This window comes from Enterobacter cloacae complex sp. 394F7, from assembly GCF_057320385.1.
Genome location: NZ_JBXWCS010000007.1, coordinates 1 through 115,343, shown reverse-complemented (window position 1 = coordinate 115,343; position 115,343 = coordinate 1). Strand labels below are relative to the sequence as shown.

The following is a 115,343-nucleotide window of genomic DNA, read 5'->3' as shown; positions in this document are numbered from 1 at the left end:
AAGAACTTATAGAAGACTGATGTGGCGGTCATCGCGCCATCCGGCATCAGCGCATAACGCGGGATCTCCCCCACCTTTTGCCAGCCAGCACGCCGGTAGAAGGTCTCCGCTCCGCTGCCGGTTGAGGTATCCAGCACCAGCACCGAGATGTCTCTTGCTCTGGCCTGCACTTCCAGCGCCTCCATTAGCGCCATCGCGACACCTTTACGACGCGCTTTTTCATGCACCAGCAGCTTTGCCACATCGGCACGATGCGGCTGGTTTTCCGGCTGATCGGTAATGAGCTGCACGGTGCCAATCACGCCATCCTGAGAATCGATGCAGGCCAGCACAACGCGTTCGTTACGCCCTACGCTCCCGGCAATATCCTGCCAGAAAGCACGAGCTTTATCGGTACTGAATGGCAACATAAAACTGACGGAAGCGCCGCCCCTGACACAGTTTTCAAGGATATCGGCCAGCGCATCGAGGTGGGTGAGAATATCGTCCCGGGTGAGGGTTTTGATCTGCAGTGAGGTATTCATGGGTTTTCCTTACGTTGAATACGCTCACTGTGCATTTAACATCTTTGTAACGCAATCACCTCAGACATAGGCTTTTGTTATGTCATGTTGCGCGCTTGCGCTGCTGCTTCATGGCATACATTTTTTCATCCGCGTCTTTCATCCACTGCTGCAGATCGTTGCCGTTATGATCGAACTCGCTCAGCCCCCAGGAAAAATGGAGTGACCAGGGATGCAGCCTGCGCGCATTGTACTGTTCAACCTGCTCGGCCAGATACTGCATGGCAATCCAGGCCCCCTGCTCGTCGGTATCGGCAAACAGCACGGCAAACTCATCGCCGCCAAAGCGAACCAGCAAATCCGCTTCACGGAAAGAGGTGCGCATCAGTTCCGCCATCACTTTCAGCGCGTTGTCGCCCTCTTCATGTCCGTAGCGATCGTTAATCTCTTTGAAACGATCCAGATCCAGCCAGCCCAGAGTTAACGGCTCCGCCCGACGTCTGGCTACGGAGAGCGTGAACCGGAGCAGCTGGTTAAAGCCCCGACGGTTAAACAGACCGGTTAATTCATCGGTTGTCGCCGCGCTGACGGCAGCAAACTCGTCTTCCGCCAGCGCACTCAGATCGCCCAGCACGGCAAGATCGGCTGCGGAAAATTCACGAGGAGAATAATCAATCAGGCACAGCGATCCCACGCTCGCCCCGTCACGTAAACGCAGTGGAAAACCGGCATAGAACCTTACGCCGGGCTCACCGGCCACCAGCGGGTTATCGGCAAATCGATCGTCCTGACGCATATCGGCAACCACCAGCGGCGCTTCGCTGAGGATCGTATGGCCGCAAAACGAGATATTACGCGGAACGGTGTCAGGCGCCTGACCATCGGCCGACTTCACAATCAGCGAGTGTTCATCAATCAGATTGACCATCGCCAGGGGAACCTGGAAGAAGCGTTTTGCCAGACGTGTCAGTCGGTCAAACGCCGGGGAACTGTCGATCTCAAGCAGGCCTGACTCGCGCAGCGAGTTCAGACGTTCCATTTCATTTGCAGGGGTTGCAGGTGTTTTCATAACGTCTCCTGACGCAAAGCGTTACTCAAAGCGTAGCCTAAACAGAGACATTGTCAGTGCGCGAATATTCTGTTCTTACCGTCCCGCTTGGCGCGGTACAGGGCGTTGTCCGCGGCCTGTAGCCAGTCGGTTACGCTTATCATTTCTCGCGTGGCACAGGCGATACCGATGCTGAGCGTGCAATGCACCGTCTCCTGAGCCACCTCCTTTTTCATTGCAGCCGCATCCATAATGCGTCTGGCGACAACTTGCGCCTCTTCAAGGGTGGTATCCGGCAGCAACACCACAAATTCGTCACCGCCAAGGCGTGCGGGGGTATCGTTTGGGCGTGTCGACAAATGCAGTATTTGCGAGACGGCCGCCAGCAATGCATCCCCAACCTTATGACCAAAACGATCGTTAACGTCTTTAAAATTGTCGATATCGATGAACATCAGGGCCGATTCCCGGCACGTCTGGCGCAGTTTATTCAGTTCGTGGTCAATCCGCTTTTCGAGCAGCCGTCGGTTCGCGATATCCAGTAGCGGATCCATCATCGCGATCCGCTCAAGCTCCCGGCTCTTGATCCGCAGGCGCAGCGCAATGCTGTCCGTTAATATGCTCAGTGCCAGCAGATAAATTGCAATCAGCGGCAGCGTGGCAAACATGGTGCGCTGCGAAACGTACATATCCACCGCCATTCCCTGCGTCAGCCAGGTCACCAGAAAAACGCCCACCATGGTGATGGCCGCCTTTCTCATCAGCGTAACGCCCCCTGCCGAGAGCCGGTCGGTCAGCATAATGGTGGCAATGACCACCGACGGCAGCGGATTAACCGCCATCATGGCGATCCAGAATCCCCCCGCCCCGGCGTCCAGCACCAGATTCTGATGCTCAGTCACCAGCGGCATGGCCGAATTTCGCGCCCGATACCAGGCAAGCGTAGGCCAGATAAACGCGTTCAACGCCAGCAAACACATCAGCCAGGTTGAACGATTCTGTTCAATCAGCACAGAGAGGATGGGAATAAAACAGAGAAACGTGCCGAGAATACGCATCAGATACATACGTTTGACAAACCGGCTTCCTGGTACACGAGGGGGTCTACTGAGTTTGTCAGCTGCATTCATTCTGCGAATTTTCCGATAGCTTTCTTGCGGTATCTTATTGACGTTAAAAATACCTAGCAAGCAATTTATCTGCTATTCGTTATGATTCATCCCCGGCAGAATGCAGGCTGCGCTCAGGTTTCACTCTCCGGGGTCGGGGTAATGGGATCGTCTGACACACGCGCACTGGTGCGATTTCTCCCCGCTTTTTTGGAACGATAGAGATGATCGTCTGCTTCGGCCATCAGCCTGTTGAATACTTCGGTCAACTGCCACGACGCCGCCTTCCCGCTCCCGAGACCAATACTCACGGTCAGATAGAGCGTTTGCTGGCGCCAGGTAAACGGATGAGCGGCAATGGTGAGTCTGATACGTTCCGCCAGCGCAAAGCCGTGCTGCGCGTCACCGGTGTTCACCACAACCGCGAACTCTTCTCCGCCCATACGCGCCACCATACCGTCGTCTCCGACAACCTGCTGAACCTCGCGGGCAAACGCGGCCAGCACGCGGTCGCCACACTCATGCCCATAGTTATCATTGATGCTTTTGAAGTAATCGATATCCAGCAGCATCACGGTCAGAAAACGTGTCTGCCGCTGCGCCTCTTCCCGCTTTAACGCCTCATAGAGCCCGGAGCGTGAATAAACGTGGGTCAGAAAATCATAATCCGCGCGCAACGACACCTGACGGATGAGCGAATTAATGGCCGCCATACTGACGGAGACCATAACCGGACAGATCGCCATGGTGGCAATCCCCAGCCGGGCGGAGAACATCATCGGGGTAGAGAGCGGCGTGCCCACGGCGATATTGATAATAGAGTTAGCGACCAGAACGATCTCCAGACCGCCGGTCAGAAACGTCAGCAGACAGGTCGCGGGCAAGGAGTAGCGGACCGCACACCAGATCAGCGCCGGCAGCGGAAAGGCAAGGCTTCCCGCCCCGCCAATCACCACCGATGCCATCACCGAGACAATCAGCGCAATGACCGGTAAAAGTTGCTCCAGACGCAGCCTGAATGCCCGCGTCGGCATACTGACCGTGAGCATGCAGGGTAAAATGAGCACGCCGGTTGAGAACTGCTCGCTGAACCAGTCGGCAAACAGCGGCCAGAAGGTATGGCTGTCGATCCCCACCGACCCGGTCGCGCCGAGCAGCGCACATAATAAGGCGGCGATCAGACAATAATTGAACAGCCGCAGCGCATTAATGGGATCGGGGGTTTTCTTCATCAACCGCTTATCACGCACCACCAGCAATGCGACAACAACGATAAAGACCATATTCGACAGGTTGATGACCACCGAGGCCATTCCCCAGTTGGTGGTGACCGCGTCGTACATCAGCATGGCGACATACGACACCGCGTAATTATGCAGGCGATTGAGATAGGTAAAACGGGCAAAGACGCCCGCCATCACGCCATTCAGCGGCCAGAACAGCGACAAGGCTTCGACCAGACGTAATTCCGCACCGATAAAGTAGAACAAGGTGGTGAGAATAAAGATACCCGCCGCATTACGCAGCGGCGATTCAGGGCGAAAAAGCGTGAAGGCAGCGGGGTCTGAACGCATTAAATATCATTCCATATAATAACTTATGGCAACTAACTGACCCGTCACCACGCGGGGGATCTCATAGCGTGCATCTATAACACAATTACAACAGGATCAGCACCCATCAACATCAGGCGTTCATCTGCAACACCAGCCAGTGGTGGATCACGCCGACGATATAGTGCTGTTGCTGCGCGGTAAGCTGAACACCTTGCGGAATGTTGTGCCATTTCGCCAGACAGCCGCGACAGCAGGTGGCGGTCGCGTGCTGGGCAATAAACACCGGATGGCCGCGCATGGGGGTCTGTTTACCGTCGTTGACGGGGTGCGCGGGAGCAAGACGCTTCGCAATAAAGTCGGCAGCATGCTGGTCAATGGTATCGGCACCTTTGTCCCAGCAGTACTGTCGTTCTTTTGTGCTTAAGCGAAAGCGCGACCGAAAGGTCGATCGCGCCAGGCGAGAAAAAAGAGGATCCAGGTCAGACATCAGTAAACGGAACGTCCCAGGCGTTGGGTCAGTTTCTCCAGAACCGCCACACCGGCCAGTGAATTACCCGTCTCATCCAGCTCCGGGCTCCAGACAGCAATGGCCATCTCATGCGGTACAATGGCAACCACCCCACCCCCGACGCCCGACTTGGCCGGAAGACCGACGCGCCAGGCAAATTCTCCCGCGTTCTGATACATCCCGCTTGTCGCCATCAGGGCATTGACCTGACGCGCCTGCATAGGTGAAACCACCTCCTGATCGAGATGCGGTGCGTGCCCCTGGTGGGCAAGGAACAGGAAGGTCTGCGCCAGCTCCACGCAGCTCATTTTCAGCGCGCAGTAGTGGAAATAGTTTTGCAGTACGGTCGCCACATCATTATGGAAATTGCCGAACGATTTCATCAACCAGGCAATGGCGGCGTTACGCGCAGAGTGCTCGAACTCCGAACGGGCGACCACTGAATCATAAGCAATATCGTCAACGCCTGAGAGCTGGCGAACAATTTCAAGCATGCGCTGGCGTGGCGCGCTAAGACGGCTTTGCAGCATATCGCAGACCACCAGCGCCCCGGCGTTGATAAAGGGGTTACGCGGTTTACCCTGTTCAATCTCAAGCTGTAGCAGAGAGTTAAACGGCTGCCCGGAGGGATCTTTACCCACCCGTTGCCAGATCTCCTCTTCCTCGTACTGTCGCATGGCCGCAACCAGACTTAGCACTTTCGAAATAGACTGGATGGAAAAACGTTCCGTGGCGTCACCGGCCTGGTAACGCTGACCGTCTATCGTACAAATTGCAATTCCCAGCTTATTCCCGCTGACCGAGGCAAGGGCCGGAATATAGTCGGCAACCTTTCCTTTTCCAAGTAACGGACGAACCTGCGCCAGAATCTCGTCCAGCATCTCATTATGGATGACCGCAGCCACTCTCTTTGCTCCTTGCCCTCAGGCTAAAACGGGCTGCGAGTATAACAGACGCTTATGTGTTGCGTCAGGCACTGAGACGAAAACGCGAAACCGCCTGCAATAAAAGATCCGACTGTTTGTGCAGGCGCTCAGAGGCATCGGACGCGTCAGAGACAAGGCTGTCGGTCTGCCGCGACACCTGATTGAGCGCCTGAAGCTGGCGCGTCATCTGATGAATACTCTCCCCCTGACTCAGCGTGGCCGCGGAGATCTCATTCAGCAAACTGCTTAATGTTCCCACCAGCCCCGTCACCTGCTGCAGGTTATCTTCCAGACGGTTAACGGCCCGTGACCCGTCTTCGATCCCCTGAAGGGAACGGTTGATAAGCTCCTGGATGGTCTGCGTCGAATGGCTGCTCTTCCTCGCCAGCAGCCCCACTTCACGAGCGACAACGGCGAACCCGCGCCCCTGGTTTCCCGCGTGAGCCGCTTCAATTGCCGCATTCAGCGCCAGAATGTTGGTCTGAAAGGCGACGCTGTCGATCATGGCCACGATCCCCCGCATCTCTGAGGATCGGTCGACGATCGCCTGCATAGACGCATTGACGGTCGACATCATCTGATCCCCTCCCGCAGCGGCCTGGCGCGCCTCGTCCGCCCGCGAGCTGGCAAGCTTCGCATAGCCCGTGTTGCCTTCCACGTGGGTTTCCAGGGTCGCGATATGCGCCGTCACGTCTTCCAGCTCTTTGGCCTGACGCGCCGACTGCTGATACAGCTTTTGATTGCCCTGCGCCAGCGCACCAATGTTTTCCACCATGGAGGTAGTCGCATCGCTGACCTGGGTCACCAGCTGCTGTAGCCCGTGCTGCATGGTGGCAATACTGTCGCTGAGCTGTGCAATTTCACGGTTAAAACGCGTCACGCCAGGAGGGGTACCGGAAAGATCGCCTGCGGCCAGCCGGTTGATATGCGCAATCAAGCGCCGCAACGGGGTAATCACCCACCGGGACATCCCGAACCAGACGGCAAACGCAATAGCGAGCAACAGAACAGGCGCAAGCAGGAACAACGTTTGCAGACCGGAGAGCTGCGCAATCAACGACTGACGCCCTTTGAGCGCCTGCTTCTCGCTTGCTTGCTGATAGCGGGCATAGTTGTCATTAAAGTCGGTCTGAAACGCCTGCGCCGGCACGGCAAAAAACGCATCGATGGTGTTGGTTTTCACCAGCCCTTCCGCCTGCTCTTTTATCGCGCCGTAAAAAAGCTGATAGCTGTTCACCAGGGCGTCATCCTTTGGCGGGTTAAGTGCCAGCCAGGCATTCCACGCCTGCTGCGACACGTCCAGCGCCTTTTGCGCGTCGTCCATCAGGCTGTGCCAGCTGCCCTCGGAGCCGGTCTCTTTATCCTGCATAAACCAGACGCCGGAGCGGTTAAGCAGATCGCTTGCGGCCAGCAGGGAAACGCGAGCCAGATCCAGCTTGCTCTGCTGCTGGTACGCCAGCAGGTTTTGCTGCTCGTTGCGTTGCGCTTCCTTAAGGGAGGCATTGAGCAGGAACGACGAGGAGAGTTGCAGGGCGGAAAAGAGGCCGATAATACAAAAGATACCGGTCAGCAGACCAAACTGGCGGGGGATAATGCGCTGCGCAATACGACGATAAATTTGCGTTAGGTTCATAATTTTCTTCAGTAACAAGACGTTAGACGCGTGCGAGTCTACGAAACGAAAATGACAGAACCATTGCAGAGAAATGACAGAGGCCCTCGTCGTCAGGGTCTCTGTAAGGAGGGCGGGTTACACTCTGTTCTTCCACACCGTCTGCACGTTACAAAACTCGTGCAAACCAAAGTGGGAAAGCTCGCGGCCAAAACCACTCTTCTTCACGCCGCCAAAGGCCACGCGCGCATCGCTGGCGCTAAAGCCATTGATAAACACCCCGCCGCACTCCAGCTCGCGGGCGAATTTTCCGGCCAGCGTTTCGTTGGCGGTAAACACCGTGGCAGAGAGACCAAAGTCGCTGTCGTTGGCAAGCTGCAGGGCATGTTCCGCATCCTTCGCCACCGTCATCGCCGCCACCGGGCCAAACAGCTCCTGACGGAAGGCGGTCATTGTCGGGGTGACATGGCTCAGCACGGTTGGCGCGTAATAGTTGCCCTCCCCGCTGATTTTCTCGCCGCCCAGCAGCAGCGTGGCCCCTTGCGCGAGCGTGGCCTGCACCTGCTGATGCAGTTCGTCACGCAGATCGAAACGCGCCATCGGGCCAATATCATTCTCTTCCCGATCCGGTGCTCCCATCTTCAGCGCCGCCACCGCCGCAACAAAACGCCGGGTAAAGTCATCGGCAATCCCCTCTTCGATAATAAAGCGCTTTGCCGCCGCGCAAACCTGCCCGGTGTTCTGATAACGTCCCGTGACGGCCGCGCGAACCGCCAGATCCAGATCGGCATCATTCAGCACGATAAACGGATCGGAGCCGCCCAGCTCCAGAACGCATTTTTTCAGCGCCGCTCCCGCCTGAGCCCCTATCGCCGCGCCTGCACGCACGCTACCGGTGACGGTGACCGCTGCGATACGACGATCGTTGATCGCCTGGCTCACGCCATCATTGGTGGCATTCACCCAGCCAAAGACGCCTTGCGCAATACCGGCATCAGCAAAGATTTGCCCAATCAGCGCAGCAGAACCGAGGACGTTCGGTGCGTGTTTGAGCAGATAGCTGTTACCTGCCAGCAGGATCGGCACCGCACCACGCAATACCTGCCAGAGCGGGAAGTTCCACGGCATCACCGCAAGAATCGGCCCCAGCGGACGGTATTCAATGACCGCGTTTTGGTTTTCCACCAGCGTGGGCTCCGCACGCAGCATCGCCGGGCCATGTTCCGCATACCAGTCGCACAGACCCGCAGATTTGGCCACTTCCGCCCGCGCCTGCACAATCGGCTTGCCCATTTCCCGGGAGATCATTTGCGCCATCTCTTCCCCACGCTGGCGCAGTGCTGCCCCCAGGTCGCGCAGCTTTTGTGCCCGGTGAGAGACGCTTTCCCCTCGCCACTGGCGAAAACCGGCATCAGCCAGGGTGATTGCCTGTTCGACCTCTTCGGATGTGGCCCAGGGATAGGCGGCCAGCGTCTCGCCTGTCGCCGGGTTAACAGAGAGGGCATGCGTAGCAGATGAATAAGTCATGATGTTCTCCACGTAATATCGGTTGATTGATTGTGGCCCACTCTGCTATTTCTTAAAAATGAATAATACTAACCACCTTATTCACGAATCGAGAATGCTATGGATTTAACTCAGCTTGAAATGTTTAACGCCGTTGCCCTGACCGGCAGCATTACCCAGGCGGCACAGAAAGTGCATCGCGTTCCGTCTAACCTCACCACCCGTATCCGCCAGCTTGAGGCCGATCTCGGCGTTGAGTTGTTTATCCGGGAGAGCCAGCGTTTGCGCTTATCTCCCGCCGGGCACAACTTTCTGCGCTACAGCAAGCAGATCCTGGCGCTGGTTGACGAGGCGCGCATGGTCGTCGCCGGTGATGAGCCGCAGGGGTTATTTGCCCTTGGCGCCCTGGAGAGCACCGCCGCCGTGCGGATCCCGGAAAGTCTGGCGGCGTTTAACCAGCGCTATCCGCGCATTCAGTTCGCGCTCTCTACCGGCCCGTCCGGAACGATGATTGACGGCGTTCTGGAAGGCACCTTAAGCGCGGCGTTTGTCGACGGGCCACTTTCACACCCGGAGCTGGAAGGCATGCCGGTTTACCGGGAAGAGATGATGCTGGTCACCCCCGCCGGACATGCGGAGGTGACGCGCGCCGCGCAGGTAAGCGGCAGCGACGTCTACGCGTTTCGCGCAAACTGTTCGTATCGACGTCATCTGGAAAGCTGGTTTCACGCAGACCGCGCCACGCCCGGGCGGATCCATGAGATGGAGTCGTATCACGGTATGCTCGCCTGCGTGATTGCAGGGGCGGGTATTGCGTTAATGCCCCGCTCCATGCTGGAGAGCATGCCGGGGCATCATCAGGTAGAGGCGTGGCCGCTGGCGGAGAACTGGCGCTGGCTGACCACCTGGCTGGTGTGGCGTCGTGGGGCGATGACCCGCCAGCTCGAAGCGTTTATAGCGCTGCTAAACGAACGTCGACAACCAGAGCCTTCTCCATAAACAGGCTCAGCGGATCGTCGACATACGGCGCAAACGCCGGACGGCGTTCATATCCGCACTGTTCATACAGGCGAATGGCGGCGTGTTGCTTGATCCCTGTCTCCAGGCGCACGGTGTGGCAGTGACGACTCAGGGCTTCATCCTCAAGAGCAGCAAGCAGCTTCTCGCCCAGATGTTGCCCGCGATGGGTCGGATCGATATAGACCCGTTTCATCTCCCCGGTACCGTCGCCATTAAGCACCACGGCGCCACATCCCACGGCCTGCAGCTGCGGGTCGCGAATGATCATCAGGATAAGCGAGGCTTCAGGCAGCGCAGCCAGATCGAGCAGATGATTGCTTTCAGCGGGATAGAGCTCGCTCTGATAGCGGTCAAGCGCCGCGATCAGCTTGAGGATATCCGGATGACGGGCAGATTCAGAGGTAATGGAATACATGGCAGGCTCCTTGCTTTTTTTGTGAGGCCAGGCTTCAACATAGCGTCTGCCATCTGTTCGGACTTCATAGTTTTAACTTATGTCATGACGCCAGCGTCAGGCGGGTCTCAAGCTGTTCCAGCTGGGTCCGGGCCGCTTCATCCAGCCTGCTGTCGGTGACGATATCCGTCAGGGTGTTCAGGTGCGCCACATTAAACAGCGACCAGGCACCGTACTTAGAGCTGTCTGCCAGCAGCACCCGGCGTTTTGCATTGGCTATTAAATCCCGCTTCAGCGCGGCCTTCTCTTCCGTAGGCGACGTGATACCGCGGGTAATATCCCAGCCATTACAGCTGACGAACGCCACATCAGGCCAGACGTTCTGCAACAGCCGACGCCCGTGCTCACCAATACAGGACTGGCTCGAATCATCGATACGGCCGCCAATGATCGTCACTTCAATCTGTTTAAACTCAGAGAGAAACAGCGCAATGTGCAGATCGCTGGTGATGACGCGAAGCGGCAGATGCGTGAGCTGACGCGCGAGTTCAATCATTGTGGTACCGGCGTCCAGCACAATGGCATCCCCCGCTTTAACAAAGCTCGCGGCCGCGCTGGCGATGGCATGTTTTTCTGCCAGACTGCGCTGCATTTTTTCGGACGTGGTCGGCTGGGAAGGAATAAACCGGTTAAGGGTAACGCCACCGTGGGTTCGGCTGATGACGCCCTCCTGGTCAAGCTTAATCAGGTCGCGACGGATCGTCGCCGGCGAGGCATCGGTGATCGCCACCAGCTGATCCACCGTGACCAGGTTGTGCCCTTTGAGGTAATCCATTATCTGCTCTAACCGGTTATATCCCTTCATATTATTCCCGTGTAATTTGCATAGCCAACTGAATAGACACCGTCATGCTCTCCGACCTGGCTTTACCGGTCCATGCAATATCGAACGCGGTTCCGTGGTCTGCAGAGGTGCGGATAAACGGCAATCCGGCGGTGATATTCACCCCGTCGTAAAAGCCGAGCAATTTTAGCGGAATATGCCCCTGATCGTGATACATCGCAACGACCATGTCATACATTCCTTCGTGGCATTGCATAAATACCGTATCCGGCGGGCACGGTCCGGTGACGTTGACCCCCTGCGCCTTCATCGCCGCAACGGCCGGGCCAACAATCGTGATCTCTTCATCGCCAAACAGGCCATTTTCTCCCGCATGCGGGTTCACGCCCGCGACCGCAATACGAGGTGCGCTAAAGCCCACCCGTTTCAGGAAGGTATCCGCAATGCCGATGACGGTTTTTACCCGATCCTGATTGAGCGTATCAAGGAATTTACGCAGCGCAATATGGGTCGTGATATGAATGACCTTCAGCCGATCGGTGTACAGCACCATAGCGTAGTCTTTGCTGTGCGTCAGATGGGCCAGCAGCTCGGTATGCCCGGGGTAGTGATGTCCGGCCAGATGCAGCGCTTCTTTATTCAGTGGCGCCGTGGCAACCGCTTTTACGTCCCCCGCCATCGCCAGTTCCGTCGCGCGCTTCACGCAGCGATAGGCTAAATCCCCCGCCTGAGCCTGGACCACGCCGGGCTTCAGGGCATCAGGGTCGGCCAGCGGTTCGTCCAGCACGTTAATCACGTTGGGGGCGAAACGGGCTTCGCTGACCTGCCTGATGATGTGGATGTCAGCCTGCCCCACGATCCCATCATCCAGCACCCGCCTGAGCGTGCGGGCACAGCCCACCACGACAACCGGGGCTCCCGTTAATTCGCTCCCGGTGAGGGATTTGATAATGATCTCCGGGCCAATGCCCGCCGGGTCACCCATGGTTACAGCAATAATGTTAGTCACTCAGTCTCTCCTCGATAAAATGCAACACCTCAAGCAGCGTCTCTTCTTTTCCGAAGCCCCCTGCTTTGGTCATTACCGGCTGGTGCCAGGCACAACCCAGAAATTTGCCGTAAGGGACGCATCCTGCGACGCGCCCTGTAATTTCAAATCCTTGCGCATCAAGCGCGCTGGCGACGGCCATTGCCACATCGCCGCCTGAGACATACAACGCATCCGGCGGACATGCCGTCAGTGCCTCTCGGGTAATCTTCCCCAGGAAGGCGCAGATCGTTTCACCCAGTTCGGTCCGGGTCATTTGATACTGCGCGCAAAGCCGTTCAACCTGATGTCGCGCCTCATGGTCCGGGCAGGTATGAACGATGCAGTGACGGCCCGCCTTCAGGGCCTGCGTGATGCGCATGAGCGCGTTCGCCGTCTCCCCCTTCAGCACATCATTAACATCAATAAACACCGACGAAACCGCAGGCTCTGCAGCGGCCAGCGCAATCTGACGTTGAGCGATCTCACTCATTGATCCCACCACCGCCAGCAGTTGCTGACGCTTCACGGGGGCGAGATGGCGTGCCAGCGCATCACATAACCCGGCAGACCCGACCAGCAGCGGTGTCTGCGGGCAGGTCAGCGCGGCGGCAATAATGGCGTCCAGATCCTCGTCACACTGGGCATCGACGATGAGCCACTCCGTTCCCTGCGCCAGTTCGGCTGCCAGCGTGTTTACCGTTACGGATTGACAACTCACGTCGGTAAACAGGTCAGCAATCGTGGCAGACGGGACGGGCGTTTTCGGATCGCTGGCGAATTCGGTTTCATCCACCGGAATGCCGTTCACCAGACACCTGCCGTAGCGTGTGATCCGCCCTGCCGCGGGATACGCCGGCGCCACAATCACCTGCCGTTTGCCGCTTACTGCCTTAAGGACGCCTGTTTCTGCCCCTACATTGCCGCGCAGCGTGGAATCAATCTTTTTGATGAGCCAGCGCGCCTCCGCAATATCCGCCCCCAGTACGGCCACTTTTTCGGCCGCCTCTGCTGCCCTCAGCGCACGGGAATCGGTATTAATAACCAGTGCATCCACCGGCTGGGTAAAGGGGGTGTGGAATGCCACGCTGACCTTCTTACCGCTCAGCGCCAGGCTGACACCCGCATCGTTTGCACCGGTAAAGTCATCTGCAACGACGACGACGTCTCTGAACAGGTTGTTTTCTTTCATTCCCACTCCGGGCTCGTTTTTCCTGTTAATGATTATATTCAATCATGATTGATTATATGTGAGCAAGATCAAGTTAATCAGTTTGCGAATAAATTATAAATTTAGCCACACGATGACCATGAAGCGTCTTAATTGAGCGAATTTAATCATGGACACAAAGACAGGAGAAAAGCGTGGTTACCCTCAACAGCACCATTATTAGCGGCGCAAATGCGCTCGCCGCCATCAGGCCATTACTCACCGATAACGCGCAGCTCTTGCTGGTTACGGACGGCAACATTGCGCGTCTGGAGGCGGCAACACAGATCCGTTCAATTCTTGAAGAGGACAACCGCCGCGTCACGGTGATTGACACGGTGCCGCCTGAACCCTCCCACCACGATGTCAGCCAGTTGCTCGCGGGGTTAAACTGCGGATCGTTTGATGTCGTGGTCGGGATCGGCGGCGGCAGCGTACTGGATGTGGCGAAACTGCTCTCCGTGCTTTGTCACCCGCTGTCACCGGGGCTGGACAGCCTGCTGGCAGGGGTAAAACCGGTGGCACGTATCTCCTCACTTCTGATCCCCGCCACCGCCGGAACCGGGTCAGAAGCCACGCCGAACGCTATTCTGGCGATACCGGAGCAAAACACGAAGGTCGGTATTATCTCTCCGGTCCTGCTGCCCGATTACGTCGCCCTGCTGCCGGAACTGACCACCAGCATGCCCGCGCATATTGCCTCCTCCACCGGCATCGATGCCCTGTGCCATCTGATTGAGTGCTTCACCGCCACGGTCGCCAACCCGGTCAGCGATAACGCGGCGTTGACCGGGCTCGCTAAGCTGCTGAAGAACATTGAAACGGCCTGCGCTGAGCCGGGCAACCTGCTGGCAAAGCTGGAAATGCTGTGGGCCTCTTATTACGGCGGGGTCGCGATTGCGCATGCCGGCACACACCTGGTTCACGCCCTGTCTTATCCGCTTGGCGGGAAATATCACCTGCCGCACGGCGTGGCCAACGCCATTCTTCTGGCGCCCTGCATGAGGGTGGTTCGTCCCCACTGCGTGACAAAATTTGCGCAGGTGTGGGATCTCGTGCCAGGCGCGGACAGCAGCCTGTCCGATAACGAAAAATCTCACGCGCTGGTGGAGTACTTTGCCGCGCTGGTTCGTCGGCTCAACCTGCCGGACAACCTTGAGTCCCTGGGCGTGCCGCGCGAAGACATCGCTTCCCTGAGCGATGCCGCCCTGAACGTTAAACGGTTAATGAACAATGCCCCCTGTCAGGTGAATCACGACGAGGTACAGGCGATTTACCGGACACTGTTTCCTGAACATGCATAGTCAAGGAGTAAGAAATGCGTAACAACATTAAGGGCGTGCTGACGGCCATCGTCACCCCCTTTGACGCGGAAGGCGAACTCAACCTTCCCGGCTTAACGCGGCAGGTCGCCCGGCAGCTGGACGCCGGAAACGGCATTTTTTGCGGCGGAACCAACGGCGAGTTCTTTGTCCTGAACGAAGCGGAAAAAATCGCGGTCACCCGGACCTGTGTGGAAACCGTCGCCGGACGCGCGCCCGTCGTGGCGCATATTGGCGAAATCTCCACCCGCGACACCATCCGGCTGGGAAAACAGATCGCCGCGCTGGGTGTGGATGCGGTTTCCGTCATCACCCCTTACTTCGTGCCGCTGAAACAGTCTGAGCTCATCGCACACTACACCACCGTCGCTGACGCGCTAACCGTACCGGTCTTTCTGTACAACATTCCGGCGCGGACCGGCAACACCCTTGAGCCCGCCACGGTACGGGCGCTGGCCGAACATCCCAACATTTCAGGTATTAAAGACAGTGCCGGGAGCTATGAAAGCCTGCGCGGTTTCCTCAACGCGGTAAGCGACATTGACGGGTTCGACGTGCTGAACGGACCAGATTCACTGATCCATCAGGGCTTCGTCGAGGGATGTTCAGCCTGTATTTCCGGGCTGGCAAACGTGGCGCCAGCGGCGATCAACGCCATCTGGTCACGCTTTAACGCGGGTGATGTTGAAGGTTCCCGGCAGGCGCAGGAGCGCGTCACCCGGCTCCGCACCGAGCTGTACAGCGTGGCGTTTTCCCCTGCCGCCGTTAAAAAGGCCCTGCAAATCATGGGCGAGGATGTCGGAGAGAGTCGCTATGCCGTGGCGTTTAGCGAGCAGCAGTGCCAACAGATTCGCCAGATAGTGACAACGTCACTTAACTAAACGGCGTTGGTTTCGTCAATAAGAATACCGGGTACCTGAGGTGCCCAGGATTCACTCGCCCTGAAGAGAGGCAAAGATGAATAATTTTACCGCTGAAGATACCCTGATCATTGTGGGCATAGTCATTGCCTACATCCTGTTCACCACCTGGCTGACCTTCCGGATCCGCAGTAAAAACTCCGGGGACTTTATGGAAGGCTCCCGCGCGATGCCGGCGTTTATTGTCGGGATCCTGCTGATGTCTGAGTATATCGGCGCTAAATCCACCATCGGCACCGCGCAGGCGGCGTTCGAGGACGGGTTTGCTGCATCATGGTCCGTCATCGGGGCCGCAATTGGCTTCCCGCTTTTTGGCCTGTTGCTGGTAAAACGCATATACAACACCGGGAAAATCACCATCTCGGGTGCGATTGCTGAAAAGTACGGTAACAGCACCAAAAACATTATCTCCCTCATCATGATCTACGCCCTGCTGCTGGTGAATGTGGGGAATTACGTCAGCGGCGCAGCAGCCATTTCTACCGTACTGAAAGTCAATCTGCCCGTTGCCGCTTTCATTACGGCTATCGTCAGTACCTTCTATTTCGCCTTCGGCGGCATGAAAGGCGTGGCGTGGGTAACCGTGCTGCACAGTGCGCTGAAATACTTCGGCATTCTGGCCATCATGGGTTTTGCGTTATCCAAAACCGGCGGTTTCACGCCGATGATCGAAAACATGCCGGACTTCTACTGGACCTGGGATGGCAACATCGGCGCGTCGACCATTTTCGCGTGGCTTATCGGCACCATTGGCTCCATCTTCTGCACCCAGTTTGTGATCCAGGCCATCTCCTCCACTAAAGATGTTAAATCGGCCAAACGCTCCACCTGGGTCGCGTTCTTCTTCTGCCTGCCGATCGCGCTGGCCATTGCGGTGATTGGCGTGGCGGCAAAATACCTGCATCCGGAGATCGACAGCCTGTATGCGATGCCGATTTTCCTGCAGGATATGAACCCGTGGCTGGCCGGTCTGGTAACCACCTCTCTGGTGGCGTCCATCTTCGTCAGCGTCAGTACCGTGGCGCTCGCCATTGCCTCCCTGGTGGTCAAAGATTTTTACGTACCGATGCGCAACCCGACGCCCGAGCAGGAATTTAAGGCCACCCGCTGGATCTCCCTGCTGATTGGTTTCCTGCCGCTGATTTTTGTTCTGCTGGTGCCTGAAGTGCTGAAGCTGTCGTTCTTTACCCGTGCCATTCGTCTGTCGATTTCCGTCGTGGCGGTCATCGCATTCTACGCCCCGTTCTTCCGCAGTACCCGCGGAGCCAATGCTGGGCTGATCGGCGCCTGCGTCGTGACCTCTGTCTGGTATCTGCTGGGCGATCCGTTTGGCATTAACAATATGTACATCGCCCTGCTGACCCCTGCGGTCATCATGGTCATCGACCGTCTCATTCCGGGAAAGGCACAGGGTAAAGCGCCAACCCCCGTTGAAAACAATGGAGTCTGATATGTCTGTAACCGTAACCCGCGACGGGATTATTCGCCCACAACAGGATACGCGCGTGAAGGCGGCCATGCTGCCTTCCGCCTGCCCACAAAACCACGCGGCAAATCTGCTGCCGCTGCCGGATGGTTCGCTGATGTGCGTCTGGTTTGGCGGTACCCAGGAGGGTATTGCGGATATCTCTGTGTGGGGTTCGCGCCTGTCACCGGGAAGCCAGCAGTGGAGTGAGGCAGAAAAACTGTCGGATGATGCCACGCGCTCCGAACAGAACCCGGTTCTGTTCCTGGCACCCGATAACGTGCTGTGGCTGTTGTGGACCGCGCAAATGTCCGGCAACCAGGACACCGCTATTGTGCGCTATCGCCAGTCCCGGGATCTGGGTAAAACCTGGGGGGACATCGCGACCCTGCTCGATAAACCCGGCACCTTTATTCGTCAGCCGATTGTCGTGCTGGAGAACGGTAACTGGCTGCTGCCGGTGTTTTACTGCCGCACCCGGCCGGGTGAGAAATGGGTCGCTAACGATGACATCAGCGCGGTGAAAATCTCCGAAGACGGGGGCAAAACCTGGCGTGATGTCGAGGTGCCGGACAGCCTGGGCTGCGTCCATATGAATATCACCCCGCTGCGCAATGGCACCCTGGTTGCCCTGTTCCGCAGCCGCTGGGCGGATAACATTTATTACAGCCAGTCAACGGACAACGGCGAAAGCTGGTCCGTGCCGGAACCCACGGTATTACCTAACAACAACTCCTCTATCCAGGTGACAACGCTTGCCAGTGGCGAGCTGGCGCTGGTGTTTAACCTCATGAGCGCCGCCGGGGCGCAGGAGCGTCGCACCTCGCTGTACGATGAAATTGACGATGGCGATGGCCGTAAAGAGCCGGTTGTAACCCACGGTCGAACCGCCTTCTGGGGTGCCCCGCGTGCGCCGATGACCGTCGCCATTTCGCCGGACGGAGGCAAAAGCTGGCCGTGGCAACGGCATCTGGACGAGGGAGACGGCTACTGCATGACTAACAATTCTCTGGAGAAACTGAACCGTGAGTTTTCCTATCCGAGCATTAAACAGAGCCCGGATGGCAGCCTGCATATCGCCTACACCTACTTTCGTCAGGCCATAAAATACGTGCGGGTGACGCCCGAGTGGGTCAAGGAGTCAGCATGATTATCGGACATCTCGACGCCCTGCCGCTGGCAGGGTTACCGCCGGTGTTGTATGCCCTGTTGTCCCGCCCGGACTGCACGCTGCAGGCGCTTAGCGAACGCGATGACGGCCGCTGGCAGCCGGACAATGCCCCCTGGTTTTGCCAGATTGGTCCGGCGCAGACGCAGCCGCGCGCGGAGCGGCATACGGAGTACCATCACCAGTGGGCGGATATTCAGGTTGTGCTGGCGGGAGAAGAACTCATCTATGCCGGCGCGCGCCCTGTTGGCATGCCGGATGACGAAGAGCGTAAAGCGGACCTGTTCATTGCCAGCTCATCGGCACACAGCGTCGGGATCCGCCTTGGCGCGGGTGACTTTGCGGTCTTTTCTCCCGGAGAACCACACCAGGCGCTATGCGCCAGCGGCGCGCCGATGACCGTGCGCAAAGCGGTGTTTAAAGTTCCTCGTTCAATGCTGGAGGTCTGACATGCGTCACGCCGTCGTGACCGGAGCCAGCTCCGGAATTGGTGAGGCCATCGTTAAGCGTTTACTGGCGGAAGGCTGGCAGGTCACCGGACTCAGCCGCCGCGCCGTGATGCCGGATACCCCTGGCTTTACGGGGTTACGCGTGGATATCACCGACCCTGAGGCGCTGAACAGCGCCCTGCACACCATCGCGACACCGCAGGCGGTGATCCACGCCGCCGGGATCATGGCCGCCGCCCCACTGGGGCAACTGGAAAGCAGGGTTGGCGCGTCACTGTGGCAACTGCACGTCCAGGCCTGCGAAGCCCTGTTTAACCATTTCGCGCCCGCTATGGCCGCCGGTGGACGATTTGTGGCGATTGGCAGCAGAACCTCCCGCGGGGCGGCAGGTCGTTCACAGTATGTTGCCACCAAGGCGGCGATGACAGGGATGGTCAGAAGCTGGGCGGCGGAACTGGCCCCGCGTGGGATCACCGCGAACGTGGTCGCACCGGGCGCCACCCAAACGCCGATGCTTAGCGCACCGGGGCGAGAAAGTTCACCGCCTACCTGTCCGCCCATCGGCCGTCTTATCACGCCAGAAGAGGTCGCGGGACTGGTGAATTTCTTGCTCAGCGATGAAGCCGCCGCCATCACAGGCCAGGAGATGGTGATATGCGGCGGCGCCTCGCTCAGCTAGCGCAGGAAGATACGCCCTTTCAGATAGAGCGTCGCCTGGCCGCCAATCAGCACACGGTCGCCCTTCAGTTCGCAGCGCAGATCCCCGCCACGGTATGAAACCTGGCGGGCGTTCATCGACGTTTTGCCCAGCTTCTCGCTCCAGTACGGTATCAGCATGCTGTGCGTCGATCCGGTGACCGGATCTTCCGGTACCCCTTCGCCCGGGCAGAAGAAGCGGCTGACGAAGTCATACTCCTCTCCTGGTGCCGTCACGCAGACCATTTTCCCGAGCGGCGCCATCGCTCCAATATCCGGGGTTAAGGTCTCTACCTGTTGCTGGCTCTCCAGTACCACCATGTAATCCCGTCCGACGCGGACCTCTTTAGCCTGGTCTATCCCCAGCGCGCTGAACAGGCCCGGCGGGGGATTGTCGACCACCTCGGTCGACCACGCAGGGAAATTGAGCGTCAGCCAGTCGCCGCTGCGTTTCACCGTCAACTCACCCACGAAGCGCGTGGTGAAGGTGATTTCGGTATGCGGATAATCGAGGTATTCGAAAATCACGTGGGACGCTGCCAGCGTCGCGTGGCCGCAGAGGTTGATTTCATGCAGCGTGGTAAACCAGCGCAGCTCGAACCCGGTGTCGGTGCGTACGAAAAACGCCGTCTCAGACTGGTTATGCTGTTGCGCCATTTTGAGCAGCGTCTCATCCGAAAGCCACTCCTCCAGCGGGCATACCGCCGCTGCATTGCCGCCAAACGCCCTGTCGCTGAAGGCATCCACCAGATAAAAATCAATTTCCTGCATTGTCTTTTCCTCTGTTGTTATAGGTATCTAGCGCAGAAAAACTGTGCCTTTCAAATAGCATGACGCCTGTCCGCTCATCAGCACGCGCGAGCCTTTTAGCTCGCACCGCACGTCGCCGCCCCGCGCGGAAACCTGACGGGCAAACATCGTCGTTTTACCCAATTTTTCGCTCCAGTAAGGAATGAGCATGGTATGTGCAGAGCCGGTCACCGGATCTTCCCAGACGGCAACGCCGGGGGAAAAAAAGCGGCTGACGAAATCGTAATCCCCGTCGCCCCGCGCCGTAACGGCAACCTTATGTTCGCCAGGCGTCATGGCTGAAATTGTCGGTGCGAGTGCTTCAACCTGCTGGCGATCTTCCAGCACCACCACCCATGCACGGCCTTTGCGGGCTTCAACGTAGCGGCGGATACCGAGCGCCGCGAGCATCTCCGGCGGGGGCGTCTCTTCATGCGTGGGACATGCCGGGAAATCCAGCGTCAGCCACTCCCCCTCCCGGCTCACCGTCAGGCGGCCAGAGGCCGTTTCGAAGTGGATCCGCGAGTCAGGATAGTCCAGCTCATTGAACAAAACGTACGCCGCAGCAAGCGTGGCGTGACCGCAAAGATTAACTTCGGTCAGCGTGGTAAACCAGCGTAGCTCAATGCCCCCTTTCGTACAGACGAAAAATGCGGTTTCCGACTGATTATGCTGTTGCGCCATTTTCAGTAACGTTTCGTCCGGCAGCCACGCCTTGAGCGGGCAAACGGCAGCCGGATTTCCGCCAAATGACACATTGCTAAACGCATCGACCAGATAAAAATCAATCTCCTGCACTGTCTTACCGCCTGTTTTTGTTGGAGTGTTCTTTTATATTCAATGAAAACCCTGCCTCCGGCTACCGCTTTCATAAGGTAAATATTGAGATCTGCATCACATAATGGTTGAGTTTTCGCCGTGCAAGGCTTTAAGATCGTCTCCTCTTCTTTTGCAACGAATCTCCGACATCCCTATGACAACGAACACAGTTTCCCGCAGGGTTGCGTGGCTACGCGTGGTCACGCTGGCTATTGCCGCGTTTATTTTCAACACCACAGAATTTGTTCCGGTTGGGCTGTTGTCTGACATCGCAGAGAGTTTCCAGATGGAAACGGCGCAGGTGGGCATTATGTTGACCATTTACGCCTGGGTGGTGGCGTTGATGTCGCTGCCGTTTATGCTGCTGACCAGCCAGATGGAGCGGCGTAAGCTACTGATCGGGCTGTTTGCGTTGTTTATCGCCAGCCACGTGCTGTCGTTCCTGGCGTGGAATTTTACGGTGCTGGTGTTAAGCCGCGTCGGGATCGCCTTTGCTCACGCCGTTTTCTGGTCGATTACCGCGTCGCTGGCTATCCGACTGGCACCGGCGGGTAAACGCGCCCAGGCGCTGAGCCTGATTGCCACCGGGACCGCGCTGGCGATGGTGCTGGGCCTGCCGATTGGCCGTATCGTGGGGCAATACTTCGGCTGGCGTACCACGTTCTTCGCCATTGGCATGGGAGCGCTGGTTACCCTGGTGTGTCTGGTAAAACTGCTGCCGAAGCTGCCAAGCGAACATTCCGGCTCGCTGAAAAGCCTGCCGCTGTTGATGCGTCGCCCGGCGCTGCTGAGCATTTATCTGCTTACCGTTATTGTGGTCACCGCCCACTATACGGCTTACAGCTATATCGAGCCGTTCGTTCAGGTGGTGGCCGGCTTTAGCGGCAATTTTGCCACCCTTCTCCTGCTGCTCCTTGGCGGGGCGGGCATTATTGGCAGTATTCTTTTCGGCAAGCTTGGCAATCAGCACGCTTCAGCGCTGGTGAGCAGCGCCATCGGTTTGCTGCTGGCGTGTCTGCTGCTGCTGATGCCCGCGGCGGGCAGTGAAAGCCAGCTGGCGATCCTCAGCCTGTTCTGGGGTGTGGCGATCATGATTATCGGTCTCGGGATGCAGGTGAAAGTGCTGGCCCTCGCACCGGATGCCACAGACGTGGCGATGTCGCTGTTCTCGGGCATTTTTAACCTGGGCATTGGCGCGGGTGCGCTGGTGGGCAATCAGGTGATTCTGCACGTGTCCATGTCGGCGATTGGCTATCTGGGGGCCATTCCGGCACTGGTGGCGCTTATCTGGTCGGTGTTGATCTTCCGTAAATGGCCGGTGGCGCTGGAGGAACAGGGGCAGCACGGGTGACGTCTGTTTGTGCCGGGTGGCGGCTACGCCTTACCCGGCCTACGAGACCAATGGGGCTGTGAAATTAAATTGCGTCCTGCATTAATATTCCGCTTCTTCACTGCCACCCAAATAATAGTATCTGTCGTCGGTCATTTTAGTCTGGCAAGTATAGATGTCGGTTCTGACAGAGAGCGGCGTTTGTTCTGATGATGCGTCGCTAATTTTTCCGCATTTTTTTGCTTTTTCGTTAATCCAGGCATTCTGTTCTTTTTTCATTGAGGTTTTAACAGAAGCCGGAAGTTGCTTCCAGAGATCGTTCAGACGTTGATCGCTATCAGCAAAAATATATTTGGCATTATTTAATTTACTGATGAGTTCGTCCTTCTCGAGGTCGTTTTTATTCATAATAAGAATTGTTACACCAGCCAATGATTCAGAAACATAATCCCTGTTTCCGTATTCATATGAAACAGAAATATCTTTACCGTTATCGGCCAGGGACATTGAATAGACAAATTTGTCCCACTGAACGCTGTTGTTAAGAATTTTACCATCGCCGTTAGTTATCCCTCCCAGTTGGTTCGGATGGGATCCAATGTAGCTCATGATATCTGCTGGCACGGTGAGTGAAACTTTAGCATTACAGCTAAGTATCGCTTTATTATCTTGATTGGTTTTTGTGGTGACGTTTTCTAAAACAAGCCCGATCTCATTCACTTTAGCAATGTAATCCTTAAGCGGTTTGCCATAGAATTTCGAAGGTGAAGAGATATATGTTTTCTGTAGTTTACTAACCGCATCATTTCTGATTTTCGACTGCGTAGCAGAAATCGCGTCCTCACGACCGCATTTAAAATCAGGTGTTGAATCGAACAGACCAGCGTTGGCATTTAATGCAAGAAACAAAGAACTTAAAGCAATAAGAGACGTTTTAGCACGCATATTCATATATCCTGAGAAGAAATGAGTGCAGTACGTTACTTTAAGTGGTAACACGCGGCAAGCAAGGCAGCGCTTTTTTAACTCAGAAATAAGTGAAAGAAATAATTTTCAGAATTGATTTATATTCACATGAATTATCGATATAGGCGTAGGCCGGGTAAGCGCAGCGCCACCCGGCAATGACCTCAGTGGTAAGTCTTAATAATCTCCAGCACTCCGTTAATAATAAACTGCACGCCCATACATACCAGCAAGAACCCCATCAGACGGGAAATCGCCTCGATACCGCCTTTGCCGACCCAGCGCATAATTGCCCCGGAACTGCGCAACGATGCCCACACAATAATGCCGATCAGTGCAAATATCAGCGGTGGCGCTACGGTCACGACCCAGTCCGGAAACGTAGTGCCGTCACGTACCGTTGAGGCAGAACTGATGATCATCGCAATGGTCCCTGGCCCTGCCGTGCTCGGCATGGCTAGCGGTACAAAGGCGATATTCGCACTCGGTTCGGTCTCCAGCTCTTCGGATTTGCTCTTCGCTTCAGGCGATTCATGCGCTTTTTGTGCCGGAAACAGCATGCGGAAACCGATAAAGGCCACAATCAGCCCCCCGGCGATACGCAGACCCGGGATGGAAATCCCGAAGGTATTCATCACCAGCTGACCGGCGTAGTAAGCCACCATCATGATGGCGAACACATACACTGAGGCCATCATCGACTGATGATTGCGCTCCGCGCTGTTCATATTCCCTGCCAGCCCGAGGAAAAGCGCTACCGTCGTTAACGGGTTGGCCAACGGCAGCAATACCACCAGCCCAAGACCAATTGCTTTTATCAAATCCAACATAGTGCGTCGTTGTCCTTATCCTTTTTCAACTCCAGAATTATAGGGTGAAACGACGCGTTTCAGCCATCAGCACATCGTAAGGATTATTGTCGCTTCAGATGGCGCATTAGCTCTGAGGGTGAGCGTTGCTGTTGGATCAAATTGCGCATCGCCTGCATATAAGGGGCTGAATAACGGAAAAAGTCCTGATAACCGCTGCATAGCACGCTTTTCCCCTCCTCGCGATGCCGTGGGCAGTCACCGTGACAAAAAGCACGCACCGAACAACGATGACATTCTTCTGCCAGGGTGGTTAACTTTTGTCTGCCAAAAGCGACAGCATCCTTATGGCTATTAAGCGCAGATAGCGGCTTACGATGAATATTGCCCAACAGATGGGCAGGTTCAACAAAGTGATCGCACTGGTAAACATCGCCATTCGCTTCCAGAGCAAAAGCATGTCCACACGTTTGTGAAAGTGCACACAGCTGGGATGGATACCCTCTCCAGACCCCCAGTGTTGAATCAAAAAGTTGTACAAAAACCTGGCCAATATCTTCCTGAACCCAGATATCAAAAACCCGCTTCAAAAAATGCCCCCATTCAGGGCCGGAAATGGCCTGCGGGTTCTCTTTATCAACCAGTGGAATAAACTGGAGAAACGGCGTCCCCAGACTGCGCAAGGATCTGTACACCCGCTCCGGGTGTCGACAGTTACATCGATTAACCACGGTCAGAATATTGAATGAAACACGGTGGCAACGCAGCCTTTTGATTGCCGCCATCACCTTATGATACGTCCCTCTACCCTGACGATTTACCCGCAACGCATTATGTAAATCCTCAGGTCCATCCAGCGAGATTCCCACCAGCCAGTGATGCTGCTGAAAGAAACGACACCAGTTATCGGTAAGCAACATCCCATTGGTTTGAAAGGCATTTGTAATACGTTTGCCTTCACCATAACGTCGCTGTAATTCCACCACCAAGCGAAAGAAATCCAGACCACACAGGGTTGGCTCCCCTCCCTGCCAGGCAAAATGAACATCAGGCCCGGTCTGCGCACTGATGTACTGTTTAATAAAGCATTCTAACGTCGCTTCACTCATTACTGGACGCGGTGGTTTAGCAATATAAAAGCAATACTGACAATCAAGATTACAACGTGAGCTGGCTGGTTTGGTCATAACCTGACATCCCAACATTTAACGACTCCCTGTAAAATGTCATGCATTTTAAAAGGCTTACCCCATGCACAGGCATGGGTAAGCCTGCGACACTCAGATAAGCGAGCATAATTCTTCGTGGCTAAATATCCTGCCACGATAGCCTAAACCTGTATCAATGTTATAAATCGTAACGCCGGTATTGTTATCCGTATCAAAAACAAAAAATGACTGCTCAGCACCAAAATAAACGTTGTAGTAATCATTACCGGTATCGAAAACAGAAGATGTTAATTCGCTGCGTTGCCCCTCAAATGAGAATTGGTCTAATCTTTGAACGCTAAATTCGTTTAGATCAACTGCAAAAACAGTGGGCAGAGAATCGAGTGCCGCAGAGGTGTAGGTAACGGGCTCTGATTCAATGATTCTGACCAGTTCATTGCCTTGCGCATCAGCACATGAGTTATTGTTGAACATGGAAATTACGAACTTATTATCTCCTCGAAAAGCCTCATATTTCTTATTAGCTGTCAAAAACACAGCGTGTTCTCCATTTGTGTATTTAAACTGTTCTTCATTAATGACCTTGAGGTTAATTTCGCTGTCGAGGACCGGAAAGGCGGGGTTATCGATAATCCATTCGGGATCGCCCGACTCAATATTAAGTCCCAGTATCGTACAACTTGAACGAGAATTAACAATCAACTGATTAGTTTCAGGAACATACTCAAGGCTATTAAAATGAACATCGTTGGTGTCTGTGTTATCGAGTACCGTCGCTCCGGCAAACTCCTTAGAATAATCTCGTTGCCAGAGTAATGTTCCACTGGCAAGGTCATATTTAAATATTATAGACTCTAGCTTATGCTCATCATCCCAGTTATCCAGAATTGACCCAAGGATAAAGAGATTACCCTTGTTATCCGTCGTGATATCATGATGGAAGCCATAACCTTCAGGGGCAACAAGCGTCTGACTTATTTTTCCCGCAAGATTAATGCGATACAGATTAGGCGCAAATGCATGCTTATCAGGATCATATGTTTCACTAGCGCGCGCAGACCAGAGCGAACCATCAATGATTTTTAAATTTCCATACATCCAGGGAAACAATCCTGTAATACGCAAATCGCCATTAATATCATAGCCATTCCAGGAACTTGTAACAAACCACCCCGAACCAAGAGTATTTTTCGCCATTACCTCATCAAAAATATTTACCGTCAGTTTCAGCGGAACATTACCATAATCCATTTCGCTTGTATCAATCGTTAACGAGATCGTTTCGCTCTCTCCCGTTTCGGTAGTGACCGTTAATTTTACACTGTTAATATAGTCTGCATATAAACCGACAATGATAATTTCAGGTGAAACGTGATATTCTTCATTGCTGTAGCTAAAATCTGCATTAGCCGTTTTTCCAAAAACAGTATAGTTATAGCGAACAGCAGTTGAAATATCGGTCCTCAGTAATGCACTCAGCATATTTTGCCCATAAGGGTTTACTATTATCTCATATTCCATGATTGTTAACTCCTTATCACATCAAATAATAAAAAATGAATATGTACCCTATACCGCTACATTAGGAGATGTTGTGAGCAAACACGCAAAAAAGAACACATTTAAATGCGCAATAACCAAGCCATTAAACATACAACAACCATATATTTCAGCCGCTTTTATGATCGTTATCAATTGATTTTTGATATGTAAAAACCACTATAAATTCACGCGTACAATAAAATTTAAACAACAAATCTCATGCGCTGATTAATAATCACAAAAAATATACTCATTATTTTTGCAAATTAAATCACATAAAATCAAAAACGATCTTCAAATGAGTTTTTATGATTACTACAGTGATTATGTTTTCATCGGATGAGTGTCGCGGGTTTCAAAAGTGGCTGCTCTGCAAAATAATATTTTTTACGTGTATCGCTTTGCCCAGATTGAGCAGACGATATCATGGAGGCTAACCCGACTATGTTTTCAGACGTGATTAACGTAATACAATCTTTTCTTACTGAACCTGCTATTTTGATCGGGCTCCTTGTGGGTCTCGGCTATATTTTAGATAAAAAGCCGCCGATCAAAATTATTACCGGCATGATCAGTGCCATGGTGGGGTTGATGATGGTGCTTTTTGGCGGATTTCAGTTTTCCGCAACGTTTAAACCCGTCGCAGAAGCCGTTAGTCAATCGTATGGCATTCATGGCTATTTAATGGATTCCTATGCCATGAAAGCGGCAACCCAAATTGCCCTTGGGGATAATTTTGGCTTTGTGGGGTATGTTTTCGTACTGGCTTTTTTTACAAACCTTCTTCTCGTTTTATTTGGCCGTTACACCCGTGTTAAGGGGATATTCTTAACCGGAAATACCGGGGTTTCACACTCTCAGGCTGTACTCTGGCTTATCGTATTTTGGCTCGGTCTGGGCTGGGTACCCTCCATCATTATCGCTGGTGTGTTGACGGGTTTGTTCTGGGCTTTTGCGACGACCCTGATTGTGAAACCGGTGGCAAAAATAACTAACAATGCCGGTTTTACCATTGCCCACAACCAGATGCTTGGTATTTGGTTTTTCTCGTTATTTGCGCATAAGTTTGGCGATCCAGAAAAACATGACGCCGAGAATCTCAAACTTCCGGGCTGGTTGGCTATTTTTAACCATAACGTGACTGCAATTGCGATTGTCATGACCCTTTTTGTTGGCGGTTTCCTGCTGTCAACGGGTATTGAGAACGTACAGATCATGGCGAAAGGTAAACCCTGGTATATTTATATTATCAACCTTGGCCTTCAGTTCTCTATGTATATGGTGATCCTGCTGCAAGGCGTGAGAATGATGGTCGGTGAGATCAATGCCTCCTTTAAAGGTTGGCAGGATCGTTTTATACCGAATGCAATCCCCGCCGTGGATGTTGCTGCATTGCTTCCTTTCTCTCCGAATGCTGCAACATTGGGTTTTATATTTTGTACCTTTGGCACAATTTTCGCGATGGGCGTTTTGCTGTTCACGCAGAGTCCCATCATGGTACTACCGGGTTTTGTTCCGCTATTTTTCTCAGGCGGCCCTATTGGTGTATTAGCAAACCGCATGGGGGGATACCGCTCCGTAATAATCAGCACCTTCCTGCTTGGCATAATTCAGACATTTGGCACCGTATGGGCTATTCCGCTGACGGGTTTAGCAGCGGAAGGCGTTGGCTGGACAGGTATTTTCGACTGGGCAACCTTATGGCCAGCTATCTGTGAAATTCTGAAATATATCGCACTCACATTCAACCTTGGCCCCTATGCGGCCTAACCCCCTCCTGAAAGGACGTGTATATGAAAAGTAAAATCAACATTCTGTTCGTGTGTGGCTATGGCGTTGGCAGTAGTGTCATGTTGCAAATCGTCGTTAAAAAAGCTCTGGCTAACTGTCATTTTGAATACGAAATGAAACATACAGCGGCGGGTGAGGTCGGCGGCTATGCAGAATGGGCAGATATTTATGCTATTTCCAAAAAACTGGTGGATGTTGTAAGTCTGGATCCATCAGAAGGCCAATATCTTATTCCGATTGAAAATATTATGGATGGTGAAACCATAGGTAAACAAATTACCGAAGTCATTGAAAAGCACTTTCCCCATCTCATCAAGGTCAGTTAAAGGATCAACATGAAAGCGATCATTTTGCTTTTCGATAGTCTTAACAAACATTACCTTCCCCCGTATGGCGACCCGGTAACACAGGCACCTAATTTTCAGCGTCTGGCTGAGCACTGCGCAATGTTCAACAACAGCTACGTTGGCAGTATGCCCTGTATGCCTGCTCGCCGTGAGTTGCATACCGGACGTTATAATTTTCTGCACCGGGAGTGGGGACCGCTGGAGCCCTTTGACGATTCTCTGCCTGAACTGCTTAAAGAAGCGGGAATTTATACACACTTAATCAGCGATCATCTTCATTACTGGGAAGACGGTGGCGGTAACTATCACAATCGTTACAGCTCATGGGAGATTATTCGCGGTCAGGAAGGCGATCACTGGAAAGGCTGCGTCGGCGACCCTGCCATACCTGACGTTTTGCGCGTTCCTCAGAAACAGACCGGCGGTGGTGTTTCAGGCCTGTGGCGTCACGACTGGGCTAATCGGGAGTATATTCAGCAGGAAGCAGATTTCCCGCAAACACGGGTCTTTGATGCGGGCTGCGATTTCATCGAGAAAAACCAACATCAGGATAACTGGTTACTTCAAATCGAAACCTTCGATCCTCACGAACCGTTTCATAGCCCCGATGAGTACCTGGCACTTTATCAGGATGAATGGACTGGTCCGCATTACGACTGGCCCCGGGGTAAAGTTGAGGAGAGTCCAGAAGCCGTTCAGCATATCAGATGCCAGTACCGTGCCCTGCTTTCTATGTGCGACCGCAACCTGGGGCGCCTGCTTGATATGATGGATAAATGCGATCTCTGGCATGACACATTGTTGATTGTGGGTACCGATCACGGTTTCCTGCTGGGAGAACACGGCTGGTGGGCGAAGAATCAGATGCCGTACTATAACGAAGTGGCAAACAATCCTCTGTTTATCTGGGATCCACGCATCCGGCAACAGGCCGTTGAACGCGATGCGCTGGTACAGATGATCGACTGGGCACCCACTGTGCTGGATTATTTCAATCTCCCCATCCCTGAAGATATGCAGGGTTTACCTCTTGCAGAGACAGTCGATACTGATAAACCAGTACGAGAAGCCGCGTTGTTTGGCGTCTTTAGCGGTCATGTGAACGTAACTGATGGCCGCTATGTGTATATGCGAGCGGCCGTGCCTGGCCTTGAAGATCGAATTGCCAACTACACCCTGATGCCAGCTAAGATGAACACCCGTTACAATATAGAAGAACTCAAGCACCTTTCTCTTGCCGCCCCCTTCAGCTTCACGAAGGGATTGCAAACGCTGCGGATCCCGGCAAAAGAAAAATACAAAGGTGTTAACCAAAGCGGAAATTTGTTGTTCGATCTCCAGACCGACCCGCAGCAAGAATCACCTCTGGACGATCCCACGACGGAAGCGCGAATGATAGCCTTGCTCATTCGTCTGCTTATTGAAAACGACGCGCCTGCTGAGCAGTTTGAGCGGCTTGGTCTACCCTATCCTGCAGATGTATAACCTCCCTCGTTGACTGGCATCCAGGGGTGTCAGTCAACTCCTCCGCAACATGAATGAAACGTTTTAGCAATTCGTGGCATCCGCAGATCCATTCAGTTGACTTATACTTGCCTGAGCAATAATATCTGCCGTGACTAAACTACTTGCCAGGGCAACCATTGTGAAAAGCACCAGTGATATCTTCAACGACGTTGTTCCGCTGGGTCGTCTTATTCATCTGGTTAATCAGAAAAAAGACCGCCTGCTGAATGACTATCTGTCGCCGCTGGATATCACCGCAACGCAGTTTAAAGTGCTGTGCTCCATTCGCTGCCAGGTGTGTATCACCCCGGTTGAGTTAAAAAAGGTGCTCTCTGTCGATCTGGGCGCGCTGACCCGCATGCTGGATCGTCTCGTCTGTAAAGGATGGATAGAACGAAGCCCTAACCCGAATGACAAGCGCGGCGTCCTGGTGACACTCACCAGCGACGGTGCGGATATGTGTGAACAATGTCATCAATTAGTAGGACAAACACTGCATCAGGAACTAACAAAAAACTTAACGGCAGAGGAAGTGGCAACGCTTGAGCTTTTGCTTAAGAAAATACTGCCGTAAACAGAAAAAGAGGTATGACGATGTCCAGACGCAATACTGACGCTATCACCATTCATAGCATTTTGGACTGGATCGAAGATAACCTGGAATCGCCGCTCTCCCTTGAAAAAGTGTCTGAGCGTTCAGGTTACTCCAAATGGCACCTGCAACGGATGTTTAAAAAAGAGACCGGTCATTCATTAGGTCAATATATTCGCAGCCGCAAGCTGACGGAAATTGCCCAAAAACTGAAAGAAAGCAATGAACCGATCCTTTATCTGGCGGAGCGATACGGGTTTGAATCGCAACAGACCCTGACGCGTACGTTTAAGAACTACTTCGACGTGCCGCCTCATAAGTATCGTATCACCAGCGTGCCGGGTGAATCCCGATACCTTTATCCGCTAAAACATTGTAGTTAATCATCGCCTGTAAAGACGTAACCGAGGAAATCATGAACGTTACCGCCTCCGCCGCCCTCGCCTTGCTGGTGCTCTTTTCCAGCCAGACCTTCGCGGAGCAACCCCCTCGTGCAACGCAGCAAAATAATCATGACACGATGATTTTGCCGTCAGCACATAGCCAGTCCCCTTATGATTTCAACCACATGGGGTCTGGTAGCGACAAATCCGACGAATTAGGCGTGCCTTATTATAATCAGCACGGCTTCTGATTCGTTTTGCCCCGCCGATGCGGGGCTTTTTTCTGCCCTAATTCCGCACTCGCGCCGCCCGACGCACGCGTAAGCCAAACACGTTGATATACAGCCCGGCCATGATCAGCACCGCGCCGAGCAGCTGTAATGCACTCAGCTTTTCGTCCAGCAAAATTGCAGCGCTCGCCAGCCCGACAACCGGCACCAGCAGCGATAACGGCGCCACGCGCCAGGTTTCGTAGCGCCCCAGCAGAGAACCCCAGATCCCGTACCCGATAATGGTGGCGACAAACGCCAGGTAGACCAGTGACAGAATAGTGGTGAGATCGATTTCAACCAGACTCGTCAGCATCACCGCCGGGCCATCAAAAATCAGCGAGGCCATCATAAACGGCACAATCGGGATCAGCGCGCTCCAGACCACCAGCGACATGACCTGCGGGCGTGTTTCATGCTGCATGATCAGCTTGTTGAAAATATTGCCGCAGGCCCAGCTCAGCCCCGCTGCCAGCGTCAGCATAAAGCCCAGTAACGCCACATGCTGACCGTTCAGGCTGGCCTCAATCAGCACCAGCACGCCAAACACGGCCAGAGTGATCCCCGCCAGCTGTTTGCCCTGTAAACGCTCGCCAAAAACAAACGCACCAAGAATGATGGTGAAGAACGCCTGCGCCTGCAGCACCAGCGAGGCCAGCCCGGCCGGCATCCCGAATTTGATGGCACAAAACAGAAACGCAAACTGGCCAAAGCTGATGGTCAGGCCATAACCCAGCAGCAAGGTAAACGGAATTTTCGGGCGGGCAACAAAGAACAGTGCCGGGAAGGCGACCAGCATAAAGCGCAAACCGGCCAACATCAGCGGGGGCATGTTATGCAACCCCACTTTGATGACCACAAAATTAAGTCCCCATACGATGACCACCAGCAGTGCCAGCAATCCGTCTTTACGCGTCATACCCTGCCCCTGATTTATTAATAATTTGTTAACACTTCAAGGTAACAGAAAAAAGTGCGCCGCGAGAAGATCATTAATTCTGGCAGGCAGTTGAAGCACTTACGGATAAATTGGGCGCTATACAAGCCTCTTATGTCGTGATACTCCTTTTAGGACACACTATAAAAAGCATAAGCATTTGTCGGGCAGGAATATGAAACCATCTCTCAGGCGCTCAACCGCAGCGCTGCTGGCATCGTCATTGTTATTAACCATCGGTCGTGGCGCCACGCTGCCGTTTATGACTATTTATCTCACGCGCGTGTTTAACATGAGCGTCGAGAATATTGGTTATGCCCTGACCATCGCCTTGACCATCGGCGTGGTATTCAGCCTGGGGTTTGGCATTCTGGCCGATAAGTTCGATAAAAAGCGCTACATGCTGATCGCGATTGTGGCGTTTATCGCCGGTTTTGTGGCGATCCCGCTGGTCAATAACGTCACCCTGGTGGTGCTGTTCTTTTCGTTAATCAACTGTGCCTATTCTGTGTTCTCGACGGTGCTGAAAGCCTGGTTCTCCGAGGTGCTGACCTCCAGTGAAAAAGCCCGCGTTTTTTCGCTGAACTACAGTTTTTTGAACATCGGCTGGACGATCGGGCCGCCTCTTGGCACGTTTCTGGTGATGTACAGCCTGCAGCTGCCGTTCTGGCTGGCCGCGTTCTGTGCCGCTCTGCCGCTGGGGTTTATCCACTTCTTTGTGCAAAAAAGCATTGCGTTAGATATCGTGGAGCAGAAGACAACGTGGCAGCCGTCGGTTTTGCTGAAAGACCGCGCGCTGTTCTGGTATACGCTCTCTGGCCTGCTCGCGTCATACGTCGGCGGGTCGTTCGCGAGCTGTATTTCGCAGTATGTCCTGGCCGCGCATGCAGACAGTGATTTCGCCGAAAAGGTGGTCGCCGTGGTTCTGCCCGTCAATGCCGCCGTGGTGGTGACGCTGCAGTACGCACTCGGACGCAAAATCTCTGCCAGCAATATTCGCCCGTTGATGACGGCCGCCACCCTGTTTTTTATCGTGGGGCTGGGTGGCTTTATGATCTCCGGAGAAAACCTGATTTATTGGGGCATCGCCGCCGCCATCTTTACGCTGGGTGAGATTATTTATGCACCGGGTGAATATATGCTGATCGACAACATCGCCCCGCCGGGTATGAAAGCAAGCTACTTCTCCGCTCAGGCGCTGGGCTGGCTCGGCGCGGCGGCCAACCCGATGATCACCGGCATCATCCTGACCCATTTGCCGCACTGGTCGCTGTTTATGATTATGATGGCGGCTATCGTCATTGCCTGGCTGATGATCCTGCGTGGAATGAGCGTGAAGCGTGAAGATTGCGTGTCGGGTAGCGCTGCGCTTACCCGACCTACAAAACCCTGATCGCAGGCCGGGTAAGGCGTAGCCGCCACCCGGCAACAGCAACAGCCTAGTGGTGCAGCATCTCCTCCACCACCTGCTCTTTGTACATCTCGTTTGGATAATAGGTCGGCCAGTTATCCATCTCTTTCAGCAGTGCCTCGTGGGAAGTATTGCCCATAAAGATGTGGAAGTGGGATGAGGCTTTTGGCGCAATGGTGTGGTCGCTGAACTGAACAAACTTCGGTGCCTTGCTGCCCGCGTCCTTACACTCAAACAGATAGCGAACACCTTTTTTGCCTGACGCGTAGGTCAGAATTTTGTAGCCGCTGTAATCATACTGACAGCGGCTGACCTCTTTACCTTTATGGAATTCCATGACGTTATTTTCGATGCCGATAGCCTCCACATCGGTGGCGTACCCCGTGCGGTAATAGGCTTTGATCTCGTCGAACGTTTTATTGTCCTTCTGCGCCTTCTTTCTGAAGACCGGATCCAGCGAGCCATCCAGCAGGAAGGGATAAACGGACTGCCAGGTGCCGTCCCAGTCGGACAGTTTCCGGTCCTTAACGTCTTTATCCGCAAACACGCCGTTTGCCGCCTTTTGCTCCGCTTCGGTCATCTGGTGACCGTGTGAGTGGGCAAACAGCTGGCCGCTGACCAGCAGCGCCCCCAGAGTCATCGCAAATTTTCCAATATGTGCAGCCACAACAGTATCCTCACTCCGTTTTTATAAGAATGAGGATGTTATATTATAACATTTCAGATCGCAACCTGTCCGCGAACGCCCTCCTGCTCCATTTTTTCTCCCCGTCCTCGCTGGATAATGGTGCCGCGAGACATGAGCAGATAGCTGTCTGCCAGCGCTGCCGCAAAGTCATAAAACTGCTCCACAAGCAGGATCGCCATGTCCCCCCGGTCTGCAAGCTGGCGGATCACGTGGCCAATCTCTTTGATTACCGAGGGCTGAATGCCTTCGGTAGGTTCATCGAGGATCAGCAGCTGCGGACGGCTCGCCAGGGCGCGGCCTATCGCCAGCTGCTGCTGTTGTCCGCCAGAGAGATCGCCTCCGCGTCGATGCTTCATCTCTTTTAATACCGGGAAAAGCTGCCAGATTTCCTCCGGGACATGTTTTGCTTCGCGGGCTGAGAAGCGCGAGAGCCCCATGAGCAGATTCTCTTCCACGGTTAAGCGCGGGAAAATCTCACGTCCCTGCGGTACATACGCCACGCCAGACTGCACCCGCTGGTGCGGCTTGTTGTGGGTGATCTTTTTCCCCTGCCAGATAACCTCACCCGTTTTCGCCGGGATCAGCCCCATCAGACACTTCAGCAGCGTGGTTTTACCCACGCCATTGCGCCCCAGCAGGCAGGTCACTTCGCCGGTGATGGCCTCAAAGCTCACGCCGCGCAGAATATGACTTCCACCGTAGTATTGATTCAGTTCGTTAACCTGTAACATCAAGGCTCCTTAGCGTCCCAGATAGACTTCAATTACCTGCTCGTTGGCCTGCACCTCGCGAAGCGAGCCTTCTGCCAGCACCTGTCCCTGATGCAGTACGGTCACGCGATCGGCAATGGTTTCAACAAACCCCATGTCATGCTCAACCACCATCAACGAGTGCTTGCCTGCCAGGGTCCGGAAAAGCTCGGCGGTGTACTCGGTCTCCGCGTCCGTCATCCCGGCGGCGGGTTCGTCCAGCAACAGCAGATGCGGATCCTGGACCAGCAGCATTCCGATCTCGAGGAACTGTTTTTGTCCGTGCGAAAGCAGTCCGGCGCGGCGGTCGCGTTCACCGGCGAGCCGCAGCAGGACCAGCATCTCATCAATGCGATCGCGCTGTTCGCCGTTGAGTTTGGCCCGCAGGCTTGCCCAGACGGACTTGTCGGTTTTCATGGCAATCTCAAGGTTTTCCCATACCGTCAAAGCCTCAAATACCGTCGGTTTCTGAAACTTGCGGCCAATCCCCTGGCGCGCAATGGCGGCGGGCTCAAGCTGGGTCAGATCTACCGACTGGTCATAAACGGCTTTACCGCTTTTTGGCCGCGTTTTGCCGGTGATCACGTCCATCAGCGTGGTTTTTCCCGCGCCGTTTGGCCCAATCACGCAGCGCAACTCCCCCACGCCGATGTTCAGCGTGAGATCCGTCAGCGCCTGAAACCCATCGAAGTTGACGTTGATCTTATCCAGCTGCAGCACCGGGTCCGTCTGCTCGCGATAGCGATCCCCGGGCAGCTGGCGAGTGAATAATCCTTCTGCTGGCTGCATTATTTCTCTCCCTTACGAAACAGGCCGTAGACGCCGCGCGGTAAAAACAGCGTAACCGCAATAAAAATCAGCCCGAGAAACAGCTGCCAGTATTCCGGCATTGCGACGGTGAAGAAACTCTTCGCGCCGTTCACCAGCGCCGCACCAATGACCGGGCCAACCAGCGTGCCGCGGCCGCCCAGCGCTACCCAGATGGCGGCCTCAATGGAGTTGGTCGGCGACATTTCACCGGGGTTAATAATCCCGACCTGCGGCACATAGAGCGCTCCCGCCAGGCCACACAGCATGGCGGAAAGCGTCCATACCAGCAGCTTAAATCCCTTCGGATCGTAGCCGCAAAACGTCAGGCGGTTTTCAGCGTCGCGCACGGCGGTGAGAATACGGCCAAACTTGCTTCTGGCGAGGGCAATGCCGATGCCAAGCGTGAGGAGCAGCAACATGACGGTCGCCAGAAACAGCGCGATACGTGTCGTGGTCGCGGTGATGGAGAACCCCAGCAACGTGGTAAAACCGGTAAAACCGTTATTGCCACCAAACCCGGTTTCGTTGCGAAAGAACAGCAACATTCCCGCGTACGTCAGGGCCTGCGTCATGATCGAGAAATAAACCCCTTTGATTTTTGAGCGAAAGGCAAACCAGCCAAACACCAGCGCCAGCAGCCCCGGCACCATCACAATCAGTACCAGCGCCCAGGCAAAGTGCTGGGTTCCCCACCAGAACCACGGCAGTTCGCTCCAGGAGAGAAACGACATAAATGCGGGCAGCCCATCGCCCGCGGCCTCGCGCATCAGGTACATCCCCATGGCGTATCCGCCCAGGGCGAAGAAGATCCCGTGGCCCAGCGAGAGCATACCGGCATATCCCCATACCAGATCGAGCGCCACCGCAACGATGGCGTAGCACAGGATTTTGCCGAGCAGCGTCAGCATCCAGGTCGACAGCGCCAGCGGATGGGTGGCGGGCAACATCGCAAAGAACGGCAATATCAGCAAACACGCCACCAGCAGGCTGCCTGCAATCTGCGTTGTGCGTGGCGCTTTTCGCGCCAGTTTTAAGGTAAGTGGCTGGCTCATCAGTCAGTGACCCTCCCTTTCAGCGCAAACAATCCCTGCGGACGCTTCTGAATAAACAGAATGATGGCCATCAGAATGACGATTTTGCCCAGCACTGCCCCCATCTGCGGCTCAAGAATTTTGTTGAAGATCCCAAGGCCAAACGCCGCCGCCACGCTCCCTGCCAGCTGTCCGACACCGCCAAGAACCACCACCAGGAAGGAGTCGATAATGTAACCCTGGCCCAGTTCCGGCCCGACGTTACCCAACTGGGAGAGCGCCACGCCGCCTAAACCGGCAATGCCGGAGCCCAGACCAAACGCCAGCATATCGACACGTCCGGTCGGCACCCCGCAACAGGCCGCCATGCTGCGGTTTTGCGTTACCGCACGCACATTCAGGCCGAGACGGGTTTTATTCAGGACCAGCCAGGTGAAGAACAGCACCATCAGCACAAAGCCCAATACCACAATGCGGTTCCACGGTAGCGTCAGGTTGGCAAACACCTGCACCCCGCCGGACAGCCAGGCCGGGTTTGCCACCTCCAGGTTCTGCGCGCCAAACGTCATGCGTACCAGCTGGATCAGCATCAGGCTGATACCCCAGGTGGCGAGTAATGTCTCCAGCGGACGACCGTAGAGATGGCGGATCACGGTGCGTTCCAGGATCATCCCGATGCCGGCGGTCAGGCAGAATGCGATGGGCAGCGCGACAACCGGATACAGCGCCAGCCACTGAGGCGTGACGCTGGCCATGATCTGCTGAACCATCCACGTGGCGTACGCCCCAAGCATCAGCATCTCGCCGTGCGCCATGTTGATGACACCCAGCAGCCCATAGGTGATCGCCAGCCCCAGCGCCGCCAGCAGCAGGACCGAGCCCAGCGACAGCCCCATAAACGCCTGCCCGAGGAGATCGCCCCACATCAGACGGTGCTGGATTTGGCTCAGGCTCTCCCCGGCGGCGGCACGTACGCGGGCATCCGGTTCGGTTTGCGTCTGGGTATATGGCATGAGTCGGGATGGCACGTCCGGGTCGTCAGATTGCCCGAGCAGTTCAATAGCCTGAAGACGCACGTCAGCCTGTGGGCTGGCGAGCTGGAGATTAGCCAGCGCCAGCAGCAGCGACTGGCGCGCCACATCGTCCGTTTCACTGCTTACCCGCGTTTGCAGGAGGCCGATCATTTCCGGCTGCGCATCCCGCTGTAACTGGCGCGCGGCGGCACGCCGCTGCGTGACGTTGTCACTGATAAGCTGATGCGTAGCGTTGGCCGTGGCGGCCAGCACCCGCAGACGGTTGGTCAGGCGTACGGCTTTGGTTTGCCCTTCTGCAGCAGGGGAATCTCCCAGCGCCACCATCTCGCCATTGCGTCGCGCAAAGGCATGTTTCTGGCTGTCGGCAAACAGATTTTCGTTTTGCAGCGCCTGCAGTAACGGCAGTCTTGCGGCATCCGGCGCGAGAGCCCAGCGGGTCAGCATATCCGCCTGCTGGCTGCGGCTGGCGGCAACAAATTGATCGGCATCCGATGCCTGCGCCATCCCTGGCAGCAGTCCGGTAAGCCATACAATAGCGATCATCATGCGCATGGCGTTCATGACTTTTCTCCCTGCAGTAATGGCTTAGTTGCTGGCGGTCTTCATCGGCTGATCGGGCTTTTTATCATTCCCGGCGATGAACGGGCTCCACGGCTGGGCGCGTACCGGCTCTTCCGTCTGCCAGACCACGTTAAACTGACCGTTACCTTCGATTTCACCGATCATGACCGGCTTATGCAGGTGATGGTTGGTGGCATCCATGGTGAGCGTAAAGCCGGAGGGTGCCTTAAAGGACTGTCCGGCCATGGCCGCGCGCACTTTATCCACGTCGGTGGTGCCTGCTTTCTCTACCGCCTGCGCCCACATGTGGATCCCAACATAGGTGGCTTCCATCGGGTCGTTGGTGACTACGGTATCGGCGTTAGGCAGCTTATGGGCTTTGGCATAGGCTTTATAGTCCGCCACGAAGGCCTGGTTGGTCGGGTTATCAACGGACTCGAAGTAGTTCCACGCGGCCAGGTTGCCGACCAGCGGTTTGGTGTCAATCCCGCGCAGCTCCTCTTCGCCAACGGAAAACGCCACTACCGGGACATCGGTTGCTTTCAGCCCCTGGTTAGCCAGTTCTTTGTAGAACGGGACGTTAGAATCGCCGTTGATGGTGGAGACCACCGCGGTTTTACCGCCTGCGGAGAATTTCTTGATGTTGGCGACGATGGTCTGGTAGTCACTGTGTCCGAACGGGGTGTAGACCTCTTCGATATCTTTGTCTTCCACGCCTTTGGAGTGCAGGAAGGCGCGCAGGATCTTGTTGGTGGTTCGCGGGTAGACGTAATCCGTGCCCAACAGGAAGAAGCGTTTAGCGCTACCGCCGTCTTCGCTCATCAGGTACTCCACCGCCGGAATGGCCTGCTGGTTTGGCGCCGCACCGGTATAGAAGACGTTCGGCGACATCTCTTCGCCTTCGTATTGCACCGGATAGAACAGCAGACCGTTCAGTTCCTCAAACACCGGCAGTACGGATTTACGTGACACCGAGGTCCAGCAGCCAAACACCACGGCCACTTTATCCTGGCTCAGCAGCTGACGCGCTTTTTCAGCAAACAGCGGCCAGTTAGAGGCCGGGTCAACCACCACTGGCTCCAGTTTTTTACCCAGCACCCCGCCTTTGGCGTTGATCTCGTCAATCGTCATCAGGGCGACATCTTTCAGCGGCGTTTCTGAGATCGCCATCGTGCCGGAGAGCGAATGCATAATCCCCACTTTGATGGTCTCGGCCGCCTGTGCGCCAAAACTCATCCCCATAGCAACGACTGACGCAGACAACGCGAAGGCTTTTAATAATGTACGACGGTGCATATTTTCACTCCTGAAAAAGAACGCTGTGCGAAGACGTCCGTTACGGCATGGACGCGGAAAAATGTCTCAGCGAAACAGGAGCAAAAAGGATGCCAGGATGAATAACGTGCTATTGCAGGATGTGTAACGCGGGATGTAAAGAGAACGACTCAGAATGGTACAGCGCTGCACTTTTATAATGCAGCGCTGTGACGACGGAATTACCAGACTTCGCTGGCGATCTGCGTGACCAGACGCACTTTGTCCCACTGCTGGGCTTCACTCAGGGTGTTGCCCTCTTCAGTGGAGGCAAAACCGCACTGCGGGCTGAGGCAGATCTGCTCTTTCGCCACGTATCTGGCCGCCTCCTCCAGGCGCGCTTTCACCCCTTCAGGGTTTTCCAGCTCGCCATTTTTGGTGGTGATCAGGCCAAGCACCACCTGCTGCTTGCCCGGGCGGACAAAGCGCAGCGGTGCGAAATCACCGCTACGGTCATTGTCGTACTCCAGGAAGAAGGCATCGACGTTCACCGTGCCGAACAGCACCTGGGCCACCGGCTCATAGCCGCCTTCGGAAATCCAGGTGGAGCGGAAGTTACCGCGACAGACATGCAGACCGATGGTCAAATCGTCTGGTTTTCCTTCCAGCGCCTTGTTCAGCACGCGGGCATAGGTACGCGCCAGCTCATCGGCATCTTCCCCGCGCTCGCGGATCTGACGACGCTGGTCATCCGAACAGAGGTAGGCCCAGACGGTATCATCCAGCTGCAGATAGCGACAGCCTGCATCATAAAAGGCCCGGATGGCGTCGCGCCAGGTGGTGGCCAGATCGTCAAAATAGTCATTCAGATCCGGATAGACCGTCGCATCGATGTCTTTGCGACCGCCACGGAAGTGCAGCACGCTCGGGCTGGGAATGGTCATTTTCGGCTGCGCGTTGCCGCTGATGCTTTTCAGGTAGCGGAAGTCTTCCAGCATCGGATGATCGCCAAAGCCCAGCTTGCCGGTGACGCGCACGCCGTGCGCTTTGGTCTGCACGCCGTTGAACTGAATGCCCTGCTGTGAATCGTAACGCTCAACCCCCTGCAGACCATCGAAGAAATCGAAGTGCCACCAGGCGCGACGGAACTCACCGTCGGTGACCACGTGCAGGCCGCAGGCGCACTGCTGTTCGACCACCTGGCGGATCGCGTCATCTTCCACCGCGCGAAGCTGCCCGGCATCAATCTCACCGCGGGCAAACTGCTGGCGAGCCAGTTTGATGGCATCCGGGCGTAAAAAACTGCCGACTACATCGGCGCGGTATGGGGCGTGCTGTCGCTGCATGGAAATCTCCTCTGTCTGCCGGCGATAATTGCCAGCAGTGATAATTCATCTCTTGAAGTTTTAGACTTCTGGATGTCTAAATGTCCAAAAAAGATGACATACCTGCTGTATCCCGGCAAACGAGAAAATTTCACGACAGTTGAAATTTATTCATGTTCACAACGCGGCAGCGGTTTCGCTACTGGCAAACGCGTACTGTTCGTCCTCCCAGCCGGTGATGCCGCCAATCATGATTTTCACCGGCAGTCCGAGACGCGCCAGCTTCAGCGCGGCTCTGTCCGCGCCGTTACAGTGCGGCCCGGCGCAGTACACCACGAACAGCGTATCGGCCGGCCACTGCGCCATGCGCGCCTCGGTGATCTGGCTCCAGGGCATATGTATCGCGCCGGGCACATGACGACGGGCAAACTGCTCAGGTTTCCCGACAACATGCAGCAACACAAAGTCCTGCTCGTTATTCGTCAGCGCATGGTGCACATCGGCACAGTCTGTTTCGACGCTCAGGCGACGCAGAAAATGGGTAACGGCTTCCTGCGGCTCGGCAGCCGGAAATTCAGTAACATAACTCATGATCCTTCCTCATCTTTGGCGTTTGTGTTAACACTACTCTATCCAGAAATTGATCACGTGAATGCGTCCGCTTATGCCAGAAAACAGCAAAAAGATGACAAACTTAAGACAGGTTTCCCGCCCGCAGGTGGTGGTACTGGCCTATGACGGTTTGTGTACCTTTGAATTTGGCGTGGCGGTGGAAATCTTTGGTTTGCCACGTCCCGAGCTGGGCGACGAATGGTATCGTTTTGCGGTGGCGGGCATTGATGACGGTGAGCTTCGGGCAACCGGTGGGATCCGCATCCTGACCGACGGGGGGCTTGATCTGCTGGAATCGGCAGACCTGATCGTTGTGCCGGGCTGGCGAGGGATGGATGCGCCTGTTCCCGCGGCGCTCTGTGAGGCCTTACGCCGGGCCAATGCGCGCGGTTGCCAGCTGCTTTCTATCTGTTCCGGGGTGTTTGTTCTGGCCGCGTCGGGTCTGCTGAACGGGCGTAAAGCCACCACCCACTGGCGCTATATTGAGGCGCTGAAAGCCCGTTATCCGGCGATCGGCGTGGTCGAGGATGTGTTGTATCAGGATGAAGGCGATATTCTGACCTCTGCAGGAAGCGCGGCAGGCATCGATCTCTGTTTGCACGTGGTGCGACGGGATTACGGTATGGAAACCGCCAACAGCGTCGCGCGCCGTCTGGTCATTCCTCCCCACCGGGATGGCTCCCAGCCGCAGCAGTTGAGTCGCCCGGTGGCACAGCTGCGGGAGAGCCAGCGTCTGGGACAGTTGTTCGACTTCCTGCACAATCACCTGAGCATTTCTCACAGCGTGGATTCGCTGGCGCGTCGCGTCGGCATGAGCCAGCGCACCTTTCTGCGCCGCTTTCAGGCTGCCACAGGCACCACGCCTGCGCGCTGGCTGCTTAATGAACGACTCCTGCGGGCAAAAGATTATCTTGAGAGCAGCCGTCTCAGCATCGACAGCATTGCTGAACAAACCGGATTTGGTCAGGCAGCGACCCTGCGACACCATTTCCGCCAGCAGTTCGCGCTTTCCCCTGCCCAGTACCGTAAACAGTTTGCCCGCCCGCCACGCTGATGGCCGGTTCGCAGGCAAAAAAAACCGCCATAATCTGGCGGTAAATGCTTGCATGGATAGATTTGTATTTTCATGTCTACGTCCCGACACTCCATGCCGGGCAGCGGATCAATAACAACCTAACATGCCTGAACTCAACAAAAGCTAAACAGAGCCATTAACCCGCTTTGGTATTAATTTGCAGGTAGCGCATCAGGCCCTGTTCCGCGCTCTGTTTTGCATCATCGTTAATCGCTTCCAGATAGAATGGACGCGAGACGCCATACGGTGCTTTATCTGCTGAGAAAACAGCAAACTGGAATGTTTTACTTTTCGACGGATTGGTACACCCTAATTCCCAACGCTCGTCATCAATTTGCTTGCTATTACACGCCACGCGTCCGTAGTCGCTGGTTAAATAAGAACCGACCCGAGCTTCCGCTGACTGAATATAATCCGGTTCGCCACTCCAGTTAACGTTCATACCTACAACAGCCCCAACGGCAACCACCAGAAGCGCTATTGACATGACTTTTTTCATTGAATCAGATCCATTCCTTTGTCAGAGAAATCTTATTATATAAGATTAATCCTTAAACCTCTGCCATATTTTGATACCAAATTTTAGGGTATGACAAAGATAATTCTTTTTTAGGAAAAATCTCACTACGCGCAAAATATATCCTGTTCGCGCAACATGACATATTCTTTGCGCTAATTTGAAAATGCCAATAATAACCCTACGAAACTACGTTCATGCTAGCGTGGCATTTTTAGTGAAGGGGAAGTCCATGTTCAAAAAGGGGTTAACGCTTATGATGCTGGTCTGCGCCCTGTTTTCCGGCCAGCTGATGGCAGGACACAAAGGCCATGAATATTTGTGGGTTAAGAATGTTGATCATCAACTTCGGCACGAGGCAGACAGTGATGAATTACGCAGCGCAGCGGAGGAATCAGCAGAGGGTTTGCGCGAACATCACCTGTGGCAAAAATCGCGCAAACCGGGTACTCACTTTCGTTAATTAATTACCCTTACGTTTCGGCAGGGTTTTCATCAGTTCGTCGGGGCTCACGGAGGCAACAATACTGCCCGGTGGCGGCATTTTGAAAATATGGTTTTTCATTTTGCCAATAACGTGCATTTCACACGGACGACAATCAAATTTGAGGGTCAGCACCTCGTCGCCATTCACCAGCTGCATTGGCGTAGCTTTCCAGCTCTTAATATTGCCTTTCGCCTGTTTCGGGCAAAGATTAAAGGCAAAACGCAGACAATGTTTGGTGATCATCACCGGAACATCACCCTTCTCTTCGTGCGCCTCATAGGCAGCATCAATTAACTGCACGCCGTGGCGATGATAAAACTCGCGCGCTTTATGGTTATACACGTTCGCCAGGAACGATAAATGCGACTCGGGGTAAACGGGCGCTGGCACGGTTTCCGCCTTACGGCTGCCGCGCGGATAATTCGCCAGTCGCGCGTCATCCAGCATCTCTGCCGTTTCCCGGCGGAACTGGTTCAGCAGGCTATTTGGTACGAACAGCGCATCCGGCAGATTTACCGCAATGTTGCGCGCATAGTAAATGGTCTGTCCCAGCTTCGCCACGCCATCCTTCAGGCTGTTGAGGGCTTTTTCTGCATTGTTCGCCACCTCAAACAGACCGTCGAGGGTATGCGTGACGCTGATGCCGTCTTCACAGGTCATGGTCAGGATCAGCTGCTCTTCCCAGCCACCTAACTCGATATCCACCGCAATGCGACGCTCGCTGGAGGTTTTCAGCAGCGCCTGCTGCCAGTTGTGGTCAAGGTTACGGTTCAGCGCAGCGTTAGGACGTGCTTTATAGAGATCGGCAGGCATCTCGTTTGGCCAGACGCGATAGCGGTTTTCACCGGTCTTTTCCACCGTATTAGCACGGAAGCCCACGACTTCACGTTTGATCATCACGTTCAGACCATCCCCGTTCGCCAGCGGTTCGGTCACCGACACGTCGAGATAATCTTTGGCGACCTTCAGCACCTCACCCACCGGTAAACCGATAAACTTCGGTGAATCAAACGCGCCAATATCGCCTTTACGGGCATTGACGAAGTAGTCCGTGCTGCCGCGGTGGAAGGTTTTATCCGTCGACGGAATAAAGAAATGCTCGGTGCGACCGGCAGACGCGCGCGCCAGGTCACCGCGATCTTCAATAATGGCGTCCAGCATCTGACGATAATGGGCGGTAATGTTCTTCACGTAGCTCATGTCTTTGTAGCGCCCTTCAATCTTGAAGGAACGCACACCGGCATCAATCAGCGCGCCCAGGTTGGCGGTTTGATCGTTGTCCTTCATGGACAGCAGGTGTTTTTCGAAGGCGACCACGCGGCCCTGATCGTCTTTCAGGGTATACGGCAGACGGCAGGCCTGAGAGCAGTCTCCGCGGTTGGCGCTGCGGCCAGTCTGCGCGTGGGAGATATTGCACTGCCCGGAATACGCCACGCACAGCGCACCGTGGATAAAGAACTCAATGGTGGCATCCGTCGCCTGGTGAATATCGCGGATTTGATTCAGGTTCAGCTCGCGGGCCAGCACGATCTGGGAAAAGCCCGCATCGGAGAGAAACTTCGCCTTCTCCACGGTGCGAATATCGCACTGGGTACTGGCGTGCAGTTCAATTGGCGGAATATCCAGTTCCAGTACGCCCATGTCCTGAACAATCAGGGCATCCACGCCGGTCTGGTAGAGATCGGTAATCAGACGTTGCGCAGGCTCCAGTTCATCATCATGCAGAATGGTGTTCAGGGTCACGAACACTTTCGCCCCAAAACGGTGGGCGAACGGCACCAGCTCGGCAATATCGCTCAGGCTGTTGCTGGCGTTATGGCGGGCACCGAAGCCAGGACCGCCAATGTAGACGGCATCAGCCCCATGAAGGATCGCTTCACGGGCGATGGCGGCATCGCGGGCCGGGCTTAAAAGTTCAAGATGATGGGATTGCAGGCGCATACTTCGTCGTTATCCGTTATGGTCAAAATGGCGGCTATTGTAGTCAGAAGTATGCATCAGCGAAACAGTTTTGCGAGCCTTTAGCGGGGATAATGAATCAGGGAGTGAAAATGCACCGGTCGGCTGCTGCTGTTGCGGTAGGCATGCGGTTTATCCCCGGCAAAACGCACACCCTGGTCGGCGTAAAGGGTTCGCCATTCGCCGTCAATTTTCATCTCCAGTTCACCGCTTATCACCACCACGTGTTCAATCACCCCCGCCTCGTGCGGCGTGGATTCACTCAGGGCGCCGGGCGCCAGGGTGATGGAGAAATGATCGAACTTCAGCGTCTCATCCCACGGGAACAGCGGTTTCACCACCATCGCCTGCTGCTGCGGGTCGAACACCGCCTGCCGGTCTGCCTCCGGCGTGATAAACGCCGAGAACGGGACGTTTAGCCCCGTGGCAATTTTCCACAGCGTCGACACCGTTGGGCTGGATTCATTACGCTCGATCTGTCCCAGCATGGCTTTTGACACCCCCGTCTCTTCTGCCAGCTTTGACAGGCTCCAGCCGCGCGCCTGGCGCTGCGTCTTGAGTGTTGTAGCAAGATGTTGTGTGATTTCCATGTTTCCTCCCGAGGGGGTAAGCATATCACTTGTACGCTATAACGCACAGTGCTACCTTATTGCGGACGTTATAACGCACAACGGAGATATTATGCGCCAGTCAGCCCCTCTTTTTCCCGCCATTCTTGCCGGATTTGTTGCCGTCCTGGTCGGTTATGCCAGCTCGGCCGCCATCATCTGGCAGGCTGCTGCCGCGGCAGGTGCCAGCGCACAGCAGATCGCCGGCTGGATGACCGCACTGGGGTTCGGCATGGGGATCAGTACGCTCGCCCTGTCATGGTGGTATAAAGCCCCGGTACTCACCGCCTGGTCAACCCCCGGCGCGGCGCTGCTGGCTACCAGTCTGCACGGGATAACGCTTGCAGAAACCATCGGCATTTTCATTTTCGCCAATGGGCTGATCTTACTGTGCGGCCTGACCGGACTCTTCGCCCGCCTGATGAAGCTTATTCCCCATTCGCTTGCCGCCGCGATGCTGGCAGGCGTATTGCTGCGCTTTGGCCTGCAGACGTTCAGTCACCTCGACGGCCATTTTCTGCTGTGCGGCAGCATGATTGCGGCATGGCTGGTCGCCAAAGCGCTGGCGCCACGCTACGCCATTGTGGCGACTCTGATAACAGGGAGCGTGGTGGCCTGGGCGGGCGGTGACGTTGTCACAAACCGACTCACCCTTTCCCTCGTCATGCCCCAGTTCATTGCACCTGCGTTTAACCTCACCAGCCTGGTCAGTATCGGCTTGCCCTTTTTCCTCGTGACCATGGCGTCGCAAAATGCGCCCGGTGTCGCCACGATGAAAGCGTCGGGCTATCCACTGGCGGTATCTCCACTGATGATCGCGACCGGCGGGCTGGCGCTGCTGCTTTCGCCCTTCGGCGTCTACTCCATCTGCATTGCAGCCATTACCGCAGCCATTTGCCAGAGCCCGGATGCGCATCCGGATGCCAGTAAACGCTGGCTGGCAGCGATGGCGGCAGGCGGTTTTTATCTGCTGGCGGGCGTATTCGGGGGATCCCTTACCGGGCTGATGGCGGCCCTGCCGCCGAGCTGGATCCAGACGCTGGCAGGCCTGGCGCTGCTGGGCACCATCAGCGGGAGTTTGTATCAGGCATTGCATAACGAAACGGAGCGTGACGCGGCGATTGTCACGTTTCTGATGACCGCCAGCGGCGTGACGCTGCTCGGGATTGGCTCTGCATTCTGGGGGCTGGTGCTGGGAGGCGTATGCTTCGCCGTTTTATCACGCCTTCGCCGCGCGTAGCTGTGAAGGCGTCATCCCCATCACGCTGCGAAAGCGGTTGCTGAAGTGGCTGGCGGAGTTAAATCCACAGGCGAGTGCAATATCCGTCAGCGGCGTCGCCGTATGCTGCACCAGCGTTTTGGCTTTCTCCATGCGGCGCTGCATCACGTACTGGTGCGGTGCCAGCCCCGTCGACTGACGGAACATGCGGGCAAAATGGTACTCACTGAGCGCGGCCTGCGCCGCCAGTTCAGCCAGCGTGAGCGGTTGAGCAAGGTTCTCTTCGATAAAGGCCAGCACGTTGCGCAGTACAAACGGCGATAGCCCGCCGGTGACCACCGGCAGTTTCCACTGCACATTCGAATAGTTCTGCAGCAGATGGGTCAGCAGCAGCGTCGAGGCCGTGCTGAGCGTCAGCTGATTGGCTTTTTGCTGCCAGTCACAGCCGAGCAAAAACTGACGATAGAGCGCAGTGATTTTTGCATCGCTGCCAAAGATTTTTTCATCCAGCGTCAACGACAGCGGGCGTTTGTCCCAGATTTTTTCACCCACATCGCGCAGATGGTCATCGGTGCAGTAGAGGTGGACAAACGACAGGTCATCGCGGATATCCCACGTCGACTCACTCTCTTTCGGCATCAGGCAAAAACGATCCGGCCCACCACCGTTTTTCCAGCCGCCCGGCGTTTTTTGATAGCTCTCATAACCGTCCGCCACGTACAGGCTCAGGGTGTGATGATTGCTTTTTACGGTGATCGTGTCGCGCTTGTTGTACCACGCCGCCAGCTGGATACCGGAATTGAGCGCAACGGTTTCCCGCAGCACGGCGTTCTGTTGGCGTAGCGTTTCAAAGGTATCGTAAGCGTGTGACATAACCGTTAGCGCGTCTGTGAATCAGAATGTCAGTCTAAGAATTGTTGCTTCACGTTGCCAGACCCCGGAACAGAAAAAAGCGCAAGATTTTGCAAGTCCGCCGCAGGACGGTGAAAGCCTGTCAACGTCTTCGTCGCCATACTGTGGGTTTCCGTGGTTTGAGAAGAGAGACAACATGAACGCATTGTTATACGGACTGGTGGTGGTTATCTGGGGAACCACCTGGATTGCAATTTTCCTGCAGCAGGGTCCTGTGGCGGCTCCGGTGTCCATTTTCTGGCGTTTTGCGCTGGCCAGCGCCACGATGATGGTGGTGCTCCTGGCGCTTGGCCGCCTGCGTAAACTGGCGCTTCGGGATCATCTGTTCTGCGTGCTGCAAGGATGCTGCGTGTTTTGCTTCAACTTCTGGTGCTTTTACACGGCAGCGGCGCATATTAACACTGGCCTGGAGTCGGTGATATTTTCCATGGCGGTGCTCTATAACGCCATCAACAGTTTTATTTTCTTCGGACAGCGTCCACCCGCGCGTTTCTGGACAGCCGCCGCCCTGGGTCTGGTGGGGATCATCACCCTCTTCTGGGACGATCTGCTGGCCAGCGGCTGGAGCGTATCGCTGCTGACGGGCATTGGCCTTTCCGCACTCGGGACCTACGGCTTCTCGCTGGGCAACATGATCAGCATGCGGCATCAGCGCAGAGGGCTAGAGACGATGACCACCAACGCGTGGGCGATGCTCTACGGCACGCTGGTGATGGGCTGCATCGCGCTGTTCAGAGGCGACAGCTTCGCGCCGCAATGGACGATGAGCTACATGGGAGCGCTGGTCTATCTGGCCCTGTTTGGTTCGGTGATTGCCTTTGGTGCCTACTTCACCCTGGTCGGACGCATTGGTCCGGGCAAAGCGGCCTACAGTACGCTGCTCTTCCCGCTGGTGGCGCTGTCCATCTCCACGGTGTATGAAGGCTACGTCTGGCACATTAACGGCATTATCGGGTTACTGCTGATTCTGGGCGGGAATATGGTGATGTTTACCAGACCGGAAACCTGGTTCAGACGCCTGCGTACGGCATAAAAAAACGGCCTGCGCTTGCAGGCCGTATGTGATTATTTCGCTGTTTTATGCACATCAAACATGGTGGCGTCCGTCGCCATGTCATCAACAACCTGCTTCAGCGTCGCGAAGGTCATTGGCGTATTTTCGTTGCTCAGCTCTTTGCCTTCACCTTTACGAACAACCTTGATTACCGGTTTGTTCGTCGCCGCATCAATCAACTCACCTTCGAAAAAGAGATGGGTATCCATGGTGCGATGGCCGGTTGCCATCTGCGTACCTGCCACTACCAGCGCAACAGGCACCACTTCATAGAACTGCAGGCCCTCTTTCTGCGAGCTCACCCCGGTGATCGCCCCGCGGAAAATCAGGCTGTGTTTGCCCGGCGTCGTCACAATTGGCTTGCGTTGGCCAATCGCGGTTTTCAACTTGTTATTGGTGTAATTTAACAGTTCATCAAGCGTACGTTGACCAATCTGGGTGGTTGGTTTAGGTGTCGGATAATAGGTAATTGGCGTCCAGATGATACTGTCGTAATTCGCCTCGTTATAAGAAGGATCGACCCAACGCAGGGTTGGTTTACCCGTTGCGGATGTCGTTTGCTGCAAGCCTGAGTAATCTTTCAAAAAGCCGGAGTATTGGTCAGGCGCGGCAACTTTGGATGAACACCCCGCCAGTGCCAACAGACCAGAAAGCACTGCAACTTTAAAAAAAGAGTGAGTACGCATGATGGTTTTCCATGTTATCTGCAAGTATGCATTTGAAGTTATAGCAAAAGTCAGGCGGGTGCGTTGTGACAAAAAATGATGCTGAGAGCACAAATTGCGAAAAGTCTGCCCGGAGACGGTCCGGGCAGTAAAAAATTACTGATTAATATCCACCTGCCAGAAGATATGTTTGCCAAACGGGTCGATTTCGTACCCCGTGACGTCCTTACGAACCGGTTCAAAAATCGTGGAGTGGGCGATCATCACCGCGGGCATCTGATCGTGCATCATCTGCTGAGCCTGCTTATACAGCGCCACGCGTTTGTCATGATCGGTTATCGATTTTGCCTCGGCGATGATGTCATCAAACGGCTTGTAGCACCATTTGGCCGAGTTTGAACCGCCGTTCGCCGAGGTGCAGGTAAAGAGCGGACCAAAGAAGTTGTCCGGATCGCCGGTCGCCGTGGTCCAGCCCATCAGCGCGGCCTGATGCTCGCCGCCCTTCACCCGCTTCAGGTACTCGCCCCATTCGTAGGTGACGATTTTGGTCTGCACACCCACCTTCGCCCAGTCCGCCTGAATCATCTCCGCCATGCGTTTCGCATTCGGGTTATAGGGGCGCTGCACCGGCATCGCCCATAAATCGATGCTGATACCGTTGGCAAAACCGGCCTCTTTTAACAGCGCTTTGGCTTTTTCGGGATCGTATTCGTAATCCTTCAGCTCGCTGTCGGCCCCCCATACCCCCGGCGGCAGCAGGTTCTTCGCCGCCGTGCCAGTGCCGTGGAACACGGCGTCAATAATGGCCGGTTTGTTGATGGCCATCGCCAGCGCCTGGCGCACTTTCACATTATCCAGCGGAGGCTTCTGGGTATTGAACGCCAGGAAGCCGGTATTCAGCCCCGCCTTGCTCATGAGATTGATATCCTTGTTCGCCTTCATCCGCGGCAGATCGGCCGGGTTCGGGAAAGGCATCACCTGACATTCGTTTTTCTCGATTTTGGCAAAACGGACCGACGCATCCGGCGTAATGGTAAACACCAGCCGATCCAGCTTCGATTTCCCCTGCCAGTAGTCCGGGAAGGCGGTGAACAGGATGCGGGAGTCTTTCTGGTATTGCGCCAGCTTAAAGGGGCCGGTGCCGATGGGCTCCATGTCCACCTTCTCCGGCGTGCCCGCCTTGAGCATCGCGTCGGCATATTCCGCCGAAAGAATGGAGGCAAAATACCACGCCAGATCGGCGACAAATGGCGCTTCCGGGTGCGCCAGGGTAAAGCGCACGGTATGGTCATCCACTTTATCAATCGCGGTGATTAAACTGCCAAACTCCAGACTTTCAAAGTTGGAATAGCTGCCGTTAGAGACGTTATGGTAAGGGTGATTCGCATCCTTCTGGCGCATAAACGAGAAGATCACATCATCGGCATTAAAGTCGCGCGTTGGCGTAAAGGACTTATTGCTCTGGAATTTCACCCCTTTGCGCAGATGGAAGGTATAGACCTTGCCGTCTTCGCTCACCTCCCAGCGCTCCGCGAGGCTCGGCACCAGCTCCGTGGTGCCGGGTTTGAAATCGACCAGCCGGTTATAGACCGGCACCGCGCTGGCGTCCACGCTGGTACCCGAGGTATATAACTGAGGATTAAAATTTTCCGGAGACCCTTCGGAGCAATACACCAGCGTTTTCGCGGCTACGGTGGAACTGACCGTAAGCGCGGCGAGTGCCAGAGTTAACGTTGTGAGTTTGCTTTTCATCATTTATTCCTGTCTTTTAATTCGACGGCTAATTAATTCTTTTGCCATTTCATAAATAACATTAAAGTGAGGGAGCAAACACCCGAAAAATAAATAAGGAAGAAAACACTATGGGCTCGCCGCTTTCCAGACAATTAACGCAACGCTTTTTCCGTTATCTCGCCATCACCAGCCAGAGCGATGCAAAAGTCAGTACTCTCCCTTCCACTCCGGGCCAGCATGAGATGGCGCGAGAACTGGCGAAAGAGCTGACACAGCTGGGCTTAGACGACATTGTCATCGATGAATTTGCCACGGTCACCGCGGTAAAAAAAGGCAATGTGCCCGGCGCGCCGCGGATTGGATTTATTACCCATATTGATACCGTTGACGTGGGATTATCACCGGATATTCATCCACAAATATTAACCTTTAATGGTGAAGACCTCTGTCTGAATAAAGAGAAAGAGATCTGGCTTCGCGTCAACGAGCACCCGGAAATTCTGGCCTATCCCGGCGAAGAGATTATTTTCAGCGATGGAACCAGCGTATTAGGCGCAGATAATAAAGCCGCCGTGACCGTGGTGATGACCCTGCTGGAAAACCTGACGTCGGCGCATCAGCATGGGGATATCGTGGTTGCGTTTGTGCCGGATGAGGAGATTGGCCTGAAGGGGGCAAAAGCGCTGGATCTGAAGCGCTTCGACGTTGATTTTGCCTGGACGATTGACTGCTGTGAGCTGGGCGAAATTGTCTATGAAAACTTTAATGCGGCGGCGGCAGAAATCCGTTTTACCGGCGTCACCGCGCACCCCATGTCTGCCAAAGGCGTGCTGGTGAACCCGCTGCTGATGGCGACGGATTTCATTAACCATTTTGACCGGCAGCAAACCCCGGAGTGCACCGAGGGGCGTGAGGGCTATATCTGGTTTAACGGCATTCAGGCCGGGCAAAACGAGGCCGTACTGAGAGCGAATATCCGCGACTTCGATCAGGCAAGCTTTGCCGCCCGTAAGCAGCAGATTGCCGACGTCGCGGCGCTGATTGCCGCCCGACACCCCACCGCAAAGGTGGAGTACCAGATTGAGGATACCTACAGCAATATCAGCAATGCGATTGGGGAAGATCGCCGGGCCATTGACCTGATGTTTGCGGCAATGGAATCCCTTGGGATCACCCCCAAACCCACCCCGATGCGCGGCGGAACAGACGGCGCGGCGCTTTCAGCCAAAGGGTTGTTAACCCCGAACTTCTTCACCGGCGCGCACAATTTCCACTCACGGTTTGAGTTTCTGCCGCTGTCGTCGTTCGAGGCCTCTTACCACACTGCCCTGCAGCTCTGTCTGCTGGCCGCCCGTTAAGCGGGTTTACGTGCCAGCAGGGTCGCGAAGCGCAATTTGATGCGGTTGCCGTTCTCGTCGGTGCGATGCAGTTCGCCGGGATCTTCGTTGTACTTAAGCAGATCCCAGCCTTCGTAATAGTGGCTCAGTTCGCCGGTTTTGAATGCAAACGGGAAGCCGACGGTACAAGGATAATCCGCAGTATCCATGGCGGCCACAATCAGGTTGTAACCGCCCGGTTTCGTGCAGCGCTGCATATTGGCGATCAAACCAGGGATGGTTTTCGCTTCAAGGAACATCAGTACCACGGTGGAGAGAATGAAATCGTATTCCCTGTCAAAGCTCAGGCTGTTCAGATCTTTGATCGCCGTCTGCAGATTCGCTATGCCTTCCGCCGCTTTAATGCGTTCGATGTTATCGATGCTCATGGGATTTTTATCCCACGCCGTCACATCGTAACCGTTAGCGGCCAGGTAGAGGCTGTTACGGCCATTGCCGCAGCCGAGATCGAGCGTTTTACCGGGCTTAACGATCTCTGCGCTGTACAGCACCTCTGAATGGGTACGGGTGAGTCCATATTTCTCGGTGAAGTAGTTTTCGTCGACAGCCATTATTGTTCCTCAGATTGCATAAGCCGTGCTTTCTCAGTGCGCACCAGAAGTTTGCCCTGTATCAGCAGGATGAATGTACGAACCAACAGCATCCCAATGATGAAGTTAGTGAAGATAAAGAGCGGCACAGCAATGGCGTGGAAAAAGCCTGACGCGCTGCTGTGCCCCAGATGCAGACCGGTGGTTGCCAGTGCCGACACGCCAAACGAGAAGCTCCAGAACGATGCGTTAAACGGCTGAGACATATACCACGGCAACAGACGCAACATAAACAGCAGTTGCAACAGGCCATAACCGAACAGCATTTTGGCAAAGGTATCGGCTTCCCCGCCGTTGACGCTAATCCAGGCGCTACAGGCCACCAGCGCCGGGGCCAGTTGAATACCCAGCGACGTACGCAGTGCGGTGGGCAGTTCACCCGCGCTACGAAGGCGCTGGAGAATAACCGGTTCCAGGCTGAGCCAGGAAAAGACGCCTGCACCGAGGAAGACTAACCCTGCATCGTTAAACCCCAGCGCACCACACGCCATCGCGCTGATAAAATTGTTTGCCACCGTAGGCAGATATAACCCCGGCGTTGTCGCCTCCTGAGGATGGTTACCGCGCCATAGCCCGGCGCTTTGCCAGGCGGCATAGGCAAGCTGCACCATCACGCCCACGGCAAACAACACCAGCGAAACCGGGCGGTACCAGGGGACAAACCCAATGGCAACCAGCATCGTGGTGGCCGGAAAAAGGCTGACAAAGCTGCTCATTACCGGGTGTCGCATTTCCGCCAGCACGCTACGCGGGAAACGCACCGCGCGCGTAATAAACGCCACCGTCAGTAAAAACCAACATACCACCGCAAGGGCAACCAACCCCTCACCCGGCCAGCGCGTAACCGGCCAGAGGGTGCTGGCGTATCGCCAGGCGAACCCCATGCCGATAATGCCAAGGACCATGCCAAAATAACCTGCGGGCAGGTTAAGTACCTGCCGGGTTTCGTCATTTTTATTCATTAATTTTAAAGTTTAAAATGTATTTGAAATGCCATTTTAAGGTGTTTCCGCCTCGGATGCCAGCACAACGCAAAGCTGAAAGTTTGCTACGTTTAGTGAAGACGCTCACCAGGGATAACACGATGAAAAAGTATCGGCTCAGCGATGAAACCCGGCTCTGGCACTGGAAAAACGGCGAAACGCCCCACTCGGCTACGTTAAAGCAGATTATCGCCACGACAGATTTTAATGACGTCGCCGCCGGGACGAAAGGCGGCTGGATTGAAGATGAACGCGCCTTGTCTCAGGAGGGGAACTGCTGGATCTACGACGAAAACAGCGTGGTCTTCGCCGGTGCGACCGTCTCCGGTAATGCCCGTCTGACCCTGCCGTGCGTCGTCAGCGACCATGCCCATATTAGCGGCAACAGCTGGCTGGACGGGGCAAACGTGAGCCATGGGGCGCGAATAAGTGACAACGTCACCATCCAGAACTCCACCGTACGGGGGGAATGCCATATTTTTGGTGATGCCCGGGTGCTGCATAACAGCATGATTATCGCCGCCAAAGGCTTAACCCCAGACCAGGAGCAGATCCTTAAAATCTACGACAACGCGACCGTCAGCCAGTCGCGCGTGGTGCATCAGGCGCAAATCTACGGCGAGGCCATCGTCAATTATGCCTTTATCGAGCACCGTGCCGAGGTGTTCGACAAGGCGATTCTTGAAGGGAACGATATCAATAACGTCTGGGTCTGCGACTGCGCAAAAGTGTACGGCAACGCGCGCCTGATTGCCGGATTCGACGACGATGCCATCCCTACCGTGCGCTACAGCTCTCAGGTGGCTGAGAATGCGGTGGTGGAAGGCAACTGCGTAATTAAGCACCACGTGCTGATTGGCGGTCAGGCGTGGCTACGCGGGGGGCCGATCATGATTGATGATAAGGTTGTGATTCAGGGACGGGCGCGGATCAGCGGCGACGTACTGATTGAGCACCACGTTGAAATCACCGACAATGCCGTCATTGAGGCTTTCGACGGCGACAGCATTCATCTGCGCGGCGAAAAAGTAGTTAACGGCGAGAGTCGAATCACCCGCACGCCCCTGCTGGGCGCGCTATAGGGGGAAAACTCTGCCGTAAAGGTTCACATCGTCATAACGTCCATTGAGGTATTCCGCTTCCCGCAGGCACCCTTCCAGGGTAAAGCCGTTGCGACGCGCAACGTTGTTGCTGTTCTGATTCGCCACCCGGCACTTGATCACAAAACGGCGGATCTCGCCCCGCTCAACGTAGTAGCGCATAAATGCCTGCAAGGCGCAGGAGAGGATCCCCTTCCCCTGATGCGCTTCATCGAGCCAGTAGCCGATGTAGCCCGTTTTATTAACCGGCTCAATGGAATTGAACGACAGCACGCCCACCAGTTCGTCCGCCTGAAAAATAAGAAACATTTTCGCGTAGCCGCGCTGATGTAGCATCTGGTTGCTTTGCACGTTACGTCGGGTGTCTTCTTCCGTTCCCACGTGCTGCGCCCAATCAAACGCGGTTTGCAGAAAGGTGCGGTTTTTGACAACGAGGTTGTGCAGATCGGCGGTGTAGCGCTCTTCGACGGCGCGAAGTTCGATAGCGTCTGATACCGGGATAATTTCGAATTTTGCTGCGGTCATTGCCCCTCACCCTAACCCTCTCCCGAAGGGCTGAGGAATCCCCAGAAAATTAGATATGGATAAATGGTTGTTTATTGTTCAAAAATGGAGCTAAAAACAACCGATAACTCGACAGAAGATGCACATTTATGAGCGTTTTCTGTCTGTCTACGAGCTGAGTGAATCTAACTGCTCGCAAAATATTCATTCTAATCCTCTGAAACCACTAATAAAAAATTAGTGGGGATTCCTCAGCCCGAAGGGAGAGGGAATCGATCGTTAACGCATGACCCGGTCGTCAACGTAATTACGTTTGTCCGGCGCTGGCGGGAAATACTGATACAGCCAGGTTTCACTGATGGCATCGCCCTGACAGCGCAGGAACAGGCGCATATCCACCGGCTCCGTCGAATCGGACGTTGGGTACCAGTCAAACAGAATGCGGTATCCGTCAAACGGCTCAACGTAGAGGATTTCCACCTGCTTCGCTTCACCGCTGGAGAGCGTGATCACCGGCTCAATCCCCTTCGGCGCGGCCGCTTTCAGATCGCCGCCGACAAAGTCGATGGCGAAGCGGCGGGCCCATACTTTCGGGTAGTGTTCACCTGGCGCCCAGCCTTCCGGGAAGCCGCCCATACCGGTACGCGTCGCGAAGACGTTGGCCAGCGGGGAACGTACCGGCGGCATGGCGCTCCAGTACAGGCGATATTTGAAGTCCAGCTCATCGCCCGCTTTGACCGCTTTTTCCGGCTGCCAGAAGCAAACCACGTTATCCAGCGTTTCACCCGTGGTCGGGATCTCCATCAGGCCAACCGCACCTTTACCCCAGTCGTTACGCGGCTCCACCCACAGGCTTGGGCGTTTGTTATACCAGCCCATCACGTCCTGATAGTGGGAGAAATCCCGGTCAAGCTGCAGCAAACCAAACCCTTTCGGGTTTTTATCGACAAAGGCATTGAACTGCAGTTTCTGCGGGTTGTTCAGCGGACGGCAGATCCACTCGCCGTTACCGCGCCACATGGCCAGACGGTCGGAGTCATGGATCTGCGGATGAATGGTGTCGCACATACGGCGCTCGTTATTGCCGCAGCTGAACATACTGGTCATCGGCGCGATACCGAGCTGTTTGATGTCTTTACGCGCATAGAGATGGTTTTCCACCTCCATGATCACCTGGCTCTTCTCGCAGTGGATCACGAACTTATAGGCACCGGTAATGCTTGGGCTGTCCAGCAGCGTATAGACGGTAAAGGTGGTGTCGCCCGGTTTGACGGTTTCAAACCAGAAGGCCGTAAAATCAGGAAACTCTTCCGGCGTGTCGGTAAAGGTGTCCACCGCCAGACCACGCGCCGACAGGCCGTACTGGTAAGTGTCATCTACCGCACGGAAATAGCTCGCGCCGAGGAAAGAGACAATATCGCGACGCGCCAGCTCAGGCGCTTTGAAGGCGCGGAAGCCAGCAAAACCGAGGTCGCTCTGCCCTTCCAGCTGTTTGGTATCTACCCCGGTATCCCCGTAGCTGAACAGCTCCGGGCGGAAGTGGATCTCACGCGCCTGGGAGGTGGACTGGTCCAGGGAGAACATCCGCACGCGGCGGCGGAAGCCCATCCCCATGTGGAAGAACTGCACGTCAAGCTGACGGCCTTCAATGTTGTTCCACAGGGACTGCTTTTCATCGTACCGGATGGCGTTATAGGCCTGCGGCGTCATGGTTGCCAGCGTTTCCGGCAGCGGACGCGGCGCACCACCCCACGGGGTTTTCGCCAGGTCATGGGCCATGGATTGCAGTACGGAGAAGTCAAAACGACGGCTCTGGCCATCGGCGATGTCAGAGTCAGCGGCATAGGCCGCTCTGGAGAACAGTGAAGCAAGGCCAGAAGTGCCGCTCAGGGCTGCCATTGCCAGCGAACCTTGTAAAAAACGTCTGCGATTCATGCCTGGAAAAACGTCCTTATGGTCGTGTGAATGTGTTTCGCGCTCGGCGAAATGACGGCAAGAAAGAACGCACAGCCTAAACAAAAACGGTTAAGAATCCAATTGTTGGCCGGTGATTATATGAGCAAAGTGAGAAATATTTTCTGTCGACCAGAACGGCCCGAAAGTGGTGTAAAGAAAGCCTGGAAAGTGTGAAGAAAAATGCCCCGGTGCGACATCGACAACCGGGGCGAAATGAGGTGGTTATTTTACGCTGACATCGATACCCGGGAAGTACTTATCAGCGAGTTTTGCGATCATGCCGTCGGCACGAACTTTATCAATCGCGGCATCAAGCTGCTTTTTGGTGGCCTCATCCCCTTTGCGCAGCCCAAAGCCGATCCCGCTGCCGAGGATGGTGTCGTCAGACACCGGTTTGCCGATAAAGCCAAACCCTTTCCCCTGCGGCTTGCTCAGGAACCCTGCCTGCCCGGCCGCGGACATCACCAGCGAGGCGTCGATGCGGCCATTCAGCAAATCGCCCCACGCCATATTCTGATCTTTATACGACACTACCGTGACACCCTGCTTTTCCCAGTGCTCTTTGGCATAGGTTTCCTGAATGGAACCCTGCAACACGCCAATGGTTTTGCCTTTCAGCCCTTCAGGTGTCGCCTCTACTGCGGTTCCGGCCTTGCCCACTAACTGCGAGGGGATGCGGTAGATAGGTTGGGTAAAATCAATACTTTTGCGCCGCTGTTCGGTGATGTTCATCGCCGAGTTGATGGCATCAAATTTCTTCGCCACCAACCCCGGAATCAACGCATCAAAGGATGTTTCCACCCAGGTGCATTTCAACGCAGCGGCTTTGCAAATGGCATTCCCCAACTCAACGTCAAACCCTTCCAGCTCGCCGGAGGCATTGCGGCTCTCAAACGGTGGATATTCCGCTTCCAGTCCGTACCGCAGTTCGGTGGCCGCGAATGACGAAAACGTACACAGCAGTCCCATGCCGACAACTAACGCGCGTAATTTCATCTCAAACTCCTTAGCGTGGTTTAACCCGACACAGGGCCTGGGCACCTGCCCGTAACGTCGCCTCATCTTTGGCAAAAGAGAGACGAATCAATTTATTGTCCGTACCATCCGTATAGAAAGCGGACAGCGGAATGGTCGCGACACCGCACTCAACGATCAGCCGTTTCACCATCTCGCTGTCGGGCTCGTCGCTGAATGGGCTGTAATCTGCCAGCAGGAAGAACGAGCCCGCGCTCGGCAGCAGTTTAAACGGCGACTCAGCCAGCAGAGTTTGCAGCAGATCGCGCTTGCGCTGATAAAACACCGCCAGCGACAGCCAGGTTTGCGGATCGGTCATATGTTCGGCAAACGCATGCTGCATTGGCGTATCGGCAGAAAACATCAAAAATTGATGCACTTTACAAATTTCTTCCATCAGTGCCGCCGGTGCAACACAGTACCCCACGCGCCATCCGGTAACGTGATAGGTTTTTCCGAAGGAAGAGATAATGACGCTACGCTCCGCCAGCTGCGGATGTGTGGCCATACCGTGGTGCGGTTCACCGTCAAAAACGACGTGCTCGTACACTTCGTCAGACAAAATAATGATATCGGTATTGCGCGTCACGGCCACCAGCTGCTGCAGGTCATTCGCGGAGAACACCTGCCCGCTTGGATTATGTGGCGTGTTGATGATGATCATGCGCGTTTTGGGGGTGATGGCTGCGCGGACCTCATCCCAGTTCACGGCAAAATCCGGCACCGTGAGTTTGATGGCGACCGGGGTGGCGCCCTGAAGGCGAACAATCGGCGCGTAGCTATCAAATGACGGTTCGAAGTAGATCACCTCATCGCCCGGATGCACCAGCCCGCTGATGGCGGAATAGAGCCCCTGGCTGGCACTGGCGGTAACCAGCACCTCGCGCCCCGGGTCATACGTGGTGCCGTAAAGGGTGGCAATTTTCTCCGCGATACGCTCTTTCAAAGGCTGCAGGCCGGTCATCGCGGCATACTGGTTATGCCCTGCCTCCATTGCGCGGGTTACGCCCGCAATCAGTTTCGGGTCGCAGGAAAAATTCGGTGCGCCCTGAGAAAGATTGATGGCGTTGTGCTGAGCAGAAAGCTGGCCGATTACGGTAAAAATGGTGGTACCCACATCCGGTAATTTGGAACGGGTTTGTACCGCGGTCTTCAGGGTCATCATTTATCCTTCTCATGGGGATTGCATAACTATTCAAACAACAACGCCGTTGCCGGGACAATCGAATTGTTGTCATAATAGCCATGAGAAAAATGCATAGCTGAGGTGTTTTTATGTCGCGCCGTTCGCTCCCGCTCAATGCCATCGACGCCTTCCTGGTGACCGCGCGTCACCTGAATCTCACCCATGCCGCCAGAGAGCTTTGTCTGACTCAGGGGGCCGTGAGCCGTAAAATCGCCGCTCTGGAAGCGTGGTTTGGCTTTCCGCTTTTTGAACGCCACGCGCGCGGATTACGCCTCTCTTCCCAGGGTAGCGCCCTGCTGCCGGAGCTACAATCCGCTTTCGAACAGATGCTGAACGTGGCCGATCGGGCCCGCACCCAGCATACGGTGATCCGGCTGAAAGCGCCTACCTGCGCCATGCGCTGGCTGGTGCCGCGCCTGCTGGAGGTAGAGCGCGAGCAGCCCGATCTGCAAATCGCGTTGACCACCACCACCGATCATAACGTCAACTTTAAAACCGAATCCTACGACGCCGCCATCGTGTTTGGCACGCACATGAGCGCGGGCGATCTGCTGTTCGAAGAGGCGTTAACTCCGGTGCTCAGCCCGCTGCGGGCGGGGACTGGACTGGGTTCATTAACCTTTCTTCACCCGACACGGGATAAAACCGACTGGTCACTGTGGCTGGCGAAACAGGATGAGCCGGGCGTTGTTATGCACAAAAATCAACACTTCGACACGATGGATCTCGCCATTACGGCGGCCATTCAGGGGCTGGGCGTCGCCATCGCCGATGAAACGCTGGTGGAAGAGGACATCCGCGCAGGAAGGCTGGTGCGGCCTTTTGCGACCAGTATCAAAACCGGTGCGAGCTACCGGCTGGTGCTGCGCGAAGCGCCAGGCACGGAAAACGGCCTGGCCGCATTTCGTGCCTGTTTGCTTAATCGAGGTTAACGTGGTGCTTCATCACCCGTTTAAAGAGGCTCATGCGGGCACGCATAAAGCGGTTTTCAAGCTTAAAACCTGCATGCTTATTCACACCAATGCGTAACAGGACGTCACGCCCTTTACGGCAGGCTGGCCAGTGCGTCGGCCCAGGCAGGCTGTCACGATACCCGGCATCGCGGGCAAAACTCACCCAGTAGTCGGCCACGTGGGCGGCGAACTGTAAATCACGTGCGTTCACATACTGCCGTGAAGGTTCCACTTCTCCGAGCGTATCAAATACATACGGCACCTCATTGCCGTGCCAGGCACCGTTGATATAGGTGGCGTGCTCCGCTTCGGCCACATAGTCAAACCAGTAGCGCCAGCACGGCGCGCCGACGCGCTGCTGGGCCTGCATCACCACATAGCCCATGGTGGTGAACGCCATATCCCGGCACACCTGCCTTCCCAGCTCTTCATCGCCTTTCACTCCCGGATAGAGCAGCTTGATCAGCCCCAGACCAAAGCGCCGCTCCCGGCGGAGCTTCTGAATTTGTCCGGCGAGATCGATGCCAAACACCGCCATTACGCTCGCCTCGTCGCTGTTGGAGCCAATCATGATGGGGACACGCTGCTGACGGGCGGCAAAGAAGACGTCCAGCATCGGCTCCGGCAGCACACAATCTCCGGCGACAGGCGCCGGGGCGATATTCAGCGGTGCCGTTAACGGCCAGAACGACTCAGGTGGAATAGCACGCAGCTGCTCCGCTGTCGCGTTCTCCAGCCCAAAATGCGCGGCCAGCGCTTCCCCTTTTCGCAGGGCCTGCTCGCGCGGGGTATCCGGCAAGGTATAGCCACTTTGCACAATCGCTTTATGAAATAACCCTTTCGCCAGCGGCGAGGCCAGCAGCGACAACACGCTGCGTGCGCCAGCTGATTCACCAAACAACGTGACGTTTTCGGGATTGCCGCCAAACGCGGCGATATTGTCCCGCACCCATTCGAGAGCGGCGATCTGATCCAGCAGGGCAAAATTGTGCACCACGCGATCTTCTTCCCCCTCCAGCGCAGGATGGGCGAAAAAGCCGAGATGACCAAGGCGGTAATTGAGGGTGACGACCACAACGCCGCGTTCCGCCAACGCCCTGCCGTTATAGGGAGGTAACCCACCCGCGCCGAGCGTGAACCCACCACCGTGCAGCCAGACCATCACCGGCAGCGGCTCAACGCGGTCAACGGGCGACCACACATTAAGATAAAGACAATCCTCTGAAAACTGTCCGGGATCCCCGCCACCCAGCTCCTGGCAATATTCGCTGCTTTGCCAGCTTGAGGCGGAAAACGCCGTTGCCATGCGAACCCCATCCCAGCGTTCGGGCGGTCGCGGCGAGCGCCACCGCCAGTTGCCAACGGGCGGTGCGGCGTAGGGAATGCCGTACCACGCCTGAACAGTATTATCCGTAAAACCAGCCAGTGCGCCGTAGCGCGTTTCAACCACAGGGGCGGAGGGATATTGCATAACTACCTTCTTTTTCCATCACACCCCTGAAGAGTAACGATTTCAGAGCAAACCGCAACGCTGTTTGCTGCGGGTTTCCGCCTCCTCGTACAGTGCGAACTCGTCATAGACCGGGCAGCCCAGCGCCGCTTCGAAGGCATCCCGGCTGGCGTTACCGTGGCTGCGCGCCTGGGTTTCATTCCCGAGATTGGACTGGAAAATCCCTGCGGCGCTGACCGGCAGGAAATCTTCATAGGTGATCGGCTGGGCAACCACCCACCCGCGTTCAATTAACGGCTGCGGATCGTCGCCCGGACGAAACGCATGACGATGCGCTTCACCCGCTGGCGTCAGGCGATAGCGGAAATACGCCAGCTTCTGTCGGCGCATCATCAGCTCGCTGTCCGGGAAGGCGCTGAACACTTCACGCAGATGAAGCTGATGGGTCAGGTTGTCTTTGCCGGTGCCGGACTCGGCGAGCAAACTGTCATAAAGCTCGCGACCTTTCGGCGTCAACGCCACCCCGCGCTGCTCAATTTCACCAAAGCGCGCGGTATGGGTGCCTTTATGTTCCCCGGCAAACAGCACCGGCTCTTCCAGCGCCTTGAAGCTGGTCTGACGCAATAACACCGGCACCTCGCGGCGCGGCGGCCCTTCAATCAGAATTTTGGGTTCAATGCCGTACTTCGGCATCAGCTCCTGCACCCGGTCAATATCCAGCGTGCGTGGCGTAAGGTGGTTGATGTGGCATCCCGGGAAACAGACCACATCCGCAATCAGGCGATGCTCATTATGCAGCGCCAGATAGGTCTCCTGATCGACCGTCGCATGACGGTGCCAGCGGAAGGTTTCTAACGCTTCCTGAACAAACTCCCGCGCCTGCGCCTCGGTGAACGCCCCTTCTTTTTCATGCAGTTCGATGAGCGCCAGGCAGCGCGGCGTAAAGATGTTGCGGTAAGAGAGGATCTCCGCCGCCCGCTCGCGCAGGGCAACGTTCTCAATCAACTCAAGGCGCAGCAGTGAGGTAAAGATACGAAACGGGTTACGGCACAGCGCCGCATCATCCACCGGGCGAAATGCCGTCGAGTGAACCGGAACGCCCGCCTGAGAGAGATCATAGTAGCTGACCGGGTACATGCCCATGATGGCAAACATACGACGTAAAGTAGAAAGCTCTTTTGCGGTGCCAACGCGGATAGCCCCGTGACGCTCCACATTCAGGCGCGCCAGCTCATCTGCATTCGCCAGTTGTTCATGTAAGAGTGGATTGTTTTCCAGAACCGCCAGGTTTACGTCCGCGACCAGCTCAAGCAAGGTGCCGTACTGCGGAACTTCCTGCTGGTACATCGCCGACATAGCCTGCGAAAAATGTTCCCGAATATCATCAGCCGTGATGGTGTTCGCCATGGTGTCATGCCTCCAGTGAATATTACCTGGAGTGTAGAGAAACCCGTTCCTTCCGGGGGGAAGAATTTACGATTTGTGATCTTACGACGACAGTGGTCAAACCGTGTGCTGCCCGAACCTGTCGCGGCCGTACCAGGCCCCCTTCCTTTCCCCCCGGCCCGTCGTGCAGGATTTTCCTTATAATTAATGATTATTCTGTATTCTAGCTATAAAGGAGTAATTTTGGAGGCCATCCCGGCTAAAAATTGAACGAAATTGTGGCGCTACAATTTTTATCCTCACCTTTCAGGTTTTTAGCGGCAACTTAGGATTAATCCGAGCATTTTTTTACAAGTCCTTCCCACTCATCCATATTTTTTCGCCAAACGAAGCGTAAACCCACCCATATTTTTAAATAACGCAACCGTGAATGGCGAAACGCATTTGACGCATGCCGCACAGCGTCTAAAGTTATTACTCGAACGACGAGTGATACGGAATATTTCTGTATCGTACTGACATAACCAATATATGACTATGAGGTTTAATATGGCAGAGCATCGTGGTGGTTCCGGTAATTTCGCTGAAGACCGTGAAAAAGCATCAGAAGCTGGACGTAAAGGCGGTCAGCACAGCGGCGGTAATTTCAAAAACGATCCGCAACGCGCATCTGAAGCAGGTAAGAAAGGGGGTCAGAATAGTCACGGCGGAGGCCGTAAATCTGATAACTCCTGATTTTATTAAGCTGTCTCAGTAATACCAGAGAGCATGCTGCGGGCCGAAAGGCTCGCAGTTCCCTTAACGTTTTAACCGGAGCAAAATATATGAATATGAAAAGTATCGAGGATGTTTTTATTCATCTACTGTCCGATACCTACAGCGCGGAAAAACAGCTTACCCGAGCCCTGAGCAAACTCGCCCGTGCCGCCTCCAGTGAAAAGCTCAGCGCGGCCTTCACAGCCCACCTTGAGGAGACGCAGGGTCAGATTGAGCGTATCGATCAGATTATCGAACAGGAAGACGGTATTAAGCTTAAGCGAATGAAATGTGTGGCAATGGAAGGCTTAATTGAAGAGGCCAATGAGGTCATCGAAAGCACAGAAAAGAATGAAGTCCGTGATGCTGCATTAATTGCTGCAGCGCAAAAAGTGGAACATTACGAAATTGCCAGTTACGGTACCCTTGCCACATTAGCAGAACAACTTGGCTATAAAAAAGCCGTTAAACTTCTTGCCGAAACACTGGAAGAAGAAAAAGAAACCGATCTTAAACTCACCGACCTGGCCGTAGGAAATATTAACCAAAAAGCGCAAAAATGACGCTATAACACAGGTTAAATATAATGAGCATCAGTCCCAGGACAATTAAACGGTGCCATTTAACGGCAGCTATAATATGGTTCATCCTTGCTATTCCTTCCGTAATATGGTGGAAGAATAGCGTACTATGGGTCATTATCATCAGTATTTACGCCAATATTGTCGGCCATTTATCTGGCTACAGTGCCGCACGTGCCGATCAGGCTGCTGAAAGTGAGACCAAATAAGCGAACCTATAATGAGGAACGAAATATGAATCACGTAGAACACTACCATGACTGGCTACGCGATGCCCATGCAATGGAAAAGCAAGCCGAATCAATGCTGGAATCGATGGCCAGCCGTATTGAAAATTATCCTGATGTTCGCGCCCGTATTGAGCAGCACCTTAATGAGACAAAACGGCAAATCACATTGCTGGAGGAAATCCTCGATCGTAATGATATTTCTCGTTCGGTTTTAAAAGACTCGATGAGCAAAATGGCTGCGCTCGGCCAGTCCATCGGCGGCATGTTCCCGTCCGATGAGATTGTTAAAGGCTCCATCAGCGGCTATGTTTTCGAACAGTTCGAAATTGCCTGCTACACCTCCCTGCTGGCCGCGGCCAAAAAAGCGGGCGACACCGCCTCTGTACCCGCCATTGAAACCATTCTCGCCGAAGAGCGCGAGATGGCCGACTGGCTGATTCGTCATATTCCGCAAACGACGGAACAGTTCCTGCTGCGTTCTGATGCATCAGGTGTCGAAGCGAAAAAATAAACCACAGGAGAGTGTATGTTTCGACACGTCAAACAGCTGCAATACACGGTTCGCGTTGCTGAACCGAATCCCGGCCTCGCCAATCTTCTGCTGGAACAATTTGGCGGGCCGCAGGGTGAACTGGCGGCCGCCTGCCGCTACTTCACCCAGGGCCTGAGTGATGACGATCCTGGCCGTAAAGATATGCTGATGGATATCGCGACCGAAGAGTTGAGCCACCTCGAAATCATCGGGACGCTGGTCGGCATGCTGAATAAAGGGGCCAAAGGCGCGCTGGCGGAAGGGGTAGAGAACGAAGCCGAGCTGTACCGGTCCATGACCGAAAACGGCAACGACAGCCATATCACCTCCCTGCTCTACGGCGGCGGTACCCCGCTCACTAACTCCGCGGGTGTGCCCTGGACGGCGGCCTATGTTGATACCATTGGTGAACCCACGGCGGATCTGCGCTCGAACGTGGCCGCAGAGGCGCGGGCAAAAATCATCTATGAGCGTCTGATCAACGTGACAGACGATCCCGGGGTGAAAGATGCACTGGCGTTTCTGATGACGCGAGAGGCGGCGCACCAGCTCTCCTTCGAGAAGGCGCTTCAGTCTATTCGCAATAATTTCCCGCCGGGGAAATTGCCGCCAATCGAGGAATTCACCAACAAGTACTACAATATGTCTGAAGGTGGCGAGGTCCGCGGAAGCTGGAACAGCGATAAGCATTTCGACTACGTTGAGGCCCCCCAACCTGCGGTTGACGGTGGAGACGGGAGTGCAAGCGTGACGCTCTCGACCGAACAGGCTACGCTCGTCAAGGCGATGTCTGCTCGCACAAAATCCGATCCGAATGCCGACCCGTTAACAGGTGCCGAGCTAGGCGCCGGTAAGAAAAAACCGTAACCGGTTTTGCCAGGCAGCTCCCGCTGCCTGGTAATTCTCGTGCCCCATCGTTCCAGAGGTACGGACCATGTTCGAACTCGACGCGTTTCATCTGGCGAGAATTCAGTTCGCTTTTACCGTCTCGTTTCATATTCTCTTCCCGGCGATCACCATCGGGCTTGCCAGCTATCTGGTGGTGCTCGAAGGGATGTGGCTGCGTACCAAAAACGACGTCTGGCGCTCCCTGTACCATTTCTGGCTCAAAATATTTGCCGTCAACTTTGGTATGGGCGTTGTGTCCGGGCTGGTCATGGCCTATCAGTTCGGCACCAACTGGAGCGGGTTCTCTCAGTTTGCAGGTAGCATCACCGGGCCATTGCTGACCTACGAGGTATTAACCGCTTTCTTCCTGGAGGCCGGTTTTCTTGGCGTAATGCTGTTCGGCTGGAACAAGGTTGGACCGGGACTGCACTTCTTCGCAACCTGCATGGTTGCGCTGGGTACGCTAATGTCCACCTTCTGGATCCTCGCCTCTAACAGCTGGATGCACACTCCGCAGGGCTTCACCATTGAGAACGGTCAGGTGATCCCTGAAGACTGGCTGGCCGTCATCTTCAACCCCTCTTTCCCGTACCGGCTGATTCACATGTCCATCGCCGCGTTCCTCTGCAGCGCGCTGTTTGTGGGCGCGTCGGGGGCCTGGCACCTGCTGCGCGGCAACGACACGCCCGCCATTCGCAAAATGTTCTCGATGGCCATGTGGATGGCCCTGCTGGTCGCCCCCATTCAGGCCGTAGTCGGGGATATGCATGGCCTGAACACGCTTGAACATCAGCCTGCCAAAATCGCCGCCATCGAGGGGCACTGGGAAAATCCGCCAGGGGAAGCCACCCCGCTGCTGCTGTTTGGTCTGCCGGATATGGAAGAGGAGCGCACCAAATACGGGCTTGAGATCCCGGCTCTCGGCAGCCTGATCCTGACCCACAGTCTGGATAAACAGGTCCCCGCGCTGAAAGATTTCCCGAAAGAAGATCGCCCGAACTCCACCATCGTCTTCTGGTCGTTCCGCATCATGGTTGGCATGGGGCTGTTGATGATCGCCCTCGGCGTCCTGAGCCTGTGGCTACGCTATCGCCACCGCCTGTATCACTCGCGCCCGTTCCACTGGTTTGCCCTCTGTATGGGGCCAGCCGGTCTGCTGGCGCTGCTCGCAGGCTGGGTAACCACCGAAGTGGGTCGCCAGCCGTGGGTGGTCTACGGCTATCTGCGCACCATCGACGCGGTCTCTCTGCATAGCACGCTGCAGATGAGCATCAGCCTGCTGGCCTTCATCGTCGTTTATTGCTCGGTGTTTGGCGTGGGCTATGTCTACCTTGTGCGTCTGATTAAGAAAGGACCACAGCCGGTGGACACGCTAACCTCAAACACCTCGGGCACCCCCGCCCGTCCGCTGTCTGCCGCTGAGTCTGTTCCGGAAGAGGAGAGAATCTGATGGGCGTCGATATCTCGGTTATCTGGTTTGCCATCATCGTCTTCGCCACCCTGATGTACATCATCATGGATGGCTTTGATTTGGGGATCGGTCTGCTGTTTAACTTCGTGGGCGATGCTAAAGAGCGCGACGTGATGGTGAACAGCGTGGCCCCTGTCTGGGACGGCAACGAAACCTGGCTGGTGCTGGGCGGCGCAGGGCTGTTTGGCGCCTTTCCGCTGGCCTATGCGGTGATCATCGATGCGCTCACCATTCCGCTTACCGCCATGCTGATCGGTCTTATCTTTCGCGGTGTCGCCTTTGAGTTCCGCTTCAAAGCGACGCCCTCTCACCGCCAGTTCTGGGACTACGCCTTTGCCGGAGGCTCGCTACTCGCCACCTTCAGCCAGGGCGTGGTGGTCGGCGCGGTGATCAACGGTTTTGAAGTAGAAGGCCGACGCTACGTGGGGTCTGCCCTCGACTGGCTGACCCCCTTCAACCTGTTCTGCGGTATCGGGCTGGTAGTGGCCTACACGCTGCTGGGCACCACGTGGCTTATCATGAAAAGCGAAGGTGCACTGCAAAACCGCATGCGCGAGTTGACCCGCCACGTGCTGCTGGCGCTGATTGTCGTCATCGCGGTGGTGAGCATCTGGACGCCACTCGGCTGGCAGTACGTGGCCGAGCGCTGGTTTACCCTGCCTAACTTCTTCTGGTTCCTGCCGGTGCCTCTGCTGGTAGGCGTATTTAGCCTGTGGATCTGGCGCTTGACCCGCAACCCGGCCAGCCACGCGCGTCCGTTCCTGTTGACGCTTGGGCTTATCTTTCTCGGTTTTAGCGGACTGGGCATCAGCCTGTGGCCGAACATTATTCCGCCGCGCATTAGCCTGTGGGATGCCGCGGCCCCGCCCGCCAGCCAGCTTTTTATGCTGGTGGGGACGTTACTGATTATTCCGGTGATCCTGGTGTACACCGCCTGGAGTTACTACGTCTTTCGGGGAAAAGTTTCTGATACAGAAGGTTACCACTGAGGTGCAGGATGGCAGGATGGCATACACGGGCCATTATTTATCAAATTGATACGGCACTGTTTTACGATTTAAACGGCGATGGCTGCGGAGACATCGCCGGAATAACGGCCAAATTGCGATATATACGCCGCATGGGTGCGACGGTTATCTGGATCACTCCGTTTTACCTTACCCCCTTTCTTGACGAAGGGTATGACGTCAGCGACCACCTGCAGGTCGACCCCCGGTTCGGCAAACTGGCGGATATTATCGCCTTTATTGAGCAGGCACATGAGCTGGGGATGCAGGTCATTATCGAGCTGTTGATCCAGCATACGTCGGACGCGCACCCCTGGTTTCAGGAGGCCCGGCGCAACCCGAAATCCCCCTTTCGCGACTATTATCTGTGGTCAGATAATGACGATGACGATACGCCTCCGATGTTCCCCGGCGTGGAAAAGAGCATCTGGACATGGGATGACGAGGCGGGCCAATACTACCGGCATATGTTTTATCGCCACGAGCCGGATCTCAACCTCACCTCACCTGCGGTAATTAAAGAGATAGAGAACATTATCCTCTTCTGGCTCAAGCTTGGCGTATCGGGATTCCGTCTGGATGCCGCGTCGCATCTCACCACCCAGGCCGGAGGCGGTGACGAGAAAAAGGGGCTGTGGATCCTGGAGCACCTGCGCCGCCTGATTACCCAACATAACCCGCAGGCGATCCTGCTCGGGGAAGTTGACGTAGAGGTGGAAGCCTACAAGGACTATTTCGGCAATAACGACCGCCTGCATCTGGTGCTTAACTTCTGGCTTAACAAATATTTCTACGTGAGCCTGGCCAGGAAAAGCGCCCGCCCGCTGCGTAATGCGGTGAAGAAAATGATCGTCCCGCCGGACTCCTGCTGCTTTGCCAACTGGCTGCGTAACCACGACGAGCTGGATCTGGAGGGGATCGGTAAAAAGGATAAACAGTTCGTCCTCGACACGTTCGCCCCGGATGAAGAGATGAACGTGTACCAGCGTGGGATCCGCCGTCGCCTGGCGCCGATGCTGAACGGCGACCAGAAGCGGCTGGCGTTCTGCCACGCCGTGCTGTTCTCCCTGCCCGGGGTGCCCGTTATGCGCTACGGGGATGAAATCGGCATGGGTGATGATCTGGATTTAGAAGAGCGTTACGCCGTGCGTACGCCCATGCAGTGGGCGCCCTCTCAGGGCGGTGGCTTCTCTGACGCAGACCCGCAGAGCTTTATCGCGCCCATCATTGACCACGGGCCCTATCGTTATCAGAAAATTAACGTGGCGGATTCGCTGCTGCACCGCAACTCGCTGCTGCACCGGATTATCGATATCGCCAACACGCGGTCTGAATTCCCGGAGATTGCCGTGGCGCCGTTTCATCTCATCGCCATCGATAATGATGCGGTGCTGGGGATTTACTACGAGGCTGAAGATCGCAGCATTCTTACCTTTGTTAATTTCAGCGATAAACAGGTGACCTTCACCGCCAGAGGGATCCGCCACGCCACCTGGACCGCCTGTCTGGCAGACAAACGCTACGAGGATGCGCTGGTCTGCGGCAAAACCGTTGAGCTGAATATAGGCGGCTACGGCTATCGCTGGTTCTGGACAAACCGTAGCGCGCTGCGCTGACTACTTTTTGCGGCCGCGCATCAGGCGTGTGAGCACAATCCCTGCGACGGCCAGGGAGCCCAGCAGCACTTTCCCGGGCGCGCCAGAGGAGACGGCGCTGGCGCGCGTTTTCGCCTCAGCGGAGAAATGGCCGTGGATTTTGTGCAGGTCGTTGACCGGCTGGTCGAGATAATCCCGCCGGTCTTCTGCGTTCAGGGTGTCGGTCATCTGCCCTTCCCAGGCCTTTTTCACCATCAGACGGTCAAGAAAGCCGGGGAAGAGGAACTGGCCGACAATCGACTGGATGGTACTGCTGCCCACCCACAGCTCGCGCACCGGTTTTTGCGCCACCCTGAAAATGGCACTCGCGGCCACTTCCGGCTCAAACACCGGCGGAACCGGGCGCATCGCCCAGGCAAACTTATTCCGTGCCCATTCAAACTGCGGCGTATTCAGCCCCGGCATCTGGACCATGGCGAGCTGCACCCGGCTGTTCTCATGCATCAGCTCGGTACGCACCGCATCGGTAAAGCCCCGGATCGCGGCTTTGGCGCCGCAGTAGGCGGACTGCAGAGGAATGGAGCGGTAGGCCAGCGCGGAGCCAACCTGAATAATCACGCCCCGATCGCGCGGCACCATCAGTTCCAGCGCGGCACGGGTGCCGTTCACGTAGCCAAGGTAGGTGACTTCTGTAACGCGGCGAAATTCATCCGGTGTCATGGTCCGAAACGGCGCCAGCACCGCCCCCATGGCATTATTGACCCACACATCAATCGCCCCAAGGCGATACTCAATTTCGTTGGCGGCATCCACCACCGCCTGACTGTCGGCCACATCCGCCTGCACGGCCAACGCATTGACGCCAAAACGGCGTAGCTCTTCCTGGGTCGAGTGCAGGCTTGTCTCCTCGCGCGCAATAATGCCCACATCGTAGCCCGCTTTTGCAAAGTGGAGCGCCGTGGCTTTCCCCACGCCCGCCGTCCCGCCAGTAATGACCATCACAGCCATAAAACCTCCGCGTTATTTCAGCCCGATAATTTCGTCACTAATTCAGCCAGCGAGTAATGCACCGCTTTTTCCACCACGTCCTGACAGTCGCCGGAAAAGAGCACCCTGCTCGTTTCCGTCTTTCCGCCGATATTCCAGGCAAAGCACACGGTCCCCGCCGCCGTGCCGTCATCTCCCCCTTCCGGCCCGGCATAGCCGCTGATGGCGATACTGACATCGGCCTGGGCAATGTCGCGGATGCTGGCCGCCATCTCAGTGACGGTCTGTTCACTGACGGCGGTAAACCGCGCGAGGGTTTCCGGGCTTACGCCCAGGATCCTCTCCTTCGCGCTATCGCTGAAGACGACCAGCCCCACATCATAAAAATCGGCAGTGTTCTCTTCCGCGCAGAGCGCCACCGAAAGCTTCCCGCCGGTGCAGGATTCTGCGGTTGTTAAGCGAAGCCCGGCATCGATTAACCTGCTCGCCAGTTTTTTGGTCAGTTCAGCCACGGTAATGGTGTTGTCGTGGTATAGATTGCTCATCATCAGGCCTCTCATTTTTTCTCAGGAATAATGGAAATATGGCCATTACGTTCCAGAATGGCATATTTGATTTCGCTTAACTTTGTAATACCATTATTCTGCCGGGCCGAAACCAGAATATCATCACATGAAACATCGACCTTTTTGAGTTTATCTGCTAAGGGCACGCCGTTCTCAACCAGAATTACCGGCGTGCCATCCAGGATATTCTCCACCGGCGAAAAATACTTTTTCATCAGTCCAAAAATAATATCCACAACCACCAACGTGGTGATGGTTATCATTGCACCCGTGACCGAAAAATCCTCCCCCAGCAGGGCCTGCTGGGTTGCTTCGCTGATAATTAACAGGAGAATAAGGTCAAAGCTGGTCATCTGCAGCAACGCACGTCGTCCGGCAACTTTGAAGACCACCACCAGAAACAGGTAAATCGCCAACGCCCTAAAAACCATATCCATGGCAGCCTCCTAAGGGTAAATAAATTGCCAGAAAGGAATATCCGGCAGGTTGTTTACACGAATGACGTTGTGCCATTTACCGCCTCTGGTCGGGGTAATGAACAGCCAGACCGAAAAATGTGGCGATTTTTCAAGATGATTATAGACAAAATAGAGCGTGTTCCCGCGGCTGTACATGCTGTCTGGCTGCGGCCAGACGCTGCCCGGCTCGTAGGCGTCGCTGCTCTCGCTGGTCATGCTCACAGTGTATTTGCCCTCGCTGTTGACCGGAAAGGTCAGCTGAAGTCGCGACTCCGTTTGGCGACGCGCAAAGCGCTCATAGTTGAGGGTCAGGTTTTTTGCAGAATTGGTTTTCTCCGTGTCACTCACTATCCCACTTGAAAACAGACCGGCAATCGCCGCGATGATAATACTCAGTAACACAATAAATCCGACCTGGCGAAATGCATATTCAAACCTTAGCAAGCGATAACTCTCATTTATCCCGGGTAACTTTTCATTTTTATCATTCATGGCAGCCATCACCGTTTCGCTTATTTACCAAACGTTCTGTTTTGTATGGCGAATGTTTTTAAGACTTATCACATTTGCCACATAAAGGAATAGCAACAATACTTAATAAGTCAAGACACCTTAAATGAAGGATATCAGATGAAATTATCACTTATTTCCGCTTTTTTAATATTTATGGTGCCAACCGCATGGGCTGATAATAACGGCGGGTTACAAAAGGGTGAAGCGCCGCCTCCTCCGCATGCGCTGGATAGCGGTTATCGCGGCACGGATGATGCCCGTATTATGACCATCGACCAGGCGAAACAAATGCATGATGGCGCGACCATTTCGTTGCGCGGCAATCTTATTGACGGTAGCGGCGATAAGTATGTATTTCAGGATAAATCCGGAAAAATCGACGTTATTATCCCAAAAGCAGTTTTTGACGGCAGAACAGTCAAACCAGACCAGATGATCAGCATTAACGGTTCGCTTGATAAAAAGTCATCGCCTTCCGTTGTACGTGTCGATCATCTGCAGAAATAACTCAGCGAAGCGTTAACGCTGTATTTTCATCCTAACTCACCTATTGGCTTAAGGAGTCAGCTATGAGTGATACTCAACAACGTACGAACGCTTATCCGCAACCCCCTTTCCCGGAACAGCCGCAGACGCCACCAGGACTGGCTTCTGAGATGCAACCTGTTCCCGATCACGGGGAAACGAGCTATAAAGGCCACGGCCGTCTGGCGGGCAAAAAAGCGCTGATTACCGGCGGTGACTCCGGTATCGGCCGTGCGGTGGCCATTGCCTACGCCCGTGAAGGCGCCGATGTCGCCATTAATTATCTGCCTGAAGAAGAGAAAGACGCCGCAGAAGTCATCGACCTGATCAAGGCCGAAGGACGCAACGCCGTCGCGCTGCCAGGGGATGTCCGGGATGAAACCTTCTGCCAGAACCTGGTGGAAGAAGCGGTGGCTAAACTTGGCGGGCTGGACATTCTGGTGAATAACGCCGGTCGCCAGCAGTATCGGGAATCGCTGGAAGAACTCACTACCGAAGATTTCGATGCCACGTTTAAAACCAACGTTTATGCCCCGTTCTGGATCACCAAAGCGGCGCTTCGCCATCTGAAAGCCCCTGCGGCAATTATTAACACCTCCTCGGTGCAGGCGGTAAAACCCAGCCCTGTCCTGCTGGACTATGCCCAGACCAAAGCCTGTCTGGCGGTGTTTACCAAATCCCTTGCCAAACAGCTTGGGCCGAAGGGCATTCGCGTTAATGCCGTGGCTCCCGGGCCTTACTGGACGGTGCTGCAATCCAGCGGCGGCCAGCCGATGGAGAAAGTGAAGCAGTTTGGGGGTGACACACCGCTGGGCCGTCCGGGCCAGCCGGTGGAGATTGCACCTTTATACGTCACGCTGGCGTCAGATGAGTGTTCCTTTACGACCGGCCAGGTATGGTGTTCCGACGGCGGTGATGGCGTGATTTAACGTTTCCCTGCCCGAATGTGCAATAAATGAACAAGGACGTTCAGCCCCCCGCCAAAAACATGTTGTAACTCAAACAGATCAAATGTTAAAAATATTTTGCTATCAAGTTATCAAAATTAAACAACTTAGCTTGTCACCCGCATCGCTCTGTTTTTAACATCGCCTATGGAAAAAAATGGTCTGTTCAGTCAGCGCATACGCTTGCGCCATTTGCATACATTTGTGGCCGTCGCTCAACAGGGAACGCTGGGGCGTGCGGCTGAAACCCTTAACCTGAGCCAGCCTGCTCTCTCAAAAACGCTTAACGAGCTGGAACAACTGACCGGTGCCCGTCTGTTCGATCGCGGCCGTCTGGGCGCACAACTGACCCTGGTCGGCGAGCAGTTTCTGACCCATGCAGTAAAAGTGCTTGATGCGCTCAATACCGCCGGACAGGCGCTAAACCGTAAAGAAGAGCAGACGCACGAGATTGTCCGTGTGGGTGCCCTGCCCACGGCGGCGCTGGGCATTCTGCCGCCGGTGATCGGTCAGTTTCACAAACAGCAAAAACATACGACCCTGCAGGTCGCCACCATGAATAACACCATGCTGCTTGCGGGGCTGAAATCCGGCGAGCTGGATCTGGGTATCGGACGGATGTCAGATCCCGAACTGATGGTGGGTCTGAATTATGAGCTGCTGTTCCTGGAATCCCTGAAGCTGGTGGTACGCCCTAACCATCCTCTGTTGCAGGATACGGTTACCCTAAGCCGGGTGATGGAGTGGCCGGTGGTCGTGTCACCAAAAGGTACGGTTCCACGGCAAAATGCCGAAACGTTACTGCAGATGCAGGGCTGTACGCTGCCGACAGGCTGTATTGAAACCCTGTCCGCTTCCCTGTCACGCCAGCTTACCGTGGATTATGACTACGTCTGGTTCGTCCCCTCGGGCGCGGTCAAAGATGATTTACGCCAGGGCACGCTCACCGCACTGCCGGTGACCTCGCCCGGCGCCGGCGAACCGATTGGCATTTTAACCCGCGTTGATACGCCGCTCTCCTCAGGTGCACAGACGCTACTGAGCGCGATACGTAAATCGATGCCTGCCTGATTCCTTCCCCTTGCCCTGACCCTCTCCCCCCGGGGCGAGGGTCATTCCTGCGTTCTAATCATTTAATGCGAAATCATTTATTAACAATTGCGCAAAACAATTTAACAGTTTTATCATAGCGACGAATTCACCAAATGGTTCGTAAATGTTTTATCAACCCCGAATTCAAGCGTATTAATCATTATTCCCACTGCATTTATTACCCACCTGGTACACTTCCGGCACGTTGTCGTGCTGAGCAGCGGGGGATCTTAAGGAGAAAGAGATGGCATTTGGCAGCGCGCCACGTGGGATACCCCGTATCCTGCAGTGGCTCCTTGCCGGACTGATGGCGATCGTCGGTCTGGCCGTTGGCGGGTTGGGTTTTAAACTCGTCACCGTAGGCGGAAGTGGATACTTCCTGATCATGGGCGTGGTAATGGTGATTGCCGCGATCCTGATTTTCATCAACCGCAGCAGCGGGATTGTGTTGTATGGCATCGCGTTTATCGCGTCGCTGTTCTGGGCGGTAAGCGATGCCGGCTGGGATTTCTGGCCGCTCTTCTCACGCCTCTTCACCTTTGCGGTTCTGGCATTCCTGTGTGCCCTCGTCTGGCCGTTCCTGCGTGCGGCAAACCATGCGACGCCGGTGAAAAAAGGCCCGGCTTTTAGCGTGGCGGCGCTGCTCGCCGTGGCAATGCTCGTCAGCCTGGGCTGGATGTTTAAACCCCAAACGCTGGTGGCGGCGAATGAGCCGGTGCCGGTGAAACCAGTCGCGGCTGGCGAACAGCAGAAGAACTGGGAACACTGGGGTAACACCACCCACGGGGATCGTTTTGCGGCCCTCGACCAGATTAACAAGCAGAACGTTAACGAGCTGAAAGTCGCGTGGGTTGCCCATACCGGGGATATCCCCCAGAGCAACGGCTCGGGTGCGGAAGACCAGAACACGCCGCTGCAGATTGGCGATACGCTCTACGTCTGTACGCCGTACAGCAAAGTGCTGGCGCTGGATGTGGATTCCGGGAAAGAGAAGTGGCGTTACGACGCCAACGCCACGGCCCCGAACTGGCAGCGCTGCCGTGGGCTGGGCTATTTTGAAGATTCACAAAACGTGACAACGTCACAGACAAATGTGCAGCCCACCGCCTGTCCGCGCCGTCTGTTCCTGCCCACCACCGATGCCCGCCTGATTGCCATCAACGCCGATAACGGCAAAGCCTGCGAAGACTTTGGTGACAAAGGTACCGTGGATCTGAGCGTGGGTATGGGTGAGATAAAACCGGGCTACTATCAGCAAACCTCCACGCCGCTGGTGGCAGGAAACGTGGTGGTGGTTGGCGGACGCGTGGCGGATAACTTCTCCACCGGCGAACCGCCAGGCGTGGTGCGCGCCTATGACGTTCATACCGGTAAACTGGCCTGGGCGTGGGACCCGGGTAATCCGGACCTGACCGGCCTGCCGCCGGAAGGCCAGACCTACACGCGCGGTACACCGAACGTCTGGTCTGCAATGTCCTATGACGCAAAACTGAACCTGATTTACCTGCCAACCGGTAACGCCACGCCAGATTTCTGGGCCGGAGAACGCACCGCGCTGGATGATAAATACAGCTCCTCCATCGTTGCCGTTGATGCCACCACCGGCCAGGTCCGCTGGCATTTCCAGACCACCCATCACGACCTGTGGGACTTCGATCTGCCTTCTCAACCGCTGCTGTACGATCTGCCAGACGGTAAAGGCGGAACCACGCCGGTACTGGTGCAGACCAGTAAACAGGGCATGATCTTTATGCTCAACCGCGAAACCGGCAAACCGGTGGCGAAAGTGGAAGAACGTCCGGTCCCGGCGGGTAACGTGCAGGGCGAACGCTACTCCCCGACGCAGCCGTATTCCGTCGGTATGCCGATGATTGGCAACCAGACCCTGACCGAGTCCGACATGTGGGGCGCGACGCCTGTCGACCTGCTGCTGTGCCGCATCCAGTTTAAAGAGATGCGCCATCAGGGGGTCTTTACCCCGCCGGGTCTCGATCGTTCCCTGCAGTTCCCTGGCTCACTGGGCGGGATGAACTGGGGCAGCGTCTCAGTCGATCCGAACAACGGGCTGATGTTCGTCAACGATATGCGCCTGGGTCTGGCCAACTACATGGTACCGCGTGCCAGCGTGGCGAAAGACGCCAGCGGGATTGAGATGGGTATTGTGCCCATGGACGGCACGCCGTTCGGCGCCATGCGCGAGCGTTTCCTGTCACCGCTGGGTATTCCATGCCAGAAACCGCCGTTTGGCACGATGTCCGCGGTTGACCTGAAATCCGGCAAGCTGGTGTGGCAGGTACCGGTAGGCACCGTGGAAGATACCGGCCCGCTGGGTATTCGCATGCATATGCCAATCCCTATCGGGATGCCAACCCTTGGCGCGTCACTCTCCACCCAGTCTGGCCTGCTGTTCTTTGCCGGCACTCAGGATTTCTACCTGCGCGCGTTCGATACCGCCACCGGAAAAGAGATCTGGAAAGACCGTCTGCCGGTCGGCAGCCAGTCCGGGCCAATGACCTACGTTTCACCGAAAACCGGTAAACAGTACATCGTCATTAACGCTGGCGGCGCCCGCCAGTCACCGGATCGCGGTGATTACGTTATCGCGTATGCGTTACCCGATAAAAAGTAAGCGATGAAAAAAGGGACCGAAAGGTCCCTTTTTATTTGTAGGTCGGGTAAGGCGAAGCCGCCACCCGACACAACACGCCACTCAGAACGTCTCCCAGTTATCCCCGGAAACCGCTGCCGCCGGACGCAGCGGCGCATTCTTCGCCACTGGCGCAGACGTTGCCGCCCGGCCTTGCTTCGCGCCGCTCAGTCGAAACGCACCCACCGCCTCGGTCAGACGCGCGCCCTGTTCTTCCAGCGACGCCGCCGCGGCGGAAGCCTCTTCCACCAGCGAGGCGTTCTGCTGGGTCACTTTATCCATCTCAGAAATCGCCTGGCTCACCTGCTCAATACCACGGCTCTGTTCATCAGACGCGGCAGCGATCTCCAGCATAATGTCCGTGACGCGTTTAACCGCTTCGACGATTTCATTCATGGTATTACCGGCGGCGACGACTTCGCCCGAGCCCTGGTCAATCAGCGAAACGGATTCGTTGATCAGGCTTTCGATCTCTTTAGCGGCATTCGCACTGCGGCTTGCCAGAGTACGAACTTCGCTTGCCACCACGGCAAACCCGCGCCCCTGCTCACCCGCACGCGCCGCTTCTACCGCCGCGTTAAGCGCCAGAATATTGGTCTGGAAGGCGATACTGTTAATCACGGCAGTAATTTCGGAAATCTTCTTCGAACTGGTAGAGATATTGCCCATGGTTTTAACCACCCCGGAGACCATCTGGCCGCCACGGCTGGCTTTACCGGAGGCATCTTCCGCCAGCTTGCTGGCATGGTGCGCGTTATCGGCGTTCTGTTTCACCGTTGCGGTGAGCTGCTCCATGCTGGCTGCCGTCTGCTCAATGGCTGCCGCCTGTTGCTCGGTACGGGAAGAGAGGTCGGTGTTGCCTGCGGAGATTTCGCTGGTGCCACGATAGATCTCTTCCGCCCCCTGACGCACGGTACCGACAGTGTTCTCCAGCGAGTGCTGCATGGTTTGCAGGTCGCGTGTCAGGCGGCCAATTTCGCTGCGTCCGGCCACATCGTCCGGCATGGTGAGGTCGCCTTTGGCGATATTTTCAATGCGTTTCGCGGCGCGCTGCAACGGGGTGATAACCGTGCGACGCAGCACGACAAAGGTCATGGCCGTCAGCACCAGCGCCAGGGCAAACGCGCCCACCATAAACATCAGGCCCAGTTGGGTGCGGCTGTGAGCCTTAACCGTCAGGGCGTTCGCGCGCTCGGTGCGGATCTTTATCGCCTTCAGCAGCACGGCGTTGTAGGCGTCATCCAGCGGGCGGGCGCTTTCGTTTTCATGGTTAATGATGGCTTCAAACATGCCGTTTTTTGCAAACTTAAGCATCGGCTGCAGGCCTGCGATATAGGCGTCATAGCGTGTTTTCAGATCGGCATCCAGCGCTTCATCCTCAGGCGTACGAATCGGGCGATTGATGTAGGCATTAAACCCTTCCTGAGACTGCTTGATCCGTTTTTCCGCCTCGGCGATGTTTTGCTTCATCGCATCCATTTCCGCGATACGGCTCGCCGCCCCGGCGTGGATCATATTGATACGCGCGGTTCGCAGATGATTTGAGCTATTCGACAGCCCCATACGCACCTGAATTTCAGACGTGACATCCTGCTGATCGGTGTCGGCCTGTAAAAGGAAATACCCCGCCAGACCTGCGCTCAAGGCAAATAGCAGAATAATGCCACCGAGAATGGAGGAAAACAGCGGAACCAGCCTGATGTGATGCAAGAAGCCCAGCTTGCGCTGCGCTGGCATCGAAGTAGTGTTGTCCATGACCGTCGACTCTCTTGTAGGTAAGATGCGTAAAAACACGCCTGTTAAATAGTCATCGGCACGGCTGAGATTTAGATTACGGCTAAAAACGCCGCACTGGTCACACTTTAGAGAAGATTATTAAAGAAACGCCAGCGGCGAAAAACCGCTGGCGTAAGAGTTACTTGTCGCCGAAATGAATAACGGTACGAATGGATTTACCTTCGTGCATGAGATCGAACGCCTCGTTGATCTGCTCCAGCGGTAAACGGTGGGTAATGAACGGATCGAGCTGGATTTTCCCGGCCATTGCATCTTCAACCATCCCTGGCAGCTGCGTGCGCCCTTTCACGCCGCCGAACGCTGAGCCACGCCATACGCGCCCGGTTACCAGCTGGAACGGACGGGTTTTGATCTCCTGACCCGCACCGGCCACGCCGATGATGATGCTCTCGCCCCAGCCTTTATGGCAGCATTCAAGCGCGGAACGCATCACGTTCACGTTGCCGATACATTCGAAGCTGAAGTCCACGCCACCGTCGGTCATCTCAACAATGACCTCCTGAATCGGTTTTTCGTGATCTTTCGGGTTCACGAAATCGGTCGCGCCCATTTCACCCGCCAGTTTGAATTTCTCCGGGTTGGTATCCACCGCGATGATCCGCCCGGCCTTCGCCTGGACCGCGCCCTGAATCACCGCCAGACCAATCCCGCCAAGACCGAACACCGCCACGGTGTCGCCCTCTTTCACTTTCGCCGTGTTGTGTACTGCCCCAATCCCGGTGGTGACGCCGCAGCCCAGCAGACAGACTTTATCCAGCGGCGCCTGCGGGTTCACCTTCGCCAGTGAGATCTCCGCGCAAACGGTGTATTCACTGAAGGTGCTGGTGCCCATGTAGTGGTAAACCGGCTCGCCGTTGTAGGAGAAACGGGTGGTACCGTCCGGCATCAGGCCCTTGCCCTGGGTGGCGCGAACCGCCTGGCAGAGGTTGGTCTTACCGGATTTACAGAACTTACACTCGCCGCATTCTGCGGTGTACAGCGGGATCACGTGGTCGCCCGGCTTCAGGCTGGTCACGCCTTCGCCCACTTCCACCACCACACCGCCCCCTTCATGGCCGAGCACCGCCGGGAAAACGCCTTCCGGATCGTCGCCCGACAGCGTAAAGGCATCGGTATGGCACACCCCGGTATGGGTAATTTTGATCAGCACTTCGCCCTTCTTCGGCGGTGCAACGTCGATTTCAACAATTTTGAGCGGCTGGCCAGGGCCAAATGCGACGGCTGCGCGAGATTTCATAGTGTCTTCCCTTATTGTGTGGTGTGTGGGTTTATTTTAGATAAGCGCGCAGTAAATGGCCGACTTCTGCCATGCGCACGGCTCGCTGATCCGGCGTGGTTTCCCCCGTTACCAGCTCATCTTTGAGGTGAATTTCGACCATTTCGCCCATCAGGCCATTGGCAGCGCCGCGCACGGCGGCAATTTGCTGCAGGATGGCCAGACAGGGGTCGCCCGACTCCAGCGCGCGTTCAAGGGCATCAACCTGGCCCCGAATGCGACGAACGCGAGTGAGGATACGTTTTTTATCTTCGGGTGAGTGCGGCATACGGCCTCCTGATACTATAGGGGGGTATGGTACCCCTTAAAGCAACATTATGTAAACAACAGCTTTCATAGGGTTATCAGGCTCTTGAAGCGCATTATCATACATAAGTAATTCTGAATAATTTCTCTTTGAAATGCTGGCCTCAACATTCGAATTAAGCCATTTTCTATGGCTAAGCCAAAAAAAAGCGTCACCAGTACCCTTTATTCGCTGGAATCGATAAGCAGCATTGATAATAATTCAAAAAACCTTCTAAACCTTAAACCTGGTAACAGGTTGAAATGAAATGGTTTCCGCCATGATTAAATTTTCCTTAATAATAAAGGCTTCTACGAAATCTTATTTTTTGGCGTTCAGAACCTGTAAACGGTCAAAATCAAACCACTCCTCTTTGATGTAAGATATATAATTCAAAATAATTATCGAAACCATATTGCGCAAGCCATTGTTATATATAGAGAAAAATCACAACACTTTAAAATAACGATAAATATCAATGAGTTACAACATTGATCGATGTCTGATCACGTGCTAAACCTAAATCCAGGTAAAAATATCTTATGGAGAAGAGTATGATGTCGTGGCGAGTATTAAGTTCTGTCATTTGCCCTAACACAGGAATCGTTTATTCGCACATTGTTGGTTTGAAATTATTAAGATTAATAATTTGGTACGAGAGTGACATCTATCTTTTGCCCGGAGACAGAATACATACAACAAAAAATGGAATTTTTGTAAATGGGGTGTTCAACCAAATATCCCTTTATAACGTCTCGCCATACAATGAGAACCTGTGGGACGAAATAAAAAACAAAATGGCCTGTCCTTTTAATAAAAACCTGGATTCTGAAGACTGCTCATACGCTGAGCATTGCAATGCGCGCAAATGCCCGCACGGATTTGAGACAACCCCTTTGATAATAAGAGTGCCCCGCGATAGCTAATCATTTAATAAGTTAGCTTTTGGATCCGCTGTCCCCTGTTACAGGGACCGCATGCTTAACATATATTAGACTGAGATACCAACTGAAACCCTATCAGTTACGGCCCCCGCGCGCCTGTCGATGACTTGCGGCAGGCGCGAGGCCATATCTCAGATAACATACGTTATTAATCATTTGGTTTGGTATTAGTTATACTTTTATTCAAACTGGTGGCAGAGGTCTTCTACCACATCTTTTAACTAGACTTTAAATGTTACGCGCGGAGATCTCTGCTTTCGTTAAGCTGTATAGCTCATCTTGTAACCTATTAAGCGCGTTGTTCTCTTCTCGCAGCATTTTGCCGTTATTTTGCAGTATTAAGTCGTTAAAGGACCCTGCCCCTGCGAAAATAGACCTGATACCTAACAAGGCCTGCTCATAATCAGAGTCCAGCTGTTCGCGAAAATAGATGAGTTTCTTTGACCAAACACTTTCATTACATGAAACAAGCAACTCAATGATTTTATTGAGTAAAACATTAACATCTGATTTCATTTCAGTCTCCTGATGATACCGGTCATTGCAGTCGCGCAACGACATGCCCCTTTCTGCCGACTGGCGCTGCGCTTACCCGGCCTTCATTTCTATTGCTAATCTATGCAACTCTTCTTTCAGCCAGCGGGTTGCGCCCCGCTGACCGCTGCGTTTATGGGAGTAAATTTTCACGTCAAATTCTTGAATAGAGAACGGTAAGGTAAAAATGTTGATATTCACGGCCGCCTTCATCTTTTCGGCTGCATACCGGGGAATAGCCATCAGCAGATCGCTTTGCGCAACGATAAACGGTGCGCTGAGCATTGACGGGGTTTTGATCGCAATGTGCCGGGTATAGCCCAACTCCTCCAGCCGTAAATCCAGCACGCCCTGCTTCTCATTCCAGGGGGTGACCACCAGATGGCGGGCCGCGAGATAATCCTCCAGCGTCAGACGCGTCCGGCTTGCGTTGCTGATGACCACATACTCATCTTCAAGCCAGCTTATCTCCTCCAGTTCAGGATGGCGGATCTCCTCCGCCGTGCTGAAACCAAGCGCCAGATCCACTTCGCCTGCCAGCAGCTCCGTCAGCGCGGGGCTGTGTGGCAGATAGCGCAGCTCAAAACGCAAACCCGGCGCGGCATCCTGCAACGTGTGCATCAGGGCCGGGAAAATACAAAGCGCGGTAAAATCTGTAATCGCAATGTGCAGGCTCTCGCTACTTTTGGCCGCTTCAAACTCCGGCTGCGGGGTAAGCTCATGATTAAGAAACGACAAAGCAGATGCAATGGACGGCGCGAGCTGTGTGGCATACACGCTGGGTGACATGCGATGCCCTTCCCGGAAAAATAGCGGATCATTCAGCGTCGTTCGCAAACGTGACAGCGCATGGCTCAGTGCCGATGTGCTCATCGCTAACTCATCGGCGGCCAGGCGAACCGAACGGTGACGGTAAATGGCGTCGAAAACGGGCAGCAGGTTTAAATCAAGGCGTCTCAGGGCCGGATGCATAATATTCATCATTTGTTGATTTCATTGCACTTAATTCTTCGGACAATACTCCGTATGCTTAGCGCCATCAATCGCAAAACATGCAGGAAATACCATGAGCATTACTATTCGTCAGGCCCGCCCCGAGGATGCGGCGGCCATTTACGCCATGATTTATGAGCTGGCGGTCTATGAAAAAGCGCCGGAAGAAGTGATTACCACGCCGGACGAGATCCGCGAAACCCTCTTTGGCGCAGACAGTAAAACCGAAGCGCTGATCGCGGAGTATGAAGGTAAGATCGCTGGCTATGCCGTGTTCTTCACCAGCTATTCAACCTGGCTTGGCCGCAACGGTATCTATATGGAAGACCTGTATGTATCCCCGGATTATCGCGGTAAAGGCGCGGGAAGAGCCTTGCTGAAACATATCGCGCAGCTCGCCGTAAAACGCCAGTGTGGTCGTCTGGAATGGAGCGTACTGGACTGGAACCAGCCGGCAATCGACTTCTACCTGAGCATTGGCGCGCTCCCGCAGTCCGAGTGGGTGCGCTATCGCCTGGATGGAGAAGCGCTGCTGAAATTTGCCGGGTAAACGGCGCGCGCTGTGCAGAGATCCCGGCTGTGCGGGATCTATGCTACAATTCCATAAATTTCATTAACATATTGTTGAATACCATGAGCACAGCCCCCTTCATTCGTCCTCAACTTACCCTGCCAAACGGCGCTGACAAACTGCTGCTGCACTCCTGCTGCGCGCCCTGCTCCGGCGAGGTAATGGAGGCCATTCAGGCCTCGGGCATTGATTACACCATCTTCTTCTATAACCCCAATATCCACCCGCAAAAGGAGTACCTCATCCGTAAGGAAGAGAATATTCGTTTTGCGGAAAAACACGGCGTGCCCTTTGTTGATGCGGATTACGATACGGACAACTGGTTTGAACGCGCAAAAGGGATGGAATGGGAGCCTGAGCGTGGGATCCGCTGCACCATGTGTTTCGATATGCGTTTCGAACGCACGGCGTTATACGCGGCGGAAAATGGTTTCAGTGTGATCAGTAGCTCCCTTGGCATCTCGCGCTGGAAGAATATGCAGCAGATTAACGACTGTGGTCAGCGCGCGGCAGCCCACTATCCGGGCATGGTCTACTGGGATTATAACTGGCGCAAGCAAGGCGGATCGTCGCGGATGATTGAGATCAGCAAGCGCGAACAGTTCTATCAGCAGGAGTACTGCGGGTGCGTATATTCCCTGCGTGACAGCAACCTTCACCGCAAGTCGCAAGGGCGTCCTCTCATCAAAATTGGCAAACTGTTTTACGGCAAAGACGAGTCTGACGAGTAAGGCGGCGCGAAGGGAGACATATCCTAAAACGCGCCAGAATCCGCATTACGGCTCTCAGATGTTGAAATAGCGGCTATCCTTTAATTATCCACAAAAGGAGGTAACAATGTCTGATTTCGACGCTGATAAAAATGCACAGTATGCTGGTGATAAAGCCAAAAATAAACTCGACGAACTGACGGGCTCTGCTCAGCAGCAGTTTGGTGAATTCGTTGACTCCCCTAAACATCAGGTGAAAGGGGCAGCACGAAAATATGCTGCGCAGGCCAGTGATGCCGTTTCTGATGTCACTGAGGCAGTCAGAAATAACCCGTTAACCGGCCTGATTGCGGCTGGTGCAGTGGGTATTGTTCTGGGCCTGTTACTCGGCCGTAAATAATCTCAGGCCCCACGGGGCCTTATTTTTATTAGCTAAACAATCTTACCATGCGATCTAACTCCTCCTCCTTCACGGCGCGGGAAAGATAATATCCCTGAAAACTTTTTACGCCTAACGCCACCAGCTTTTCAAATTTCTCTTCGCTATCCACCCCCTCTGCAATACATTCGCTACCGGTCATGTCACTGTATATCTGAATCGCTTTGATAAGTTTGTAATCATTGTCATTAGCGACAAACTTTCCGACAATATCCCGGTCAAGCTTTAAACCATCAAAATGAACCTGCCTCACCGGAAACATGGTTTGATGGCTGGAGAAGCAATCATCCAGGAATAACCGACACCCCGTACTGCGCAGGCGACGCATGGTTTCAGGGATGGTTTTATCTTTGGTCACATCAATATCTTCAGCAAATTCAAAGACCAGGTTCCCGGCCCACTGGGGTTTAAGCAGCATCTTGATGGCTTTTTTGGCCATCTCGGGCAAGGCATTTCCGGCCGCGAGTTCCGGCGGTATATTCACCGAAAAATAATATTTCCCGTTATATTTGTTGATGCCAGAAACAGCGGCATGAAGCACCAGCGCCGTGATATTCAACCATAGCTCACGATTTTTCACCCCGGTAAGAAAATGGGCAGGCTTGATAATTTTACCGTTCTTGTTCCAGCGTAATAAAATCTCAAACCCAACACCTTTTTTATTTTCATCGGTGATGATTTGATACGCAGGAAATATCTCCCTTTTAAGCAGCGCATTAAAGACATCCACCTCAGCACTGGACAGTGATTCTATTTTTCCCTGCCGTTCCCCACTCCCTGATGCAGAAAAACCCTGAGAATTTTTATACCACAACTGTATGAGTTGCAGCTTTCTTAAACCGGCTTTGCGATGTGTATATACCGTTTTATTCGTCAGCCCAAATTTTTTGCACTGTTTATTTACCGACATGCCCCGGTAGAAATTTAATAAGACATCAAGTTCTCTGTTTGTGAGCCCTTTTTGACGGTCTTTAAAGCTACAGTCCGCATGATGATCCTGCAATGAACGAGATCTGTCCCTGCATGCGTCGTTTTTTTTCTGGACACGCGCAATAATATCGCCGCTGTTGGCGATGCGGATCAGAGATAATTTTTGATTGTTATTCAATAAACTACGCAAGGTCCCGTACAGCCAACTGTCAGGTATATTGCCATACAGAGTGACCGGGCGGATGACGGGAAGCGTGTTAAGAAGATCGGCAAGGTGCCTGAGGCTCTGCAAAAGATCCACGATCTCTTCCCCGAGAAAGACCGTAATTTTAGCGTCCTGATTTTTGATAATAGTGTAGACATCTTCCCGATTTGCGATGTCATCCTCAAAACGCACCTGTGACGCCACTCCTCCCTGCTCTTTCAGTAACAGACGGTACCCCTGGAACGTAAAACTGCAGGCTGAAATAACAAATTCCTGTGCATGACAATCATGATTATTGTGAGAATTGTTTTGAATCATAATGCGCTCCTGGGTACAAAAACACCGTTGCCCTGGTCAATAATGACCAGCACATCGAGACTAAAAACATGCGGAAATGTCACAAGCCTGAATATAACCTGCGTAACAGGTTAATTTTATCTTACCCCCGTAGGTTAATAAACCGTTATCAACGTCTCGCCCTGCAACATCTTTGCGTTAATCACCGCCTGGATCCATATGCTGTGCAAATATAACAATCTTTGCAAATAACGACGGAAAATATTTTCCCCGCAAGGTATAATGAAAATTCCGAAAAAGAAGTCTGGACACTTCATTACGTCGGCTTGCTCAAAAAGAGAAAATGCTATGGATAATCATATCTCATCCAGGGCCTTGCTACATCGAAGGGATGTTATTAAGAACAACCCGCGGTTTAGCGAGGCAATAATAGAACACTACAAAATCAATGACAGCATCTATAAAAAACAACCCTTGTTCTACAAAACAATGCTCCAGGAATCACGATTCAATATTATTCTTGCCATGTGTTGTTTTATATTCGGCAATCAGGCCGAATCTGTTTCAGAGATAAAAGCATTATGTTCGCGATACAAAATCGCCAGTCCCAACAGCGTTATTGCTATCATCACCTTACTGAGAACTACCGGACGGATTAAGACCTGGCGCTGTATGGAGGATCGCCGAAAGACGCGCATCGCCCCCACGCAAAAAGGACTGGATGAACTAAAACGTTACATGAGCGGCGCATTTATACCTGTCAGTATTCTTTACCCGACATTTAACATCGACCTTAACCTGTTAGATAACGATATTCTGAGAAATAACTTTTTCCGCCGGGCGGCTGAGTATCTGTTTCGCGGATTAACCTTCAAAGCCGTGTTACCGGAAGTGGGGTTATTTATTGATAAAGATGGAGGGCGAATGATTATGCTGTATTTATATTTGCAGGCCATAAAAAACAAAACCGCACATGGCGCGATAATTGATTATTCGCCCGGCACGCTGGCGAAAGCGTTTTTTGTCTCACGTATCCACGTGGCGCGCATAATTAAATCCGCGCAAGAGGCAGGTTATCTTAAAGACAGAGGGGATGGCCGCATGACCATTTATCCTGCATTTATGCAGCTCGTCGAAAATTATGCCGGGTTATATTTTGCCTATGTCACGCATTACATCAACGTGGTTCCGAAGGAGCGACGCCAGGGTGGGGATGTAACCTCCCCGGTATAATCCTGGGGCGTTCGGTTTCCCGAGCGCCCTTTTCTGTTCGTCAGCGTTCCCGCAACGCCTCTTTCGCCTTGTTCAGCGGTTTCAGCAGATAATCCAGAATGGATTTACTGCCCGTTTTAATATCCACCGTCGCAATCATCCCCGGAAACACCGGAAATTCCTTGCCCTGTTTATTGGTCAGGTGGTTACTGTCAGTACGGATATAGACGCGGTAGTAGTACACGTCTCTTTTGACCTCATCCTGAAGGGTATCGGGTGAAATCATGGTCACCTCACCCGTCAGTCCACCATAAATCGAGTAGTCATAGGCGGTGATTTTCACCAGCGCTTTCTGTCCGGGGTGGATAAACGCCACATCACGCGGTGAAATTTTCGCTTCAACCACCATCTGATCGTCAAGAGGCACCAGGCTCATCAGTTTCCCATTGGGCGGGATAACGCCGCCGACGGTGGTGACGTCGATGTCCTTCACAATCCCGCGCACCGGCGCGTTGAAGGTCAAACGGGTCAGGGAATCCTCGCGCCCTTTCATGACCGAGCGCTGGGCTTCGATCTCCGCATTCGCTTTCGCCAGCTCTTCACGGGCGCGCACGTAATACTGGTTTTTCATTTCGGTGATTTTGTTCTCAAGCTCGTTTTTTTGCCGCTCCAGACGTAACACCTCCACCTTGCTCGCCGCCCCCTGAGTAACCAGCGGACGGGTTAACGACAGCTCGCGCTGGACCAGTTCAGCCCCCTGACGCAAACCGGCCAGCCCTTTTTCCAGGCTTTCGCGACGGGACTGGAAGAGCGCCGTTTCCTGTTTGACCAGTTCAACGTCGTCATCCAGCTCTTGCGGAAACGTCAGTTCCGTGTCGTTCACTTCCGCTTTCAGGCGCGCAGCCGTGGCCAGCGCGGCATTCAGACGAGACTCACTCTCCAGCACGCTGGATTCTGTTTTGGTGCGGTCAAGCTGAGCCAGCTGCTGCCCACGCTCGACGATGTCACCTTCGCGTACCAGCAGGCTATGGATAATGCCCCCTTCCAGCGACTGAATGACCTGCTCGTGAGAAGACGGGATCACTTTGCCGTTGCCGGTGGTGACTTCATCAAGCTGGAACAGACTCGCCCAGGCGATAAACGCCGCAAGCAGCGCGAACAGCGACCAGGCCACCCATGTTGAGCGCGGCAGACGCGGCTCTTTCAGGCGGCTGTTATAGCGGGATAGATCATTCATGCCATTCCCTCCTCGGCCACGGCCGCCGGTTTCATGGTCACGGTACGCTGCGCTCCCTTTTGCGGCGCCATACCGTGCTGACGCAGGATCGCGTCGCGCGGGCCATCCATCACCACCTTGCCGTTTTCCAGCACGATGATGCGGTCAACCAGATCCAGAATCGGCAGCCGGTGTGTTGCCACCACCAGCGTACGGCGCTTGCCCAGCCATTGCTGTAAGTGCTGAATGAACTGCTTTTCGCTCATCTCATCCAGCCAAGCGGTAGGCTCGTCCAGCAGAAGAATATTGGGCGACGTGATCAGGGCGCGCGCCAGCAACAGCGCCTGTCGCTGGCCGCCGGATAACCCGGCCCCCCCTTCATTGATGAGGTAGTTCAGCCCCATTTTCTGCTTACGCACGAACTCCAGCGCACCGCTGTTAACCAGCGCCTGATGGATCTCCTCGTCGGTAGCAAGCGGGTTGCCCATCACAATATTGTCGCGCACAGAGCCAAAGAACAGCCGCGCCTGCTGGCTGAGCAGCTGCATATCCCGGCGCACATCGGCGGTGTCGAGATGATTTAAGGCAATATCATCCAGCAGAATGCTTCCCTGCTGCGGTTCCTGCATCCCGGCCAGAAGCTGCAGCAAGGTACTTTTGCCGGAACCGTTGCGCCCCAGCACCGCCACCCGTTCGCCGGCGCGGATCTGCAATTTGCTGATGTGCAGCACGGTCAGTTTTTCCTCGTCGTCGTACCAGAATCCCACGTCGTCGAGGGTATAGTTCCCGCGCAGATGGGCTTTATGCACCTTTTTACCCTGCTGAGGATCGTCAATCGGGCGCTGCATCAGGTCGTCCAGACCCTTTCTCGCCACCTTCGCCGACTGCCAGCGGGACAGCACGCCCGAAATCTGTGAGAGCGGCGCGATGGTGCGCGAGGCCAGAATCGAGGTCCCCACCAGCGCACCGGTGGTCATGTCACCGCTGATGACCAGATAGCACCCCACCAGCAACACTACCGCGTAAACTATGGACTGTACCTCCTGCGTCCAGGTCAGGAGCAGCCCGGTCAGCCAGCGCTGTTTCATTCCGACGGTGGCCGCCACATCGTTGGTGTTGTTCCACTGATTCTGAAAACGCTGTTCGGCGCGCATCAGCTTGATGTCCTCAATGCCCTGTACCGCCTCCACCAGGGTGGCGTTACGAATGGCGGATTCGCGCATCCCTTCGCTGGAGAGTTTTCCCAGCGGGCGCTGTACCAGCAGGCCCGGGATCAGCAGCAGCGGCACGGCAAGCAGAACCACCAGCACCAGCGGACCGCCAATCATCCACAGAATGAACACAAACAGCAGGAAGAACGGCAGATCGGAAATCGCCGCAATGGTGGTGGAGGTAATCAGCTCGCGCACCGACTCCAGCTCGCGGATCTGGGCGATAAACGACCCGGTCGATTTAGAGCGGGCGCCGTTTTTGATCCGCAGCGCGTGAGCAAACACCCGCTCGGAGATCCGCAGATCCGCCCGCTTACCTACCACATCCGAAATATGCACGCGCAGCATACGCATAATGAATTCGAACACGATGGCGAGCATGACGCCGCCAAACAGCACCCACAGCGTGGCTTCAGACTGCGAGGGCACCACCCTGTCGTACACCTGCATGGAGAAGACCATGCCGGAGAGCGCCAGCACGTTCGCGACCAGCGCCACCAGCATGATGTCGCTGTAGCGTCGCCAGTCTTTCAGCGCCAGCTGCCAGAACCAGTTTTTCTCATAGGGTTTGATGTAATCATCCACGCGGGCATCCGGCGTGGATTCGAGCGGGCGCAACACCAGCAGCGTTTTCAGCCGTGCGCCGAGCGCTTCCCGCGTTAATGTTGTCTCCAGCCCGCCATCGCCGCTGAACTGCAGGCTGACGTTGCCGTCGTTGTCCATGCGGTTAATAACCGCGATCTGTCCGCCAGTGAACTCCGCCAGCAGCGGTAAACGCCACGGGTCGAGGGAGACGGCGTCTGCTTCCACCTTACGCATCCCAAGCCCAAGCTGGCGCGCCATCTCCTCCAGCACCAGCTGGCGCGGGGACTGGCTTTCATGGTTAATCGTGACCCGAACATGCTCCGCCGAAAAATCCAGCCGATAGTGCTTCGCGATGATGAGCATGCCCTGCAACCAAGGTTCGTACTGTGGATGTGTCTTCATAATCTCCGGGTTAACGCAAGTCGTCTAAAGAAACGCAAAAGGCCGCGGGGATCGCTCCCCGCGGCAGGGTTTTACGCAATTAACAGTTGATGATTGGCCAGCAGCGTCGCCAGATCCGTCTGGACGCCGTTCAGGGTCACCAGCGTGGTAGGCGAGAACTGACCGCCCGTACCGTCGAGGTCAACCTGGATTTCGGTATTGCTGCCGTTTTGCACCACGCGGATGTAATCGGTGATGTTCCCCGCGCTGCTGTCCAGCGTTGCCACCCCGTTCACATAGCTCGCCGAACCCGTGCCGGTATAACCGCTGTCGGAGAGCAGATCGCGCAGGTCGATACGGTCCGTATCCGCCGTGCCTTCCCAGGTGCCGACGGTAAAGCCGTTCACCACATCGTGACCGTTACCACCCGTGGCATCCGACGCGTTGATGAGCTTATAGAGCAACGTGTCGTGGCCGCCGCTGCCGATATTGAAGGTGTCGTTTCCGCCCCGGCCTTCGAACTGGTTATCACCGCTGTTGCCGGTAATGACATCGTCGAAGTCCGAGCCGTTGATCCCTTCAATGTTCAACAACCGCGTGGTGCCAAACCCGGTGTCCTGCGCCGTGGAGAGGCGTAAATCAACGGTAATGCCGGACGTTGCGTTACGGTAATCCACCACGTCCATCCCACCGGTGTTGCTCCAGGTGTCATAGTCGGAATGGGTATTCCAGCCGCCGGAACCGTTATAGGTATAGGTGCCATCCTCTGCAATAAAGGTGTCGTTATACCCGGTGCCGGTAATCGTTCCGCTGTGGCCGCCGGTGGCCGCTTCGGCAGTGAGCACGTAGCCCTCCTTACCGTTGCCCGCCTCCAGGCCGCTCCAGGTGACGTTATCCGACACGCCGTTAGTGATCTTGACGATCTCAGCCGAGTAGGTCTCATTCGGATCCAGCCCGTAGAAACTCACCAGCGCAGAGGTATCGTTCGAGCCGATACCGGACTGGGCGTTGATGATCTGCGAGGCCACCAGCACACCCGCGGCGTTATACAGATTGACCGTGTTGCCGTAGTAAGCGTTGATACCCTCACTGTCGACAATGTGCAGGTGCATCGCGGTGCCGTCGGCAATGGTTTTGCTGTTTTGCACCAGCACCACTTTGCCGTTTTGCTGCGACACCAGCAGATCCTGTGCGCCGTCCCAGTTGTAATCCACCGCAGCCACGCCGGTGACGTTGGCAAGCCCAGACGCCAGCTGGCTCGAGGTCCAGGTGGAACCGTAACCGTTGTTGGTGAACAGGGTCGCGGTTTGTGACGCGCCGTAGGTGCTGAGCTTGATGATGTCCATCTGCCCGTCACCGTTCCAGTCCACCGCCACCGACAGATACCCCGCCGTGGCGTTAGAGGCTTCTACCGCGCTCTTGGTCGTGGACAGCTGTCCTGCACCGTTGTTGTAGTAGATCACCCCGCCGGTGTTGTTGTAGCTGCTGCCCAAGTACAGATCCATGTAGCCATCGCCGTTGAAGTCCGCCCACGTCATGGAGGCTGCCGTGGTGGTATTCGCCGCGTTAACCACAAACACGTTGGTCAGGTTCTGGCCGATGGAGAGCGTACCGTTGCCGTTGTTATTAATCACCGTTAACGAGTACGCGCCGCTGCGGTTGGTGTGCTGCACAATGTCTACGGTGCCGTCGTTGTTCAGGTCGACACCGGAGATTTCACGTCCGGAGTCAAACTGACCGTAGAACCCACCTTCACCGCCGGTGCCATCCGGCGACAGGACGCCGTTGTTGTTCACCAGATAGGTCAATGAGTCCATACCCGCATCGCCGTACGCCAGATCCAGGTAACCATCCCCGTTTTTGTCGTACGCCACCACGCCGCCGTACCAGATGGTGGTTCCCATCGCCAGCTGGCTGGCGTTATAGGTGCTGCCATCGTAGGTCCACATCACCTGCGTAGAACCCGCGTAGGTGTTCTCCGTCGCAAAGATATCCTGCGTGCCGTTACGGTCAAAGTCGGCGGCGGTCTGGCTCACCACGTAATAGCCACGGGTGTTGCTCAGCGTATTGCCGGCATAGGTCGAGCTATCGCTGCTGGAGTAAGACTGGCCGTTAGCAATGATATTCCACAGGCCGCTGCTGTTCGTGCCGACGGTCATGGTCGAGTTATTCAGGTTACCCGCCGTGGTCGCCCAGTCGGTATTCACGGTGGTGGTATCAATCACCAGGCTGCCGTTGGCAATACCGGTGGTATTACCGTTGCCCGCGCTGCTCTTCACCTGAGCGGTGACGTTATAGCTCGCCACGCCCAGCGCATCGCTGTCCGGGATCTGCAGATACCAGGTGTTGTGATCCGGATCGACCACGACCGCACCGCCGGTCTGGGAGGTGTAGGTTTTCCCGTTCACCGTCACCACCAGGTATTCACCGTTCACCAGGTCTGCGGATACCGTACCGCTGACAATCGGCGTGGTATCGGAGGTGGTCTGGGCGGTAATTGCCGCCGTGGTGGTCGGCACGCTGGTATCGACATTCAGCACAAACCCGTCCGATTCCGTGTAGTTACCGGCTTTGTCGGTGACGCGCACAATGTAGGTGTGGTTGCCATCGCTCAGGCCGTTGTCCTGGAAGGACCAGCTGGCGCTGCCGTTCATGGTTACCTGACCAAGCAGAATGCCGTCGCGATAGAGCTGCACAATTTCGCCGTCGTCCGGGGCGCGGTTCAGCGTGCCGTTGATCAGCGGTGAGGTATCATCCGTCGCCACCGACGTACCGTACGTGCCCTGACGCTCGCCTTCACCGTCGGTGTAGCTCACCACGGTACCCACGGTGGTTGGCGGCGTAGTATCGACCGTCACCACCTGCGACGCGGTGGAGCCAACGTTACCCGCCTGGTCGATAATCCGCACCTGGTAGGTGTAGTTCCCGTCATCCAGATCGCGGGTATCGGTGTAGCTCCAGCGCTGGTTGGTGACCGTGGTGTCAACCCACGTATTCCCGCCGTCGAGGCTGATCTGCACGCGCTCGTCGTCTGCCAGCGCGCTACCGAGCGAACCGTTAATGGTCAGCGTGGTGTCCATGGTGATGAAATCACTGCCGGACTGTCCGGTATCGTCGCTGATGCTGTCGATAGTGACGCCGTACTGCGGCGCCTGCGTATCCACCGTTACCACCTGCGACGTGGTAGCCCCGACGTTCCCCGCCTGGTCGACAACACGTACCTGGTAACTGTAGCTATCGTCGGTCAGCGTGCGCGTGTCGTTATAGCTCCACTGCGTGCCGCTCACGGTGGCGTAGACCCAGGTGGTGCCGCCATCCATGCTCACCTGAACGTACTCACCCGCCCCCAGTTCAGCATCGAGCGTGCCGTGCAGGGTGTAGGATGTCGAGCTGGTCAGGAAGTCGTTATTGTCGAAGCCGGTATCCACGGTGATGTTATCCACGCTCACCGTGATCGCCGCATCCGGGGCCACCGTGTCAACGGTGACCTGCTGATGGGTGCTGGCACCCACGTTACCTGCGGCATCCACCACGCGAACGTAGTAGTCGTAGGTCTGGTTAGCCAGCGTGCGGCCATCCACGTAGTACCAGTTGTTGCCAGTGACAATCACGTTCTGCCAGGTCACGCCGCCGTCAATACTGATCTGGGCATATTCCCCGTCGGCCAGCGTCGCGCCGAGCGAGCCGTGCAGCGTCAGCGAGGTATCGCTGGTGATAAAGTCGCTGTTGCTCAGGCCGGTGTCATCGCTGATGCTGTCGATGGCGATCGTTTTGCTGGCGTCCGGCACAACGGTATCGATGGTCACTACCTGGCTTACGGTAGCGCTGATATTCCCCGCATCATCAATGACGCGCAGCTGGTAGTTGTAATCCCCGTCGGCCAGCGTACGGCCATCCACATAGGTCCAGCTCAAACCGCTGACGCTAACATCGGTCCAGTTCTGGCCGCCGTCGAGGCTGATCTGGACGTGGTCACCGCTGCCCAGCGCCGCGCCCAGCGTCCCTTTCAGGCTGATCTGCGTATCGCTGGTAATAAAGTCGCTGTCGGACAGACCGGTATCCTGGGAGATGGAGTCAACCGTAATGCTCGTTGCCACAGGCGCGGTCAGATCAATCACTACGTCCTGGCTGTCCGTTGCCCCCACGTTGCCCGCGTTATCGATCACCCGCACCTGGTACTGGTACGTATCGTCCGTCAGAGTGCGGCTATCGGTGTAGCGCCAGGTCGTGCCGGTGACGCTCAGATCACTCCACGTGGCCCCGCCGTCCAGGCTGATCTGCGCCTTCTCGTTGTTGCCGAGCTGCGCGGTCAGGGAACCGTTGAGGATAATCTGGCTGTCGTTGGTGATGAAATCACTCGCGCTCAGACCGGTGTCGTTTTGCAGGGAATCAATGCTGATCCCCATCGACGGCGCAGTCAGATCCACGGTAACGGTGTGGTTGTCGCTGGCGCTGTTGCCGATGGTGTTGCTCACCTGCGCGTTAATGACATACGCGCCGCCGTCTGCCAGCGCGGAAACATCTGCGCTGCCGAGCGTATAGCTCCAGCTGCCGTCATTCTGCACGGTCGTCGTATAGGACTTGCCGTTCAGGGTCACCGTCACCGTCTGGCCCGCTGGCGCGTCGGTAGTACCGCTGATCACCAGCGGCGTACCGTGTTCGGCGGCGCTGACGATGTCGTCCTGGGCAAAGGTGTTAATAACGATCGTCGGTACTTCGCCGTTCAGCGTCACGTCGTGCGTGGCGCTGCCCGGGTTGCCCGCCTTATCGCTCACCGAGGCGGTAAGGGTGTAATCCCCGTCGCTCAGGCCAAGGAAATCTCGGCCCGGTACGAAGACCGACCACGTACCGTCTGCCGCGACGGTCGCCTGATAGCTGTGGCCGTTAAAGGAGACGGTCACTGTCTGGCCCTGTTCCGCCGTAGTGGTGCCGCGGATGGTCTGGCCGGCCAGCTGCTCGGCGTTGTTGACAATATCGTCATCGGCCACGGTGCTGATGGTGACGGCCGGCGCGACGGTGTCCACCGTTAAGGTGTGCGTGGTCTGGCCGTGATTACCGGCTTTGTCATTGACCGACGCGGTCACCGTCAGCGCGCCCTGGCTGAGTGCAGCCAGGTCAGTGGCCGGAACATCCAGCGTCCAGGTGCCGTCATTCGCCACGGTGGCAGTGTAGGTTTTGCCGCCCAGGGTCACGGTGACGGTCTGGCCCGCCTCTGCACTGGAGGAGCCGTGCACGGTCAGCGGCTGCTGCGCTTCCGCTGCGTTCAGCACGTCATCGCCCGACAGCGTTGCAATGCTCACCACCGGCGCAGTGGTGTCCACGCTGATGCTGTGCGTTGCCGAAGCGCTGTTGCCCGCGCTGTCCTGCGCCGAAACCGCTACCTGATAGTTTGCGCCATCGGCCAGCGCACCCACATCGGCTGCCGGTACGGTGGTGCTCCAGCTGCCGTCGCTCTGAATGGTGGCCGTATAGCTCTTGCCGTTCAGGGTCACGGTCACCACCGTGCCGCTGGCAAACTGAGCACTGGAGCCGTTAATCACCAGAGACGTAGTGGCTTCTGCTGCGTTGATCACGTCATCGCCGCTGAGGGTATTAACCGTCAGCGCCACGGAGGCAGTATTGACCACCACGTCGTGGGTCTGGGTGCTGCTGTTGCCCGCGCTGTCGGTGATGGTTGCGCTGAGGGTCACGGTGCCGTCATTGAGCGCAGAAATCACGCTCGCCGGTACGCCCACGCTCCAGTTACCGCTGGCATCAACGGTGGTGGTGTACTGGTTTGAACCCAAGGTGATGACGACCTTATCGCCTACGTTCGCGCCGGTGGACGTGCCGCTGACGATCTGCGCCTGCGCATGTTCCACGCTGTTGATGACATCATCGCCCGCCACCACGTTAAAGCTGACGGTCGGCGGTGTGGTATCCAGCGTAATCGCTTTGTTCGCGCTGCCCGGGTTACCCGCCGTATCGCTGACGCTCACCTGCACCGTATAGCCATTATCAGCCAGTGCGGACAGATCGGCGGAAGGTACGTTGACGCTCCAGGTGCCATCCGGTTGTACCTGGGCGGTATAGCTGTTGCCGCCCAGCGTCACGGTAACCGTCTGCCCGGCTTCTGCCGTGGTCGTGCCGGAGACAGTCACACCAGCGGATGCTTCGCTGCCGTTTATGACGTTATCGCCAGCAACCGTATCAATGGTGACGCCTGGCGCGGTGGCATCTACGCTGTACTCACGCCCTGCGGACGCACTGTTGCCGTGCGCGTTGGTGACGCTCACCTGCACGCTGGCATCGCCGTCTTTCAGGCCCGCGAGATCCGCGGACGGCACGGTGGCGGTCCAGTTGCCGTCGGCATCGACGGTGGCGGTATAAGACTTGCCGCCAAAGGTGACGGTAACGGTCTGGTTTTCTTCCACATTGCTGGTGCTACCGGAGAGCACCAGATCCGCACCTTTCTCCGCCGCGTTAATCACGTCGTCGGTGGCGATGGTGTCAATGCTGATGGCGACCGCGGTCAGATCGACCGTGACGTCATGGCTGATGGTCACCGGGTTGCCTGCTGCGCTCTGGCCTGCAACGGTGACGGTGACCGTACCAGCAGCCAGCGCCCCGACGTCTGCGGCCGGGATCGCCGCGCTCCACGTACCATCTGCCAGCACGGAAGCCGCATAGGTTTTGCCATTCAGGGTCACGGTGAGCGTTGTGCCCGCCGCCAGCCCGTCGCTGGAGCCGGTGACGATCAGGTTCTGACCATGTTCGATGCTATTGATCACATCGTCGCCCGCCACGGTGTCCACACGCAGACCCGGCAGGTTGGCGTCGATGGTGATATCGCGTTCGCCCGTACCGGTGTTGCCGTGGCCGTTGGTGACGGTCGCTGATACCGTTAAATCGCCGTTGCCCAGCGCGGTCAGGACCGACTCCGGCACGCTTACGGACCAGCTCAGATCGCTCTGCACCGTCGCGGTGTAGCTGTTGCCGCCAATCGTCACGGTTACGGTGTTGCCCGCTTCGGCATTCGCCACGCTGCCGCTGATGGTCTGGCCCGCCGCCACTTCCGCCGCGTTAATCACGTTGTCGCCCGCCACGGTATTAATGGTGACGGTCGGCAGTGCGGTGTCGACCAGCAGGTTCGCCGTATTGCTCACGCTGTTGCCCACGCCGTTGGTGGCGGTCGCGTTCAGGGTGTAGTTCGCCTGTCCCAGCCCCGCCAGGTCGGCGGCCGGAACCGTCAGGCTCCAGGTACCGTCTGCCGCCGTGGTGGCCGTGTAGTTTTTACCGTTCAGGGAAACAGTCACCACGGTGCCTTCTGCCAGGTTGGCGCTGGTGCCGCTGACGTTCAGATCCTGGCCTTTCTCCACCGCATTCAGGATGTTGTCATCGCTGATAGTGTTGAAATTAACCGAAGGCAGACCGGTATCGACGGTCACACTATGGGTGCCGGTGCCGGTATTGCCCGCCGCGTCAGTGACTGACGCAGTCACGGTCACGCTGCCGTCGCTGAGACCGGAAATGACGCTGGCCGGGACCCCCACGCTCCAGTTGCCCGCCGCGTCCAGCACGGTGGTGTAGCTCTGGCCGCCAATCGTCACGGTGACCTTATCACCCGCCGCCGCGCCGGTGGCAATGCCGCTGATGATTTGTGCCTGGCCGTGTTCTGCGATGTTAATGACGTCATCGCCCGCGATGGTGCTGATGGTCACCTCAGGCACGGTCACGTCCACCGTCAGATTGTGATCAACCGACGCCGGGTTACCCGCCTTGTCGCTGACCGATGCGGTGACGGTCACGCTGCCGTCGCTGAGCGCCGCCAGATCCGCTGCCGGGACGTTCAGCATCCAGTTACCGTCTGAACCGACCGTTGCGGTGTAGTCCTTGCCGTTCAGGCTCACGGTCACCGTCTGGCCCGCTTCCGCGGTGCTGGTACCGGAGACGGTCAGGTCGGCCTGTGCTTCTGCGGCATTAAGAATGTCGTCCGTCGCAAGGGTGTTGATGGTCACGGACGGCGCGGTGGCGTCCACGCTGTACTCGCGACCTGCGGACGCGCTGTTGCCATTGACGTTGGTGACGCTCACCTGCACGCTGGCGTCGCCGTCTTTCAGACCAGCAAGATCCGCCGCTGGCACGGTAGCGGTCCAGTTGCCATCGGCATCGACCTGCGCAGTATAGATTTTACCGCCCATGCTCAGGGTGACGGTCTGCCCGGCTTCCACGTTGGTGGTGGCGCCAGAGAGCACCAGATCCAGGCCCTTCTCCGCCGCGTTAATCACGTCGTCGGAGGCAATGGCATTGATGCTGATGGCCACCGTTGCCAGATCCACGGTGACATCATGGCTGATGGTAATTGGGTTACCCGCCGTGCTGTCGCCGGTGACGCTGATCTTCACGGTGCCTTCCGGCCACGTGCTCACGTCCGCCGCCGGGACCGCCGCGCTCCAGGTGCCGTCCGCCAGCACCGTTGCAGAATAGTCTTTCCCGTTGACGGTCACGGTCAGTGCGGTGCCTGGGGTCAGCCCGTCGCTGGAGCCGGTGATAATCAGATTCTGGTTGTGCTCAATGGTGTTGATCACATCATCGCCCGCCACGGTGTTCACACGCAGGCCCGGCAGGTTAGCGTCGATGGTGATGTCACGTTCGCCCGTACCGGTGTTGCCGTGGCTGTTGGTGACGGTCGCGCTCACGCTCAGACTGCCGTTGCCGAGCGCGGTCAGAACGTCGGACGGCACGCTTACGGACCAGCTCAGATCGCTCTGCACCGTCGCGGTGTAGCTGTTGCCACCAATCGTCACGGTTACGGTGTTGCCCGCTTCGGCATTCGCCACGGTGCCGCTGATGGTCTGGCCTGCCGCCACTTCCGCCGCGTTAATCACGTTGTCGCCCGCCACGGTGTTGATGGTGACGGTCGGCAGTGCGGTGTCGACCAGCAGGTTCGCACTGTTGCTCACGCTGTTGCCCACGCCGTTGGTGGCGGTCGCGTTCAGGGTGTAGTTCGCCTGACCCAGACCCGCCAGGTCGGCGGCCGGAACCGTCAGGCTCCAGGTACCGTCTGCCGCCGTGGTGGCCGTGTAGTTTTTACCGTTCAGGGTCACGGTCACCACGGTGCCTTCTGCCAGGTTGGCGCTGGTGCCGCTGACGTTCAGATCCTGGCCTTTCTCCACCGCGTTCAGGACGTTGTCATCGCTGATGGCGTTGAAATTAACCGAAGGCAGACCGGTATCGACGGTCACACTATGGGTGCCGGTGCCGGTATTGCCCGCCGCGTCAGTGACTGACGCAGTCACGGTCACGCTGCCGTCGCTGAGGCCGGAAATGACGCTGGCCGGGACCCCCACGCTCCAGTTGCCCGCCGCGTCCAGCACGGTGGTGTAGCTCTGGCCGCCAATCGTCACGGTGACCTTATCGCCCGCCGCCGCGCCGGTCGCAATGCCGCTGATGATTTGTGCCTGTCCGTGTTCTGCGATGTTAATGACGTCATCGCCCGCGATGGTGCTGATGGTCACCTGAGGCACGGTCACGTCCACCGTCAGATTGTGATCAACCGACGCCGGGTTACCCGCCTTGTCGCTGACCGATGCGGTAACGGTCACGCTGCCGTCGGCTAAACCTGCCAAATCCGCCGCCGGGACGTTCAGCGTCCAGTGACCGTCTGAACCGACCGTTGCGGTGTAGTCCTTGCCGTTCAGGCTCACGGTCACCGTCTGGCCCGCTTCCGCGGTACTGGTACCGGAGACGATCAGGTCAGACTGTGCTTCTGCGGCATTAAGAATGTCGTCCGTTGCAAGGGTGTTGATGGTCACGGATGGCGCGGTGGCGTCCACGCTATACTCGCGACCCGCCGACGCGCTGTTGCCATTGACGTTGGTAACGCTCACCTGCACGCTGGCGTCGCCGTCTTTCAGACCGGCAAGATCCGCCGCTGGCACGGTGGCGGTCCATTTACCGTCTGTCCCCACGGTGGCAGTGTAGCTCTTGCCGCCGAAGGTAATCGTGACGGTCTGGTTCGCTTCCACGTTCGAGGTGCTGCCGGAGAGCACCAGATCCGCGCCCTTCTCGGCCGCATTAATCACGTCGTCGTTGGCAATGGCGTCAATGCTGATGGCGACGCTTGCCAGATCCACCGTGACATCGTGGCTGATGGAGACCGGGTTACCCGCGCTGCTCTGACCTTCAACGGTCACAGTGACCGTGCCTGCAGCCAGCGCCCCGACGTCCGCCGCCGGAACCGCTGCGCTCCAGGAGCCGTCGGCCAGCACCGTCGCCGGGTAGGTTTTGCCGTTTACGGTGACGGTTAACCCCGTACCCGGCGTCAGACCGTCGCTGGAGCCGGTGATAATCAGGTTCTGCCCGTGCTCGATGGTGTTGATCACATCATCGCCCGCCACGGTGTCCACACGCAGGCCCGGCAGATTGGCATCGATGGCAATATCGCGCTCAGCGGAGCCGCTGTTGCCCACATTGTTGGTCACGCTGGCGCTCACCGTCAGTTCGCCGTTGCCCAGCGCCGTCAGATCCGATTCCGGCACGTTGACAGACCAGGTGAGATCGCTCTGCACCGTGGCCGTGTAAGTGTTGCCTCCCAACGTCACGGTCACGGTATTGCCCGCTTCGGCATTCACCACGGTACCGCTGATGGTCTGCCCGGTTGCCAGCTCTGCCGCGTTAATGACGTCGTCACCCGCGACGGTATTGATGATCACCCCCGGCAGAACGGATTCCACGTTCACGGTGTGCGAGGTACTGGCACTGTTGCCGACGCTGTCCGTGGCTGACGCGGTGACGCTGTAAAGCGCTTCACCCAGTTGCCCCACCTCGCTCGCCGGAACGGTGGTGCTCCAGAGACCGTTATCATCCACCGTCGCGCTATACGCTTTGCCGTTGAGCATCACGGTAACAACCGCACCTGCCGTCAGGCCGGTGGCCGTACCGGTAATGGTCAGATCCTGCGTTTTCTCGGTGCTGTTGATCACATCATCACCGGACACGGTATCGATGGTCAGCACCGGGGCGGTCAGGTTCACCTCCACGTCATGGGTCGCGCTATTGCTGTTACCGGCTTTATCAGTCAACGCGGCGGTGATGGTGTAATCGCCCGCGGTCAGCGCACTGACGTCCGCCGCAGGTACCCCCACGCTCCAGTTGCCTGAGGCATCCACGGTGGCGGTATACGATTTGTTGTTAATGGTGACGGTAACCACATCGCCCGCTTCGGCGCCGGTCACGGAACCGGTCACCATCAGGGCCTGCGCATGCTCGGCGCTGTTGATCACGTCGTCGTCGGACACGGTGTTAATGGTCAACTGCGGAACCGTGATATCCACCAGCACGTCGCGATCCGCAGAGGCCGGGTTGCCCGCTTTATCGGAGACGGCGGCACTGATGGTGTAGTTGCCGTCCACCATGCTGCTCAGGTCCGCAGACGGCACGGTAACGCTCCAGCTGCCGTTGGCCTGTACGGTGGTGGTGTAATCCACGCCGTTCAGGGTCACGGTAATGGTCTGGCCCGCTTCGGCGTTGGTCACACCCTTGATGTCCAGATCCTGCTGCGCTTCAAGCGCGTTGATGATGTTGTTATCGCTGACAATCTCAATGGAAACCGTCGGCGCGGTAGCGTCCACGCTGTATTCGCGGCCTGCCGACGCGCTGTTGCCATTGACGTTGGTGACGCTCACCTGCACGCTGGCGTCGCCATCTTTCAGGCTACCCAAATCAGCCGATGGTACGGTGGCGGTCCAGTTGCCGCTGGCATCCACGGTGGCGGTGTAAGACTTACCGCCGAAGGTGATGTAAACCGTCTGGTTTTCTTCCACGTTAGTGGTGGAGCCGGACAGCACCAGATCCGCCCCTTTTTCTGCCGCATTGATCACGTCATCGGTGGCAATGGCGTCAATGCTGATAGCCACCGTCGCCAGATCCACGGTCACGTCATGGCTGATAGTCACCGGGTTACCGGCGCTGCTCTGGCCGTCAACGGTCACGGTGACCGTGCCCGCATTCAGCGCGCTGACATCTGCGGCAGGGATCGCTGCCGTCCAGGTGCCGTCTGCCAGCACCGTGGCCGCGTAGGTTTTACCGTTGACGGTGACCGTCAACGCCGAGCCAGCGCTCAGCCCCTCGCTGGTACCGGTGATAATCAGGTTCTGCCCGTGCTCGATGCTGTTAATCACATCGTCGCCCGCCACGGTGTCCACACGCAGGCCCGGCAGGTTGGCATCAATGGTGATGTCACGCTCGCCATAACCGGTGTTGCCGTGGCCGTTGGTGACGCTGGCCGTCACGGTCAGATCCCCGTTGCCAATGGCGGTTAACACGTCAGACGGCACATTCACCGACCAGCTTAAATCGTCCTGAACGGTTGTCGTATAGTTGTTGCCGCCAATGGAAATCGTGACAGTGTCACCGCTCGCGGCACCGCTCACTTTCCCGCTCAGCGTCTGGCCAGACGCCACTTCCGCAGCGTTAATGACGTCGTCGGTGGCAACCGCATTAATGGTGACAACTGGCAGCGCGCTGTCCACCAGCACGTTATGGCTTGCGCTCGCGCTGTTGCCTGCCGTATCGGTCACGCTCGCCGTCACGGTGTAGCTGGCTTCACCCAGCGCCGAGACGTTGGCTGCCGGAACGGTCATGCTCCAGTTGCCGCTGGCGTCGGTGGTGGCGGTATAACTGATACCGTTCAGGGTTACGGTGATGGTGGTGCCGTCCGGCTGATTGCTGGTGCCGGAGAGCAGCAGATCGTCGCCCTTTTCGATCGCGTTAATCACGTCATCGCCCGCAAGGGTGTTGATGGCGATAACCGGCGCGGTCAGGGAGACCGTAACATCATGCGTGGCGGTGGTGCTGTTGCCCGCTTTATCGGTGAGCGTTGCCGAGAGGGTCTGATCGCCGCTTACCAGCGCGCCGACGTCCGTGGCCGGAATGCCGGTGCTCCAGTTCCCGGAGGCGTCCAGCATGGCGGTGTAGTCTTTGCCGTTGAGGGTGACGGTAATCACGTCTCCCGCCTGGGCACCCGTGACCTTACCTGAGACGATCAGCGCCTGGCCGTGTTCGGCGATATTCAGGATGTCATCACCCGCCACAACGTCAAACACGATCTGCGGCACGGTGGTATCCACCAGCACGGCCGCATCGGTGCTCGCCGGGTTGCCGGCTTTATCAGAAACGGATGCCGTGACCGTGGCATTACCGTCGGCGATGCCCGCAAGATCTGCCGCCGGGACGTCGAGCGTCCAGCTACCGTCTGCCTGCACCTGCGCGGTATAGGTGTTGCCATTGAAGGCCACGGTCACCGTCTGGCCCGCTTCGGCGGTGGAGGTACCGCTGAGGGTCAGATCCTGCGCCGCCTCTGCCGCATTCAGGATGTTGTCACCGCTGATGGTATTGAGGGTGACCGTCGGCGCGGTGGTATCCACGCTGTACTCGCGCCCCGCCGATGCGCTGTTGCCGTTAACGTTGGTCACGCTCACCTGCACGCTGGCATCGCCGTCCTTCAGGCTGCTCAGATCCGCTGCCGGAACGGTGGTGGTCCAGTCGCCGTTGGCGTCTACCGTCGCCGCATACGTTTTCCCGCCCAGGGTAACGATCACGGTCTGTCCCGCCTCAACGTTGGCCGAGGTGCCGCTGAGCACCAGGTCTTCACCTTTTTCCGCCGCGTTCAGCACGTTGTCAGCGGTCACGCTGTTAATGCTGATGGCGACCGGGCTGAGATCCACATCAACGACGGTGCCAATCATGACCGGGTTGCCGGAGGTGTCCTGCGCGCTGGCGCTGATGGTCAGTGAACCGTCAGCCCATTGGGAGACGTCCGCCGCAGGCACGGCCGCCTGCCAGGTGCCGTCCGCCAGTACCGAGGCGGAATAATCCTTGCCGTTAATGGTGACGGTAACGGTGCTGCCTGCCGCCAGATCGGTGCTGGTGCCCGACACAATCAGGTTCTGACCGTGCTCGATGATATTGATGACGTCATCGCCTGCGACCGTATCAATACGCAGGCCCGGCAGCTGGGCGTCGATGGTGAAGTCCAGCGAGGAAGAGCCGGTGTTGCCGTGCACGTTGGTGACGCTGGCCGATACGGTCAGTTCGCCGTTGCCAAGCGCGGTTAACTGGCTCTGGGTTAACGGCAGGCTCCAGGTGAGATCGTCCTGAACCGTGGTGGTGTAGGTCTGGCCGCCGAGAATAATAGTGACAGTGTCACCTGAAGCAGCATTAGTAACCTTACCGGTCAACGTCTGCCCCGTGGCCACTTCCGCCGCGTTAACGATGTTATCGCCCGCCAGCGCGTTGATGATCACAACCGGCAGCGAGCTGTCCACCAGCACATCGTGCGTGGTTGAGGCACTGTTGCCCACGCTGTCGGTGACGCTGGCAGTCACGGTGTAATGTGCCTCGCCCAGCGCGCTGACCGCAGAGGCAGGCACGGTGACACTCCAGTTGCCGCTGGCGTCGGTGGTCGCGGTGTAGGTGATGCCGTTAAGGCTAACGGCAATCGTCGTCCCTTCCGGCTGGTTGCTGGTCCCGGAAAGCAGCAGATCCTCGCCTTTCTCAGTCGCATTGATCACATCATCCACCGCCAGGGTTTTGATAGCGATTTCCGGCGTCACGGTGTTGACCACTACGTCCACTGCGCTACTGCCGGTATTACCGGAGCGATCGGTCACCGAGACGTTAACGGTCCAGGTCCCGTCTGTCAGACCCTGTACAACGGAGGCTGGCAGGCCGAGGCTCCAGTTCCCCGCCGCATCCACCACGGTGGTGTACTCCACGTTATTCAGGGTGATGGTCACCAGGTCACCCGCTGCTGCACCGGTGACCGACCCGCTCAGGATCTGCGCCTGTGAATGTGCGAGCTGGTTAACGGTATTGGTGTCGGTGACAAAATCGTTAATGGTTACCTGCGGGACGGTCGCATCCACCAGCCCAACGCGGTCTGCGCTGCTGCTGTTGCCTGCCACGTCACTCACGGTTGCCGTTACCGTGACGGTGCCGTCGGTCAGCGCGCCGAGATCCGCAGCCGGTACGTTCACTGTCCAGGTCCCGTCACTCTGGACCGTGGTCTGATAGTGCTTGCCGTTCAGCGTAACGGTAACCGTCTGTCCCGCCTCAGCATTGCTGCTGCCGCTTAAGATCAGATCCTGCTGCGCTTCGGCCGCATTAATGATGTTGTCGTCGGTCAGGTTATCGATCGTAATGGACGGCGGTAAGATATCCACGGTCACCACGCGCGACGCGTCGGCGCTGTTGCCGCTGACGTTCGTCACGCTGACGCTGACCTGCGCCCGTCCGTCAATCAGCGTCTCCATGGCGCTGGCCGGCACGGTCAGGCTCCAGGAGCCATCCTGCTGCACCTGCGCGGTAAAGGTCTGGTCGGCGAATTTCACCACCACGGTCTGCCCGGCCTCTACGCCCTGCGTCTGGCCCGACAGTACAAGATCGGCGCCTTTTTCAGCCGCATTCAGCATGTCATCGCTGCTGACGGTATCGATGGTCACCGCCACGGCGTTCAGATCCAGCTCGATGGGGTGCTCAGCTGAAACGGTATTTCCCCAGGCATCTGTCGCGCTGACGTGAACAGTGATATCCCCTGCCGTCCAGCCCTGCAGATCGGACGCCGGGACGCCGATTTGCCAGCTGCCATTGGCGTTGACCACGGCGGCATACTCGACGCCGTTGATGGTGACGGTGACGTGCGTGCCCGCTGCCAGGTGGGTACTGGAGCCGGTCACGGTCAGATCCTGCTGCTGCTCGATGGCGTTGATCACATCATCGCCAGAAATGGTATTCACCCGCAGGCCAGGAAGCTCGGCGTTGATGTTGATATCACGCTCGCCGCTGCCGGTGTTGCCGTGGGCGTTGGTGACAGAAGCGGTAAAGGTTAACGCCCCGTCGCCAAAGGCCTTCAGATCGGCTGACGAAATGGTCACGCTCCAGGTCAGATCGCTGCCTACCGTAGCGGTGTAGCTCTTGCCGCCCACTGAAACAGAGACCGTGTCGCCCGCCGCCGCGCCGGTGACGCGCCCGCTCAGGGTTTGATCCACCGCCACTTCAGCGTTGTTGACCAGGTTGTCACCGGCGAAGGTATTGATAATCACCTGCGGCAGTACGGTATCCACCAGCAGCGTCGCTTCGGCGGAGCCGCTGTTACCGGCGGCATCGGTGCCGCTCACGCTGACGGTGTACAGGGTGTTTGCCAGGTTCAGAACGTCAGACACCGGCACCTGAACTGACCAGATGCCGTTATTAACGGTGGCCTGATAGCTCACGTTATTCAGCGTGACGTTTACCACGCTGCCGTCTGGAAGGTTGCTGGTGCCGCTCAGACTCAGCGGCTGCATCGCCTCCTGCGCGTTCAGCACGTTATCCTGGCTGATGGCATTCAAGGTGAATTCCGGTGGGTTGCCGCTCAGAGTAATGCCGTGGGTGGCGTTACCGGTATTGCCCGCCGCATCGGTCACCGAAACCGCAATGCTGTGGTTACCTTCCCCCAGCGCGCCAATGACTGACGCCGGTACGCCTACGCTCCAGCTGCCGTTCGCCTGCACCACGCCGGTAAAGCTCTGGCCGCCAACGGTCACGGTGACCACATCGCCTGCTGCGGCTCCGGTCGCCTGGCCGGAAATAATCTGCGCCTGGCCCTGCTCACTGGTGTTGAGAATATCGTCGCCCGCGACGGTATTGATGGTCACGACCGGGGCGACAGCATCCACGGTGAAATGAGCCTGGGTGGATGACCCGTTCCCGGCTTTATCGCTGACGTTCACCGTCAGGGTGTGTTCACCATTCGCCAGCGACTGCACCTCGCTGGCTGGCAGCGTGACGGACCAGGTACCGTCGCTGCCCACCGTGGTGGTATGATTTTTACCGTTCACTGTCACCGTGACAATCTGACCGGCTTCCGCCGTGGTTTTCCCGCTCAGCGTCAGCGGCTGATGGTGTTCAGCGGCATTGATAATATTGTCCTGCGCGACAGTATCGACCGCGATGGTCGGTGCCGCAGTATCCACGCCAATCGTCTGACTGCCGTTCACGGTATTGCCCGCCGCGTCCTTGCCGCTGACGTTCACCGTCCAGGTGCCGTCGCCCAGCGCCTGCGCATCCGCCGCAGGCACCTTCACGCTCCATGCGCCGTTTGCACCCACCTCAGCCGTATAGGATTTGCCGTTCAGCGTAACGGTCAGCTGTGTTCCCTGCGCCAGGTTCTTGCTGGCACCAGAAAGCGTAAAGCCTGCGGACTGCTCGCTGGCGTTGATGACGTTATCCCCCGCCGTGGTTGCCAGCGTCACGCTCGCCACGGCAGTATCAACGGTCACGGTGATGCTGCCTGCGGAGGTCGTTTTACTGCCGTCGATCTGCACGACTGACCAGGTATGTTCCCCGTCTGTCTGGGTCGGCAGTTTTACCGTCCAGGTGCCGTCTTTACTGACCATCGCGCTGGCAAGCGTATTGCCGCTGCTGTCTTTGATCTGAATGGTCGCGCCCGGTTGCCCGGTACCGCTAAAGGTTGGCGTGTTATCGTCGGTGATCGCATTTGCACTCAGCACGCCCTGCTTGTCTCCCGCAAGATCGGTGAGCATGAAGGTTGGCGTTGCGCTCTCAACTTCTTTCGTATTATCAATAACTTTTGTTTTTGTTTCGCCGTCACCACCGTGAGCCAGCAGTGCCCCAATAGCACCACCGCCTAACGCCGCCCCCGCAATCCAGCCCCATGGCGCATCACTCAATATGCTCTCCTGGGTCAGGAAAGGTTCAATGCTGCTAATCGGTGTGGCTTGCGCGGTTAATTCAGTAACGGCTGCGCCTGACGCTTCCCCGGCATCGGCAAAAGAGATATGTGTTAATTCCTGATTATCGTTAAATACCAGTTCAGACTGGTTATGGGTTTCAGGATCTTCAACGAAATAGTTATTGCAGCGAATAACGCTGCCATCTTTCATATAAATGAGAAGGTCTTTCCCCTGGCGGACGTAACGCACCACGTCCTGTGCAGAACCCTGGATTTCAATCACGCTCGGAGAGGAAATGGAGACCGACAGATTTCCTTCGCCGGTTAATTTCGTTTTCTCCGCTGTCTTGCGAATGATGACATCTACAACTTTTACGTTACTCATATTTCTCTCCTTGCAGGTGCTCGGATTCCTGTGGATATGTCCACCAGATGGATGTAGCTATCCCTGGGAAATTTCACCCATTATTTTCAGATTTATTTCGCGCAGAAAGGCGCGGCTTTTTTCAACTCAAATCGGGTAATTTTGCGGCAGCGTTTTTTTCTACTCCAATAAGCGTCATGAGATTATCAACAGCAGAGGCGTAATTAATTGCCGCGCTCCAGCCATCATATTCGGCCATTATTTTGGCAGACGTGGCCTGCCAGACATCCTGTTCTACGCTGAGCAAATCATTAATGCTCCGCTTGCTCAGGGTGTATTCGTTTTTGTAGACCGCGCGGGCACGTAACGCGTTTTCAAGCTGTAAGCTTCCGGCGGCCATTCTTCCACGCGCGCCGGTCCAGTCTGCCTGCGCGACGGAGGCTTTTTGCAGCACATCAAACCGCGCCTGATCGACCTGAGAGGAGGCCATCGCCCTGGTGCCTTCAGCCTGACGAACGCGTGCCGAAACGGCGCCGCCCTGATACAGCGGTGCATCGATATTGAGCTGGATCTGGTCATCCCAGTAAGCGCGGTTATCCGACTCATAACGCGTGCGGCCTCCTTTCAGGCTTAACGTTGGCCAGTGCTGAGATTTTGCGGTTTCCACCCCATACTGGGCTGAACGCTCCATATTCTGCGCGGCCATTACCGCCGGTATCAGCGAGTAATCGATCTGGTTGACGGCATTCTGCTCTACGGCAAGCTTCTCAGGGACCGGTGAATAGGCTTCAGCCTGCATGCCCGTCAACACCGCGAGCCTTGCGCGGGCGCTGTTGAGCGCGGCGTTGTACTGCTCCACCGTCGCCTGCATACCGGCGATTCGCGTGCGGGTCTGCAGCTCATCGGAGGTTGAGCTTACGCCTGCATCCGCGCGCAGTTTCGCCAGCTGCTCCACGTTTTTGAGGGCCTGCACATTCTCTTTAGCCGCCTGCAACAGATCGCTATAACGTCTGACCTCCACGTAGCTCAGCGCGGTTTTTTCCGCCACGGCGGTGAGCGTCTCCATCAGCTGATAGCGATAGCTATCGCGTCGCGCTGAAGACTGGCTGATGCTGTTATTCGTCTTGCCAAAGTCATAAATGAGCTGCGTAAGGCTTAATCCCCATGCCGCTGAATTTCTCAGTGAACCGCTGGAATCGGTGGTTTGGCTATGGCCCGTACTGCCGTTCAGCGATATTTGCGGCATCCATCCGCTACGTGCTTCATCTATTTGCGCCTGACCAATCCCCAATTGTGCCGCCTGCTGGCTGACCGACGGATCGCGATCGATGGCAAAAAGAATACTTTCTTTTAATGTTGTCGTCGGCACCGTGGCAAAACCCAACGCGCCGCTATTGGCATAGGTCGTATTAATGCATGCCGAAATTAACACCAGCACTGCGGATAATCGGACCCACTTATAATTTCGCTCTCTCATCATTTATATCTCCCTGAGTCTGCGAATGGTTTAACCCTTTACCCAAAAAGAGGTATAGATAATCAGAAAAATATTATTAATCCCCCGTACTGAATTTCGGGTAATAGCTCCCCATACCCATTTCCATTGGAGATGAGAGCCGACCTTAGCCTAATATGAATTAAGAATTTACTTACTTCTTAACTGATTCGCAGCATAACAAAATGTGGTATAGGCAACTACACCCACAATGTTAATGTGGTGTTACAATTAAGAAAAATCATGGGGTTTCTGGACAAACTCTTAAAAATGACCTTTCAAATGAAACTAATAAAGTCATTGTTATTTAAGTGAAATTTAAAAATACCCGGATGTACATTTTTGCGTTAATTTCCACGCGCGTCAGACACAAAGATTTTCAAAGAAATGTCAACTTAAGTAGCGCCGCCCTATTTATTGGCATAAAAAGCCGTTAAAATTCACTTTTGTGGAATTTTGTTGGTTTAAATAGTTTTTTAATAGACCAACAAACCAGTAAAGCGAAGCTAACTGGTTACAAAATCCAAACGGCCAGATAAAACATCGTTATAACATATTGATTACCCTTAGAAACCGTTCACTTATATTTAATCAATAACAGCTCAATTATCACGCAAATGAACTAATGTGCGGTTGCCCTTTTCTCTGCGACAAAATGCTGTATTATGCGAACTATTGCGACATTTTGCAGGATTGCTGCCATGCACAAAACCGCGCGTCAAAAATATGTGCTCGACATCATCAGCGAGCAGGGACAGGCCAGCATCACTGAGCTGGCAGAAAAGCTGCAGGTCTCTGCGGATACCATTCGCCGCGATCTAACGGACCTCGAAAAACAAGGGCTGGCGCAGAAGAACCACGGAGGCGCTATCGCGCTCAATCTTTCGGCCATGAATCGCCAGGGCAGAAATACGCTCCTGCCGGCGACCAAGCAGCGGCTGGGAAAACAGGTGGCACAGCAGATTCCGCCGGGCTCTACGCTGTTTCTGGATGCGGGCAGTACGGTCATGGCGGTGGCCTCTTTTCTTCAGGGGCCGCTGACGTTGATCACCACCTCGCTGGATATCGCCCACGCTTTTAGCGACCGGGAGGATATCGAACTGATCCTGCTCGGCGGGAAATGGGATCAGAAGCAACGCCTGTTTGCTGGCGGTGCCACCCTCTCCCTGCTTTCACGGTATCGGGCGGATATCGCCATCCTTGGCGCCTGCGCCCTTCATTCATCACTCGGTCTGAGTGCCGGGACGGAAGCCGATGCAGAAGTCAAACGGGCGATGCTTGCTGCCAGCCAGACGCACTGGATCGTCGCAGACCATCTGAAAGTCAACCGCTGTGAGCCGTACCTGGTGTGCGGGTTAGACGAAATTCATCAACTGTATTTAGATCGTCCCTGGCCTGAGCTTGGGGACCAGAGCACCGTGCCCGTCACGGTTTGCGCTCATTAACGTGGAGAAGGTCATGAGTAAAATGAAGACAATCAACATTGCGCTGATCGGGTATGGTTTTGTCGGTAAAACCTTCCATGCCCCGCTCATCCAGTCTGTGGACGGGCTTACGCTGGCGCTGGTTTCCTCCCGTGATGAGGAGAAAGTTAAGCGCGATCTGCCGGACGTGCAGGTGGTTGCTACCCCGGAAGAGGCCATTACGCACCCGGATATTGACTTGGTGGTGATCGCCTCCCCTAACGCCACCCATGCTCCGCTGGCCACGCTGGCCCTGAACGCCGGAAAACACGTGGTGGTGGATAAACCCTTCACGCTCGATATGCAGGAAGCGCGCGATCTTATTGCCCTGGCGGAGGAAAAGCAGCTTCTGCTCTCCGTGTTCCACAACCGCCGCTGGGACAGTGATTTCCTGGGCATTAAGGACGTTATCACACAGGGCACCCTCGGCAAGGTGAAACTGTTTGAGTCGCACATTGACCGCTTCCGCCCGGAAGTGCGCGTGCGCTGGAGAGAACAAAACGTACCGGGAAGCGGGCTGTGGTTTGACCTGGGGCCGCACCTGATCGACCAGACGCTACAGCTCTTTGGTCTGCCTGACTCGGTGCAGGGGAATATCGCGACGCTGCGCGACGGCGCAGAAGTGAACGACTGGGCGCATGTGGTCTTAAACTACCCTGATCATAAGGTTATTTTGCACGCCAGCATGCTGGTCGCCGGGGGTACCGCGCGCTTTACCGTCCATGGGGATAAGGGCAGCGTAGTGAAGGCCCGTATCGATCAGCAGGAAGCCCAGTTGCTGACCGGCATCGTTCCGGGAAGTGAAACCTGGGGTGAGGACAGCGACAGTATGGTCTTCTTTGGGGCTGACGGCGCGCCGCAGACCATTACCACGCCGAAAGGCGATCAGCGCCAGTATTACATTAATGTGCGCGATGCTCTGCTCGGGAAGATTGCCAATCCGGTTCATCCTGTCGAGGCATTAGCGGTGATGGCGGTACTGGAAGCGGCGGTGAAATCGTCAGAGACCGGGTCAACGCAGGGACTGGCATTAACAGCTGAAGAGCGTGCTCTGCTGCAATAAAAAAACGGGTTTTGTAGATACTGTTATGCCACGCAAGCATTTTTCTCGTGCAGTGTGGCATCGAACGGGCGTCCTGATTTCAGGACGCCATACGCCACCTGCGCCAG

The 115,343-nt window shown here is 55.8% G+C and carries 96 protein-coding genes (1 of these 96 running past the window's edge); 41 read left to right on the top strand and 55 right to left on the bottom strand.

Annotation, left to right across the window (positions count from 1 at the left end; translation table 11 throughout):
• The 8 genes from AC2FAK_RS12230 to sad all read right to left on the bottom strand — a co-directional run.
• Positions 1–524: the 5' portion of a GNAT family N-acetyltransferase gene (locus AC2FAK_RS12230; RefSeq protein WP_095455206.1), read on the bottom strand. The gene continues 4 nt to the left of window position 1, outside the view; the window shows 524 of its 528 coding nt (coding positions 1–524); its start codon is at positions 522–524; its stop codon lies off the left edge, out of view.
• Between the two features lie 82 nt (positions 525–606).
• A complete protein-coding gene (locus AC2FAK_RS12225) occupies positions 607–1,572 on the bottom strand; it encodes a sensor domain-containing diguanylate cyclase (RefSeq protein ID WP_013096606.1) in 966 nt (321 codons plus the stop codon).
• Positions 1,573–1,625: 53 nt separating this feature from the next.
• The gene (locus tag AC2FAK_RS12220; protein WP_058684681.1) at positions 1,626–2,618 is read right to left on the bottom strand and encodes a sensor domain-containing diguanylate cyclase; all 993 of its coding nucleotides are present in this window, start codon (positions 2,616–2,618) and stop codon (positions 1,626–1,628) included.
• A gap of 176 nt (positions 2,619–2,794) precedes the next feature.
• Positions 2,795–4,234, bottom strand: coding sequence for a GGDEF domain-containing protein (locus AC2FAK_RS12215; RefSeq protein WP_020688630.1), 1,440 nt, complete (start codon positions 4,232–4,234; stop codon positions 2,795–2,797).
• Positions 4,235–4,346: 112 nt separating this feature from the next.
• A complete protein-coding gene (locus AC2FAK_RS12210) occupies positions 4,347–4,703 on the bottom strand; it encodes a DUF4186 domain-containing protein (RefSeq protein WP_095455205.1) in 357 nt (118 codons plus the stop codon).
• Entirely contained in the window at positions 4,703–5,629 is a 927-nt protein-coding gene (gene glsB, locus AC2FAK_RS12205) for a glutaminase B (RefSeq protein WP_013096610.1), read from the bottom strand. The genes AC2FAK_RS12210 and glsB overlap by 1 nt, the downstream gene beginning before the upstream one ends.
• A gap of 64 nt (positions 5,630–5,693) precedes the next feature.
• Positions 5,694–7,283, bottom strand: a complete 1,590-nt coding sequence (locus AC2FAK_RS12200; RefSeq protein WP_095455204.1) for a methyl-accepting chemotaxis protein — start codon at positions 7,281–7,283, stop codon at positions 5,694–5,696.
• 117 nt (positions 7,284–7,400) lie between these two features.
• Positions 7,401–8,789, bottom strand: coding sequence for a succinate-semialdehyde dehydrogenase (gene sad / locus AC2FAK_RS12195; RefSeq protein WP_095455203.1), 1,389 nt, complete (start codon positions 8,787–8,789; stop codon positions 7,401–7,403).
• 99 nt (positions 8,790–8,888) lie between these two features.
• On the opposite strand from sad, the gene ptrR reads away from it, so the two are divergent.
• On the top strand, positions 8,889–9,767 hold the full coding sequence (gene ptrR / locus AC2FAK_RS12190; RefSeq protein ID WP_013096613.1) for a putrescine utilization regulator PtrR: 879 nt from the start codon (positions 8,889–8,891) through the stop codon (positions 9,765–9,767).
• On the opposite strand, the gene AC2FAK_RS12185 is transcribed toward ptrR, so the two are convergent.
• The 4 genes from AC2FAK_RS12185 to dtnK form a co-directional block, all read right to left on the bottom strand.
• Entirely contained in the window at positions 9,721–10,203 is a 483-nt protein-coding gene (locus AC2FAK_RS12185) for a GNAT family N-acetyltransferase (protein WP_013096614.1), read from the bottom strand. The two genes, ptrR and AC2FAK_RS12185, sit on opposite strands and share 47 nt — an antisense overlap.
• Before the next feature lie 82 nt (positions 10,204–10,285).
• Positions 10,286–11,047 (bottom strand): DeoR/GlpR family DNA-binding transcription regulator, encoded by a 762-nt coding sequence (locus tag AC2FAK_RS12180; protein WP_029883777.1) that lies wholly within the window; start codon positions 11,045–11,047, stop codon positions 10,286–10,288.
• Position 11,048: 1 nt separating this feature from the next.
• Complete coding sequence (locus AC2FAK_RS12175) at positions 11,049–12,035, bottom strand: D-threonate 4-phosphate dehydrogenase (protein ID WP_029883778.1); 987 nt, start codon at positions 12,033–12,035, stop codon at positions 11,049–11,051.
• Entirely contained in the window at positions 12,028–13,245 is a 1,218-nt protein-coding gene (gene dtnK / locus AC2FAK_RS12170) for a D-threonate kinase (protein ID WP_095455202.1), read from the bottom strand. The genes AC2FAK_RS12175 and dtnK overlap by 8 nt, the downstream gene beginning before the upstream one ends.
• Positions 13,246–13,418: 173 nt before the next feature.
• Between dtnK and AC2FAK_RS12165 the strand changes: the two genes are divergently transcribed.
• The 6 genes from AC2FAK_RS12165 to AC2FAK_RS12140 all read left to right on the top strand — a co-directional run bounded on the left by AC2FAK_RS12165 (position 13,419) and on the right by AC2FAK_RS12140 (position 19,266).
• Complete coding sequence (locus AC2FAK_RS12165; protein WP_095455201.1) at positions 13,419–14,567, top strand: iron-containing alcohol dehydrogenase; 1,149 nt, start codon at positions 13,419–13,421, stop codon at positions 14,565–14,567.
• A gap of 14 nt (positions 14,568–14,581) precedes the next feature.
• Positions 14,582–15,466: a dihydrodipicolinate synthase family protein gene (locus AC2FAK_RS12160; RefSeq protein ID WP_095455200.1), complete on the top strand. Its 885-nt coding sequence runs from the start codon at positions 14,582–14,584 to the stop codon at positions 15,464–15,466.
• Between the two features lie 76 nt (positions 15,467–15,542).
• A complete protein-coding gene (locus AC2FAK_RS12155; protein ID WP_013096620.1) occupies positions 15,543–16,955 on the top strand; it encodes a sodium:solute symporter family protein in 1,413 nt (470 codons plus the stop codon).
• Between the two features lies 1 nt (position 16,956).
• Positions 16,957–18,120, top strand: a complete 1,164-nt coding sequence (locus AC2FAK_RS12150; RefSeq protein ID WP_095455199.1) for a sialidase family protein — start codon at positions 16,957–16,959, stop codon at positions 18,118–18,120.
• Positions 18,117–18,587, top strand: coding sequence for a NanQ anomerase/TabA/YiaL family protein (locus tag AC2FAK_RS12145; RefSeq protein ID WP_045902952.1), 471 nt, complete (start codon positions 18,117–18,119; stop codon positions 18,585–18,587). The genes AC2FAK_RS12150 and AC2FAK_RS12145 overlap by 4 nt, the downstream gene beginning before the upstream one ends.
• A gap of 1 nt (position 18,588) precedes the next feature.
• Positions 18,589–19,266 carry an SDR family NAD(P)-dependent oxidoreductase gene (locus tag AC2FAK_RS12140; RefSeq protein WP_095455198.1) on the top strand — a complete coding sequence of 226 codons (678 nt, stop codon included), beginning with the start codon at positions 18,589–18,591 and terminating at the stop codon, positions 19,264–19,266.
• Here the strand turns inward: AC2FAK_RS12140 and AC2FAK_RS12135 are convergent.
• Positions 19,263–20,054 carry a PhzF family phenazine biosynthesis protein gene (locus tag AC2FAK_RS12135; RefSeq protein WP_095455197.1) on the bottom strand — a complete coding sequence of 264 codons (792 nt, stop codon included), beginning with the start codon at positions 20,052–20,054 and terminating at the stop codon, positions 19,263–19,265. The two genes, AC2FAK_RS12140 and AC2FAK_RS12135, sit on opposite strands and share 4 nt — an antisense overlap.
• 27 nt (positions 20,055–20,081) lie before the next feature.
• Positions 20,082–20,870 carry a PhzF family phenazine biosynthesis protein gene (locus AC2FAK_RS12130; RefSeq protein ID WP_020688617.1) on the bottom strand — a complete coding sequence of 263 codons (789 nt, stop codon included), beginning with the start codon at positions 20,868–20,870 and terminating at the stop codon, positions 20,082–20,084.
• 175 nt (positions 20,871–21,045) lie between these two features.
• On the opposite strand from AC2FAK_RS12130, the gene AC2FAK_RS12125 reads away from it, so the two are divergent.
• On the top strand, positions 21,046–22,242 hold the full coding sequence (locus AC2FAK_RS12125) for a sugar transporter (protein ID WP_029883786.1): 1,197 nt from the start codon (positions 21,046–21,048) through the stop codon (positions 22,240–22,242).
• A gap of 81 nt (positions 22,243–22,323) precedes the next feature.
• On the opposite strand, the gene AC2FAK_RS12120 is transcribed toward AC2FAK_RS12125, so the two are convergent.
• The 4 genes from AC2FAK_RS12120 to AC2FAK_RS12105 all read right to left on the bottom strand — a co-directional run bounded on the left by AC2FAK_RS12120 (position 22,324) and on the right by AC2FAK_RS12105 (position 26,686).
• A complete protein-coding gene (locus AC2FAK_RS12120; RefSeq protein WP_040020866.1) occupies positions 22,324–23,166 on the bottom strand; it encodes a lysozyme inhibitor LprI family protein in 843 nt (280 codons plus the stop codon).
• Positions 23,167–23,351: 185 nt separating this feature from the next.
• Positions 23,352–24,017: a MarC family NAAT transporter gene (locus tag AC2FAK_RS12115; protein WP_013096626.1), complete on the bottom strand. Its 666-nt coding sequence runs from the start codon at positions 24,015–24,017 to the stop codon at positions 23,352–23,354.
• An 83-nt stretch (positions 24,018–24,100) separates the two neighbouring features.
• Positions 24,101–25,183: an anaerobic sulfatase maturase gene (locus tag AC2FAK_RS12110; protein WP_095455196.1), complete on the bottom strand. Its 1,083-nt coding sequence runs from the start codon at positions 25,181–25,183 to the stop codon at positions 24,101–24,103.
• A gap of 93 nt (positions 25,184–25,276) precedes the next feature.
• Entirely contained in the window at positions 25,277–26,686 is a 1,410-nt protein-coding gene (locus tag AC2FAK_RS12105) for an aryl-sulfate sulfotransferase (RefSeq protein ID WP_095455195.1), read from the bottom strand.
• Positions 26,687–27,133: 447 nt separating this feature from the next.
• Between AC2FAK_RS12105 and AC2FAK_RS12100 the strand changes: the two genes are divergently transcribed.
• From AC2FAK_RS12100 to marB, 6 genes are all read left to right on the top strand, one after another.
• The gene (locus AC2FAK_RS12100) at positions 27,134–28,477 is read left to right on the top strand and encodes a PTS sugar transporter subunit IIC (protein WP_038980661.1); all 1,344 of its coding nucleotides are present in this window, start codon (positions 27,134–27,136) and stop codon (positions 28,475–28,477) included.
• A gap of 23 nt (positions 28,478–28,500) precedes the next feature.
• Positions 28,501–28,824 (top strand): PTS sugar transporter subunit IIB, encoded by a 324-nt coding sequence (locus tag AC2FAK_RS12095; RefSeq protein WP_095455194.1) that lies wholly within the window; start codon positions 28,501–28,503, stop codon positions 28,822–28,824.
• Positions 28,825–28,833: 9 nt separating this feature from the next.
• A complete protein-coding gene (locus AC2FAK_RS12090; RefSeq protein ID WP_095455193.1) occupies positions 28,834–30,330 on the top strand; it encodes a sulfatase in 1,497 nt (498 codons plus the stop codon).
• Between the two features lie 160 nt (positions 30,331–30,490).
• Positions 30,491–30,925 (top strand): multiple antibiotic resistance transcriptional regulator MarR, encoded by a 435-nt coding sequence (gene marR, locus AC2FAK_RS12085; RefSeq protein WP_013096627.1) that lies wholly within the window; start codon positions 30,491–30,493, stop codon positions 30,923–30,925.
• A gap of 20 nt (positions 30,926–30,945) precedes the next feature.
• Positions 30,946–31,326, top strand: a complete 381-nt coding sequence (gene marA / locus AC2FAK_RS12080) for an MDR efflux pump AcrAB transcriptional activator MarA (RefSeq protein WP_008502237.1) — start codon at positions 30,946–30,948, stop codon at positions 31,324–31,326.
• A gap of 32 nt (positions 31,327–31,358) precedes the next feature.
• Positions 31,359–31,577: a multiple antibiotic resistance protein MarB gene (marB, locus tag AC2FAK_RS12075; protein ID WP_013096628.1), complete on the top strand. Its 219-nt coding sequence runs from the start codon at positions 31,359–31,361 to the stop codon at positions 31,575–31,577.
• Between the two features lie 37 nt (positions 31,578–31,614).
• On the opposite strand, the gene eamA is transcribed toward marB, so the two are convergent.
• Entirely contained in the window at positions 31,615–32,514 is a 900-nt protein-coding gene (eamA, locus tag AC2FAK_RS12070) for an O-acetylserine/cysteine exporter (RefSeq protein WP_095455192.1), read from the bottom strand.
• 193 nt (positions 32,515–32,707) lie between these two features.
• Between eamA and ydeE the strand changes: the two genes are divergently transcribed.
• Complete coding sequence (gene ydeE / locus AC2FAK_RS12065) at positions 32,708–33,925, top strand: efflux MFS transporter YdeE (protein WP_095455191.1); 1,218 nt, start codon at positions 32,708–32,710, stop codon at positions 33,923–33,925.
• Positions 33,926–33,971: 46 nt separating this feature from the next.
• Here the strand turns inward: ydeE and zinT are convergent, their stop codons facing one another.
• The 8 genes from zinT to AC2FAK_RS12025 all read right to left on the bottom strand — a co-directional run bounded on the left by zinT (position 33,972) and on the right by AC2FAK_RS12025 (position 41,986).
• Complete coding sequence (zinT, locus tag AC2FAK_RS12060; RefSeq protein WP_013096631.1) at positions 33,972–34,610, bottom strand: metal-binding protein ZinT; 639 nt, start codon at positions 34,608–34,610, stop codon at positions 33,972–33,974.
• Positions 34,611–34,663: 53 nt separating this feature from the next.
• Complete coding sequence (gene urtE / locus AC2FAK_RS12055; RefSeq protein WP_094084605.1) at positions 34,664–35,362, bottom strand: urea ABC transporter ATP-binding subunit UrtE; 699 nt, start codon at positions 35,360–35,362, stop codon at positions 34,664–34,666.
• 9 nt (positions 35,363–35,371) lie between these two features.
• Positions 35,372–36,169 (bottom strand): urea ABC transporter ATP-binding protein UrtD, encoded by a 798-nt coding sequence (gene urtD / locus AC2FAK_RS12050; RefSeq protein WP_013096633.1) that lies wholly within the window; start codon positions 36,167–36,169, stop codon positions 35,372–35,374.
• On the bottom strand, positions 36,169–37,242 hold the full coding sequence (gene urtC / locus AC2FAK_RS12045; protein WP_058678513.1) for an urea ABC transporter permease subunit UrtC: 1,074 nt from the start codon (positions 37,240–37,242) through the stop codon (positions 36,169–36,171). Before urtC ends, urtD begins: the two co-directional genes overlap by 1 nt.
• A complete protein-coding gene (gene urtB / locus AC2FAK_RS12040) occupies positions 37,242–38,816 on the bottom strand; it encodes an urea ABC transporter permease subunit UrtB (RefSeq protein ID WP_095455190.1) in 1,575 nt (524 codons plus the stop codon). The genes urtC and urtB overlap by 1 nt, the downstream gene beginning before the upstream one ends.
• 24 nt (positions 38,817–38,840) lie before the next feature.
• Positions 38,841–40,112 (bottom strand): urea ABC transporter substrate-binding protein, encoded by a 1,272-nt coding sequence (urtA, locus tag AC2FAK_RS12035; RefSeq protein WP_095455189.1) that lies wholly within the window; start codon positions 40,110–40,112, stop codon positions 38,841–38,843.
• A 200-nt stretch (positions 40,113–40,312) separates the two neighbouring features.
• Positions 40,313–41,416 carry a cobalamin-independent methionine synthase II family protein gene (locus AC2FAK_RS12030; protein ID WP_020688608.1) on the bottom strand — a complete coding sequence of 368 codons (1,104 nt, stop codon included), beginning with the start codon at positions 41,414–41,416 and terminating at the stop codon, positions 40,313–40,315.
• Positions 41,417–41,572: 156 nt separating this feature from the next.
• Positions 41,573–41,986, bottom strand: a complete 414-nt coding sequence (locus AC2FAK_RS12025) for a rhodanese-like domain-containing protein (protein WP_013096638.1) — start codon at positions 41,984–41,986, stop codon at positions 41,573–41,575.
• Positions 41,987–42,059: 73 nt separating this feature from the next.
• Here AC2FAK_RS12025 and ftrA point away from each other — a divergent pair, with 73 nt between their 5' ends.
• Positions 42,060–43,061, top strand: coding sequence for a transcriptional regulator FtrA (gene ftrA, locus AC2FAK_RS12020; protein WP_047024898.1), 1,002 nt, complete (start codon positions 42,060–42,062; stop codon positions 43,059–43,061).
• Positions 43,062–43,218: 157 nt separating this feature from the next.
• On the opposite strand, the gene AC2FAK_RS12015 is transcribed toward ftrA, so the two are convergent.
• Complete coding sequence (locus AC2FAK_RS12015) at positions 43,219–43,581, bottom strand: hypothetical protein (RefSeq protein WP_023619540.1); 363 nt, start codon at positions 43,579–43,581, stop codon at positions 43,219–43,221.
• Positions 43,582–43,831: 250 nt separating this feature from the next.
• On the opposite strand from AC2FAK_RS12015, the gene AC2FAK_RS12010 reads away from it, so the two are divergent.
• On the top strand, positions 43,832–44,062 hold the full coding sequence (locus AC2FAK_RS12010; protein ID WP_013096641.1) for a DUF2554 family protein: 231 nt from the start codon (positions 43,832–43,834) through the stop codon (positions 44,060–44,062).
• Here the strand turns inward: AC2FAK_RS12010 and AC2FAK_RS12005 are convergent, their stop codons facing one another.
• Together AC2FAK_RS12005 and AC2FAK_RS12000 are read right to left on the bottom strand one after the other, a co-directional pair.
• Positions 44,063–46,027, bottom strand: coding sequence for a peptidase U32 family protein (locus AC2FAK_RS12005; RefSeq protein ID WP_038419401.1), 1,965 nt, complete (start codon positions 46,025–46,027; stop codon positions 44,063–44,065).
• Between the two features lie 80 nt (positions 46,028–46,107).
• Positions 46,108–46,635, bottom strand: a complete 528-nt coding sequence (locus AC2FAK_RS12000) for a helix-turn-helix domain-containing protein (protein WP_095455188.1) — start codon at positions 46,633–46,635, stop codon at positions 46,108–46,110.
• On the opposite strand from AC2FAK_RS12000, the gene AC2FAK_RS11995 reads away from it, so the two are divergent.
• Positions 46,532–47,893, top strand: coding sequence for a benzoate/H(+) symporter BenE family transporter (locus tag AC2FAK_RS11995; protein ID WP_311379476.1), 1,362 nt, complete (start codon positions 46,532–46,534; stop codon positions 47,891–47,893). The genes AC2FAK_RS12000 and AC2FAK_RS11995 overlap by 104 nt on opposite strands.
• Here AC2FAK_RS11995 and AC2FAK_RS11990 read toward each other — a convergent pair.
• Complete coding sequence (locus AC2FAK_RS11990; protein ID WP_013096645.1) at positions 47,873–48,745, bottom strand: helix-turn-helix domain-containing protein; 873 nt, start codon at positions 48,743–48,745, stop codon at positions 47,873–47,875. The genes AC2FAK_RS11995 and AC2FAK_RS11990 overlap by 21 nt on opposite strands.
• A gap of 175 nt (positions 48,746–48,920) precedes the next feature.
• On the opposite strand from AC2FAK_RS11990, the gene AC2FAK_RS11985 reads away from it, so the two are divergent.
• A complete protein-coding gene (locus AC2FAK_RS11985) occupies positions 48,921–49,817 on the top strand; it encodes a DMT family transporter (RefSeq protein ID WP_020688599.1) in 897 nt (298 codons plus the stop codon).
• A gap of 32 nt (positions 49,818–49,849) precedes the next feature.
• Here the strand turns inward: AC2FAK_RS11985 and AC2FAK_RS11980 are convergent, their stop codons facing one another.
• On the bottom strand, positions 49,850–50,524 hold the full coding sequence (locus AC2FAK_RS11980; RefSeq protein WP_023619528.1) for a DUF3313 domain-containing protein: 675 nt from the start codon (positions 50,522–50,524) through the stop codon (positions 49,850–49,852).
• Positions 50,525–50,659: 135 nt separating this feature from the next.
• Positions 50,660–52,255, bottom strand: coding sequence for an ABC transporter substrate-binding protein (locus tag AC2FAK_RS11975; RefSeq protein ID WP_095455186.1), 1,596 nt, complete (start codon positions 52,253–52,255; stop codon positions 50,660–50,662).
• Between the two features lie 110 nt (positions 52,256–52,365).
• On the opposite strand from AC2FAK_RS11975, the gene pepT reads away from it, so the two are divergent.
• A complete protein-coding gene (gene pepT / locus AC2FAK_RS11970) occupies positions 52,366–53,595 on the top strand; it encodes a peptidase T (RefSeq protein ID WP_045902945.1) in 1,230 nt (409 codons plus the stop codon).
• On the opposite strand, the gene tehB is transcribed toward pepT, so the two are convergent.
• Both tehB and tehA read right to left on the bottom strand, forming a co-directional pair.
• The gene (tehB, locus tag AC2FAK_RS11965) at positions 53,592–54,185 is read right to left on the bottom strand and encodes a tellurite resistance methyltransferase TehB (RefSeq protein ID WP_058661465.1); all 594 of its coding nucleotides are present in this window, start codon (positions 54,183–54,185) and stop codon (positions 53,592–53,594) included. The genes pepT and tehB overlap by 4 nt on opposite strands.
• Positions 54,185–55,186 (bottom strand): dicarboxylate transporter/tellurite-resistance protein TehA, encoded by a 1,002-nt coding sequence (gene tehA / locus AC2FAK_RS11960; RefSeq protein ID WP_095455185.1) that lies wholly within the window; start codon positions 55,184–55,186, stop codon positions 54,185–54,187. Before tehA ends, tehB begins: the two co-directional genes overlap by 1 nt.
• A gap of 122 nt (positions 55,187–55,308) precedes the next feature.
• On the opposite strand from tehA, the gene ydcK reads away from it, so the two are divergent.
• On the top strand, positions 55,309–56,289 hold the full coding sequence (gene ydcK, locus AC2FAK_RS11955) for a YdcK family protein (protein WP_095455184.1): 981 nt from the start codon (positions 55,309–55,311) through the stop codon (positions 56,287–56,289).
• Here the strand turns inward: ydcK and rimL are convergent.
• The 4 genes from rimL to AC2FAK_RS11935 form a co-directional block, all read right to left on the bottom strand.
• Positions 56,284–56,832 (bottom strand): 50S ribosomal protein L7/L12-serine acetyltransferase, encoded by a 549-nt coding sequence (gene rimL, locus AC2FAK_RS11950; RefSeq protein WP_023619523.1) that lies wholly within the window; start codon positions 56,830–56,832, stop codon positions 56,284–56,286. The genes ydcK and rimL overlap by 6 nt on opposite strands.
• 258 nt (positions 56,833–57,090) lie before the next feature.
• A complete protein-coding gene (locus AC2FAK_RS11945; protein ID WP_013096654.1) occupies positions 57,091–58,746 on the bottom strand; it encodes a glucan biosynthesis protein D in 1,656 nt (551 codons plus the stop codon).
• A 243-nt stretch (positions 58,747–58,989) separates the two neighbouring features.
• Complete coding sequence (locus AC2FAK_RS11940; protein ID WP_058684665.1) at positions 58,990–59,763, bottom strand: transporter substrate-binding domain-containing protein; 774 nt, start codon at positions 59,761–59,763, stop codon at positions 58,990–58,992.
• 10 nt (positions 59,764–59,773) lie between these two features.
• Complete coding sequence (locus tag AC2FAK_RS11935; RefSeq protein ID WP_095427381.1) at positions 59,774–60,943, bottom strand: pyridoxal phosphate-dependent aminotransferase; 1,170 nt, start codon at positions 60,941–60,943, stop codon at positions 59,774–59,776.
• Between the two features lie 113 nt (positions 60,944–61,056).
• On the opposite strand from AC2FAK_RS11935, the gene AC2FAK_RS11930 reads away from it, so the two are divergent.
• A complete protein-coding gene (locus AC2FAK_RS11930) occupies positions 61,057–61,899 on the top strand; it encodes a LysR family transcriptional regulator (protein ID WP_020688590.1) in 843 nt (280 codons plus the stop codon).
• Here AC2FAK_RS11930 and AC2FAK_RS11925 read toward each other — a convergent pair.
• Together AC2FAK_RS11925 and hglS are read right to left on the bottom strand one after the other, a co-directional pair.
• Positions 61,886–63,391 (bottom strand): carboxylesterase/lipase family protein, encoded by a 1,506-nt coding sequence (locus AC2FAK_RS11925; protein ID WP_095455183.1) that lies wholly within the window; start codon positions 63,389–63,391, stop codon positions 61,886–61,888. The two genes, AC2FAK_RS11930 and AC2FAK_RS11925, sit on opposite strands and share 14 nt — an antisense overlap.
• 42 nt (positions 63,392–63,433) lie before the next feature.
• Complete coding sequence (gene hglS, locus AC2FAK_RS11920; RefSeq protein ID WP_095455182.1) at positions 63,434–64,777, bottom strand: 2-oxoadipate dioxygenase/decarboxylase HglS; 1,344 nt, start codon at positions 64,775–64,777, stop codon at positions 63,434–63,436.
• Positions 64,778–65,305: 528 nt separating this feature from the next.
• Between hglS and AC2FAK_RS11915 the strand changes: the two genes are divergently transcribed.
• From AC2FAK_RS11915 to AC2FAK_RS11880, 8 genes are all read left to right on the top strand, one after another.
• The gene (locus tag AC2FAK_RS11915; protein WP_004150795.1) at positions 65,306–65,491 is read left to right on the top strand and encodes a con-10 family general stress protein; all 186 of its coding nucleotides are present in this window, start codon (positions 65,306–65,308) and stop codon (positions 65,489–65,491) included.
• An 89-nt stretch (positions 65,492–65,580) separates the two neighbouring features.
• On the top strand, positions 65,581–66,075 hold the full coding sequence (locus AC2FAK_RS11910) for a YciE/YciF ferroxidase family protein (protein ID WP_014831873.1): 495 nt from the start codon (positions 65,581–65,583) through the stop codon (positions 66,073–66,075).
• Between the two features lie 23 nt (positions 66,076–66,098).
• Positions 66,099–66,302, top strand: coding sequence for a hypothetical protein (locus tag AC2FAK_RS11905; protein WP_013096662.1), 204 nt, complete (start codon positions 66,099–66,101; stop codon positions 66,300–66,302).
• Positions 66,303–66,327: 25 nt separating this feature from the next.
• The gene (locus tag AC2FAK_RS11900; RefSeq protein WP_013096663.1) at positions 66,328–66,834 is read left to right on the top strand and encodes a ferritin-like domain-containing protein; all 507 of its coding nucleotides are present in this window, start codon (positions 66,328–66,330) and stop codon (positions 66,832–66,834) included.
• Between the two features lie 15 nt (positions 66,835–66,849).
• Positions 66,850–67,722 (top strand): manganese catalase family protein, encoded by an 873-nt coding sequence (locus tag AC2FAK_RS11895; RefSeq protein ID WP_020688584.1) that lies wholly within the window; start codon positions 66,850–66,852, stop codon positions 67,720–67,722.
• Between the two features lie 67 nt (positions 67,723–67,789).
• Positions 67,790–69,193 carry a cytochrome ubiquinol oxidase subunit I gene (locus AC2FAK_RS11890; RefSeq protein WP_013096665.1) on the top strand — a complete coding sequence of 468 codons (1,404 nt, stop codon included), beginning with the start codon at positions 67,790–67,792 and terminating at the stop codon, positions 69,191–69,193.
• The gene (cydB, locus tag AC2FAK_RS11885; RefSeq protein WP_020688583.1) at positions 69,193–70,203 is read left to right on the top strand and encodes a cytochrome d ubiquinol oxidase subunit II; all 1,011 of its coding nucleotides are present in this window, start codon (positions 69,193–69,195) and stop codon (positions 70,201–70,203) included. The genes AC2FAK_RS11890 and cydB overlap by 1 nt, the downstream gene beginning before the upstream one ends.
• A gap of 8 nt (positions 70,204–70,211) precedes the next feature.
• A complete protein-coding gene (locus AC2FAK_RS11880; RefSeq protein WP_095455181.1) occupies positions 70,212–71,837 on the top strand; it encodes an alpha-amylase family protein in 1,626 nt (541 codons plus the stop codon).
• On the opposite strand, the gene AC2FAK_RS11875 is transcribed toward AC2FAK_RS11880, so the two are convergent.
• Genes AC2FAK_RS11875 through AC2FAK_RS11860 form a run of 4 tightly spaced genes read right to left on the bottom strand, consistent with a single transcriptional unit; the run spans position 71,838 to position 74,319 of the window.
• Entirely contained in the window at positions 71,838–72,824 is a 987-nt protein-coding gene (locus tag AC2FAK_RS11875) for an SDR family oxidoreductase (RefSeq protein ID WP_020688581.1), read from the bottom strand. It abuts the gene before it with no gap.
• A gap of 17 nt (positions 72,825–72,841) precedes the next feature.
• Positions 72,842–73,348, bottom strand: a complete 507-nt coding sequence (locus AC2FAK_RS11870) for a 2-oxo-tetronate isomerase (protein WP_029883805.1) — start codon at positions 73,346–73,348, stop codon at positions 72,842–72,844.
• 11 nt (positions 73,349–73,359) lie between these two features.
• Complete coding sequence (locus tag AC2FAK_RS11865; RefSeq protein ID WP_013096670.1) at positions 73,360–73,806, bottom strand: DUF421 domain-containing protein; 447 nt, start codon at positions 73,804–73,806, stop codon at positions 73,360–73,362.
• 9 nt (positions 73,807–73,815) lie between these two features.
• Positions 73,816–74,319, bottom strand: a complete 504-nt coding sequence (locus AC2FAK_RS11860) for a hypothetical protein (RefSeq protein ID WP_047024897.1) — start codon at positions 74,317–74,319, stop codon at positions 73,816–73,818.
• Positions 74,320–74,457: 138 nt separating this feature from the next.
• Between AC2FAK_RS11860 and AC2FAK_RS11855 the strand changes: the two genes are divergently transcribed.
• The 4 genes from AC2FAK_RS11855 (at position 74,458) to AC2FAK_RS11840 (ending at position 79,533) form a co-directional block, all read left to right on the top strand.
• Positions 74,458–74,847, top strand: coding sequence for a YdeI family stress tolerance OB fold protein (locus AC2FAK_RS11855; RefSeq protein ID WP_013096672.1), 390 nt, complete (start codon positions 74,458–74,460; stop codon positions 74,845–74,847).
• 62 nt (positions 74,848–74,909) lie between these two features.
• Positions 74,910–75,794 (top strand): SDR family oxidoreductase, encoded by an 885-nt coding sequence (locus tag AC2FAK_RS11850; RefSeq protein WP_013096673.1) that lies wholly within the window; start codon positions 74,910–74,912, stop codon positions 75,792–75,794.
• Positions 75,795–75,959: 165 nt separating this feature from the next.
• Complete coding sequence (locus AC2FAK_RS11845; RefSeq protein ID WP_014831860.1) at positions 75,960–76,883, top strand: LysR substrate-binding domain-containing protein; 924 nt, start codon at positions 75,960–75,962, stop codon at positions 76,881–76,883.
• Positions 76,884–77,148: 265 nt separating this feature from the next.
• Entirely contained in the window at positions 77,149–79,533 is a 2,385-nt protein-coding gene (locus AC2FAK_RS11840) for a glucose/quinate/shikimate family membrane-bound PQQ-dependent dehydrogenase (RefSeq protein ID WP_095455180.1), read from the top strand.
• 81 nt (positions 79,534–79,614) lie between these two features.
• On the opposite strand, the gene AC2FAK_RS11835 is transcribed toward AC2FAK_RS11840, so the two are convergent.
• From AC2FAK_RS11835 to AC2FAK_RS11825, 3 genes are all read right to left on the bottom strand, one after another.
• On the bottom strand, positions 79,615–81,306 hold the full coding sequence (locus AC2FAK_RS11835; RefSeq protein ID WP_095455179.1) for a methyl-accepting chemotaxis protein: 1,692 nt from the start codon (positions 81,304–81,306) through the stop codon (positions 79,615–79,617).
• 160 nt (positions 81,307–81,466) lie between these two features.
• Positions 81,467–82,585: an S-(hydroxymethyl)glutathione dehydrogenase/class III alcohol dehydrogenase gene (locus AC2FAK_RS11830; RefSeq protein ID WP_023619503.1), complete on the bottom strand. Its 1,119-nt coding sequence runs from the start codon at positions 82,583–82,585 to the stop codon at positions 81,467–81,469.
• Positions 82,586–82,616: 31 nt separating this feature from the next.
• A complete protein-coding gene (locus AC2FAK_RS11825) occupies positions 82,617–82,892 on the bottom strand; it encodes a metal/formaldehyde-sensitive transcriptional repressor (protein WP_013096678.1) in 276 nt (91 codons plus the stop codon).
• 560 nt (positions 82,893–83,452) lie between these two features.
• Between AC2FAK_RS11825 and iraM the strand changes: the two genes are divergently transcribed.
• Complete coding sequence (iraM, locus tag AC2FAK_RS11820) at positions 83,453–83,836, top strand: anti-adapter protein IraM (RefSeq protein ID WP_306295019.1); 384 nt, start codon at positions 83,453–83,455, stop codon at positions 83,834–83,836.
• A gap of 246 nt (positions 83,837–84,082) precedes the next feature.
• Here the strand turns inward: iraM and AC2FAK_RS11815 are convergent, their stop codons facing one another.
• Together AC2FAK_RS11815 and AC2FAK_RS11810 are read right to left on the bottom strand one after the other, a co-directional pair.
• A complete protein-coding gene (locus AC2FAK_RS11815) occupies positions 84,083–84,370 on the bottom strand; it encodes a DUF6966 domain-containing protein (protein ID WP_020688574.1) in 288 nt (95 codons plus the stop codon).
• A gap of 72 nt (positions 84,371–84,442) precedes the next feature.
• Complete coding sequence (locus AC2FAK_RS11810; RefSeq protein WP_095455178.1) at positions 84,443–85,372, bottom strand: LysR family transcriptional regulator; 930 nt, start codon at positions 85,370–85,372, stop codon at positions 84,443–84,445.
• An 82-nt stretch (positions 85,373–85,454) separates the two neighbouring features.
• Here AC2FAK_RS11810 and AC2FAK_RS11805 point away from each other — a divergent pair, with 82 nt between their 5' ends.
• The 3 genes from AC2FAK_RS11805 (at position 85,455) to AC2FAK_RS11795 (ending at position 87,062) form a co-directional block, all read left to right on the top strand.
• Positions 85,455–85,931 carry a GNAT family N-acetyltransferase gene (locus AC2FAK_RS11805; protein ID WP_029883812.1) on the top strand — a complete coding sequence of 159 codons (477 nt, stop codon included), beginning with the start codon at positions 85,455–85,457 and terminating at the stop codon, positions 85,929–85,931.
• Positions 85,932–86,014: 83 nt separating this feature from the next.
• Complete coding sequence (locus AC2FAK_RS11800) at positions 86,015–86,683, top strand: epoxyqueuosine reductase QueH (RefSeq protein WP_020688571.1); 669 nt, start codon at positions 86,015–86,017, stop codon at positions 86,681–86,683.
• A gap of 106 nt (positions 86,684–86,789) precedes the next feature.
• Entirely contained in the window at positions 86,790–87,062 is a 273-nt protein-coding gene (locus tag AC2FAK_RS11795; protein WP_013096686.1) for an ElaB/YgaM/YqjD family protein, read from the top strand.
• A gap of 28 nt (positions 87,063–87,090) precedes the next feature.
• Here AC2FAK_RS11795 and AC2FAK_RS11790 read toward each other — a convergent pair whose 3' ends face one another.
• Complete coding sequence (locus AC2FAK_RS11790) at positions 87,091–88,554, bottom strand: EAL domain-containing protein (RefSeq protein WP_095455177.1); 1,464 nt, start codon at positions 88,552–88,554, stop codon at positions 87,091–87,093.
• 327 nt (positions 88,555–88,881) lie between these two features.
• On the opposite strand from AC2FAK_RS11790, the gene AC2FAK_RS11785 reads away from it, so the two are divergent.
• Positions 88,882–89,766, top strand: coding sequence for a hypothetical protein (locus tag AC2FAK_RS11785; protein ID WP_013096689.1), 885 nt, complete (start codon positions 88,882–88,884; stop codon positions 89,764–89,766).
• Positions 89,767–89,806: 40 nt separating this feature from the next.
• Here the strand turns inward: AC2FAK_RS11785 and AC2FAK_RS11780 are convergent, their stop codons facing one another.
• The 4 genes from AC2FAK_RS11780 to AC2FAK_RS11765 form a co-directional block, all read right to left on the bottom strand.
• The gene (locus AC2FAK_RS11780) at positions 89,807–90,982 is read right to left on the bottom strand and encodes an HlyD family type I secretion periplasmic adaptor subunit (protein WP_095455176.1); all 1,176 of its coding nucleotides are present in this window, start codon (positions 90,980–90,982) and stop codon (positions 89,807–89,809) included.
• Complete coding sequence (locus AC2FAK_RS11775) at positions 90,979–93,159, bottom strand: type I secretion system permease/ATPase (RefSeq protein ID WP_095455175.1); 2,181 nt, start codon at positions 93,157–93,159, stop codon at positions 90,979–90,981. Before AC2FAK_RS11775 ends, AC2FAK_RS11780 begins: the two co-directional genes overlap by 4 nt.
• Positions 93,160–93,230: 71 nt before the next feature.
• Positions 93,231–111,236, bottom strand: coding sequence for an Ig-like domain-containing protein (locus AC2FAK_RS11770; protein ID WP_485453294.1), 18,006 nt, complete (start codon positions 111,234–111,236; stop codon positions 93,231–93,233).
• A gap of 121 nt (positions 111,237–111,357) precedes the next feature.
• The gene (locus AC2FAK_RS11765; protein WP_013096692.1) at positions 111,358–112,695 is read right to left on the bottom strand and encodes a TolC family outer membrane protein; all 1,338 of its coding nucleotides are present in this window, start codon (positions 112,693–112,695) and stop codon (positions 111,358–111,360) included.
• 716 nt (positions 112,696–113,411) lie between these two features.
• Here AC2FAK_RS11765 and AC2FAK_RS11760 point away from each other — a divergent pair.
• Complete coding sequence (locus AC2FAK_RS11760; protein ID WP_095455173.1) at positions 113,412–114,155, top strand: DeoR/GlpR family DNA-binding transcription regulator; 744 nt, start codon at positions 113,412–113,414, stop codon at positions 114,153–114,155.
• A gap of 13 nt (positions 114,156–114,168) precedes the next feature.
• Positions 114,169–115,236, top strand: a complete 1,068-nt coding sequence (locus AC2FAK_RS11755) for an oxidoreductase (RefSeq protein ID WP_095455172.1) — start codon at positions 114,169–114,171, stop codon at positions 115,234–115,236.
• The last annotated feature ends 107 nt before the right edge of the window (positions 115,237–115,343 follow it).

What these genes read in the sequence shown, in the direction of transcription:
- ydcK (WP_095455184.1), top strand. Translation starts at nt 55,309, where the DNA reads ATGAAAAAGTATCGGCTCAGCGATGAAACCCGGCTCTGGCACTGGAAA.
- AC2FAK_RS12110 (WP_095455196.1), bottom strand. Translation starts at nt 25,183, where the DNA reads ATGACCAAACCAGCCAGCTCACGTTGTAATCTTGATTGTCAGTATTGC.
- AC2FAK_RS12000 (WP_095455188.1), bottom strand. Translation starts at nt 46,635, where the DNA reads ATGGAAATCACACAACATCTTGCTACAACACTCAAGACGCAGCGCCAG.
- AC2FAK_RS11925 (WP_095455183.1), bottom strand. Translation starts at nt 63,391, where the DNA reads ATGCAATATCCCTCCGCCCCTGTGGTTGAAACGCGCTACGGCGCACTG.
- AC2FAK_RS12145 (WP_045902952.1), top strand. Translation starts at nt 18,117, where the DNA reads ATGATTATCGGACATCTCGACGCCCTGCCGCTGGCAGGGTTACCGCCG.
- urtC (WP_058678513.1), bottom strand. Translation starts at nt 37,242, where the DNA reads ATGAGCCAGCCACTTACCTTAAAACTGGCGCGAAAAGCGCCACGCACA.
- AC2FAK_RS11835 (WP_095455179.1), bottom strand. Translation starts at nt 81,306, where the DNA reads ATGGACAACACTACTTCGATGCCAGCGCAGCGCAAGCTGGGCTTCTTG.
- AC2FAK_RS11795 (WP_013096686.1), top strand. Translation starts at nt 86,790, where the DNA reads ATGTCTGATTTCGACGCTGATAAAAATGCACAGTATGCTGGTGATAAA.
- AC2FAK_RS11930 (WP_020688590.1), top strand. Translation starts at nt 61,057, where the DNA reads ATGTCGCGCCGTTCGCTCCCGCTCAATGCCATCGACGCCTTCCTGGTG.
- AC2FAK_RS12105 (WP_095455195.1), bottom strand. Translation starts at nt 26,686, where the DNA reads ATGGAATATGAGATAATAGTAAACCCTTATGGGCAAAATATGCTGAGT.
- AC2FAK_RS12215 (WP_020688630.1), bottom strand. Translation starts at nt 4,234, where the DNA reads ATGCGTTCAGACCCCGCTGCCTTCACGCTTTTTCGCCCTGAATCGCCG.
- AC2FAK_RS11940 (WP_058684665.1), bottom strand. Translation starts at nt 59,763, where the DNA reads ATGAAATTACGCGCGTTAGTTGTCGGCATGGGACTGCTGTGTACGTTT.
- AC2FAK_RS11880 (WP_095455181.1), top strand. Translation starts at nt 70,212, where the DNA reads ATGGCAGGATGGCATACACGGGCCATTATTTATCAAATTGATACGGCA.
- urtD (WP_013096633.1), bottom strand. Translation starts at nt 36,169, where the DNA reads ATGCAGCCAGCAGAAGGATTATTCACTCGCCAGCTGCCCGGGGATCGC.
- AC2FAK_RS12220 (WP_058684681.1), bottom strand. Translation starts at nt 2,618, where the DNA reads ATGTATCTGATGCGTATTCTCGGCACGTTTCTCTGTTTTATTCCCATC.
- dtnK (WP_095455202.1), bottom strand. Translation starts at nt 13,245, where the DNA reads ATGAAAGAAAACAACCTGTTCAGAGACGTCGTCGTCGTTGCAGATGAC.
- AC2FAK_RS12200 (WP_095455204.1), bottom strand. Translation starts at nt 7,283, where the DNA reads ATGAACCTAACGCAAATTTATCGTCGTATTGCGCAGCGCATTATCCCC.
- AC2FAK_RS12095 (WP_095455194.1), top strand. Translation starts at nt 28,501, where the DNA reads ATGAAAAGTAAAATCAACATTCTGTTCGTGTGTGGCTATGGCGTTGGC.
- ptrR (WP_013096613.1), top strand. Translation starts at nt 8,889, where the DNA reads ATGGATTTAACTCAGCTTGAAATGTTTAACGCCGTTGCCCTGACCGGC.
- hglS (WP_095455182.1), bottom strand. Translation starts at nt 64,777, where the DNA reads ATGGCGAACACCATCACGGCTGATGATATTCGGGAACATTTTTCGCAG.
- AC2FAK_RS12135 (WP_095455197.1), bottom strand. Translation starts at nt 20,054, where the DNA reads ATGCAGGAAATTGATTTTTATCTGGTGGATGCCTTCAGCGACAGGGCG.
- marA (WP_008502237.1), top strand. Translation starts at nt 30,946, where the DNA reads ATGTCCAGACGCAATACTGACGCTATCACCATTCATAGCATTTTGGAC.
- AC2FAK_RS11895 (WP_020688584.1), top strand. Translation starts at nt 66,850, where the DNA reads ATGTTTCGACACGTCAAACAGCTGCAATACACGGTTCGCGTTGCTGAA.
- AC2FAK_RS11790 (WP_095455177.1), bottom strand. Translation starts at nt 88,554, where the DNA reads ATGATTCAAAACAATTCTCACAATAATCATGATTGTCATGCACAGGAA.
- AC2FAK_RS11900 (WP_013096663.1), top strand. Translation starts at nt 66,328, where the DNA reads ATGAATCACGTAGAACACTACCATGACTGGCTACGCGATGCCCATGCA.
- AC2FAK_RS11840 (WP_095455180.1), top strand. Translation starts at nt 77,149, where the DNA reads ATGGCATTTGGCAGCGCGCCACGTGGGATACCCCGTATCCTGCAGTGG.
- AC2FAK_RS11860 (WP_047024897.1), bottom strand. Translation starts at nt 74,319, where the DNA reads ATGAATGATAAAAATGAAAAGTTACCCGGGATAAATGAGAGTTATCGC.
- AC2FAK_RS11870 (WP_029883805.1), bottom strand. Translation starts at nt 73,348, where the DNA reads ATGAGCAATCTATACCACGACAACACCATTACCGTGGCTGAACTGACC.
- AC2FAK_RS12025 (WP_013096638.1), bottom strand. Translation starts at nt 41,986, where the DNA reads ATGAGTTATGTTACTGAATTTCCGGCTGCCGAGCCGCAGGAAGCCGTT.
- AC2FAK_RS11845 (WP_014831860.1), top strand. Translation starts at nt 75,960, where the DNA reads ATGGAAAAAAATGGTCTGTTCAGTCAGCGCATACGCTTGCGCCATTTG.
- AC2FAK_RS12115 (WP_013096626.1), bottom strand. Translation starts at nt 24,017, where the DNA reads ATGTTGGATTTGATAAAAGCAATTGGTCTTGGGCTGGTGGTATTGCTG.
- AC2FAK_RS11975 (WP_095455186.1), bottom strand. Translation starts at nt 52,255, where the DNA reads ATGAAAAGCAAACTCACAACGTTAACTCTGGCACTCGCCGCGCTTACG.
- AC2FAK_RS12090 (WP_095455193.1), top strand. Translation starts at nt 28,834, where the DNA reads ATGAAAGCGATCATTTTGCTTTTCGATAGTCTTAACAAACATTACCTT.
- urtA (WP_095455189.1), bottom strand. Translation starts at nt 40,112, where the DNA reads ATGCACCGTCGTACATTATTAAAAGCCTTCGCGTTGTCTGCGTCAGTC.
- AC2FAK_RS12160 (WP_095455200.1), top strand. Translation starts at nt 14,582, where the DNA reads ATGCGTAACAACATTAAGGGCGTGCTGACGGCCATCGTCACCCCCTTT.
- urtB (WP_095455190.1), bottom strand. Translation starts at nt 38,816, where the DNA reads ATGAACGCCATGCGCATGATGATCGCTATTGTATGGCTTACCGGACTG.
- AC2FAK_RS12005 (WP_038419401.1), bottom strand. Translation starts at nt 46,027, where the DNA reads ATGCGCCTGCAATCCCATCATCTTGAACTTTTAAGCCCGGCCCGCGAT.
- AC2FAK_RS11890 (WP_013096665.1), top strand. Translation starts at nt 67,790, where the DNA reads ATGTTCGAACTCGACGCGTTTCATCTGGCGAGAATTCAGTTCGCTTTT.
- tehB (WP_058661465.1), bottom strand. Translation starts at nt 54,185, where the DNA reads ATGGCTGTCGACGAAAACTACTTCACCGAGAAATATGGACTCACCCGT.
- AC2FAK_RS11910 (WP_014831873.1), top strand. Translation starts at nt 65,581, where the DNA reads ATGAATATGAAAAGTATCGAGGATGTTTTTATTCATCTACTGTCCGAT.
- iraM (WP_306295019.1), top strand. Translation starts at nt 83,453, where the DNA reads ATGGAGAAGAGTATGATGTCGTGGCGAGTATTAAGTTCTGTCATTTGC.
- urtE (WP_094084605.1), bottom strand. Translation starts at nt 35,362, where the DNA reads ATGTTACAGGTTAACGAACTGAATCAATACTACGGTGGAAGTCATATT.
- AC2FAK_RS12210 (WP_095455205.1), bottom strand. Translation starts at nt 4,703, where the DNA reads ATGTCTGACCTGGATCCTCTTTTTTCTCGCCTGGCGCGATCGACCTTT.
- AC2FAK_RS11815 (WP_020688574.1), bottom strand. Translation starts at nt 84,370, where the DNA reads ATGAAATCAGATGTTAATGTTTTACTCAATAAAATCATTGAGTTGCTT.
- AC2FAK_RS12155 (WP_013096620.1), top strand. Translation starts at nt 15,543, where the DNA reads ATGAATAATTTTACCGCTGAAGATACCCTGATCATTGTGGGCATAGTC.
- tehA (WP_095455185.1), bottom strand. Translation starts at nt 55,186, where the DNA reads ATGAATAAAAATGACGAAACCCGGCAGGTACTTAACCTGCCCGCAGGT.
- marB (WP_013096628.1), top strand. Translation starts at nt 31,359, where the DNA reads ATGAACGTTACCGCCTCCGCCGCCCTCGCCTTGCTGGTGCTCTTTTCC.
- pepT (WP_045902945.1), top strand. Translation starts at nt 52,366, where the DNA reads ATGGGCTCGCCGCTTTCCAGACAATTAACGCAACGCTTTTTCCGTTAT.
- AC2FAK_RS12150 (WP_095455199.1), top strand. Translation starts at nt 16,957, where the DNA reads ATGTCTGTAACCGTAACCCGCGACGGGATTATTCGCCCACAACAGGAT.
- AC2FAK_RS11935 (WP_095427381.1), bottom strand. Translation starts at nt 60,943, where the DNA reads ATGACCCTGAAGACCGCGGTACAAACCCGTTCCAAATTACCGGATGTG.
- AC2FAK_RS11760 (WP_095455173.1), top strand. Translation starts at nt 113,412, where the DNA reads ATGCACAAAACCGCGCGTCAAAAATATGTGCTCGACATCATCAGCGAG.
- ftrA (WP_047024898.1), top strand. Translation starts at nt 42,060, where the DNA reads ATGCCAGAAAACAGCAAAAAGATGACAAACTTAAGACAGGTTTCCCGC.
- AC2FAK_RS11830 (WP_023619503.1), bottom strand. Translation starts at nt 82,585, where the DNA reads ATGAAATCTCGCGCAGCCGTCGCATTTGGCCCTGGCCAGCCGCTCAAA.
- sad (WP_095455203.1), bottom strand. Translation starts at nt 8,789, where the DNA reads ATGACTTATTCATCTGCTACGCATGCCCTCTCTGTTAACCCGGCGACA.
- AC2FAK_RS12225 (WP_013096606.1), bottom strand. Translation starts at nt 1,572, where the DNA reads ATGAAAACACCTGCAACCCCTGCAAATGAAATGGAACGTCTGAACTCG.
- AC2FAK_RS11850 (WP_013096673.1), top strand. Translation starts at nt 74,910, where the DNA reads ATGAGTGATACTCAACAACGTACGAACGCTTATCCGCAACCCCCTTTC.
- AC2FAK_RS11990 (WP_013096645.1), bottom strand. Translation starts at nt 48,745, where the DNA reads ATGTCACACGCTTACGATACCTTTGAAACGCTACGCCAACAGAACGCC.
- cydB (WP_020688583.1), top strand. Translation starts at nt 69,193, where the DNA reads ATGGGCGTCGATATCTCGGTTATCTGGTTTGCCATCATCGTCTTCGCC.
- AC2FAK_RS12030 (WP_020688608.1), bottom strand. Translation starts at nt 41,416, where the DNA reads ATGCAGCGACAGCACGCCCCATACCGCGCCGATGTAGTCGGCAGTTTT.
- AC2FAK_RS12010 (WP_013096641.1), top strand. Translation starts at nt 43,832, where the DNA reads ATGTTCAAAAAGGGGTTAACGCTTATGATGCTGGTCTGCGCCCTGTTT.
- AC2FAK_RS11780 (WP_095455176.1), bottom strand. Translation starts at nt 90,982, where the DNA reads ATGAATGATCTATCCCGCTATAACAGCCGCCTGAAAGAGCCGCGTCTG.
- AC2FAK_RS11825 (WP_013096678.1), bottom strand. Translation starts at nt 82,892, where the DNA reads ATGCCGCACTCACCCGAAGATAAAAAACGTATCCTCACTCGCGTTCGT.
- AC2FAK_RS11865 (WP_013096670.1), bottom strand. Translation starts at nt 73,806, where the DNA reads ATGGATATGGTTTTTAGGGCGTTGGCGATTTACCTGTTTCTGGTGGTG.
- AC2FAK_RS11800 (WP_020688571.1), top strand. Translation starts at nt 86,015, where the DNA reads ATGAGCACAGCCCCCTTCATTCGTCCTCAACTTACCCTGCCAAACGGC.
- AC2FAK_RS11785 (WP_013096689.1), top strand. Translation starts at nt 88,882, where the DNA reads ATGGATAATCATATCTCATCCAGGGCCTTGCTACATCGAAGGGATGTT.
- AC2FAK_RS11755 (WP_095455172.1), top strand. Translation starts at nt 114,169, where the DNA reads ATGAGTAAAATGAAGACAATCAACATTGCGCTGATCGGGTATGGTTTT.
- eamA (WP_095455192.1), bottom strand. Translation starts at nt 32,514, where the DNA reads ATGACGCGTAAAGACGGATTGCTGGCACTGCTGGTGGTCATCGTATGG.
- AC2FAK_RS11980 (WP_023619528.1), bottom strand. Translation starts at nt 50,524, where the DNA reads ATGCGTACTCACTCTTTTTTTAAAGTTGCAGTGCTTTCTGGTCTGTTG.
- AC2FAK_RS11765 (WP_013096692.1), bottom strand. Translation starts at nt 112,695, where the DNA reads ATGATGAGAGAGCGAAATTATAAGTGGGTCCGATTATCCGCAGTGCTG.
- AC2FAK_RS11875 (WP_020688581.1), bottom strand. Translation starts at nt 72,824, where the DNA reads ATGGCTGTGATGGTCATTACTGGCGGGACGGCGGGCGTGGGGAAAGCC.
- AC2FAK_RS11855 (WP_013096672.1), top strand. Translation starts at nt 74,458, where the DNA reads ATGAAATTATCACTTATTTCCGCTTTTTTAATATTTATGGTGCCAACC.
- AC2FAK_RS12125 (WP_029883786.1), top strand. Translation starts at nt 21,046, where the DNA reads ATGACAACGAACACAGTTTCCCGCAGGGTTGCGTGGCTACGCGTGGTC.
- AC2FAK_RS11810 (WP_095455178.1), bottom strand. Translation starts at nt 85,372, where the DNA reads ATGATGAATATTATGCATCCGGCCCTGAGACGCCTTGATTTAAACCTG.
- AC2FAK_RS12180 (WP_029883777.1), bottom strand. Translation starts at nt 11,047, where the DNA reads ATGAAGGGATATAACCGGTTAGAGCAGATAATGGATTACCTCAAAGGG.
- AC2FAK_RS12120 (WP_040020866.1), bottom strand. Translation starts at nt 23,166, where the DNA reads ATGCGTGCTAAAACGTCTCTTATTGCTTTAAGTTCTTTGTTTCTTGCA.
- AC2FAK_RS12100 (WP_038980661.1), top strand. Translation starts at nt 27,134, where the DNA reads ATGGAGGCTAACCCGACTATGTTTTCAGACGTGATTAACGTAATACAA.
- AC2FAK_RS11915 (WP_004150795.1), top strand. Translation starts at nt 65,306, where the DNA reads ATGGCAGAGCATCGTGGTGGTTCCGGTAATTTCGCTGAAGACCGTGAA.
- AC2FAK_RS11770 (WP_485453294.1), bottom strand. Translation starts at nt 111,236, where the DNA reads ATGAGTAACGTAAAAGTTGTAGATGTCATCATTCGCAAGACAGCGGAG.
- AC2FAK_RS12015 (WP_023619540.1), bottom strand. Translation starts at nt 43,581, where the DNA reads ATGAAAAAAGTCATGTCAATAGCGCTTCTGGTGGTTGCCGTTGGGGCT.
- AC2FAK_RS11945 (WP_013096654.1), bottom strand. Translation starts at nt 58,746, where the DNA reads ATGAATCGCAGACGTTTTTTACAAGGTTCGCTGGCAATGGCAGCCCTG.
- rimL (WP_023619523.1), bottom strand. Translation starts at nt 56,832, where the DNA reads ATGACCGCAGCAAAATTCGAAATTATCCCGGTATCAGACGCTATCGAA.
- ydeE (WP_095455191.1), top strand. Translation starts at nt 32,708, where the DNA reads ATGAAACCATCTCTCAGGCGCTCAACCGCAGCGCTGCTGGCATCGTCA.
- AC2FAK_RS11985 (WP_020688599.1), top strand. Translation starts at nt 48,921, where the DNA reads ATGAACGCATTGTTATACGGACTGGTGGTGGTTATCTGGGGAACCACC.
- AC2FAK_RS11905 (WP_013096662.1), top strand. Translation starts at nt 66,099, where the DNA reads ATGAGCATCAGTCCCAGGACAATTAAACGGTGCCATTTAACGGCAGCT.
- AC2FAK_RS12185 (WP_013096614.1), bottom strand. Translation starts at nt 10,203, where the DNA reads ATGTATTCCATTACCTCTGAATCTGCCCGTCATCCGGATATCCTCAAG.
- AC2FAK_RS11805 (WP_029883812.1), top strand. Translation starts at nt 85,455, where the DNA reads ATGAGCATTACTATTCGTCAGGCCCGCCCCGAGGATGCGGCGGCCATT.
- AC2FAK_RS11995 (WP_311379476.1), top strand. Translation starts at nt 46,532, where the DNA reads ATGGCTTTTGACACCCCCGTCTCTTCTGCCAGCTTTGACAGGCTCCAG.
- AC2FAK_RS11775 (WP_095455175.1), bottom strand. Translation starts at nt 93,159, where the DNA reads ATGAAGACACATCCACAGTACGAACCTTGGTTGCAGGGCATGCTCATC.
- AC2FAK_RS12140 (WP_095455198.1), top strand. Translation starts at nt 18,589, where the DNA reads ATGCGTCACGCCGTCGTGACCGGAGCCAGCTCCGGAATTGGTGAGGCC.